Origin of the sequence: Mesorhizobium salmacidum (SeqCode), from assembly GCF_037179605.1 — a bacterium.
Lineage (GTDB): Bacteria > Pseudomonadota > Alphaproteobacteria > Rhizobiales > Rhizobiaceae > Mesorhizobium > Mesorhizobium salmacidum.
The window spans coordinates 225,253-320,251 of record NZ_JAPYKS010000005.1; the positions used below are offsets into that span (position 1 = coordinate 225,253).

The 94,999-nt window shown below is 63.8% G+C and carries 92 protein-coding genes and 4 pseudogenes (1 of these 96 cut by a window edge); 67 read left to right on the forward strand and 29 right to left on the reverse strand.

The genetic code is table 11. The annotated features are described in order from the left end of the window. The 5 genes from O7A60_RS09280 to O7A60_RS09300 form a co-directional block, all read right to left on the reverse strand. Positions 1-741: the 5' portion of an extracellular solute-binding protein gene (locus tag O7A60_RS09280; RefSeq protein WP_027144728.1), read on the reverse strand. It extends 288 nt beyond the left edge of the window; only the first 741 of its 1,029 coding nucleotides appear in the window; the start codon lies at positions 739-741; its stop codon lies beyond the left edge, outside the window. Positions 742-787: 46 nt separating this feature from the next. Continuing rightward, positions 788-1,600, reverse strand: a complete 813-nt coding sequence (locus O7A60_RS09285; protein ID WP_337105983.1) for an ABC transporter permease — start codon at positions 1,598-1,600, stop codon at positions 788-790. Then, positions 1,593-2,522 (reverse strand): ABC transporter permease, encoded by a 930-nt coding sequence (locus tag O7A60_RS09290; protein WP_051442737.1) that lies wholly within the window; start codon positions 2,520-2,522, stop codon positions 1,593-1,595. The genes O7A60_RS09285 and O7A60_RS09290 overlap by 8 nt, the downstream gene beginning before the upstream one ends. Beyond that, positions 2,522-3,622, reverse strand: a complete 1,101-nt coding sequence (locus tag O7A60_RS09295; protein ID WP_337106060.1) for an ABC transporter ATP-binding protein — start codon at positions 3,620-3,622, stop codon at positions 2,522-2,524. The genes O7A60_RS09290 and O7A60_RS09295 overlap by 1 nt, the downstream gene beginning before the upstream one ends. Positions 3,623-3,749: 127 nt before the next feature. Beyond that, positions 3,750-5,423, reverse strand: a complete 1,674-nt coding sequence (locus O7A60_RS09300) for an amidohydrolase (RefSeq protein ID WP_337105984.1) — start codon at positions 5,421-5,423, stop codon at positions 3,750-3,752. Positions 5,424-5,682: 259 nt separating this feature from the next. Here O7A60_RS09300 and O7A60_RS09305 point away from each other — a divergent pair, with 259 nt between their 5' ends. Further along, positions 5,683-6,336 carry a TetR/AcrR family transcriptional regulator gene (locus O7A60_RS09305; protein WP_337105985.1) on the forward strand — a complete coding sequence of 218 codons (654 nt, stop codon included), beginning with the start codon at positions 5,683-5,685 and terminating at the stop codon, positions 6,334-6,336. A gap of 83 nt (positions 6,337-6,419) precedes the next feature. Beyond that, positions 6,420-7,451 carry a histone deacetylase family protein gene (locus O7A60_RS09310; protein ID WP_337105986.1) on the forward strand — a complete coding sequence of 344 codons (1,032 nt, stop codon included), beginning with the start codon at positions 6,420-6,422 and terminating at the stop codon, positions 7,449-7,451. Between the two features lie 67 nt (positions 7,452-7,518). On the opposite strand, the gene O7A60_RS09315 is transcribed toward O7A60_RS09310, so the two are convergent. Beyond that, the gene (locus O7A60_RS09315; RefSeq protein WP_337105987.1) at positions 7,519-8,712 is read right to left on the reverse strand and encodes a TMEM43 family protein; all 1,194 of its coding nucleotides are present in this window, start codon (positions 8,710-8,712) and stop codon (positions 7,519-7,521) included. 505 nt (positions 8,713-9,217) lie between these two features. Between O7A60_RS09315 and O7A60_RS09320 the strand changes: the two genes are divergently transcribed. Together O7A60_RS09320 and O7A60_RS09325 are read left to right on the forward strand one after the other, a co-directional pair. Next, complete coding sequence (locus O7A60_RS09320) at positions 9,218-9,928, forward strand: helix-turn-helix transcriptional regulator (protein ID WP_027144736.1); 711 nt, start codon at positions 9,218-9,220, stop codon at positions 9,926-9,928. Continuing rightward, the gene (locus O7A60_RS09325) at positions 9,925-10,695 is read left to right on the forward strand and encodes a helix-turn-helix transcriptional regulator (protein WP_140712694.1); all 771 of its coding nucleotides are present in this window, start codon (positions 9,925-9,927) and stop codon (positions 10,693-10,695) included. Before O7A60_RS09320 ends, O7A60_RS09325 begins: the two co-directional genes overlap by 4 nt. 24 nt (positions 10,696-10,719) lie before the next feature. Here the strand turns inward: O7A60_RS09325 and O7A60_RS09330 are convergent, their stop codons facing one another. Genes O7A60_RS09330 through motA form a run of 6 tightly spaced genes read right to left on the reverse strand, consistent with a single transcriptional unit; the run spans position 10,720 to position 15,553 of the window. Continuing rightward, positions 10,720-11,154 (reverse strand): hypothetical protein, encoded by a 435-nt coding sequence (locus tag O7A60_RS09330; RefSeq protein WP_027144738.1) that lies wholly within the window; start codon positions 11,152-11,154, stop codon positions 10,720-10,722. Then, positions 11,151-12,233, reverse strand: coding sequence for a flagellar biosynthesis protein FlhB (gene flhB / locus O7A60_RS09335; RefSeq protein WP_027144739.1), 1,083 nt, complete (start codon positions 12,231-12,233; stop codon positions 11,151-11,153). Before flhB ends, O7A60_RS09330 begins: the two co-directional genes overlap by 4 nt. A gap of 3 nt (positions 12,234-12,236) precedes the next feature. Next, positions 12,237-13,250, reverse strand: coding sequence for a flagellar motor switch protein FliG (locus O7A60_RS09340; protein ID WP_337105989.1), 1,014 nt, complete (start codon positions 13,248-13,250; stop codon positions 12,237-12,239). A 43-nt stretch (positions 13,251-13,293) separates the two neighbouring features. Further along, the gene (fliN, locus tag O7A60_RS09345) at positions 13,294-13,680 is read right to left on the reverse strand and encodes a flagellar motor switch protein FliN (RefSeq protein ID WP_027144741.1); all 387 of its coding nucleotides are present in this window, start codon (positions 13,678-13,680) and stop codon (positions 13,294-13,296) included. Between the two features lie 17 nt (positions 13,681-13,697). Beyond that, a complete protein-coding gene (locus O7A60_RS09350) occupies positions 13,698-14,645 on the reverse strand; it encodes a FliM/FliN family flagellar motor switch protein (RefSeq protein WP_337105990.1) in 948 nt (315 codons plus the stop codon). Positions 14,646-14,677: 32 nt separating this feature from the next. Beyond that, a complete protein-coding gene (gene motA, locus O7A60_RS09355; protein ID WP_027144743.1) occupies positions 14,678-15,553 on the reverse strand; it encodes a flagellar motor stator protein MotA in 876 nt (291 codons plus the stop codon). Between the two features lie 156 nt (positions 15,554-15,709). On the opposite strand from motA, the gene O7A60_RS09360 reads away from it, so the two are divergent. The 31 genes from O7A60_RS09360 to O7A60_RS09510 all read left to right on the forward strand — a co-directional run bounded on the left by O7A60_RS09360 (position 15,710) and on the right by O7A60_RS09510 (position 43,881). Further along, on the forward strand, positions 15,710-16,831 hold the full coding sequence (locus O7A60_RS09360; protein WP_337105991.1) for a DUF1217 domain-containing protein: 1,122 nt from the start codon (positions 15,710-15,712) through the stop codon (positions 16,829-16,831). Positions 16,832-16,833: 2 nt separating this feature from the next. Further along, positions 16,834-17,559 (forward strand): flagellar basal-body rod protein FlgF, encoded by a 726-nt coding sequence (gene flgF, locus O7A60_RS09365; protein WP_337105992.1) that lies wholly within the window; start codon positions 16,834-16,836, stop codon positions 17,557-17,559. Between the two features lies 1 nt (position 17,560). Continuing rightward, on the forward strand, positions 17,561-18,961 hold the full coding sequence (fliI, locus tag O7A60_RS09370; RefSeq protein WP_337105993.1) for a flagellar protein export ATPase FliI: 1,401 nt from the start codon (positions 17,561-17,563) through the stop codon (positions 18,959-18,961). After that, positions 18,942-19,775 (forward strand): hypothetical protein, encoded by an 834-nt coding sequence (locus O7A60_RS09375; protein ID WP_337105994.1) that lies wholly within the window; start codon positions 18,942-18,944, stop codon positions 19,773-19,775. The genes fliI and O7A60_RS09375 overlap by 20 nt, the downstream gene beginning before the upstream one ends. 163 nt (positions 19,776-19,938) lie before the next feature. After that, positions 19,939-20,319: a flagellar basal body rod protein FlgB gene (gene flgB, locus O7A60_RS09380; RefSeq protein ID WP_027144748.1), complete on the forward strand. Its 381-nt coding sequence runs from the start codon at positions 19,939-19,941 to the stop codon at positions 20,317-20,319. Between the two features lie 2 nt (positions 20,320-20,321). Continuing rightward, positions 20,322-20,738 (forward strand): flagellar basal body rod protein FlgC, encoded by a 417-nt coding sequence (flgC, locus tag O7A60_RS09385; protein ID WP_015315914.1) that lies wholly within the window; start codon positions 20,322-20,324, stop codon positions 20,736-20,738. Beyond that, positions 20,735-21,058, forward strand: coding sequence for a flagellar hook-basal body complex protein FliE (locus tag O7A60_RS09390; RefSeq protein WP_027144750.1), 324 nt, complete (start codon positions 20,735-20,737; stop codon positions 21,056-21,058). Before flgC ends, O7A60_RS09390 begins: the two co-directional genes overlap by 4 nt. Positions 21,059-21,068: 10 nt before the next feature. Then, the gene (gene flgG / locus O7A60_RS09395) at positions 21,069-21,857 is read left to right on the forward strand and encodes a flagellar basal-body rod protein FlgG (RefSeq protein WP_337105995.1); all 789 of its coding nucleotides are present in this window, start codon (positions 21,069-21,071) and stop codon (positions 21,855-21,857) included. A gap of 6 nt (positions 21,858-21,863) precedes the next feature. Continuing rightward, complete coding sequence (gene flgA, locus O7A60_RS09400; protein ID WP_337105996.1) at positions 21,864-22,400, forward strand: flagellar basal body P-ring formation chaperone FlgA; 537 nt, start codon at positions 21,864-21,866, stop codon at positions 22,398-22,400. Continuing rightward, positions 22,397-23,638, forward strand: coding sequence for a flagellar basal body P-ring protein FlgI (locus O7A60_RS09405; protein WP_337105997.1), 1,242 nt, complete (start codon positions 22,397-22,399; stop codon positions 23,636-23,638). Before flgA ends, O7A60_RS09405 begins: the two co-directional genes overlap by 4 nt. 3 nt (positions 23,639-23,641) lie before the next feature. Next, positions 23,642-24,223: a MotE family protein gene (locus tag O7A60_RS09410; protein ID WP_337105998.1), complete on the forward strand. Its 582-nt coding sequence runs from the start codon at positions 23,642-23,644 to the stop codon at positions 24,221-24,223. Beyond that, positions 24,220-24,924 carry a flagellar basal body L-ring protein FlgH gene (gene flgH / locus O7A60_RS09415; protein WP_337105999.1) on the forward strand — a complete coding sequence of 235 codons (705 nt, stop codon included), beginning with the start codon at positions 24,220-24,222 and terminating at the stop codon, positions 24,922-24,924. The genes O7A60_RS09410 and flgH overlap by 4 nt, the downstream gene beginning before the upstream one ends. Positions 24,925-24,959: 35 nt before the next feature. Next, a complete protein-coding gene (locus O7A60_RS09420) occupies positions 24,960-25,454 on the forward strand; it encodes a flagellar basal body-associated FliL family protein (RefSeq protein ID WP_140712714.1) in 495 nt (164 codons plus the stop codon). Next, positions 25,451-26,182: a flagellar type III secretion system pore protein FliP gene (fliP, locus tag O7A60_RS09425; protein WP_140504143.1), complete on the forward strand. Its 732-nt coding sequence runs from the start codon at positions 25,451-25,453 to the stop codon at positions 26,180-26,182. The genes O7A60_RS09420 and fliP overlap by 4 nt, the downstream gene beginning before the upstream one ends. Before the next feature lie 242 nt (positions 26,183-26,424). Continuing rightward, positions 26,425-27,411 (forward strand): flagellin N-terminal helical domain-containing protein, encoded by a 987-nt coding sequence (locus O7A60_RS09430; protein ID WP_140504145.1) that lies wholly within the window; start codon positions 26,425-26,427, stop codon positions 27,409-27,411. Between the two features lie 277 nt (positions 27,412-27,688). Then, complete coding sequence (locus tag O7A60_RS09435; RefSeq protein WP_027144759.1) at positions 27,689-28,759, forward strand: flagellin N-terminal helical domain-containing protein; 1,071 nt, start codon at positions 27,689-27,691, stop codon at positions 28,757-28,759. A gap of 131 nt (positions 28,760-28,890) precedes the next feature. After that, the gene (fliF, locus tag O7A60_RS09440; protein WP_337106000.1) at positions 28,891-30,540 is read left to right on the forward strand and encodes a flagellar basal-body MS-ring/collar protein FliF; all 1,650 of its coding nucleotides are present in this window, start codon (positions 28,891-28,893) and stop codon (positions 30,538-30,540) included. A 3-nt stretch (positions 30,541-30,543) separates the two neighbouring features. After that, entirely contained in the window at positions 30,544-31,161 is a 618-nt protein-coding gene (locus tag O7A60_RS09445) for a hypothetical protein (protein ID WP_337106001.1), read from the forward strand. After that, positions 31,158-32,543 (forward strand): MotB family protein, encoded by a 1,386-nt coding sequence (locus O7A60_RS09450; RefSeq protein ID WP_337106002.1) that lies wholly within the window; start codon positions 31,158-31,160, stop codon positions 32,541-32,543. The genes O7A60_RS09445 and O7A60_RS09450 overlap by 4 nt, the downstream gene beginning before the upstream one ends. After that, positions 32,540-33,901 (forward strand): chemotaxis protein MotC, encoded by a 1,362-nt coding sequence (locus tag O7A60_RS09455; RefSeq protein ID WP_337106003.1) that lies wholly within the window; start codon positions 32,540-32,542, stop codon positions 33,899-33,901. The genes O7A60_RS09450 and O7A60_RS09455 overlap by 4 nt, the downstream gene beginning before the upstream one ends. After that, positions 33,898-35,274: a flagellar hook-length control protein FliK gene (gene fliK, locus O7A60_RS09460; protein ID WP_337106004.1), complete on the forward strand. Its 1,377-nt coding sequence runs from the start codon at positions 33,898-33,900 to the stop codon at positions 35,272-35,274. Before O7A60_RS09455 ends, fliK begins: the two co-directional genes overlap by 4 nt. Continuing rightward, positions 35,207-35,791: a transglycosylase SLT domain-containing protein gene (locus O7A60_RS09465; RefSeq protein ID WP_181166653.1), complete on the forward strand. Its 585-nt coding sequence runs from the start codon at positions 35,207-35,209 to the stop codon at positions 35,789-35,791. The genes fliK and O7A60_RS09465 overlap by 68 nt, the downstream gene beginning before the upstream one ends. A gap of 223 nt (positions 35,792-36,014) precedes the next feature. Continuing rightward, positions 36,015-36,683 carry a response regulator transcription factor gene (locus O7A60_RS09470; RefSeq protein ID WP_015315897.1) on the forward strand — a complete coding sequence of 223 codons (669 nt, stop codon included), beginning with the start codon at positions 36,015-36,017 and terminating at the stop codon, positions 36,681-36,683. 79 nt (positions 36,684-36,762) lie between these two features. Next, complete coding sequence (locus O7A60_RS09475) at positions 36,763-38,022, forward strand: flagellar hook protein FlgE (RefSeq protein WP_337106005.1); 1,260 nt, start codon at positions 36,763-36,765, stop codon at positions 38,020-38,022. A gap of 27 nt (positions 38,023-38,049) precedes the next feature. Continuing rightward, positions 38,050-39,501, forward strand: a complete 1,452-nt coding sequence (gene flgK / locus O7A60_RS09480; RefSeq protein WP_337106006.1) for a flagellar hook-associated protein FlgK — start codon at positions 38,050-38,052, stop codon at positions 39,499-39,501. A gap of 3 nt (positions 39,502-39,504) precedes the next feature. Beyond that, entirely contained in the window at positions 39,505-40,548 is a 1,044-nt protein-coding gene (locus O7A60_RS09485; RefSeq protein WP_337106007.1) for a flagellar hook-associated family protein, read from the forward strand. A 32-nt stretch (positions 40,549-40,580) separates the two neighbouring features. Next, complete coding sequence (flaF, locus tag O7A60_RS09490; protein WP_140504160.1) at positions 40,581-40,928, forward strand: flagellar biosynthesis regulator FlaF; 348 nt, start codon at positions 40,581-40,583, stop codon at positions 40,926-40,928. After that, complete coding sequence (gene flbT, locus O7A60_RS09495; protein WP_337106008.1) at positions 40,925-41,368, forward strand: flagellar biosynthesis repressor FlbT; 444 nt, start codon at positions 40,925-40,927, stop codon at positions 41,366-41,368. Before flaF ends, flbT begins: the two co-directional genes overlap by 4 nt. After that, positions 41,368-41,775: a flagellar hook assembly protein FlgD gene (gene flgD, locus O7A60_RS09500; RefSeq protein ID WP_337106009.1), complete on the forward strand. Its 408-nt coding sequence runs from the start codon at positions 41,368-41,370 to the stop codon at positions 41,773-41,775. The genes flbT and flgD overlap by 1 nt, the downstream gene beginning before the upstream one ends. A gap of 13 nt (positions 41,776-41,788) precedes the next feature. Next, complete coding sequence (gene fliQ, locus O7A60_RS09505; RefSeq protein WP_013893193.1) at positions 41,789-42,055, forward strand: flagellar biosynthesis protein FliQ; 267 nt, start codon at positions 41,789-41,791, stop codon at positions 42,053-42,055. Between the two features lie 182 nt (positions 42,056-42,237). Next, complete coding sequence (locus tag O7A60_RS09510; protein ID WP_337106010.1) at positions 42,238-43,881, forward strand: MFS transporter; 1,644 nt, start codon at positions 42,238-42,240, stop codon at positions 43,879-43,881. A 23-nt stretch (positions 43,882-43,904) separates the two neighbouring features. On the opposite strand, the gene O7A60_RS09515 is transcribed toward O7A60_RS09510, so the two are convergent. Further along, entirely contained in the window at positions 43,905-45,686 is a 1,782-nt protein-coding gene (locus tag O7A60_RS09515; protein ID WP_337106011.1) for a chloride channel protein, read from the reverse strand. 400 nt (positions 45,687-46,086) lie between these two features. Between O7A60_RS09515 and O7A60_RS09520 the strand changes: the two genes are divergently transcribed. Next, complete coding sequence (locus O7A60_RS09520; protein WP_337106012.1) at positions 46,087-46,314, forward strand: hypothetical protein; 228 nt, start codon at positions 46,087-46,089, stop codon at positions 46,312-46,314. Positions 46,315-46,355: 41 nt separating this feature from the next. Here O7A60_RS09520 and O7A60_RS09525 read toward each other — a convergent pair. Then, positions 46,356-46,656 (reverse strand): annotated as a pseudogene (locus O7A60_RS09525) (putative quinol monooxygenase). A 115-nt stretch (positions 46,657-46,771) separates the two neighbouring features. Here O7A60_RS09525 and flhA point away from each other — a divergent pair. Genes flhA through O7A60_RS09540 form a run of 3 tightly spaced genes read left to right on the forward strand, consistent with a single transcriptional unit; the run spans position 46,772 to position 49,993 of the window. Then, positions 46,772-48,859 carry a flagellar biosynthesis protein FlhA gene (flhA, locus tag O7A60_RS09530; protein ID WP_337106013.1) on the forward strand — a complete coding sequence of 696 codons (2,088 nt, stop codon included), beginning with the start codon at positions 46,772-46,774 and terminating at the stop codon, positions 48,857-48,859. After that, positions 48,856-49,608, forward strand: coding sequence for a flagellar biosynthetic protein FliR (fliR, locus tag O7A60_RS09535; RefSeq protein WP_337106014.1), 753 nt, complete (start codon positions 48,856-48,858; stop codon positions 49,606-49,608). The genes flhA and fliR overlap by 4 nt, the downstream gene beginning before the upstream one ends. Before the next feature lies 1 nt (position 49,609). Then, the gene (locus O7A60_RS09540) at positions 49,610-49,993 is read left to right on the forward strand and encodes a hypothetical protein (protein ID WP_337106015.1); all 384 of its coding nucleotides are present in this window, start codon (positions 49,610-49,612) and stop codon (positions 49,991-49,993) included. 110 nt (positions 49,994-50,103) lie between these two features. Here O7A60_RS09540 and O7A60_RS09545 read toward each other — a convergent pair whose 3' ends face one another. Then, a complete protein-coding gene (locus O7A60_RS09545) occupies positions 50,104-50,997 on the reverse strand; it encodes a LysR family transcriptional regulator (protein ID WP_337106016.1) in 894 nt (297 codons plus the stop codon). Between the two features lie 154 nt (positions 50,998-51,151). Here O7A60_RS09545 and O7A60_RS09550 point away from each other — a divergent pair. The 5 genes and pseudogenes from O7A60_RS09550 to O7A60_RS09570 all read left to right on the forward strand — a co-directional run bounded on the left by O7A60_RS09550 (position 51,152) and on the right by O7A60_RS09570 (position 54,063). After that, positions 51,152-51,803, forward strand: a pseudogene (locus tag O7A60_RS09550) (hydrolase). 533 nt (positions 51,804-52,336) lie between these two features. Next, entirely contained in the window at positions 52,337-52,600 is a 264-nt protein-coding gene (locus O7A60_RS09555; protein ID WP_337106062.1) for a hypothetical protein, read from the forward strand. Between the two features lie 13 nt (positions 52,601-52,613). After that, positions 52,614-53,039: a hypothetical protein gene (locus O7A60_RS09560; protein WP_027144780.1), complete on the forward strand. Its 426-nt coding sequence runs from the start codon at positions 52,614-52,616 to the stop codon at positions 53,037-53,039. Positions 53,040-53,068: 29 nt separating this feature from the next. Then, positions 53,069-53,590 (forward strand): hypothetical protein, encoded by a 522-nt coding sequence (locus tag O7A60_RS09565; RefSeq protein WP_337106017.1) that lies wholly within the window; start codon positions 53,069-53,071, stop codon positions 53,588-53,590. Between the two features lie 188 nt (positions 53,591-53,778). Next, positions 53,779-54,063, forward strand: a complete 285-nt coding sequence (locus O7A60_RS09570) for an SCP2 sterol-binding domain-containing protein (RefSeq protein ID WP_337106018.1) — start codon at positions 53,779-53,781, stop codon at positions 54,061-54,063. Positions 54,064-54,148: 85 nt separating this feature from the next. Here O7A60_RS09570 and O7A60_RS09575 read toward each other — a convergent pair whose 3' ends face one another. Then, positions 54,149-54,715: a GNAT family N-acetyltransferase gene (locus tag O7A60_RS09575; RefSeq protein WP_337106019.1), complete on the reverse strand. Its 567-nt coding sequence runs from the start codon at positions 54,713-54,715 to the stop codon at positions 54,149-54,151. 97 nt (positions 54,716-54,812) lie between these two features. Continuing rightward, on the reverse strand, positions 54,813-55,946 hold the full coding sequence (odc2, locus tag O7A60_RS09580) for an ornithine/lysine decarboxylase (RefSeq protein WP_140504186.1): 1,134 nt from the start codon (positions 55,944-55,946) through the stop codon (positions 54,813-54,815). Positions 55,947-56,488: 542 nt separating this feature from the next. Between odc2 and O7A60_RS09585 the strand changes: the two genes are divergently transcribed. The 4 genes from O7A60_RS09585 (at position 56,489) to O7A60_RS09600 (ending at position 60,682) form a co-directional block, all read left to right on the forward strand. Next, positions 56,489-57,685: an amidase gene (locus O7A60_RS09585; protein ID WP_337106020.1), complete on the forward strand. Its 1,197-nt coding sequence runs from the start codon at positions 56,489-56,491 to the stop codon at positions 57,683-57,685. 3 nt (positions 57,686-57,688) lie between these two features. Next, entirely contained in the window at positions 57,689-58,588 is a 900-nt protein-coding gene (locus O7A60_RS09590; protein ID WP_027144786.1) for a LysR family transcriptional regulator, read from the forward strand. 193 nt (positions 58,589-58,781) lie between these two features. Continuing rightward, positions 58,782-59,450, forward strand: a complete 669-nt coding sequence (locus O7A60_RS09595; protein ID WP_337106022.1) for a DUF1007 family protein — start codon at positions 58,782-58,784, stop codon at positions 59,448-59,450. Between the two features lie 80 nt (positions 59,451-59,530). Continuing rightward, positions 59,531-60,682, forward strand: a complete 1,152-nt coding sequence (locus tag O7A60_RS09600) for a nickel/cobalt transporter (RefSeq protein WP_415926811.1) — start codon at positions 59,531-59,533, stop codon at positions 60,680-60,682. Positions 60,683-60,722: 40 nt separating this feature from the next. Here the strand turns inward: O7A60_RS09600 and denD are convergent, their stop codons facing one another. The 4 genes from denD to O7A60_RS09620 form a co-directional block, all read right to left on the reverse strand. Then, a complete protein-coding gene (gene denD, locus O7A60_RS09605) occupies positions 60,723-61,700 on the reverse strand; it encodes a D-erythronate dehydrogenase (RefSeq protein WP_337106023.1) in 978 nt (325 codons plus the stop codon). A gap of 12 nt (positions 61,701-61,712) precedes the next feature. Continuing rightward, positions 61,713-61,925 carry a hypothetical protein gene (locus O7A60_RS09610; RefSeq protein WP_027146230.1) on the reverse strand — a complete coding sequence of 71 codons (213 nt, stop codon included), beginning with the start codon at positions 61,923-61,925 and terminating at the stop codon, positions 61,713-61,715. Positions 61,926-62,014: 89 nt separating this feature from the next. Further along, positions 62,015-62,983, reverse strand: coding sequence for a cation diffusion facilitator family transporter (locus O7A60_RS09615; RefSeq protein WP_337106024.1), 969 nt, complete (start codon positions 62,981-62,983; stop codon positions 62,015-62,017). A gap of 14 nt (positions 62,984-62,997) precedes the next feature. Beyond that, positions 62,998-63,684 carry a GNAT family N-acetyltransferase gene (locus O7A60_RS09620; RefSeq protein ID WP_337106025.1) on the reverse strand — a complete coding sequence of 229 codons (687 nt, stop codon included), beginning with the start codon at positions 63,682-63,684 and terminating at the stop codon, positions 62,998-63,000. Between the two features lie 82 nt (positions 63,685-63,766). On the opposite strand from O7A60_RS09620, the gene O7A60_RS09625 reads away from it, so the two are divergent. Further along, positions 63,767-64,951, forward strand: a complete 1,185-nt coding sequence (locus tag O7A60_RS09625; RefSeq protein WP_337106026.1) for a pyridoxal phosphate-dependent aminotransferase — start codon at positions 63,767-63,769, stop codon at positions 64,949-64,951. A gap of 142 nt (positions 64,952-65,093) precedes the next feature. Continuing rightward, positions 65,094-65,468 (forward strand): YciI family protein, encoded by a 375-nt coding sequence (locus O7A60_RS09630; protein WP_337106027.1) that lies wholly within the window; start codon positions 65,094-65,096, stop codon positions 65,466-65,468. A gap of 33 nt (positions 65,469-65,501) precedes the next feature. Here the strand turns inward: O7A60_RS09630 and O7A60_RS09635 are convergent, their stop codons facing one another. The 3 genes from O7A60_RS09635 to trhO all read right to left on the reverse strand — a co-directional run bounded on the left by O7A60_RS09635 (position 65,502) and on the right by trhO (position 68,344). Then, positions 65,502-66,257 carry an SDR family oxidoreductase gene (locus O7A60_RS09635; RefSeq protein WP_337106028.1) on the reverse strand — a complete coding sequence of 252 codons (756 nt, stop codon included), beginning with the start codon at positions 66,255-66,257 and terminating at the stop codon, positions 65,502-65,504. 301 nt (positions 66,258-66,558) lie between these two features. Beyond that, positions 66,559-67,296, reverse strand: a complete 738-nt coding sequence (locus O7A60_RS09640; RefSeq protein WP_337106029.1) for a tellurite resistance TerB family protein — start codon at positions 67,294-67,296, stop codon at positions 66,559-66,561. 115 nt (positions 67,297-67,411) lie between these two features. After that, entirely contained in the window at positions 67,412-68,344 is a 933-nt protein-coding gene (gene trhO / locus O7A60_RS09645; RefSeq protein WP_337106030.1) for an oxygen-dependent tRNA uridine(34) hydroxylase TrhO, read from the reverse strand. A gap of 201 nt (positions 68,345-68,545) precedes the next feature. On the opposite strand from trhO, the gene O7A60_RS09650 reads away from it, so the two are divergent. Further along, a complete protein-coding gene (locus O7A60_RS09650) occupies positions 68,546-69,184 on the forward strand; it encodes a 2-dehydro-3-deoxy-phosphogluconate aldolase (RefSeq protein WP_337106031.1) in 639 nt (212 codons plus the stop codon). Between the two features lie 252 nt (positions 69,185-69,436). Here O7A60_RS09650 and O7A60_RS09655 read toward each other — a convergent pair whose 3' ends face one another. Together O7A60_RS09655 and O7A60_RS09660 are read right to left on the reverse strand one after the other, a co-directional pair. Continuing rightward, complete coding sequence (locus tag O7A60_RS09655; protein ID WP_415926809.1) at positions 69,437-71,281, reverse strand: peptidoglycan L,D-endopeptidase MepK; 1,845 nt, start codon at positions 71,279-71,281, stop codon at positions 69,437-69,439. 379 nt (positions 71,282-71,660) lie between these two features. Next, positions 71,661-73,196 carry a sigma-54-dependent transcriptional regulator gene (locus tag O7A60_RS09660; RefSeq protein ID WP_337106033.1) on the reverse strand — a complete coding sequence of 512 codons (1,536 nt, stop codon included), beginning with the start codon at positions 73,194-73,196 and terminating at the stop codon, positions 71,661-71,663. Between the two features lie 172 nt (positions 73,197-73,368). Here O7A60_RS09660 and O7A60_RS09665 point away from each other — a divergent pair, with 172 nt between their 5' ends. The 13 genes and pseudogenes from O7A60_RS09665 to O7A60_RS09725 all read left to right on the forward strand — a co-directional run bounded on the left by O7A60_RS09665 (position 73,369) and on the right by O7A60_RS09725 (position 87,944). Beyond that, complete coding sequence (locus O7A60_RS09665; RefSeq protein ID WP_337106034.1) at positions 73,369-75,210, forward strand: M3 family oligoendopeptidase; 1,842 nt, start codon at positions 73,369-73,371, stop codon at positions 75,208-75,210. Positions 75,211-75,567: 357 nt separating this feature from the next. Then, positions 75,568-76,347: a proton-conducting membrane transporter gene (locus O7A60_RS09670; protein WP_337106035.1), complete on the forward strand. Its 780-nt coding sequence runs from the start codon at positions 75,568-75,570 to the stop codon at positions 76,345-76,347. A 162-nt stretch (positions 76,348-76,509) separates the two neighbouring features. Next, complete coding sequence (locus O7A60_RS09675; RefSeq protein ID WP_415926812.1) at positions 76,510-77,664, forward strand: aminodeoxychorismate synthase component I; 1,155 nt, start codon at positions 76,510-76,512, stop codon at positions 77,662-77,664. Further along, positions 77,613-78,275, forward strand: coding sequence for an aminotransferase class IV family protein (locus O7A60_RS09680; RefSeq protein ID WP_337106037.1), 663 nt, complete (start codon positions 77,613-77,615; stop codon positions 78,273-78,275). Before O7A60_RS09675 ends, O7A60_RS09680 begins: the two co-directional genes overlap by 52 nt. A gap of 19 nt (positions 78,276-78,294) precedes the next feature. Beyond that, positions 78,295-78,582, forward strand: coding sequence for a YciI family protein (locus O7A60_RS09685; protein WP_337106038.1), 288 nt, complete (start codon positions 78,295-78,297; stop codon positions 78,580-78,582). Further along, positions 78,579-79,511, forward strand: coding sequence for a heme-dependent oxidative N-demethylase family protein (locus O7A60_RS09690; protein ID WP_337106039.1), 933 nt, complete (start codon positions 78,579-78,581; stop codon positions 79,509-79,511). Before O7A60_RS09685 ends, O7A60_RS09690 begins: the two co-directional genes overlap by 4 nt. Positions 79,512-79,663: 152 nt before the next feature. Continuing rightward, on the forward strand, positions 79,664-81,109 hold the full coding sequence (locus tag O7A60_RS09695; RefSeq protein WP_140756021.1) for a homospermidine synthase: 1,446 nt from the start codon (positions 79,664-79,666) through the stop codon (positions 81,107-81,109). Between the two features lie 187 nt (positions 81,110-81,296). Continuing rightward, positions 81,297-81,677, forward strand: a complete 381-nt coding sequence (locus tag O7A60_RS09700) for a hypothetical protein (protein ID WP_027146250.1) — start codon at positions 81,297-81,299, stop codon at positions 81,675-81,677. A gap of 190 nt (positions 81,678-81,867) precedes the next feature. Further along, positions 81,868-83,922 carry a 5'-nucleotidase C-terminal domain-containing protein gene (locus O7A60_RS09705; protein ID WP_337106040.1) on the forward strand — a complete coding sequence of 685 codons (2,055 nt, stop codon included), beginning with the start codon at positions 81,868-81,870 and terminating at the stop codon, positions 83,920-83,922. 146 nt (positions 83,923-84,068) lie between these two features. After that, entirely contained in the window at positions 84,069-85,130 is a 1,062-nt protein-coding gene (hemH, locus tag O7A60_RS09710) for a ferrochelatase (RefSeq protein ID WP_337106041.1), read from the forward strand. 52 nt (positions 85,131-85,182) lie between these two features. Beyond that, positions 85,183-86,393, forward strand: a pseudogene (locus tag O7A60_RS09715) (NAD(P)/FAD-dependent oxidoreductase). 121 nt (positions 86,394-86,514) lie between these two features. Continuing rightward, positions 86,515-87,465 (forward strand): SPFH domain-containing protein, encoded by a 951-nt coding sequence (locus O7A60_RS09720; protein WP_140504234.1) that lies wholly within the window; start codon positions 86,515-86,517, stop codon positions 87,463-87,465. Between the two features lie 14 nt (positions 87,466-87,479). Continuing rightward, positions 87,480-87,944 (forward strand): NfeD family protein, encoded by a 465-nt coding sequence (locus tag O7A60_RS09725; RefSeq protein ID WP_337106043.1) that lies wholly within the window; start codon positions 87,480-87,482, stop codon positions 87,942-87,944. A 202-nt stretch (positions 87,945-88,146) separates the two neighbouring features. Here O7A60_RS09725 and O7A60_RS09730 read toward each other — a convergent pair whose 3' ends face one another. Continuing rightward, positions 88,147-89,148 (reverse strand): KpsF/GutQ family sugar-phosphate isomerase, encoded by a 1,002-nt coding sequence (locus tag O7A60_RS09730; protein ID WP_337106044.1) that lies wholly within the window; start codon positions 89,146-89,148, stop codon positions 88,147-88,149. A 249-nt stretch (positions 89,149-89,397) separates the two neighbouring features. On the opposite strand from O7A60_RS09730, the gene O7A60_RS09735 reads away from it, so the two are divergent. Continuing rightward, positions 89,398-91,173, forward strand: a complete 1,776-nt coding sequence (locus tag O7A60_RS09735; RefSeq protein ID WP_337106045.1) for an outer membrane beta-barrel protein — start codon at positions 89,398-89,400, stop codon at positions 91,171-91,173. Positions 91,174-91,255: 82 nt separating this feature from the next. On the opposite strand, the gene galU is transcribed toward O7A60_RS09735, so the two are convergent. Beyond that, positions 91,256-92,161 carry a UTP--glucose-1-phosphate uridylyltransferase GalU gene (gene galU, locus O7A60_RS09740; protein ID WP_032936280.1) on the reverse strand — a complete coding sequence of 302 codons (906 nt, stop codon included), beginning with the start codon at positions 92,159-92,161 and terminating at the stop codon, positions 91,256-91,258. A gap of 195 nt (positions 92,162-92,356) precedes the next feature. Here galU and O7A60_RS09745 point away from each other — a divergent pair, with 195 nt between their 5' ends. Next, complete coding sequence (locus tag O7A60_RS09745) at positions 92,357-93,580, forward strand: lytic murein transglycosylase (protein ID WP_337106046.1); 1,224 nt, start codon at positions 92,357-92,359, stop codon at positions 93,578-93,580. A gap of 31 nt (positions 93,581-93,611) precedes the next feature. Continuing rightward, positions 93,612-94,835, forward strand: a complete 1,224-nt coding sequence (locus tag O7A60_RS09750) for an SGNH/GDSL hydrolase family protein (protein ID WP_337106047.1) — start codon at positions 93,612-93,614, stop codon at positions 94,833-94,835. Here the strand turns inward: O7A60_RS09750 and gltD are convergent. Beyond that, a pseudogene (gltD, locus tag O7A60_RS09755) lies at positions 94,832-94,999 on the reverse strand (glutamate synthase); the annotation flags it as partial. The gene O7A60_RS09750 and the pseudogene gltD overlap by 4 nt on opposite strands.

Genomic DNA, 94,999 nt, shown 5'->3' on the forward strand with positions numbered 1-94,999 from the left:
GCCTTCCTTCGGATAGGCATATTTGATTGCCGGGATCTTCTGGCGCGAGCGATAGGTCGCACCGTTCCACTGTTCGGTCACGATCACGTCGCCCGAGGTGATCTTGGTGATCGTGTCATAGCTGAAGGTCTTCCAGGATGGCTTCGCCGCCGTCAGGATGTCGTTGATCTTTTTCAGATTGGCCTTGTCGGCACCGCAGCGTGGCACGCCGGCATAGCGCTCGGCTGCGTGCATGACGGTGTTGACGTCGTCGAGCATGTTGATCTGGCCCTTCAACTCGGCGGGCGGGTCGAAGAGGATCGCCAGCGTGTCGATGTCGCCCTTGAACTTGTCCATGTTGACCGAGAATGTCGTGGTGCCGAACTGCCACGGCGCGGTGTAGTGGCGGCCCTTGTCCCAGTAGATGTCGACGAAGCGCGGGTCGATGTTCTTGCCGTTCGGCATTGCGTTGGGCTCGGTCTTTTCGAGCAGGCCCTCGTCGACCATGATCTTCACGGTGTAGTCCGACGGCACCACGATGTCGTAGCCGGAATTGCCGGCGCGCACCTTGGACAGCATGGTTTCGTTGGAATCATAGTCGTCCAGCGTCACCTTGACGTTGTACTGCTTCTCGAACTTTTCGATGAGTTTGGGGTTGGTGTAGTCGCCCCAATTGTAGATGTGCAGTTCGCCGTCGGCGAGCGCGGGCACTGCCCACAAAAGCACGGCCGTCGAAACGGCCGCCATCAGTTTTCTAGACATTTTATGTTCTCCTTTTTGCCTACCCATTTATTCAGTTGGCGCGCCATCATTTGGAGCGTCTGCGCGCGATGAGGAACGACACCGAGACGAAGAGGATCGAGACCAGCAGCAGGATCGTGGAGATGGCGTTGATCTCCGGCGTCATCGGTCGCCTGATCTGGTTCCAGATGTAGAGAGGCAGCGTCGTCTGTCCGGGTCCCGCGACGAGCTGCGTGATGGTGAAATCGTCGAAGGATACGATGAAGGCCAGTGCGGCACCCGACAGAATGCCGGGAACGAGCAGGGGCAGCGTGATGCGCCGAAAGGCATGCCACGGCGTGGCATAGAGATCGGCCGCCGCGGATTCGAGCGTCAGATCCATGTCCTCGAGACGCGCCCGGATCGGCATGTAGGCGAAAGGAATGCAAAACACCGTATGGGCAAGGATCAGGTTGCCGATGCCGAAATTCAGCCCGAAGGCCCCGGCGATCAAGGCGAAGAAGGACAAGGTCGCCACCGCCGTGATGATCTCGGGGACCATCAACGGCAGATTGATCACCATGAAGGCAGCCGAGAGCCCCCGCCACGGCTTCACCCGTGTCATGCCGATCGCCGCCAGCGTGGCGCATATCGTCGAAATGATCGTTGCGCTCACCGAGATGATCAGCGTGTTTTCGGCGGCTGCGTGGAATTCCTCGTTGAGCAGCGCACTGCCGTACCAGGTCAGGCCGACGCCTTCCCAATGGGTTACCAGCGAACCCGTGTTAAACGAAAACACCATCAGGATCAGGATCGGCACGTAGAGCACGCCAACGCAGATGATGGCGATCGTGCGGAAACCCGGCTGGTCCTTGATGTCGATCGTGCGGGGGTCAGCCATGCTGGATCTTCCCCGACGTGTTGCGGACGTAGAAGTAGAGGGCTACCAGCACCGCGGCCATCAGGATCAGCGCCTGGGCACAGCCAAGCGGCCAGTTGCGCCCGGAGCCGAACTGCTGGGCGATGAGATCGCCGATCATCAGGTGGATACCGCCGCCAAGGATCAGCGGCGTCACATAGGCTCCGAGAGCCGGAATGAAGACGAGCAGGCAGCCTGCGATGATGCCCGGCAGCGACAGCGGAATGATCACCCGCCAGAGAACTTGCCGGCGTGTCGCGTAGAGGTCGTTGGCGGCCTCGACCAGCCTGAAATCGAGCTTCTCCAGGCTGGCATAGAGCGGCAGGATCATGAACGGCAGAAACGAATACAGCAGGCCGAGCTGAATGGCGAAATTGGTGTAGAGCATGGTGATCGGCTTTTCGATCACGCCAAGCCCCATCAGCACATCGTTGATCAGGCCTTCATCGCGAATGATGAACATGATGGCCAGCGTACGCACCAACAGGTTCGACCAGAACGGAATGGTGATCAGCAGCACCCACCAGTTACGCTGCGCCGGGGTTCGCGTCGCCATGAAATAGGCGGTTGGAAAACCAAGCAGCAGGCAGATGACCGTCGTCACCACCGCAAACAGGAACGAGCGCAGGTAGATGATCAGGAAATCCGGCGTGAACTGCAGCGTGTCGTCGAAAATATCGCGCTGAAACAGGAAGTTCAGATAGGCGTCCGTCGAAAACTTCCACTGCACGCCGCCATAGGGCGCGGCCGCGAGAAACGAATAGATGCAGATGATCAGCAGCGGCAGCACGCCGAACACGCCGATGATGATCAGCGCCGGCATCGACAGCAGGCGGTGGCGGCGGCTGGCAGTCCGTGCCGCCTTGGCTTCGAACAACGCGGCCTGGGAAACAGCGTTTGTCATCAGTCCCTCAATATCCGCGCGCCGCCATCCTCGAAAACGATACCGACCTTGGCGCCCGGCTCGAATGCCACCGCGCTCGACCGGCTGTTCTGATGGCGCACGATGAAATCGTCACCGCCATCCAGCTTCACGTGGTAGTGGGTGTCGGTGCCGAAGTAGACGACGTTGGACAAAGTTCCGGCGACCGTGCCCTTGGCCGCATCGGCAATCAGATCCGCATGTTCGGGCCGCACCACGACCGTCACCTCCCCGGAAGGTTCGAAGCTGTCGGGGAACCCCGCCGCCACCATCGCGTCGGAAGCGATCTTTACGGTGGCGACACCGGATTTCTTCGACACGACGGTGCCCTTCAGGAAATTGGTTTCGCCGATGAAGTCGGCGACGAAGCGCTCGGCCGGGCGGTCGTAGATGTCGTGCGGCGAGCCGACCTGCAGGATCTTGCCGGCCGACATCACCGCGATGCGGTCGGACATCGTCAGCGCTTCTTCCTGGTCGTGGGTGACGAAGATGAAGGTGATGCCGGTCTCGTTCTGCAGCCGCTTCAGCTCGATCTGCATCTCCTTGCGCAGCTTGTAGTCGAGCGCCGACAAGGGTTCGTCGAGCAGCAGCACCTTGGGCTGCGGCGCCAGTGCCCTGGCCAGCGCCACGCGCTGCTGCTGGCCGCCGGAGATCTGGCTGGTGCGGCGGCCGCTGAGCGCCTCCATCTTGACCAGCTTCAGCATCTCGCCGACGCGCGCCTTGATCTCGGCCTTCGGCTTGCCCAGCATTTCCAGGCCAAAGCCGATATTGTCGGCGACCGTCATGTGGGGGAACAGCGCATAGGACTGGAAGACGGTGTTGACCGGCCGCTTGAACGGCGGCAGCGGCGCGATGTCGTGGCCATGGAGCAGGATTTCGCCGGCGCTTGGGAAATCGAAGCCGGCTATCAGCCGTAGAAGCGTCGTCTTGCCGCAGCCGGAAGGCCCCAGCAGCGTGAAAAACTCATTTTCGCGGATTGAGACGGACACAGTGTCCAGCGCGGCGACTTGCGCCTCCCCCGTGCCGAAAACCTTGCGCACACGACGGACTTCGATCGCATTCTTACCCGGTTGTTCCGGCACGATTACCCCATTGAGAAAGCCTGCTCTTTGCGGCAGGTTTCGTTCCTGTTCGATTGTCATCACATGGCGGCCAGCTTGGCAACTGCGTAACTGAACCTGGATTCAGAAGGCAATTCCCATGCCACCGTCAGGCTTGGTATGTCACCTTGCCGCCGCAGATCGTCGTCACTGGCCGAACCGTATGCAGCGCTTCAGGCGCCGTCTTCTCGATATCGGCCGAGAGCACCACCAGATCGGCCAGATAGCCCGGCTTCAGGCGACCTTTGCGATTCTCGGCGAATTCGGCATAGGCACCCTCCACCGTATAGGCCGCAAGCGACTCCTGCAGCGAGAAACTCTGGTCGGGATCGCCTTCTGCCCATGGTCTGCGCAGCACTGCCGCTTGAATGCCCAGGATCGGATCGACGGGCGACACCGGCCAGTCCGAAGCGAACACGACGCGCGCGCCGGCCGTCTTCAGCGTCCGCCAGGCGTAGCTCAGCGGCCATTTCTTGCGCCCGATGCGTGACAGCGTCGGTTCGAGCGGAAAGTTCAGGGCGCCTGGCGGATGCGGCGGCTGCATCGATGCGATGACGTCGAGTTCGGCAAAGCGCGGCACGTCGGCCTCAGTGGTCACTTCGATGTGCTCGATGCGATGCCGGCTGTCACGCTTGCCATTTGCCTTCCGCGCCGCCTCATAGCCGTCGAGCACGGCGCGCACGGCGCCGTCGCCGATCGAATGCACCGCGATCTGCAGGCCGCGACGATCAGCCTCCACCGCCACTTGCGCGAAATGCTCGGGCGAAAACAGCGGCTCGCCGACCCAGTCCGGACGATCCGCATAGGGCTCGACCATCACCGCCGTCCATGAATCGAGCACGCCGTCGTAGAACACCTTGACCATGCCCGACGACAGCCACTCCGATTTGTAGGTCGAAGCCATCATCGATGCTTTTTCAAGCGCGTCGAGACCCATGAAGTTCTTGAAGTGGAAAGGAATTTGCGTACGGCACAAGAGCCGCCCTTCCTGTTCGAGGCCGGCAAGCAGTTCAAGCTGGTAAAGGTTGCCGTCCATGTTCTGGATCGAGGTGATGCCATGGCGGGCGCACCATTCCAGCCCGCGATGCATCAGGTCGCGGTCGGCCGCGAGTTCGTCGGCGGACGGATAAGGGTGCGGTTCCTCGCCCGCCAGCCCGAGCCGCGTCCGGTTCTGACCGTAGAACTCCAGGATCGGACCGAACGCCTCGCCTTCGCGCAATTCGCCCGACGCCAGTCCATCGGCGCCCATGACGATCTCGTTGCCCGGCCCCACTTGCTTGCCGTGCAGCAGGCCGGCCTCTTCCAGCGCCTTGGTGTTCGCCCACATGGTGTGATGGTCGGAGGCCGACATGGCGAAGGGACGGTCGGCAATGATGCGGTCGAGATGGTGGCGCGTAACCGGCTCGGGCAGGATCGCATAGTCGACGCCGGCGCCCACCAGCAATTTGGCATTCGGCCGCTTGGCGGCGTAGGCCTGGATCGAATCGCGCAAGGCATCGAAGCCACGCACGCCCGCCAGGTGCAGATTGTCGAGTTCCGCCGCGCCGCCGAAAAGATGCATATGCGCTTCGATGAAGCCCGGGATCACCGAACCGCCCTTGGCGTCGATGACCTTGGTACCCGATCCCTTGAACTCTTCGATGGCGGTGCTGCTGCCAAGGGCGATGATGGCGCCGTCCTTTACGGCAACGGCCTCGGCGGCGGGATTGTCACCGTCCATGGTCAGCACACGGCCGTTGACGACAATCAGATCCGCACCATCACCCGCACCCGTGACCGACATCGCGACTCCGCGTTTTTTGACGACTGACCGAGACCGGCAAAGCTCGCGTCCAACGACCTGCACACCACGGCGCGGCGCTATCGGACAACGAATGATGCCAGTGCGCTGTCTTCGAAATTCCCCTTGTTATCCCAAGAGACAGCGTGGATAAAGAATGCGACTGATTATTCGCGTTTGTCAACATGCCGGATTTGGAATGTGTTGTGGACAGAAGCGCTTCGCTTGTGTTGGGACCAGGCGGGAACGAGGGCATCAAGCAGTGAAGCGCAGTCTCGACCGCAAAACCAGGATAGCGCTCGAGCCGCGCAAGCAGCCGCGGCAACAGCGGTCCAGCAAGGTGGTCGACAGGATTCTCGACGCGGCGCTGATCCTGACGCGGGAGCAAGGAACCAAGACGCCGACGACGCTCGCCATCGCGCAGCGCGCGGGGCTGTCGGTCGGCTCGATCTACCAGTACTTTCCAAACAAGGAAGCCATTCTTCTGGATCTCGCCCGGCGCTGGCTGTCATCCTTTCCCGAGGTGATCGCGAGGCGCATCAAGGTCGCCCCGCCCACCAGCCGCGAAGAGTTCCGGCGGGAAGTGCGCAAGCTCTTCATCGACACATCGAAGCTCTATCTCGAAAACGCCACCCTGATGCCGGTGATCGAGGCCATCTCGGGCAATGCGGACCTGCGGCCGATCCAGAACGAATATGACGACCAGATCATCGCCCTCTATGCCGCATGGCTGCAGCATGTGAACCCGGCACTCGAAGGCAAGATCGCCAGCCGGCTCGGGGTGGTGATGATGGAGGTCGGGCATGCCTGCCGGCTCGTGGGGCTGAAGAAGGACCGCAGGACATTCGACCTCATCGAGGACGATGTCGAAACCATGTGGCTTGCTCTGCTGAGCCCCTATCTCAATCTTGGCTGACCGGTTTCAACGCAATTCCGGACGGAAAGCCGCTTCACGCCGTTCCTGGAATTGCCTTAGTTGCGCACTTTGAGAGGAATTTCATGAAGACTGTCTATTCACCGCTTCACGCCGGCCATGCCGGCCAAATGGAACTGGTTACCTCAGCCATCGTGCCCGGCTTTGAAAAGCCCTCGCGCGCGGAGTTCATCAAGGCGCGGGTCGAAAGCGAGAAACTCGGTCCGATCATAGCGCCGGTCGAGCACGACCTTGCCTCCGCCAAGCGCGTCCACAGGGCCGACTACATCGACTTCCTGCCAACCGTCTGGCCGCAATGGGTGGAATCCGGCTTCACGGGTTCGGCCATGCCCTTCACCTGGCCGACGCGCGGCCTGCGCGGCGACGTTCCGCCCAAGCGCATCGATGCCCTGCTCGGCTACTATTCCTTCGACGGCGGCGCCACCTTCGTCGAGGGCACCTGGACCGCGATCAAATCGTCCTTTGACGTGGCGCTGACCGCAGCCGGCCTGGTCAAGGACGGCGAGAGATCGGCCTTCGCGCTCTGCCGTCCGCCCGGCCACCATGCCGGTGCCGGCTTCATGGGCGGCTATTGCTACATCAACAACGCCGCGGTCGCCGCGCAATGGTTTCGTGACCAGGGTGCCAAACGGGTCTCGATCCTCGATGTCGATTATCACCACGGCAACGGTACGCAGGAGATATTCTATGATCGCGCCGACGTGCAGGTTCTCAACCTGCACGGCGATCCGATGGTCGAGTATCCCTTCTTCCTCGGCCATTCCGATGAGCGCGGCGCGGGCGCGGGCGAAGGTTTCAACATCAACTATCCCATGCCCTTCGGCACCGGTTGGGATGCCTGGAATGCCTCACTCGAGGATGCCTGCGCCAGGCTCGCCGCATACGCGCCCGACATCGTCGTCGTCTCGCTCGGCGTCGACACCTTCGAGAAGGACCCGATCAGCCAGTTCAAGCTGAAAAGCCTCGACTATCCGAAGATCGGCCGGCGCATCGCCAAACTCGGCCTGCCGACGCTGTTCGTCCAGGAAGGCGGCTATGCCGTCGAGGAGATCGGCATCAACGCCGTCGGCGTGCTGACCGGCTTCGAGGATCGGTAAGACTGCCAGCAAATCCAGGCGAGCAACGACAGACAGTAAAAGGGCGCGCGGCCGCCCTCTTTACAAGCTACGTTGCGATGCCGGTGCTCGGCGCGGCCATTGGCGTAGCTGCCCTGCGTGATCGTCCGAGATAGTAGACCGCCGCCGCCGCGACGACGCCGACCGCCAGGATGGCCGCTGCCAGAACCGGCCGATACCAGAACCAGGCAATCGCGATTGTCGTGGCGCCGACCAGGATCGCCAGGAAGAAAGCGATGATGCCGGTTCCCATCCGCGCCATGCCGCCAAGGAACGGGATCACGTCCAGGATCACGCCGATCGGGCTGAGGAACAGCGCAAAGCCGATGGTCAGCAATAAAAGGCCGGCAACGCGCAGCAGCCAGGTAATCAGCGTGTTGGCGCTGACCGCCTCGGCGAACATCTTGTCGGCCGGCACCGAGCCGGTGTCGACCATCAGCAGCGCATCGCCCGCCTGCGTCTGGTAGGGCTCGAATCGGCTGCCGGCCTGGCGCGCCACGATGCTGACCACGCCGAGCGGCGCCAACTCGTAGCCGATACGGTAGTCGCCTAGCGAAGGCGTCGTGTTGTCGCTGCCGAGATAGATCTTGCCATCGACGATGCTGAGCGGCCTCGTTCCGGTGTAGGCGGCCTTGATCGCGGCTGACTGGCTGGCCGACAACGAAAGACCCTTGTCGCCGTCGATGCGATCCAGCACCGGCGTATCGAGATCGAAAGCGCCAAGCTTGCCCTGTGGAATCTGAAAGGCACGGCTGTGGATCGCCATCGGCGGATTCTGATGGCCGTCGGGCTTCTTGAAGTCCGACGAGTCGATCTGGCTGTCGTCCCACACCTTCGAATAGCTGTAGGTCGTCTCCGTCTCCTCGCCGCCGCCAAGCTTCTTGGTGGTTTCCGATTTGGACTCTTCCTTCCACTGATACATCTCGACGCCGCGCGACAGGCGCAGCCCTTGCGCCGTGATGCCGAAATCCGGATCCGACAAGCTGCTGTCCGCCGTCACTGGCCCGCTGACATGCACCAGTTTGCCTTCATTGGCGGCATCGGAACTATCAGCCTCCACCGAGACCACGGCACCAGAGCCCTCGGCCAGCGAGCGCGCCGTCTGCACCGCACGGCCTTCGTTCCAGAACAGCCCTATCACCATCAGCACGATCAACAGCAGGCCGAAGATAACCCCGCCGACCGCGCGCTTGATCCGCCCGAACCACGAGATTGAAGTAACTTCCCGAAATGAATCGCTCATTGTTTCCCCCGAAACCAACCTTGCCAAGACCCGAGTAGCGCCGCAGCGGACAACCGCATTCCGCGCTGCCGACCTTGCGCTCGACTGCCGGGGGTACCCACCCCTTCGGCACGAGCGAAACTACCGCAACGGGCCGGACGCTGATATGGCCCACGCGCACAGTCCCGGTATTTTCGCGCCTCAATGGCTTCGAAAGCTCCCCTGAGTCGCAAGCAGAGTCCCCCAGATTCGATTTTGTCAAATCGCGTTTGATGTCGGATTCATCTGCGGGTAGATTAGACCCGAATCAGCCGGTCCTCGGGGGGCGCGGCGACCACCCAAAGTCTCACGTTCCGGACTTCTCCGGCGCCAGACGCGGATGTCTTCGCGTTCCCTGAATGGATTCCGTCTGATTGGGCGCGGCCCCGCGCCTCGTGTGTGTCTCGTAAAAGTAATGCGTTTTCGGGTTCGGCGGCTGGCTCTCCAGCAACCGGACATCAGCATCGATTCCGGCCAAAAGCAGCAGATGAGCAGTCCCGCCGCGCCTCTTCAATCCGATACATTGGGCTCGCGCCTGACGTCGCGTGGTGATCTCACCAGCTTCTTCATGGAGCTGACCGCCGAGATCGGCGCCGACAGCTACATGCTGGTCGCCATCGTCCATGACCAGGACCGCAACGATGCGCGTATCGTCTCCTCGAACTGGATCTTCGACGCCATCGAGCTGATCGGCAAGCGGCTGATCGCCGGTCTTGCCCAGGGACCCCTCACCGCCGCACCCGGTATCCGTCCGACACCGCTGGTGGCGGCCCAGGCGCCGGATGCCGACGGGCTGGTCTCGGGTGAAGAGGCCCGGCTGCTCGACGTGCTCGGCCATGCCGAGATCTATTCACTGCGGCTGAATGTCGGCCGTCAGCGCCTGTTCGCCTTGTTCTCGGCGGCGGCCGCCGGCCGGATCGACCAGCCGGCGCTAATGAAGGCGCAACTGAAATGCTGCTACGCGCTCTCGCACATTCCGCAGTTGATCGCCGCCGCGGCCATGCAGGATCCGCTGTCGGACCGTGAGCGCGAATGCCTGTTCTGGGTCTCGGAAGGCAAGACCACCGACGAGGTGGCCGTCATCCTCGGCGTCTCCTCAAACACCGTCAACAGCTACATCACCCACGCCATCCAGAAATTCGCGGCCAGCAACCGTGCGATGGCCATCGCCACGGCGATCAGGAGTGGCATCATTTGAAACACACCGAGATCAAGGACGCCGCGGAAGCCCTTTTCAACGAGCAGCGTAGCCCTTTCGGCGCCTTCTCGCTGGGATCCGAAACACATCACGCCGTCACCATTCCCGATGCGGTGCGCCGCTGCCGCTGGATATCAGTCGACATCAACGCCTCGGCCTTCGGCCTGTTCTTCGTCAGCCCGTCGCCGGAGCGCGCCCGGCTGGTCCCGTGCTTTGATTCCGATTATCCCAGCGTCGCGGTGGCGTCGAAATTCATTTCAGGCGCCAATGGCGAGGAGATCGTTCGCCATAGCCGGATTTCGACCGAGCCGCGCTGGTGGACGGATGATGGCGTGGCGGCGATGGCCGACATGTTCGGCAATCTGGCCTGGACCGGACAGATGGCGCCGCTGACACCCGGATCGAGTGGCATTGCCTTTCCCGTCCATGCCGATCGCGGCCAATGCGGCCTTGTCGTCTTCCTGGGATCGGAGATCGCGCTGCCGCAGGATGCGCTCTACGAAATCCACGCTCGCTGCTTTTCGCTGTTCGCCGCCGTCGCGCGGATGCGTCCGGGCGATGTCGGCAGAATGCGGTCGATCTCCAAGCGCGAGCTCGAATGCCTGAAGCTGACCGCCAATGGCAACACCAGCGAGGAGATCGCGCGGCTCCTGAAACTGTCGGTGCACACCGCCAACCAGTACCTCACCCAGTCGACCCAGAAGCTCAACGCCGTCAACCGCAACCAGGCGGTCGCCAAGGCGCTGCGGCTGGGACTTATCGAGTAGCCGCTATCGGCTGACCGAAGCGCTTTAAAACGCCAGCGGTTCGACCTTGCGGATACGAGCCTGTTCGATCACCGCCTCCAGCAGCGCCGTATTGTGCTGGGGGTCTTCGCCCGGTTTTTCGAACGACACGTAATTGACCACGACCGTGTTGCCGGTCTCGCTCAGCGTCAGTTGGAAATAGACGGTCACGCCGGGTGGCCTGAGCTCCAGGTCGAGCACGATGCGTGGGCTGCCGCTCCAGTCGACATGCGCCTCGCCGCCATGGCCGAGCCGCAGCGTACCCGGCATGAAGAACAGCTCCGCCGCTGAATCGACCAGATCCGACAGGCAGGCGAAATGCTCCAGCCGGATGAAGGCGATATAGTCGGCGACGTCGATCAGCCTGAGTTCCACCACCACCTGCTCGATGGCGCTGGCGACGATGATCTCGCGGGATTTTGCGTGCGGTTGGCGGTTCATGAAATCTGTCTGCGCTCAGCCTTTTTCGAGTAGACGATCCGCACCAGTTCGGCGACGGCCTGGTAGAATTGCGACGGGATCACATTATCGACCGAAACTTGCTTGTACATGGAGCGGGCGAGCGCCACGTCCTCGAAGATCGGGATGTTATGCTCCTTGGCGATCTCGCGGATTTTCAGCGCCACGAGATCCTGCCCTTTCGCCACCACGAGCGGCGCCGAGTCCTCGTCGCGCACATATTTCAGCGCGATCGAGAAGTGGGTCGGGTTGGCGATTACAAGCGTCGCGCGCGGCACCGCCGTCATCATCCGCTTGCGCGCCCGGTCTCGCGCCAGCGAGCGCAGCCGCGACTTGACGATCGGATCGCCCTCGGACTGCTTGAACTCGTCCTTGACCTCCTGCTTGCTCATGCGCAGGTCCTGCTTCCAGTGGAAGCGCGACCAGACGATGTCGATCGCCGCGATCAGTCCCATGACGAAGACGATCGCCACAAGTATGTCGACGGCGATGCCGCGGATGACGAGGCCGAAAGCAACCGGATTGGTGATCATCCCGGCAAGCAGCTTGCGGTGATCCTCCGACAGCGTGAAGGTGAGCACGGCGATGGCAAAGCCGACTTTTGCGAGGGACTTCAGGAACTCGACCCAGCCCTGGGCGCCGAACATCCGGTTCCAGCCCTTGACGATCGAGATGCGTGACATCTGCGGCCTGATCCGCTCGCCGACGAATTGCGGCATGTTCTGCAGCACCGAGGCGCCGATGCCGGCAACGGTGAGCAGCACCAGCAAGCTGAGTACGGCGCGGCCCACTTCCAGCATGACGAGCTTGTAGAGCGCGATGACATCGGTCTCGGTGTCCATCGGCCAGGCTTCGGGCTTCTCGAGGAACATCGACAGGAACATGCCGAGCTCGACGATGGCGTCCTTGGCATAAAAGACCGTGAACACCAGTATGGCGACAAAGGAGGCCAGGATCGCGGTCTCCCTCGAATGGGGCAATTTGCCCTGTTCGATGGTGTCGCGGATCTTCTTTTCCGTCGCCTCTTCGGTTTTCGAGTCCTTGTCGACGGCGTCGGACATGCCTTAGGCGGCGTTCTGCGTCGAGGGAAGTTCGAAGGCGCCTTCGCGCGACAGCCGGATCGTCGTCGTCACGATCGTCTTGCGTGCCGCCATGATGTCGGCGGCGGGCACACCCTCCGACCCTTGCCCGAGTTCGGCCTCGATCATGCGCCGGGAGCGGGCGCCGATCGCCGACAGCACCGCTTCGGCCAGTGCCGCCGACGTGCCGCGCAGCGCCAGCGTGACAAGCTCGGTCGACAGCCCGTCGAACAAAAGCACGCGCGCCTTCTGGGTGAGCAGCGGCAAATCGTCGAAAGCGAACAGCCGGGCCCGAACACCGTCGAGGTCGGGCGTGCCGGCGGCTTCGAGATCCTGCATGACCTCATCGAGCAGGGGCTTTTCCAGCTCGTTGAGCACGCTGGCGACGCGCGCCTGCCCGGCCGAAGTATCCTTGGTCGTGGTATCCGACAGCACGCTGGCGCGCAGCCGGTTCTCGACGATCCTGGTGGCGGCGGCCGGAACATTGGCCATCGTCACCATGCGCTTGATGATTTCGCCGCGCATCGGCTTCGTCAGCGTCAAAAGCACGCTCGCCGCCGCTTGTGGCGCCAATTTCGACAGCACCATGGCCGCCGTCTGCGGATGTTCGCCCGCGAGGAACGCGCCCAGCCGCGAGGGCTCCAGCTTTTCGAGATCGGGCCAGATCGGCGGTGGCCCTTCGGGTGCCGCCTCGGGCTTCTTGTTGCCCATGATGGCGTTCATCTCTTCGGGCGAGAGAGACTCGTTGAGGATGGTGTCCATCCTGTCGGCGGAATCGAGCAGGCCCGCGCCCTCGGTGAACTCGGCCTCGAATTCGGCGACGATGCGCTCGAGATCGCTTTGCGGAATGGTCCTGAGCAGCCGGGCGCCCTCGATCAGCGCCTTCAGCTCTTCCTGCTTGAAGAATTTCAACAGGCGGCTGGCGGACGGTTTGCCCATCGCCACCAGTATGGCTGCCGCCTTCTGTGCGCGCGTCAGGGTCGTCAGCGGCGCTGTCATGCCTTTCGCCTCCGCTGCCATCGGCAAGCCCCGCCAGCCATGTCTAGGCGCCCTTCGTGCCGGCGATGATTTCGGTCAGCCTGATGCCGAAGCGCGAAGGATCGCTTTCGAGCACGGTGATCTCGCCGCGCGCTATTTTGCGGCCATTCACCACCACGTCGACCGGTTCGCCGATGCGGCGGTTGAGCGCGACCGTCGACCCCTTCTGCAGCGCCATCAGATCGGCAACCGCCATCTCGGTGCTGCCGAGAATGATCTGGACATCGACTGGGATGTTCATGATGACGCTCGAATTGGCTGCCGCGGCGGCCCTGAACGCCGCATCAGGGCGTTGCTCTTCTTCGTGCAGGACCCCGCGCAATTCCTCGATGGCGCGATCGAGCTGCTCGTCCGGCTGGTCGAGCTCTGGTTCTACCTTGGTCTTGGCCATGCGTCGTCTCCAAAAGCTCAGGCGCGCCCGGCACCAGCCGGCATGAGCCCGTCGATAAAGTCCTGCCCGGCATCGAAAGGATGCCTGATTCGGACGGTGTAATTCTGCCCCAGTTTGCCGAACTCGCATACGAACAGCGTCTGGCCGCGCGCGCCGAGGCGGGCGCGCGATTGCGCCGTTTCTTCGAAGTCGATGACCTGGCCTACTTCGAGATTGGCGAGGTCTCCGAGCGTCAGCCGTGCCAGCGGCATGGTGGCTTCGAGCGCCACGGTCGAGCGCATCACCTCTTCCGAAAAGCGTGCCCGCCAGCTGGTGCTGTGATCGTCGTCGCTGACGCTTGCCGTCCCGTCGCGGCCGGCCAGCACGATACGCTGCGGCATCGTCACCGTGATCGAGCCGCTGTCGACCGGCGTCGAGATGCCGAGGACGATGCGGATCGCGGCGCCGTCGCGCAACACGTGTCGCCTGGCCTCGATGCCCGACATGGCCCGCGGCGCCGGCAGCCGCAGTTCGAGCGAGCGCCGCCCCGATCCGTTCAGGGCCTGCGCAACCTCCTGGAACACCATGGTCGAGACATCGGCCTCGATCGACGACAGGTCGCGCTCGATCGGCGACACCGGCATGTCCGGGTCGCCGCCGAACAGCGTCGAGACCATGATCGCGATCGCGGGAGCATCTATGACGAGGGTCATCGCGTCCGAGGACGCCGGCGAGCCGACGACGGTCATGGCGAAATTGTCGCCGGCGCGCGAGCGCGCCTCCGGGACGCGGCTGACCTCGACGGCCTTGAGGTCGACGCTTACGGGAATGCCGAGCTCGCCCGAGATCGCCTTCTGCAGCAGCGGCACGGCGCGTTCGGCCATGGCGCGTCCGGCGTCGATGACCTGATCGGCCTCGCCGCTGTCGCCGACCAGACGCTCGATGATCAACGAACGCGCTTGCGAGGGGCTGCCCGGACTCGTCATGACAGTTTTGGCACCGGTCTGTCGTGCATCGCTCAGGCGGCCTTCTTCTCGGCGCTGCCGGTGTTCATCGTGCTCTGTTCGACGGCGTCGATGCTCGGCCGCTCATAGGAGGAGATGGTCTTGCGGCCGAACTCGATCGCCACCTGCGGCAGCGCGCCGTTCATGTAGGCGAGCAGCGTCTGCTTGACGATGATGTAGAGGCGGTTCTTCTTCTCGCGCACCGTCTTGATCTTGGTGGCGACAGGTCCGACCACCGCGTAGGACAGGAAGATGCCGAGGAAAGTGCCGACCAGCGCCGCGCCGATCAGGCCGCCGAGGATTTCCGGCGACTGGTCAAGCGCACCCATCGCCTTGACCACGCCGAGCACGGCGGCGACGATGCCGAGCGCCGGCAGGCCGTCGCCAACCGCGACCAGCGCGTGATAGGCCTTCATCTTGTCGGACTTGATGGTCTGGATTTCCTCGTCCATCAGCGCCTCGATTTCATGTGAGCGGGCGTTGCCGATGATGATGATGCGGCAGTAGTCGCAGATGAAATTCATCAAATCGTGGTTCTTGAGCACGGTCGGAAAGGCCTGGAAGATCGCCGATTCCTCCGGATTGTCGATATGCGCCTCGACCTCGCTGCGCGACTTGGCGCGCAGCTCGCGCATCAGGCTGTGCAGCACGCCAAGGGTTTCCAGATAGTCCTGCTCCTTCGGCACAGCCTGTTTGAAGGCCTCCAGTATGCCTTTGCCGGTATCCTTGACGGTCTTCATCGGATTGGCGACCAGGAAAGTGCCGAGCGCGGCACCGCAGATGACCACGGCTTCCCATGGCTGCACCAGCACGTGCAGATGCCCGCCCATGGCCATGAAGCCGCCAAGGACGCAGCCAAGCGTCACCACAAGTCCAATCAGAATGCCCACGACCGGTCCTTCCGCATTTCACGTCGGAGAAGGGATAGCCCCCGTGCCTTGTGTGAGGCTTGAATCCGAGCCGCCATGAACCGAAAGTTGGCGATTCAGTTTCGCGCAAGGAAGTGAGCTTATTGTGCTGGCATAGCTTCGGCCGGAGGCGCGTCCTTGCTCAGTACCTATACCAGCTACCAGTTGATCACCAGAGACATCAACAAGTCGATCGACCGCATCGAGCAGCAGCCGACGGTCGATCGCGATACTCAATATTACCTCGCCAACATCACCAAGGTGAAATCGATCGACGATTTCGTCAAGAACGACCGCTTGTTCAAATATGCCATGAAGGCCTACGGGCTGGAGAACATGGACTACGCCAAGGCGTTCATGATCAAGGCGCTCAAGGAAGGCGTCGCCAATCCCGACAGTTTCGCGAACAAGCTGACCGACAAGCGCTACGCCGCGTTCGTCGGGGCCTTCAACTTCGCTGCCAACGGCGCCGACGCGACGATCTACAACAAGGCCCAGCAACTGGTGACGAAGAACTATGCCACGCAGGCGCAAATCGCAGGCCTCGATCCGAATTCAGACTATGTGAAGGGCGAGACGGCGTATTATCTCGCCAACATCACCAAGGTGAAGTCCGTCGACGATCTGATGGGCAACAGCCGGCTTTACACCTATGCCCTGGCGGCGTTCGGTCTCGATTCGGCGACCGAGGACAAGGACCTCATCAAGCAGGTCCTGCAAGGCGGCGTGCGCGATCCCGACAGCGTCGCCAACAAACAGACGAATCCGGCTTACGCGGCACTGGCCTCGGCTTTCAACTTCGAGCAGTACGGCGAGAACGCCACCACCATCAATCCGGCGCAGCAACCGACTGTCGACAAGTACATGCGCCAGACGCTGGAGGAAGATGCCGGCCAGACCAATGAGGGAGTGCGGCTGGCGCTCTATTTTCAGCGCAAGGCTCCTGACATCACCAGTTGGTACGACGTGCTGGCCGACACCGCGCTGGCCAGCGTGGTGCGAACCGCGTTGGGGCTGCCCGATTCCTTCGCCACCGCCGACATCGACAAGCAGGCGCAACTGTTCGAGCAGAAGCTCGACATCTCGGATTTCACGGATCCCGTGAAACTCAACAAGTTCCTGACCCGCTTCACCAGCATGTACGAGATCAACAATCCGACCTCGACGGCCGTGACATCGATCAGCGTGCTCTTCGCCAAACCGGTCACATCGGGCATCTCCACCGACCTGATGATGGCCATGCAGAAACTGAAGTTCTGATCATGCGAGACAGTCTCTACGTCGCCCTCTCCGCTCAGATGGCCCTCGAGCGCCGGCTCGATACGATCGCCGACAATGTCGCCAACGCGAGCACCGTCGGCTTTCGCGCCACCGGCGTGAAGTTCGAGGACGTGGTGTCGGGTGCAGGGCAGAAGTCGGTATCGTTCGCTTCCTCCGGCAAGACCTATCTGTCGGGGGCTCACGGTGCCATGACGGAAACCGGCAACCCGTTCGATTTCGCCATCCAGGGCGACGCCTGGTTCGCCATCGACACGCCGGCAGGCACCGTCATGACCCGCGACGGCCGCTTCTCGATGAACGAGAATGGCGAGCTGATGTCGGTCGAGGGCCACCCGGTGCTCGACGCCGGCGGGGCGCCGATCCAGCTCGATCCTCGCAACGGCCCGCCCAAGGCCGGCGCCGACGGCTCGCTGCGCCAGAACGAACAGCTCGTCGGCTCGATCGGCCTCTACAATTTCGATCCGGGCCAGAATTTCGTTCGCTACGGCAATTCCGGCATTGTGCCCGCACGCACGCCCGAACCAGTCACCGACCGTTCCGATGTCGGCATAGCGCAAGGTTTCGTCGAGGAATCCAACGTCAATCCGGTGCTGGAAATGACCCGGCTGATCATGGTTCAGCGAGCCTTCGAGAACACCGCCGCGCTGGTGCGGCAGACCGATTCTTCCACCGACGAGGCGATAAAGACGCTCGGCTCGAAGTCGTAGCATGTCCTCGGAGCAACCATCCATCCGCGCACCCGAAAGACAGCTCCAGCCGGCGCCGGCGGATCGGCTTGCCGCGTTGGAGCGGATTATCAGGCGCTTCGGCAACGGCGACGGGCTGGTCAAGCGCGGCGGCCTCGTCAGCGAAGTTACGCCCACGCACTACAAGGTGCGCGGCCTTTCCGATTTCACCAGGCTGGGCGACATCGTCGAGCAGCGCGGCCAGACCGGCGCGCGCCGCGGCGAGATCGTCAAGATCAGCCGGGACGAGGTTGTGATCGCCCCCTTCGAACGCAGCGCCGACGCCGGCATCGGCGATGCCGTGTTCCGCAGGGGTCCGCTCGCGGTGGCGCCGCATGCCTCGTGGCGCGGCCGCGCCATCGACGCGCTCACCCGGGCGATCGATGGTGGTCCGCCTCTCATCAGGGGCGACGACATGTCGGCGACCGCCGCGACGCCCGGCGCCATGGCGCGGCAGCGTGTCGGCACCGCCTTCATGACCGGCGTCAAGGTCATCGACATCTTCACGCCGCTCTGTTTCGGCCAGCGCATGGGTGTCTTCGCCGGCTCTGGCGTCGGCAAGTCGACGCTGCTTGCCATGCTCGCCGGCGCCGACGCGTTCGACACGGTCGTCGTGGCGCTGATCGGTGAACGCGGCCGCGAGGTCCGTGAATTCCTCGAGGACACGATCGGCGACAGCATGGCCAAGACCGTCGCCGTCGTCGCCACAAGCGACGAGAGCGCCATGATGCGCCGGCGCGCGCCCGACACCGCCATGCGCGTGGCAGAGCATTTCCGCGACCAGGGCCACCGCGTGCTGCTGGTGCTGGATTCGATCACCCGCTTCGCCCACGCGCTGCGCGAGGTGGCGACCGGCACGGGCGAGCCGCCGGTCGCCCGCGGCTATCCCGCCTCGGTCTTCACCGAATTGCCCAAGCTGCTCGAACGCGCCGGACCCGGAGCCGAACGTAAAGGCTCTATAACCGCCATCATTTCCGTGCTGGTCGATGGCGATGACCACAATGATCCGGTCGCCGATTCCGTGCGCGGCATTCTCGACGGCCATGTCGTGCTCGACCGCGCGATCGCCGAACAGGGCCGCTATCCGCCCGTCAATCCACTGTCGTCCATATCGCGACTTGCGGGCAAGGCCTGGAGCGTCGAGCAGCGAGCCCTTGTGACGCGGCTGAAGTCGATGATCTCCCGCTTCGAGGACACGCGCGACATCCGCCTGCTCGGCGCCTATCAGGGCGGCGTCGACGCCGAACTCGACATGGCCGTGCGCCAGGTGCCCCTGATCTATGAGGCGCTGACGCAATCACCCAGGGACCGTCCGTCCGCCGATCCGTTCTCCGACCTTGCCCGCTATCTCAAGGGAAAACAGAATGCCGAACCAGGAGACTGAACGCCAGTACACCGAGCGCCTCCTGAACGAGATGATCGCCGAGGCGAACGCCGCGGAGCAGGCTCGAGCGGAGGAGGCCAGGGTCGCCAAGGCAAACACCGCCGGCGCCATGGCCGCCCGGACCGCGGCTGTTCTGGCCAGGGCCGTCAAACCGGTTCTCCCCAGATCCGAACCTGTTCTGGGTCGGACCGCCCTTTCCTCAACGCATGTGGTTTCCAGCGTCGATACTCCCGAGATGGCGCAGGCCAGCCGCGAATCGCTGATCGATGGCCTGTTCGCCGCCACCGAATGGCCGCAACCGCCAAAGGCGCAATTTCCAAAATTGAGAAAGAAGGCTGACCGTCGCAGCGACGTCGTCATCGCCGCGCTCGGCATCACGCTCGGCCTGACCTGCGCCCTGTTTCCCTGGTACATTTTCTTCAACCAGGACCAGTTCGGCGTGCAGGCGATTAAGTTCGGCGGCACCGGCACCAATTCGGGACGCGCGGGCGGCGGTGTGGTCGCCGCACGCAGCGCGCCGCTGACCGCCAAGGACGTTCCCAACACCAGCGTCGACCTGCTTGCCACCGGCACGGTGCAGGACGATTCCAAAGCGGACCCACCCGGCGACCAACCCTTTCCCGCCGATATCGCGAAGTTCCGCATGGTGCATATCGCCAACGGTCGCGCCATGATCGAGGACGACACCGGCCTGTGGATGGTCCAGCGGGGTTCGACGCTGCCGGATTCCAGCAAGGTATCGGCGATCGAACAGCGCAACGGCAAATGGGTCATGCTCACCAGCGCCAACCAGGTGATCGAGCTTTCCCGGTAAGGCCGTCTCCGCTTTGGCCAGAGCTGGATCCAATTCAAAGAGACGGAGCAAGATGCCGTCCGAAAGCCGCTTCATACTTTTTCGCCGTCATTTTCTAGCGACCGTCCGCAAGGTCCGCGCAAGACTGGCGGCCTAGTCTTTGGGCACATGCCCGGAGATTCCCATGGAGCCTGTTTCCCTTTTCGATCTCGCCGCCAAGCAAGCGCAGTGGCTGTCCGTGCGTCAGTCGGCGGTCGCCGGCAACATCGCCAATGCCAACACGCCGGGCTACACGGCAAATGATGTCGAGCCGTTCGAGAAGGTGCTCGACCGCACCGCGGTGTCGCTCCAGATCACAGAGCCCGGCCATCTCGGTAGTGCTGCCACCAATGCCGGCTTCACCATCAAGCCGCAGGAAGACGACGGCGTGATCATGCCGTCCAAGAACACGGTCGTGCTTGAAGACCAGCTTCTCAAGGCCGGCGAGGTACGCCGCTCCTTCGAACTCAACACGGCCATCGTCAAGGCATTCCACTCAATGATGATGATGGCGGTGAAGAGCTGATCATGGACGCACTGACCGCAGCCCTCAAAGTCGCGGCATCAGGCCTCGGCGCCCAGTCCGAGCGCCTGCGCGTGGTCTCGGAAAACCTCGCCAACGCCCAGTCGACAGGCACCACGCCGGGCGCCGACCCGTATCGCCGCAAGACCATCAGCTTCGTCTCCGAACTCGACCGGGCTTCCGGCAGCTCGACGGTTGAAGTGAATTCGATCGACCGCGACCCGAGCAACTTTCCCGTCGAATTTCAGCCCGGCAACGAGGCTGCCGACGACAAGGGCTACGTCAAGATGCCCAATGTGAACGTGCTGATCGAAATGGCCGACATGACCGAGGCCAACCGCTCCTACGAGGCCAACCTGCAAGTTGTGAAGCAGGCGCGCGACCTCATTTCAATGACCATCGACCTGATGAGGAACCAATGATCGTCAACGGCATCGGCGCGCTCAACCTGAAGCCTGGACTGGGCGACACAGCCACCGACCTGCTTCAGGGCGGTGTCGCGCCCGCGACAGCCGGCAACCTTGGCACCTCCTTCGCCGAAGCGGTGAGCCAGGCTGCCTCCAAGACCGTCAGCACCATGCAGAATGCCGAGCAGGTGTCGCTCCAGGCGCTCAAGGGCGACGCCGACACCCGTCAGGTGGTCGATGCCGTGATGAGCGCCCAGCAGGCGCTGCAGACCGCCGTCGCCATCCGCGACAAGGTCGTCTCGGCCTATCTCGAAGTCAGTCGCATGGGCATCTGAGGAGCACGCCATGAAAGCACTCGCCATCGCCGCCACCGGCATGAATGCCCAGCAGACCAATCTGGAAGTCATCGCCAACAACATCGCCAACATCAACACCACCGGCTACAAGCGCGCCCGCGCCGAATTCTCCGACCTGCTCTACCAGGTCGACCGCACGCAAGGTGTGCCGAACCGTTCCAACGCCTCGCTGGTACCGGAAGGCGTTTCGATCGGTCTCGGCGTCAAGACCACCGCCGTGCGTAACGTCCACACACAGGGCGAGCTGACCAGCACCGGCAACAGTTTCGACATGGCGCTCACCGGCAGGGGCTGGTTCCAGATCGAGGGGGCCGATGGCGGCACGCTCTATACGCGCGCCGGCGCCTTCAACACCAACGCCACCGGCCAGCTGGTGACGGTTGACGGCGCCAGCGTCATTCCGGCCATCACCGTGCCGGTCAACGCCGTCGAGGTCATCGTCAACAAGACCGGCCAGGTCTTTGCCCGCATCGACGGTCAGACCGACCTGCAGAACCTCGGCCAGCTCCAGATCGTCAACTTCGCCAACGAGGCGGGCCTTGCGCCACTCGGCGACAATCTCTTCCAGGAAACGACGGCGTCTGGCCCCGCCAATGTCGGCGTACCGGGCGACCCGGGCTTCGCCACCATCCAGCAAGGCTATCTCGAGGCTTCCAATGTCGATCCGGTCAAGGAAATCACCGAGCTGATCTCGGCGCAGCGCGCCTATGAGATGAATTCCAAGGTCATCCAGGCCGCCGACGACATGGCCTCCGTCGTCTCAAAGAACATCAGGTAACGGATGATGGCCATGCCGATCTCCTGCTCCGCATTCCGCCGCGCCGCGCTGACCCTTGCGCTGGTGGCCGGCGGCATGCCGGCTTTCGCCCAGGAATCGGCCAGCCAATCGACGGGCCAGTCAGCCACCCAGATCGCCAGCAACCAGCCTGCCGGCGAGGTCGTGCTGATCCCCAACCGCGTCATCTATCCCGGCGAGACGATCGAACTCGGCGCCCTGAAGCAGGTGACCCTCATCCCGGGCAAGCACAAGCCGGATGCGGTGGCGACCCGTTCCGAGGAACTCCAGGGCAAGATCGCCAAGCGCACGCTGCTGCCGGGCCGCTACATTCCTTCCACCGCCATCCGCGAGGCCTGGCTGGTCGAACAGGGTGCCGCCGTGCAGGTCTTCTTCATCGCCGGCGGACTGACGATAACGGCCACCGCCGTGACCTTGCAGCCGGGCTCGGCCGGCGACTTCATCAAGGTTCGCAACAGCGACAGCGGCAAGATCCTCTCCGGCACGGTGATGGCCGACGGCACAATTCAGGTCGGCGCTTCATGATGCGCCCATTTGCCCTTCTGCTCGCGGCGGCACTTGGCCTGCAGCCGGCGCTGGCCGATGGCCTGACGCCCAAGGCCAAACGCGAGCTCGCCGCCAGGAATGGCGGTGTCTACGACGATCCGGAATATGATCCGGCCACCACCACGCGCATGTTCCGCGTGTCGCCCGGGCCAAGTTCGCTGCCACCAGGCCAGGTCGCTTCGCGCATCAAGGACATTGCCCAGCTGCAGAGCTCGCGCGACAACCAGCTCGTCGGCTACGGCCTCGTCATCGGGCTGGCCGGATCTGGCGACAGCCTGCGCAATTCGCCGTTCACCGAACAGTCAATCCGCGCCATGCTCGAAAATCTCGGCATCGCCACCGAAGGCGGCAGCGCGCGCGCCAAGAACGTCGCGGCCGTCATCGTCACCGCCAACATGCCGCCCTATGTGCAGTCGGGCGCCCGCATCGACATAGACGTCTCCTCGATGGGCGACGCCACCTCGCTTGCCGGCGGCACGCTGATCATGACGCCGCTGAAGGCGGCGGACGGCGAGATATACGCCGTCGGCCAAGGCGCGGTCATCGTTTCCGGTTTCACCGCCCAGGGTCAGGCCCAGCAATTGACGCAAGGCGTGCCGACCGCCGGCCGCGTGCCGAACGGGGCCATAGTCGAGCGGCAGGTGAAGGCCGAGTTCGACGACCAGTCGACGCTGACGCTGCAATTGCGCAATCCCGATTTTTCGACCGCTATCCGCATCGCCGACGCGATCAACGACTACACCGCCCAGCGCTTCGGCATGCGCGTGGCGGCAGAGCGCGATTCCCGAACCGTGCAGATCAGGCGGCCGAAGAGCGTTTCGGCGGCCCGCTTCTATGCCGAGATCGAGAACCTGGTGGTCGAGTCCGACACGCCGGCCCGCGTCGTTATCGACGAGCGCACCGGTACCATCGTCATCGGCAACGACGTTAAGATCTCGCGTGTCGCCATCAGCCATGGCACGCTGACGGTGCGCATCACGGAAGCGCCGCGCGTCGTGCAGCCCGAACCCTTCTCCAAGGGCGAGACCACCGTCGAGCCGTTCACCGCAATCGATGCCAGCCGACCCGATGCCCGCGTCGCCGTGCTCGACGGGCCCGACCTGCAAACCCTTGTTTCCGGCCTCAACCGTCTCGGCGTCAAGCCGGACGGCATCATTGCCATCCTGCAAGGCATCAAGTCGGCCGGCGCCCTGCAGGCCGATCTGGTTCTCCAATAGGCGATGCCGATGATCTCCTCCCTCTCGTCCCGTGAAAGACGCCGCTCCCGCACCTTCCTGTTTGCGGCCGCCCTCACGGCCATGCCTGTTTTTGGTGGCGCACACGCGGACGATACCGTGCGCCAGGTTCTGCCCGGTGCGCAGCCCATGGTCGCGCCGCAGCAATTGACGCGGGAGAAAGCGCCGGACCAAAGCGAGATCGAGCGCTTCTGCTCCAATATCGCCGACGCCGCTCGCGACCGCCGCTATGCCTTGCAGGCCGAGGAGTTGAAACAGCTCCAGGCCGGCATCGACGAGCGCATGAAAGCTCTGGACGCAAAGAAAGCCGAATACGAGACCTGGCTGAAGCGGCGGGAAGTGTTCCTGGCCCGGGCCGAGGACGGCGTCGTCAAGATCTATGCCGGCATGAAGCCCGATGCGGCGGCCGAACGCCTGGCGATCGTCAACGCAGACCTGGCCGCGGCCATCCTGATGAAGCTCGATTCACGCAAGGCGGGCGTCATCCTCAACGAAATGGACCAGAAGGCGGCGGCGACGCTCACCGGCATCATGGCCAGCGCAGCCCGAAGGGTAGATCCGTCATGATCCGCAGAATGCTCATCCTGTGCGCGGCGGCAGCCTTGTCCGGCTGTGGAACCAACTTCAAGGAGATCGGCAGGGAACCGGCGCTGTCGCCGGTCGGATCGGGCATCGGCAGCGACGGGGCAGCGCCCTACAGCTATCCTCAGCCGCCCGCCACGCCGGTCAAGAAGTTCTCTCTGTGGGACGATCGCCAGAGCCGGCTGTTCACCGATCCCAGGGCGCTGCGCGAAGGCGACATCCTGACCGTCAGGATCAAGCTCAACGACAAGGCCAACTTCAAGAACCAGAACGACAGGAGCCGCACTGCCGCGCGCAAGCTGGGCTATGACGTCACGCTCGGATGGGAAGGCAACAGCACGAGCGGCAAGGGCGACGCCGGCTTGAGTTCCAGCACCGAAACCAACGCCGACGGCGAAATCAAGCGCTCGGAGAACCTCGAGCTCAACGTCGCCGCCGTCGTCACCGAGGTTCTTCCCAACGGCAATTTGATGATCAGGGGTTCACAGGAAGTGCGCGTCAACTACGAACTCAGGGTGCTCACCATCGCCGGCATGGTGCGCCCGTCTGACATCGGCGCGGAGAACACCATCTCCTATGAACGCATCGCCGAGGCGCGGATCTCCTATGGCGGCCGCGGTCGCGTCAGCGAGGTCCAGCAGCCGGCCTACGGCCAGCAGGTCCTCGACCAGGTTCTTCCGTTCTAGTTCTTGGCATTCCGGGGATTGGAGAGCAAAGCGCCATGGCCGATGTCGAACAGGTTCAGCCTCGCAAGGGTCCTTCCCTTGCCATCCAGGGCGCCATGCTGCTCGTGGTGACGGCCGCCGCCATCGGCATGGGCTGGATGTCAGGCGGCTACCTCAAAGGCGTCGATGCACCACCATCGGTGCCGGTTGCGCCTGAAAATGAGGGCAAGGTCGCCCAGCCCGCCGCCGCACAACAGCCTGGCACGGGTCCGACGCTTGTCGCACTGGCGCCGATCACCACCAACATCGCGTCGCCCGCGGATACCTGGATCAGGATGGAAGTATCCGTGGTCTATGACGCGCCGCAGCCGCCGGCCATGGCGGAGAACATTCAACAGGATCTTCTGGCTTTCGTACGTACCCTGAAGACGCACCAGATCGAAGGCGCCAGCGGCTACCAGCATCTGAAGGCCGATCTCGACGAACGCGCCTCGATCCGCAGCCAGGGGCACGTCAAACAGGTTCTTATCAGGACATTGCTGCTCGAATGAGAAAATTCCTTCTTGCCGCGGTACTGATCGGTGCCGCCACCTCCGTCGCGGCGGCCCAGCAACTGGACCTTGGCGCCATCGGCAAGGCCGATGGCACCACCGTCGGCTACATCATCCAGATGTTCGGCCTGCTTACCGTCTTGTCGGTGGCGCCGGGGCTGCTGATCATGGTGACGAGCTTCACCCGCTTCGTCATCGCCTTCTCGATCCTGCGTGCCGGCATCGGCCTGCAATCGACGCCGGCGAACCTCATCCTCATTTCGCTGTCGCTGTTCATGACCTTCTATGTCATGGCGCCGACCTTCGATCAGGCCTGGAATACCGGCGTCAAGCCGCTGATGGACAACCAGATCAGCCAGACCGAGGCCTTCGAGAAGATTTCCGATCCGTTCCGCACCTTCATGCTGCACAATGTGCGTGACAAGGACTTCGATCTTTTCGCCGATCTCGCCCGCGAGCGCGGCCAGGTCGTTGCCAAGGAGACCGTCGACCTGCGCATCCTGGTGCCCGCCTTCATGATCTCCGAAATCCGGCGCGGCTTCGAGATCGGCTTCCTGATCGTGCTGCCATTCCTGGTCATCGACCTGATCGTCGCCACCATCACCATGGCGATGGGCATGATGATGCTGCCGCCCACGGTCGTGTCGCTGCCGTTCAAGATCCTGTTCTTCGTCCTGATCGACGGCTGGAACCTGCTCGTCGGCAGCCTGGTGCGCTCTTTCACCTGATCCTCTGCGCTCGACATCAGGCACCGCTCGGCCGAGGAACCGAGCAGCGCGAGGATCATCGAATTTTCTCCGAATTATTTTCGATTAACCGTTCAGTTTAGTCCTTTGGTAGGGACTCGCCGCCATAGTCGCTCGCAGATGGCGGGTGACCCAAACGCAACGGTCATTGGCATGATGCCGCTCCGTCATACCGGACAAACCGGTATGCAAAAAACTCCTGTAAAAACAAGGTACGAGTAGCAATGGCCAGTATCATGACCAACGCCGCAGCGTTGACCGCGCTGCAGAGCTTGAACGCCACCCAGAAGAGCCTCGACACCACCCAGTCCCGCATCTCGACGGGCTATCGCGTCTCCCAGGCTTCGGACAACGCCGCCTACTGGTCGATCGCCACCACGATGCGCTCCGACAACCAGGCCATGTCCACCGTCTCGGATGCGCTCGGCCTCGGCGCCTCCAAGGTCGACACCGCCTACACCGGCATGAACAGCGCGATCACCACCATTAACCAGATCCAGCAGAAGCTGACCGCATCCTACGGCCAGACGGATGCTTCCAAGGAAAAGACCCAGGTCGAAATCGCCGCTCTGCAGAAGCAGCTGCAGGCCTATGCCGATGGCGCCACCTTCTCCGGCACCAATATGCTGTCGGTGTCCACCGCCTCGGGCACGGCGGCCGACGTGAAGGTCGTTTCGGCCTTCAACCGCAGCGCCGCCGGCGCGGTTTCGATCTCGACGATCGACGTCAATGTGGAAAGCATCAAGCTCTATGACGCCGGTGCTGCCCCGACTGCGAAGGGCATCCTCGACACGGCTCGTCTCGGCACCACCGGCGCCGCGGTTACCACGGCATCGAACCCGACCCTGGGCGCTGCCGCTGCGGCCACCGATACCTATTCGGTCGCCTCTCTGGCCATCTTCTCGGGCACCACTGCTGCCAGCGATACCCAGATCCAGCAGATGATGAACGTCGTCGATGCCGCGCTCAAGGGCATGACGACCGCCGCCACCAAGCTTGGCGCCGCCAAGAGCTCCATCGACCTGCAGAAGACCTTCACCTCGAGCCTGATGGACTCCATCGATCGCGGCGTCGGCCAGCTCGTCGATGCCGACATGAACAAGGAATCGACCCGCCTCCAGGCCCTGCAGGTTCAGCAGCAGCTCGGCGTCCAGGCGTTGTCGATCGCCAACGGCTCCTCGCAGTCGATCCTGTCGCTCTTCCGCGGCTGATCGCTCTCGACCGACCAAACCAGGCAAACGGGCCGCGCCAGAAGCGCGGTCCGTTTCGCGTTTGCTCCAGCCCCGCGCAACTCTCGTTCCTTAACCCTCTAAAGTCGGCTTTTAACAGGCCGTTAACCATAACGCGCTAGTCATGGTTAACCAATGACTTACAACGGGTTACCGAATCGGCCCAATCGGGGCGGCGGCAATCCACGGGCGGGTCGAGCGGCTCGCGAGGCAACGCCGGTTTTTGAGAAAGACCGGTCTGGAAAAAGGAGCGAGTTTCTTGGCGAGCATCATGACGAACGCTGCGGCGTTGACTGCACTTCAGAGCCTCAACGCCACCAACAAGTCGCTTGAGCAGACACAGGCCCGCATCTCGACGGGCTACAGGGTCTCCGAAGCATCCGACAACGCGGCCTACTGGTCGATCGCCACGACGATGCGCTCCGACAACCAGGCGCTCTCGACCGTGCAGGACGCGCTCGGCCTCGGCGCCTCGAAAGTCGATACCGCTTATACCGGCATGAACAATGCGCTGGACACGATCGGCAAGATCAAGACCAAGTTGCTCTCCACCATTGGCCAGACAGCTGCTGCCAAGGCGAAGACACAGACCGAAATCACGGCCCTCCAGGCGCAGATGAAGTCCTTTGCCGATGCCGCCACCTTTTCGGGTTCTAATTACCTTTCGGTGACATCGACACAGGTCGCCGCCGCCAATGATGGCGTCCAGGCCAACGCCAAGATCGTCTCGTCCTTCAATCGCTCCTCCTCGGGCGCCATTTCGCTCGGCACGATCGACATCGATGTCGAGAGCACCAAGCTGTTCGATTCCGGTCTCTCCACCGCCGTCAAGAACCAGGGCACGCTCGACCGCCAGACCTCGGTCTATTCCACGGCGGCCGCCCAGAACCTGTATGATACCGCTTATGCGGCCGCAATCGCCGGCGGCGGCACGGACATTGCCGCCAACACCGCCGGCCAGACCGCGGCCGGTGCGGTGGTTCCCAGGATCGACAATGTTTCCGCTTACAATCTCGATATCACGGCAGCCGGCGTGACCGACGACATCATCACCCAGATGGTCGGCAAGATCGACAAGGTCATGAGCCAGCTGACCGACTCCGCCACCATCCTCGGTTCGGCCAAGAGCAGCATCGACCTGCAGAAGACCTTCACGCAGAGCCTGATGGACTCCATCGACCGCGGCGTCGGCCAGCTCGTCGATGCCGACATGAACAAGGAATCGACCCGCCTCCAGGCGCTGCAGGTGCAGCAGCAGCTCGGCATCCAGTCGCTGTCGATCGCCAACAGCTCCTCGCAGTCGATCCTGTCGCTGTTCAAGAACGGCTAATTCAACCTTAGCCGACGGATACGTCGATTTCCAATTCACGGGCCGCGTCGCAAGCGCGGCCCGATTTCATTTTCGCACAAGCTTCGAGGATTAGTGTTCCGGCGGACAGTCATGCTGGGAGTCGCTCAATCGTGCCGGAACAGATCCAGAGCATCATCTCGAATCTCCGCGGCTTTGGCGTCAGGCGCCTCGCCATCCTGGCGGGCATCGCTGTCCTGGTGATGGGCGTCATCGGCATTGCCTCGGTCTACCTCAACCGCCCGGCCTACGACACGCTCTATGTCGGGCTCGACCGCTCCGACGTGAACCAGATCGGCCTGGTGTTGGGCGAAGCCGGCATCGGCTTCGACGTCGGCGCCGACGGAACCTCCGTGCTGGTGCCGGCCGGCACCACGGCGCAGGCGCGCATGCTGCTTGCCGAGAAGGGCCTGCCGACCAGCGCCAATGCCGGCTATGAGCTGTTCGACAATGTCGGCGCGATGGGCCTCACCTCCTTCATGCAGCAGATCACCCGCGTGCGTGCGCTGGAAGGCGAGATCGCCCGCACCATCCAGTCCATCGCCGGCATCAAGGCGGCGCGCGTCCACATCGTCATGTCCGAGCGCGCCAATTTCCGCCGCGACGAACAGCAGCCCTCCGCCTCGGTCGTCATCCGCTACGCCGGCATCGACGCGGAGAAGAGCGCCATGTCGATCCGCCACCTCGTCGCCGCTGCCGTGCCTGGCCTGTCGGCCGACAAGGTGACGGTGCTCGATTCCAACGGCAATCTGCTGGCCGCGGGTGATGATCCCTCCAACACCAGTGCCGCCCGCACGCTCGGCGTCGAGCAGACCGTGGAGGCGCAGATCGGTGACAACATCCGCCGCGCTCTGACACCCTATCTCGGCCCGGACAATTTCCGCGCCAGCGTCAAGGCCGAGGTCAACACCGACACCCGTCAGACGGAAGAGACAATCTTCGACCCGAATTCCCGCGTCGAGCGCTCGGTGCAATCGGTGCGCGCCAATGAGAACAGCAACCAGAAGCAGGCTTCAACTCCCGCCAGCGTCGAGCAGAACCTGCCCGAAACCCAGGCGACCAGCACCGAGGGTCCGCAGACCTCCTCGGCCAACGACCGCAAGGAGGAGATCACCAATTACGAGATCAATTCCAAGAAGATCGCCACCGTCTCCAACGGCTATTCAGTGACCAAGATGTCGATTGCCGTCGTCGTCAACCAGGATCGGCTGAAGACGATCCTGGGCAAGGATGCGACACCGGAGCAGATCGCCAAGCGCGTCGCCGAAATCCAGAAGATGGTGAGCTCCGCCACCGGCTTCGACGACAAGCGCGGCGACGTCATCGACGTCTCGGCCGTCGAGTTCATCGACGGGCTGGACGGCGAGGCGGTGCCCCAGGCGGGAATGCTCGATTCCATCGGCCAGCATGCCGGCACGCTGATCAATGCCGGGGCCTTCATCGTCGTGGTGTTCCTGGTCGCCTTTTTTGGCCTGCGGCCGATGGCGGCCGCGTTGACGGCCAGGGCGACGCCTGCCATAGCAGGCCCCAATTTCGATGAAGTCCAGCGCTCTCTGCCGACGCCGGAGGCAGCCGCTTCCGCCGATGCGGGTGCCGCCATTGGCGCCCTGCCCGGCACGCGTGCCGGCGCCACCCCGCTCGACGATCTGCGCCAGAAGATCAGGCCGGCCCCGCAGGAGCGGCTTGCCCGCATGGTCGACATCAACGAGGAACGCACCGCGCAGATCCTGCGCAAATGGGCGGCCCAGGAAGTCGCGGCGTAGACCATGCCCTCCGCAGCCCTCTTCGATCTTCTCCCTGATTTCGGCACGCGCGCGCAACGCGCCAGCCAACCCCAGGCCGCCACCGAGCACAAACCCGAGGCGGCACCGCCGGCCGATATCGGCACGCTGATCGCCGAAGCGGTTGCCCAGGCGGAGGCAGCGCTCGGCGAACGGCTTGCCGCGACGCATGAAGCAGCGCTGGAAGCGGAACGCCGGGCCAATGCCGAGGAAGCGAAGGCCTTTCTCGACAGCTTCGGTGGCGATGTCGGCAAGGCGGTCTCGTCGCGGCTCGATGCCATGGAGGCGCGCGTGACGGATCTTGTCGGCGCCACGGTCGCCCGCATCATCGGCGGCGTGGTCAGCGACGATCTGCGGAAGCGCTCGCTTGAAGCGCTCGCCGGCGCGGTCCGCGGAGCCGTCGGCGATGGCGAAGCCGTGCGCATCACGGTCCGCGGGCCGCTCTCGCTGTTCGAAACGCTGAAGGCATCGCTTGGGCCGCGTGCCGAAAATCTCGACTTCATCGAGGCGCCCGGCTTCGACCTGACGGTCACCATCGACGAGGCCGTGTTCGAGACGCGCATGGCCGAATGGTCGGCAACACTTTCCGAGGTGCTGTCATGAGCGTCGCCGATGCCGATCATGGCAGGCACGAGATCATCATCGTGCGGCGCGGGCATGACGACCACGACGAAGGTCACCATGGCGGCGTCTGGAAGATCGCCTTCGCCGACTTCATGACCGCGATGATGTGCTTCTTCCTGGTCATGTGGCTGATCAATGCCGCCAACGAACAGACCAAGGCCGCCGTCGCCAGCTACTTCAATCCAGTCAAGCTGGTCGACCGTGAGTCGAGCCGCAAGGGCCTCCAGGATCTCGGCAATGGGCCGCGCTCGGTCGGGCTGATGGCCGACGACCCGCAGGAAGCGACAACCAAGGCCGGGCAGGACGGCAGCGGCGCCGCGGGCTCATCCAACCGCAAACAGGAAAAGCAGGAGCCGCAGCAGTCACCACAGTCCGACGAGCATCTTTTCGCCGACCCCTATGCGGTGCTCTCGGAGATCGCCACGGATACCGGCGTCATGCAGAATGTCAGCCAGAAGGGCGATGGCGGCGCGCAGAATTCAGGCCCGGCGACGGGTGCCTCGGGCGGCGCGTCCTACCGCGATCCCTTCGAGCCCGATTTCTGGTCGCAGCAGGTCGCCGCGCCCGGCGCCGAGGCGAGCGCCCAGCGTCCCAAGATCGAGGGCGACCCGCTCAAGTCCGGCGACAAGGCGGCCGAGACTCGGGTTGCCAAGGTCAAGGCCGTGCCGCCCGCACCGCCGGTCAAGGACGCACCGCTCGAGCCCGGAGATGGCAAGAATACCGCCGCGACAATGGTCAAGACGGGCGATGCCAAGGCCGGCGATGCCAAGACCGGCGATGCCAAGGCGGGGGATACGAAGGCGGGCAACGCCGACGCTGGAGACAACAAGGCCGCTGATGCGGTCGCAAAGCAGGAGGCCGCAAAAGCCGAGGCGGCGGACAAGGCTCCGACCGCCGCCGCGCTGAAGGCGGCTGCCGACGTCAAGCAGCGGCTCGCCGATGCCTTCAAGCCCGGTGACAAGCTGCATGACGGTGTCTCGGTCGAAGCCACCGACAAGGGTGTCGTCATCTCCATCACCGACCAGCTCGACTTCGGCATGTTCGAGGTCGGGTCGGCGGTGCCTAGCCGCGAGCTGGTGCTGGCGATGGAAAAGATCGGCCACATCGTCAACAGCCAGAAGGGCACCATCAGCATCAACGGCCACACCGATGCGCGCCCTTTCCGCAGCGCCAGCTACGACAATTGGCGGCTGTCGACGGCGCGGGCGCACTCCGCCTATTACATGCTCGTGCGTGGCGGCGTCGATGAACGCCGCATCACCGAGGTTGCCGGCTTCGCGGATCGCCAGCCCAAGGATCCGGCAGACCCAATGTCGGCGGCCAACCGCCGTATCGAGATCCTGATGGCGACCGGCCGATGAAGCGGACGGCGCTGACCAGCCGCCTGATGGGCCTGTTGCTGCTGGCCACGGCGCACCCGTCGGCGGGCCTCGCCGAGGATACGCTGCAGCCCTATCAGCTAGTGCGCTCGTTGCAACTCGTCCAGGACCGTATCGCGGCCGGCGATCACGCCGCGATGCCGATGCAGGCCAAGCTGCTCGAGATGACCGATGCGCGGTTGCGCGCGGCCGATGCAGAGGATTTCAAGGATCCCAGGAATTTTCGCGCGCTCCTGGTCTACGGCATGAGCGGCGGCAATCCGGTGACGGTCGAAGCGGCCGTGTCGCGCGCCGCCTCCGATCCGCGCAACCTTGCCATGGCCAAAGGTGTGATCGACTACCTGAACGGCAGGCCCGGCGAGGCGATCGAAGCCCTGAGGCCGATCGATCCGATGGCTCTGCCAGGCGATCTCGGCGCGTTCCTCGCCTTGGTCAAAGGCTCGCTGCTTGCCACGGACCAGCCGGCGACCGCACTCACCCTGTTCGACGAGGCCAAGCTGCTCAGCCCCGGCACTCTGGTCGAGGAAGCGGCGTTGCGGCGCTCGGTCGGCATTGCCGTGACGCAAGGCGACGCGGCACGGTTCGCGCTTGCCTCCACCCAGTATGTCGAGCGCTATCTCTATTCGCCTTACGCCAGCCAATTCGCCGACTCCTTCGTCTCCGGCGTCATCGCCCTGCACATGTCGATCAGCCAGGACAAGCTTGCCGACATTACCTCGATGATGGATCCCGAGCGCGAGAAGGTGATCTATCTGCGCATCGCCCGCCGCGCCGCGATTGACGGCATGAGCGACTTGTCGGCCTTCGCCTCGGCACGGGCCGAGCAGGGTCGCGACGGCAACACCAATCAGGGCGATCCGCGCGCCCTGCTCTATTCCAGCCTGTCCACGGTGACCTCCGATACCATCGAGGACGTGCGTGCCAAACTGGGCAAGATCGACCGCAGCAGGTTGTCGGACGGCGACCGCGCCTTGCTCGACGCGGCCCAGACCATCGCCGGTGAAGTGGTGGCGCCGCCTGCCTCCCCTCCGGCCGCAAATCCGGCGCCCGCCCCGGTTGTGCCATCGCCCGAACCCGAGATTGCGACCACCGATGCCGCCGGATTGCCACCTGTCGAGGGCGCCGTCCCTGAACAGACCGCCGTAGCGCCATCCCTGGACACAGCAGCGGCTGCGCCGAACGCATCCACGCCCGCAACCGATGCGGCGACCGTCCTGCCGGCATCGGCACCGGCGGTCTCGGCCAGCGCCGGCACGACAGACCCGACCGACGCCGCCATGACGAAAACCCGTCGACAGCTCGACCTGATCGACCAGATGCTTGGAGCCGCCCCGAAATGACCCCCAGCCTCGGCCCGGCCCTGCCAGGATTTACCGCCGCGCGCACGGCCGAGCAGCCGGCCGCGTCCGGAAGAAAGGACGACACCGGTTTCGGAGAGATGGTGCACGGCGGCGCGAGCCCTGCCCATTCGGAGAAGCAGCCACCGGCCGAGGCAGGCTCCCGCGATCCGCGGTGGAGCAGGCTTGCCGCGGAGTTTGCGGCAAAGGCAGGCGAGGACAAGCCGATGCCCGCCGGCAAGGCAAGGGCCACGCCGAGCGGATCGTCTGCCGCGAAATCCATGAAGGACGGCAAGGACGCCGGGACGGACAAGGATGCCGATGCCGAAGCGCCGGCCGCCGATCCGGGCGCAACGCCGCTCGACGGGCATCTGCCGCTGCTGATGGCGTTTCATGACCTGCGCCATTTCTCGACATCGACCAAGTCGGACGACTCGAGCGCGAGCGAAACAGGACAGGGCTCTGCTATCGATGGGCAGCTTCCGTCGAAGGCCTATCGGCAGAAATCCGCTGCGGGGCGTGACGGTCTCGAACCCATGTTCGAGCCTGAGCGGGTACCGCTCGTCGACGGGCCGTTGACGAAACTCGACGGCAAGCTCGTCCGCGATGCCGCCGGCGCGCCGAAACACGACAATGCCATCGCGGCCGGCCCCCTGCCCGAGGCGCCCGCGGAGATTCCGGGCGTGGAGACGAAACAGGCGGCGCCGCAGCTGAAATCCATCGCCGACCTTCAGTCCTCATTGCGGTCCGAGCCGGGAAAACAGCAGTCGGCGGCGGCACGCATCGACGTGGTTTCCGAACGCAGCTTTCCCGCGCCGCCGCAGGCACCGATGAGCCAGGCAGCCCTCAACGTGATCGGGGCCATTTCAGCCGATGGGGGCCCGAACAAGACGCTTTCCACGGCTTCCGCGACCGCTCAACTGACGGGCTCTGTTGCCGTTCCGACACATCTGTTGAAGATCGAACTTCACCCGGCCGAACTGGGCATGGTCACGGCCCATCTTCGGCTCTCCGGAGAACAACTGTCGATTGAATTGAAACCCGAAACACACGATGCCTATCGCCGGCTTTCCAGCGACAGCGAGGCGATCGTCAAGTCGCTGCGCGGGCTGGGCTTCGAGGTTGATAAGGTCACGATCTTGCAACCTTCGGTCGCAATTCCCCCTACAACCCGGACGGATACAACCGCCTCCGTGAGCGCTGCACCCGGCCGCGATCCGTCATCCTTCCAGCCCGGAAATTCCGGCGGCGGCAATAATGGAGCCGGCGGCCAGCAGTCGGGTCAGCAATCCGCAAGGGGTAACCATGATGAAGCGCAAGCACACGGCCGCGCCGCTTCGCCTTCTCGCGAGCGCGCTGGCGATATATTTATCTAGCCTCGCGAGCAGCGCCGGCGCCGCCACCAATCCTTGCGAACCCGAGATCCTGCGTGCCGCCGACCGCTATGGCGTACCCGCCGGCATCCTCTATGCCGTCGGATTGACGGAAACCGGCAACAAGGGCAGTCTTCAGCCTAATGCCTTGAACATAGAGGGAAAAGCAGTCTTCCCGAGAAGCCGGGCCGAAGCGCTTGCCGCCTTCGCCAACGCCCAGCGCGAGGGCAAGACGCTGATCGATCTGGGCTGCATGCAGATCAACCATCACTACCATGCCTCGCATTTCCGCAGCGTCGAGGACATGCTCGACCCACGCCAGAACGTCGACTACGCGGCAAGCTTCCTGGCCAGCCTCCATGCCCGCCATGTGACCTGGTCGATGGCCGTCGCCCGCTATCATGCCGGTCCCGACAACGATCCGGCGCAGAAGGTCTATGTCTGCAGGGTGATCGCCAACATGGTGGCCACCGGCTTCGGCAAATGGACCACGAACGCTCGCGCCTTCTGCAACCCATAAGCGCATTTTCTGCTTCTAATACATCAACTCCCTGGATGCGAAGCGGTCCATTCGACTTGGTCAAGACCTGGGCTCACAAACATATCTGGCGGCGCGCTAATGCAACCGCTCCGATTCCAGACTCCCAAGAAACTAGTTACAAGAAATGACGGTTGTTCAGGATTCTCGCCAGCGGATACGCCTTTCCCCACGGGGCAAATGTGCTGATTCGGAGGCGGGGCCGATGATCGTTATCGTTGACGAGCGAGAGCTCGTGACAGAGGGCTATAATTCACTTTTCGATCGCGAGGGGATCGCCTGCGCCGGTTTCGCGCCGGGCGAATTCGGCGAGTGGGTCAACTCGGCCGCCGACACCGATCTGCGATCGGTCCGGGCCTTCCTGATCGGCGACTGTCGCGACGGCGCGATCTCGCCGCGCCAGATCCGCGACCGCACCGGAGCTCCGGTCATTGCGCTCAGCGAGCAACATTCGCTGGAAAACACGCTGCGGTTGTTCGAGAGCGGCGTCGACGACGTCATCCGCAAGCCGGTGCACATCCGCGAAATCCTGGCCCGCATCACCGCCATCCGCCGACGCGCCAGCGAGGACGTCGCCTATACCGAGATCGGCGCCATGCGCATCTTCATGGACGGCCGTGATCCCGAGATCGACGGCCAGCCGCTGCCCTTGCCACGCCGCGAGCGCCGCATCCTGGAATATCTGGCGAGCAATCGGGGCCGCCGCGTCACCAAGACCCAGGTGTTCAACGCCATCTACGGCATTTTCGACGAAGAGGTCGAGGAGAACGTGGTGGAAAGCCACATCAGCAAACTGCGCAAGAAACTGCGCGAGAAGCTGGGCACCGATCCGATCGATTCCAAGCGCTTCCTCGGCTACCGGCTGGTGTTCTGATGCGGCACCGCGCCAGCCTCGCGCAAGACAGGAGGCGTAGCCTCCAAGCCAGTGGCAAGGATATTGCGGAGACATCTCGATGAGCCTCTACGGAATGATGCGGACTGGCGTTTCCGGCATGAACGCCCAGGCAAATCGCCTGTCGACGACGGCCGACAACATCGCCAACTCCGACACCACCGGCTACAAGCGGTCCTCGGCCGAATTTTCGACGCTGATCATGCCGTCGACCGGGGGCGCCTATAATTCCGGCGGCGTCACCACCACGATCCGCCAGGCGGTCAGCGATCCGGGTGTACTTCAATACACGACCTCGGTCTCCGATCTTGCCGTCAGCGGCGATGGCTTCTTTGTCGTCCAGGACCCGAGCGGCACGCCCTTCCTGACCCGCGCCGGCGCCTTCGTTCCCGATGCACAGGGCCGGCTGGTCAATGCTGCCGGTTTCCAGCTGATGGCCTACAGTTACGCCAATGGCACGCCGGCAGCGACCGTGAACGGCTTCGAAGGTCTCGAGCCGGTTGTCATCTCCGACCAGGGACTGACCGCGACGCCGAGCACCCAGGGCAATTTCAGTGGCAATCTGCCGGCAGGTGCGACACCGGTCGCCGCCGGCAACCTGCCCACCACCAACACCGCAGGCGCGCAGTACACCTCGAAATCGTCGATGGTCGCCTATGACAATCTCGGCAACAAGAAGCTGCTCGACGTCTATTTCACCAACACCGGCGCCGGCACCTGGCAGGTGGCGGTCTTCGACCAATCGAAGGCGACGGCCGGAACTGGCTTCCCCTACGCTGGCGGCGGTGCACTGGGCTCGGCCAACCTGACCTTCGATACCACCACGGGCAAACTCACCGGCACGCCCACCAACGTTTCATTCACGGTGCCGGGCGGCGCGAGCCTCAATCTCGACCTTTCGAAGCTGACCCAGCTCGGCACCGGCTTCACCGTCTCCGACGCCCAGGTCAACGGCAATGCGCCGAGCACCATCGACAAGGTGCAGATCAGCAAGGACGGCACCATCTACGCCCAGTACAAGGACGGCACCTCCAAGCCGCTCTACAAGATTCCGCTGGCCGACGTGCAGAGCCCCGACCAGCTCAAGGCGCTGCCTGGCAATGTCTACGCGCAAGGCACCGACTCCGGTGCGGTCCGTGTCGGCTTTGCCAATGAAGGCAAGGCCGGTTCGATCATTTCGGGCGCGCTCGAAAATTCCAACGTCGATATCGCGGAGGAATTGACCGACATGATCGCGGCACAGCGCAGTTACACCGCCAATTCCAAAGTCTTCCAGACCGGTTCCGATCTGATGGACGTCCTCGTCAACCTGAAGAGATAAACCGGGCTCCGCCCGTGAAAGACCAGCATGTCGCTTTCCTCCGCACTGAGCATCGCCCAATCGGCGCTTCTGGCCACCTCGCGGCAGACAAGCGTCGTCACGCGCAACGTGGCAGACGCCGACAATCCGAACTATTCGCGCCGGATCGCGCTCGTCACCAGCACGACGCCCGGCGCGCGTTCGGTTGATGTTCAGCGTGCGGCCAACGACCTGCTGTTTCGCCAGAACCTCGGCGCTTTGTCCGCCTACGCCGGCCAGAACGCGCTCTACAGCGGCATGGATCAGCTCGACGTTTCAGTGAATGGCGTCGACAACGCCTCCTCACCTTCGAGCGCCATCGCCAATCTCCAGCAGGCGCTGCAGCTATACGCCACCTCGCCGTCCAACCAGAATCTTGGCTCGAGCGTCATCGACGCGGCCAAACAGGTCGTGCGGTCCCTGAATGAAGGCTCCAAGGCCATTCAGGATTTTCGTACCCAGACCGACGGCCAGATCGATACCGCCGTCAAAGATCTCAACTCGCTGCTCAACCAGTTCCAGGATGCCAACACGGCGGTCATGTCCGGAACCCGTTCCGGTACCGACGTTTCAGATGCGCTCGACCAACGCGACGCATTGTTGAAGAAGATCGCCAATTACATTCCGGTATCGACCTTCACGCGTGGCGACAATGACATGGTCATCACCACGGGCGACGGCACGACATTGTTCGAGACGATCCCACGCACCGTCAGCTTCGCCCCATCTTCGGGCTATGCTGCGGGTGCGGCTGGCAACACCGTCTATATCGATAATGTGCCGGTCTCGGCGGGCAGCGGCGGCAACACCACCGCCAGCGGCACGATTGCCGGCATGCTGCAATTGCGCGACGGCGTCGCCTCGACCATGCAGAGCCAACTCGACGAAACCGCGCGCGGCCTGATCACCGCCTTTGCCGAAACCGCACCGTCGATGCCCAACGCGGCGGGCCTGTTCACCTGGTCGGGCGCACCAGCGGTACCAGCCGCGGGCACGCTCGTCGATGGCCTTGCTGGAACGATCAAGATCAATGCCGCGATGGATCCCAGCACCGGAGGCAACCCGACATTGCTGCGCGACGGCGGCGCCAACGGCGCCGCTTACGTCGCCAACACTGGCGGAGCTTCATACTCCAACCTTCTGGTCGCCTATGGCGACCAGCTCGACAAGCCGATGACGTTCGATTCCTCGGCCGGGATTTCGGCAACCTCCAGCGTTGCCGACTACGCCGCCAATTCGATCGGCTGGTTGCAGGGCGTTCGTCAGCAGGCTTCGACCGCTGCCGACGCCAAGGAAGCCCTGGCACAGCGCAGTGCCGATGCCTTGTCCAACGCAACCGGCGTCAATGTCGATCAAGAGATGTCGCTGATGCTCGATCTCGAGCATACTTATCAGGCATCCGCCCGGATGATGAAGACCGTCGACGACATGATGACGGCCCTGTTGAACGCGGTGGGATAAGCCATGACCTTTGTCTCCTCTGCTGCCCTCACGAATGCCATGCGCTATCAGCAGATGCGCATGCAGGCCGATCTCGTCAAAGCCACGAAGGAGTCCTCAACCGGCAAGGTCGCCGATGTCGGTCTGGCACTTGGTGGGCGCACCGCCCAGTCCGTCACCTTTTCGCGCGACCTCGACCGGCTCAACGTCATTGTCGATTCCAACGGACTGGTGGCCGCCCGGCTCTCATCGACCCAGACCTCGCTCGGCCAGCTCTCCAACGTCGCGCAGACTTTCCTGTCCAGCCTGACCACCGCATCGTCGGGCGACAACTCGGACAGCCTGACCCAATCGACCGGCCAGACAACTATCCAGCAGCTTACGTCGATCCTCAACACCAGCGTCAACGGCGAATATCTGTTCGCTGGCACCAACACCGACGTCAAGCCCATCAACGATTTCACGGCCCCCGGTTCTCCCGCCAAGGCTGCCTTCGACGCCTCCTTCGTCGCCAAATTCGGCTTCACGCCCAATGACCCGGCCGCAGCCAACATCACCGCGGCCCAAATGGACGATTTCATCACCAACGATGTCACGCCGCAGTTCCTCGGCGCGGGCTGGCAGACCAACATGTCGAATGCCACCGACCAGCAGATCGTCAGCCGCATCGCGCTCAACGAAACCACCGAGACCTCGACCGGCGCCAACAGCGACGGCATCAGGAAGCTCGCCATGGCGGCGGCCTTGGTCTCCAGCCTGATGTCCACCAATATCAGCCGGGCGGCAAAGGACAGCATCGTCGACCACTCGCAGCTGCTGGTTGGCGAAGCGCTGAGCGGCATCGCGCAGGTTCAATCCCAGACCGGCATCGTCCAGAAGCGCGTCTCCGACGCCAGCGACCGTATGAAGACGCAGATCGACCTGTTCGAACGGCACATTCTGGATCTCGAAGCAGTCGATCCGGCCGCAGCCGCGACCCGCGTCGCCGACCTGACGCAGCATATCGAGACGTCTTTCGCTCTGACGGCGCGCCTGCAGCAGCTCAGCCTGTTGAATTACCTGACCTGAAAGCACTCTGAACCGGAACGGTAGAGCCAACGATGTACCAATTCTCCTACGCCGACGTCCAAAGCACCTCCGTCACGGACGCCAAGGACCGTGAGCGCGAGCTGCTGACCCGCTCGATCGACATGCTGTCGGCTGCGGCGGTGGCCGGCCAGGATTCGATGGAGGCTGTGGAGGCACTGAATTTCACCAACCGCGTCTGGACTGTCTTCGTCGAAGACCTTGGCTCCAGCGACAATGCGCTCCCCAAGGAATTGCGCGCCAACCTGATTTCCATCGGCCTGTGGCTGCTGCGCGAGGCCGAGGACATCCGCCAGGGCCGCACCGACAATTTCGAGGGGCTGATCGAAGTGTCCCAGATCATCCGCGACGGCATTCAATGACGAACACGCTGAAGATATCGCTGAAGCCCAATGAGAAGATCTACATCAACGGCGCGGTCCTCCGCGTCGACCGCAAGGTCACCGTCGAGCTGATGAACGACGTGCAGTTCCTGCTCGAGAGCCATGTGATCCAGGCCGACGAGGCGTCGACGCCATTGCGGCAGCTCTATTTCATCGTGCAGGTCATGCTGATGAACCCCGCTGGTGCCGATGAAGCACGCGAGATGTTCCGCCGCTCGCTGCCGCTGCTCATTGCAAGTTTCGAAGACGCCGAGATCGGCAACGCGCTGAAACAGGTCGACCGCATGGTCGGCGAGGATCACATCTACGAGGCCTTGAAGGCGATCCGTTCGCTTTATCCTCTCGAACGCCGCGCGCTTGGCGGCAATGACGACGTTCCGGGTGCCGCGCGCCCGCTGGCCGTGGGGGCACGATACTGATGACCGTGGACATGACGACGACGATACCGGCTGGCGCCAACCAGACCACCAAGTCGACCTCGAAGACAGCGGTCGACTATCAGTCCTTCCTGAAGCTTCTGATCGCGGAGATGAAGAACCAGGATCCGACCAAGCCGATGGATTCGACGGCGTACGTCGCCCAGCTCGCCACCTTCTCCCAGGTCGAGCAATCGGTACAGAGCAACACCAAGCTCGACCAGATCATGCAGTCCTCGGCGCTGTCGCAGGCCGACGCTATTATCGGCCGCTCGATCACGTCGGCCGACGGCAAGACCACCGGAATAGTGGCTTCGGTGACGCTCGCCGGCAGCGGACTGATCGCAGTGCTGCAGGACGGCACCCAGGTCGCCGTCGGCGCGGGCGTGTCGATCAAGCCGGCGAGCTAGGCCAACCGCCGACATGAACGAAGCCGACGCTCTCGACATCGTCCAGTACGCGGTTTGGACGGTGCTGACGGCATCCGCGCCGGTGGTGCTGGTCGCAATGGCCGTCGGCATCGGCATCGCCTTGATCCAGGCGTTGACACAGGTCCAGGAAATCACCTTGACCTTCGTGCCCAAGATCGTCGCCATCATGCTGGTGGTGGCGCTTACGGGCCCCTTCATCGGCGGGCAGATATCGGCCTTCACCAATGTCATCTTCGAGCGCATCCAGAACGGTTTCTGAGCGATTCCAGAAAGGGTGCTCGGCGCCTTCCGGCACGAGCGTGTGGCCCTTCGCTATCCCCTTGTTGGACCATGATCTTCCCCGCAAGGCATTCGCCCTTTGCCGTGATGCCATAGTTTCGGCAAATCATGCGGGGAAACGGATCACCGCAAGGATCGGCATGCCGTGGCAGGAACCCGCCCATGATTGACGAAAAGCCGGATAGCGAAAGCGTCTCGGCGCTGGCGCCGTTCCGGCACGGCATCTTCCGCGCCGTCTGGGGCGCAAGTCTCGTCTCCAATTTCGGCGGCTTGATCCAGGGCGTCGGCGCCGCCTGGATGATGACCACCATCGCCACCTCGCCCTATCAGGTCGCCCTGGTCCAGGCCTCGACCACCTTGCCGATCATGCTGTTCGCGCTTGTCGCGGGCGCCATCGCCGACAGCTTCGACCGCCGCAAGGTGATGCTGATCGCCCAGACCTTCATGCTGGTCATTTCGGTGCTTCTGACCGTATTCACCTATCTGGACCTGATCACGCCGTGGACGCTGCTGGCCTTCACCTTCCTGATCGACAGCGGCACGGCGCTCAACAGCCCGTCATGGCAGGCCTCCGTCGGCGACATCGTTCCGCGCAACAAGGTGCCTGCCGCCGTGGCGTTGAATTCCATGGGCTTCAACCTGACCCGCAGTGTCGGCCCCGCGATCGGCGGCATCATCGTCGCGGCCGCCGGTGCGGCCGCCGCCTTCGCGGCGAACGCGGTGAGCTATGTCGGCCTCATCGTCGTGCTGGCACGCTGGAAGCCGGATCTACCGGTCTCGACCCTGCCGCGCGAGTCATTGGGGGCCGCAATGGGCGCCGGCCTGCGTTACGTCGCCATGTCGCCCAACATCGGCAAGGTGCTGGTCAGGGGCGCGGCCTTTGGCTTCAGCGCCGGCGCGGTGCTGGCGCTGCTGCCGCTGGTGGCGCGCGACGTCGTCAAGGGCGACGCGCTGACCTACGGCATCATGCTGGGCGCCTTCGGCATCGGCGCCGTCGGCGGCGCGCTGATCAGCGTGCGGCTTCGGCAGATGCTCTCCAGCGAGACGATGGTGCGCTGTGCCTTCGCCGGCTTCGCTGCCTGCGCCTTCAACGCCGCCATCAGCCAGCATGCCTGGCAGACCTCGCTCGGCCTGCTGGTCGGCGGTGCCTGCTGGGTGATTGCGCTCTCGCATTTCAACGTTACCGTGCAGATGGCGACGCCGCGCTGGGTGGTCGGCCGGGTTCTGTCGGTCTACCAGACCGCCACCTTCGGCGGCATCGCGTTAGGCAGCTGGATCTGGGGTGTGGTCGCCGACGCGCATGGCGCCGAGACGGCGCTGATCGCCGCGGCCATCGCCATGCTGGCCGGCGGTGCCATCGGTCTCGTGCTGCCGCTACCACAACAGCAGGTGCTCAACCTGGACCCGCTCAACCGCTTCAAGGAGCCGCACCTCGCCCTCGACCTGAAGCCGCGCAGCGGTCCGATCGCCATCATGATCGAATATGTGATCCGGCGCGAGGACGAGGCGGAATTCCTCGCCACCATGGCCGAGCGCGGCCGCATCCGCCGCCGTGACGGCGCCCGAAACTGGACGCTGGCGCGCGATCTCGAAAATCCCTCGATCTGGATCGAGCATTACCACACGCCGACCTGGCTCGAATATGTCAGGCACAATGGTCGCATCACCCATGCCGACGCCATGGTCGGCGAACGCTTGCGGGCGCTGCACTCAGGCGACGAGCCGCCGCGCGTGCGCCGCGTCATCGAGCGTCCGACAACCGCCGGCACGGCGCTGGTGCCGGCCAAGGGACCGATCGAGCACTGACGAGTTCGGAGACCGCGGGCTCCTTACCCTTCCCCCGACAGGTCCCGGCGCGCCTTTTCGAGTTCCTCGGCATAGCGCCGCATCAAATGGCCCTCGGTCAGAAGCCCGAGCACGATGTGGTCGGCGAAGTCCTCGACCACGGCCAGTTCCTCGGCGCCGGCGCGCTGGAAGGTCTCGGCGGCGGCCTGCACGTTCATGCTGGGCACCAGGACGGCATCCTTGTACTGGGCAAGATCGCGCACCGGCACCTCGCCTCCGGAGGGATCGCTGTGCAGTTCGGCCACGATCAGCACGCCGACATACTCGTCCCCCGGGTCGACGGCGATCACGCGCTGGGCCGAACCCAGCAGGAATTCCTTGCGAAAGGCGGCCAGGGTCGTCGAGGCGTCGATGGTCTTGATGTCCTTGCGCATCATCGAGCCGACGGTCAGGCTGCGCATCCAGCCGACATCGTGGGCGCTGCGGATCGTCTCGCCGCGCAGGTGGAAGCGCCAGGTCGAGAACGAGTAGCCGAAGGTCTCACGCACCAGGATCGCCGCCATGATCGAGGCGGCCAGCACCACGCCGGTGAGCGTCAGGTCACGGGTCGATTCCAGCGCCAGGAAGGTCATGGTCAGCGGGCCGCCGACGACACCGACGGCGAGCGACGTCATGCCGACGACGGCCGCGACGGAAGGGTCGATGCCGGTCGCCGGCGAGACGAGCGCCATGACACTGGCGAACGACTTGCCGAGCAGCGCCCCAAGGAACAGCGAGGCGAAGAACAGTCCGCCGCGAAAGCCCGAGCCCAGCGAGATGGCCGACGCCGCCAGCTTCAGCACGAAGACGCTGGCCACCACCGCCAGCCCGTAATTCATGGCGAACTCGCGATGCAGCGCGCCGTGGCCGCTGGACAGGACCTGCGGCGTGATCAGGCCGAGGAGGCCGACCAGGACACCGCCGATGACGGGGCGCAGCGAGGCATCGACGGACAGCCTGTTGAACCCGCGCTCGATCAGCGTCACCAGATGCATGATGGCGATCGAGGCCGCGCCGCCAAGCAGGCCGAGCAACAGGAATGGCACATATTGGCTGGCGGTGAGTTGCGGCAACCCTGAAAGCTCGAGCGGAAACGGTACGCCGCCGAACACTTCCGCTGTCAGCGACGCCGAGATCGCGGCGGTCAAGACAGGCGCGACATTGGCGACCGAGTAGATGCCGATGACCAGCTCGAAACCGTAGAAGGCGCCGGTCAGCGGTGCATCGAAGGCGGCTGATATGGCGCCGGCGGCGCCGCAGCCGACGAGGATGCGGACATCGTTGCGGCGCAAGCGGAAGGCACGCGCCAGCCGCGAGGCGACCCCTGAGCCGATCTGCGTATAGCCGGCCTCCAGGCCGACCGAAGCGCCGAAGCCGCTGGAAATCATCGTCTGCACGACGATGATGAAGGTGTCGGTGAGCGACATGCGCCCGCCATAGAGCGCGTTGGCCTCGATCGGGTCGACCGGCGTGCGGAATTTCCGAAGCCTCAGCCAGACCACCGATATTCCAAGCAGGATGCCGCCGATCGCGGGGATCAGCGCCTGCATCGGATTGGCGAGCGAGAACATGCCGGACAGGCGTCCGCCGGGCTGGACGCCAAACAGCAGCCCGTGCAGGTCCTGCACGATCTGGCTCATCGCGGTGACCAGTATGCCCGCCATGACGCCGACAACGCCCGCCAGGATGACCACGGCGATGCCGCGCGCCTCCAGGAGAGGGACTGACCTCAGAAGCACCGCGCGCAGCCGGCGGGCGTAGACTTGGGGTTGGTTTCTGGAAAGCACCGGGACGGCTCGCCGATATCAAAGGCAACGGAAGACCCGCCTGATACGCCGGGCGGCACGTCGTGACAACCACAATGCCGACATCAAAGGCGCCAATATGGCCGCGATGCCGCCTGACCCGGCCTTTCCCGCCCTGGGCATGGAAAGCCACCGGCGCGGTGGTCAATCCGGGATCGTCAGCGGGCCGCAATCGTCGTAGGCAATAAAGGTCGCCAGCAGTTCGGCCGGCTCGGTGGTGCTGGCATTCTCGGCGACGAGATGGATCGCTCGCAAACGGGCCTGATTGCTGATCGTGTCGATGTCTCCGGGCGGATTGGTTCAGGCGGGCAAGCGGAAATCGGCGCGCCAACCGAGTTCCTCGGCCGCCTTTCGCGTCGAGGCGGCCTCATTGGGGTCGGCAATGTTGAAGATGCCGGGCACGCCCTTGTCCAGCGCAAGCCGCACGCTGTTCCATGGCCGCATCCATCATATCGAGCTCAGCGCCAGCGGACAGGCCCTGCTGCGGCGATGCCGGAACCGTGTGCATGCGATCGAGAGCGAACTGACCGCCGGCCTGTCGGCGCCGGAGGAACGAGCCGTCAGGCGGTGGCTGGTCGGCGTTGCCACCGCAGACACGGCCGAGACCTGATTGCTTGCTGGCGGCCGGCAAGGGTCCGGGCGCCGGACCGCTCAGGTCGGCATGGCTTCGCCGGCCTCGTAGAGCATGAGATTGCGCTCGCCGATGCCGAGGCCCGGCCAACTCGCGCGCCAGTCGGCGATATGCGGCGAGCGGAAATGCGCATCGAGTGCCGGCCTGTCGCGCCATGCCTCGGCGACCCGGATCAAGCCGGGATCAAGCACATCCTGCGCATAGGAATATTCAAGGCAGCCGTCCTCGGCGCGGCTGGCGCGAACCATGCGTTCCATTACCGGCCTAGCCTTCGTCGAGCCTGTTGGGCGGCAGGCGGATCGTACCGATGATCAGCAGCATGGATTGTCCTTCGCGAGAGAGTCGATCCGGCCACTCTCCCACCCTCGCGCAAGCTTGGCCAGCTACCCTCGCCGGGCTGTCGCATGCTCGGCAGCCCTGTGGTTCGAGGACGAGAATGGCGATCAGCGAAAGCATCCAGCCCGGCGTGGCGGCCAAGAACGGCCGCGACGTCTTCTTCGCGCTCGGCATCGTCATCATCCTGGCCGTGCTGTTCCTGCCGATCCCGGCCTTTCTCATCGACATCGGGCTGGCTTTCTCGATCGCGCTTTCGGTGCTGATCCTGATGGTAGCGCTGTGGATCCAGCGGCCGTTGGATTTCTCCTCGTTCCCGACCGTGCTGCTCATCGCCACCATGCTGCGCCTGTCGCTCAACATCGCCACCACGCGCATGATCCTGTCGCATGGCAATGAGGGCACGCACGCCGCCGGCTATGTCATCGCCGGCTTCTCCAAGCTGGTCATGGCCAGCGACTTCGTCATCGGCCTCATCGTCTTCATGATCCTGATCGTGGTGAACTTCATCGTCATCACCAAGGGCGCCACCCGTATCGCCGAGGTCGGCGCGCGCTTCACCCTCGACGCCATCCCCGGCAAGCAGATGTCGATCGACGCCGACCTCTCCGCCGGCATGATCGACGACAAGACCGCGCAGCTGCGCCGCCGCGAACTGGAAGAAGAATCCTCCTTCTTCGGCTCGATGGACGGCGCCTCGAAATTCGTGCGCGGCGACGCCATCGCCGGCCTCATCATCACCGCCATCAACATCGTCGGCGGCATCGCCATCGGCTACATCAGGCACGGCATGGGCATGGGCGAGGCCGCCGACGTGTTCATCAAGCTGTCTGTCGGCGACGGTCTCGTCACCCAGATTCCGGCGCTGATCGTCTCGCTGGCCGCCGGCCTGCTGGTCTCCAAGGGCGGCACGCGCGGCTCGACCAACCAGGCCGTGTTCGGCCAGCTCGGTGCCCATCCGCGCGCGCTCTACGTGGCGGCCGCACTGCTGGTGCTGCTCGGCCTGATGCCCGGCCTGCCACTGTTCCCGTTCTTCGCGCTGGCCGCCGGCATGGCCGGCCTCGGCTATGTCATTCCGATGCGCCACAACCGGGCCGTCGCCGAGGCCGAGGCGCTGAAAAGCCAGGAGAAGGCGACCAAGGCCGAGGAAGAAAAGAATTCGGTCAAGGCCTCGCTCGCCACCGCAGAGATCGAGCTCCTGATCGGCAAGCAGCTTTCGACCCGGCTCCTGGTCTCGCATCAGGAACTGGTCTTCCGCATGTCCAAGATGCGCAAGAAATTCGCCCAGCAATACGGCTTCGTCGTGCCGGAAGTCCGCGTCGCCGACGACTTCGCCATCCCGCCGAAAAGTTATCAGATCAAGGTGCACGGCACCGTGGTCGCCGAATATTCGATGCGCGTCGGCGAGATCATGGTGCTGCTCGGCAACCGCGACATCCCCGAAATCCCCGGCGAGGAGATCCGCGAGCCCGCCTTCGGCATGCGCGCCTATTCCGTCATGGAGACCTTCGCCGAGGATCTGAAGCGCGAGAACTTCACCTTCGCCGACAACATGTCGGTGCTGCTCACCCATCTCTCGGAAGTCATCCGCAACAACCTGCCGCAGCTCCTCTCCTACAAGGACATGAAGGCGCTGCTCGAACGCCAGGATCAGGAATACCGCAAGCTCGCCGACGAGATCTGCACCACCCACATCTCCTATCCCGGCCTGCAGGCCGTGCTGAAGCTTTTGCTTGCCGAACGCGTCTCGATCCGCAATCTGCATCTCATCATCGAGGCCATCGCCGAGATCGCGCCGCATGTGCGCCGCACCGAGCAGATCGTCGAGCATGTACGCATTCGCATGGCCCAGCAGATCTGCGGCGACCTCTCGGAAGGCGGCGTGCTCAAGGTGCTGCGCCTCGGCAACCGCTGGGACCTCGCCTTCCACCAGAGCCTCAAGCGCGACGCCAAGGGCGAGGTGCGCGAGTTCGACATCGATCCTCGCCAGCTCGAGGAGTTCGGCCAGGACGCCACCAAGGCGATCAAGAAACATCTGGAAGCCGGCGAGCGTTTCGTCCTCGTCACCGCGCCCGACGCGCGCCCTTATGTGCGCATGATCATCGAGCGCCTGTTCACCACGCTGCCGGTGCTCTCCCACGTCGAAATCGCCAAGGGCGTCGAGATCAGGGTGCTCGGGACCATATCGTGAGCGTTCTCTCGCAGGCCGTCCTCATCGCGGCGTTTCTCGCTTTCTGCCGCATCGGCGCCTGCTTCATGCTGATGCCGGGCCTGTCCAGCGCCCGCGTTCCGGTGCAGGTCAGGCTGTTCGTCGCGGTCGCCGCCACCGGCGGCCTGCTCGCCTTCCTGTGGGACAAGATCTTTCCCTTCGCCGATCCGCGCCCGCAGGTCCTGGTGCCGATGATCATCTCGGAGCTGCTGGTCGGCGGGCTGATCGGCGCCATGACCAGGCTCTACATGGAAGCGCTTCGCTTCATGGGCTCGGCCATCGCCATGCTGATCGGCTATGGCGGCTCCGGCGGACCGGCGATCGAGGAGCCGGAACCGCAGGCAGCCCTTGCCGCCATCATTTCGTTCTCGGCGCTGCTGATGCTGTTCGTCTTCGACTTCGACCACGAGATCGTCCGTGCCTTGGTGACGTCCTACACGGTCGCGCCGGTCAACGTCTTCTTCAACCCGCAGGCCGCACTGGTCGACATCACCGACACCGTGTCGGACACGTTCTTCCTGGTCATCCGCCTCGGCAGCCCCTTCGTCGCCTATGCCATTCTCGTCAATCTGACGATCGGCTTCGTCAACAAGCTGACCCCGCAGATCCCGATCTATTTCATCTCCCAGCCCTTCGTTATCGCAGGCGGCATGCTGATCTTCTATTTCGCCATCGGCACCATGCTGTCGCTGTTCGTCGACGGCTTCGTCGACCTCACACTGGCAAGGTGACATGAGCACGCGCAAGGACCGCTTGAGGAAACTGGTCAAGGTGCAGGAACAGCTGAAAGCCTTGCACGAAAGCCGCCACGCCGCCTTCGTCGCCGCGGCAAACGCCGCCGAGACCGAAGCCCGCGAATTGATCGGCCATTTCGACCAGGACAATTCCCTCTCCAGCCTGTTCCCCGATCTCTACCATCGCCGCATCGCCCAGGCCGTCGTGCGCCAGGAGGAAAGCCTGGAAAACGCGAGGCAGGAAGCCGGCCTCATCGCCGCGGCAAGCGCCCGCACCAACATCGTCGAGCGCGCCTACAAGGACGTGCGCAACCGCGACGAACGCGAGAGATCAGACCGCGAGCGCCTGGACCTGATCGCGCAGAAGCGGGGACAGGAATAGTGCCGAGCTTTTGGCGACCGGGAGGCATGGCGCTGGTCGACCGATTGCCCACAAACACGTGTCTCCTGTCCCAGGGAGCGCTCCAGCGCAATGCTTCGCCCCGTTCGTGTTTAACGGTCGACACCCCAAACGTCCGGATTTCGTGCGAAGTACTCGATCAGCATTTCGATGAGGACCCGGACTTTTCGCGCGGGGTGCCGACCTGGCGGTCGGACGACATAAGCGCCTGCCGAAGGTGGGGGATAGCGTGTCATCACCGGAACGAGCGCGCCGGAGGCCACATATTCGTATGTGATGCAATCGGGGAGCCAGGCGATGCCGACTCCTGCCGCGGCGGCAGCGGCAAGCGCCGTGGCGTTGTCGGCCTTGAACCTGCCCTGCGGCTGAACCGTGACAATCCTGCTGCCATCCATGAACTGCCAGGCTTCCGTTCCCTGCATGAGTGCCTGATGAGTGACAAGCTCATCTGGCGTCTGAGGTGAACCGTGCGCTTTGATATAATCCGAGCTTGCGACAAGCTTTCCATAGATCGGCCCGATGCGCTTCGCGATCAAGTTGGAGTCCTGAAGGTACCCGACCCGGATCGCGCAATCGAAACCCTCCGCGACAAGGTCGACGAAGCGATCACTGTAGGAGGTATGGATCTGGAGCTGAGGGTGCTGATGCGCCATTTCCGCAAGCACGGGAGCGAAGTGGGTCGGGCCAAAAGAAAGCGGCATGGCAACCCTCAGGCGACCGCGCAGATCACCGGTTGGGAGGATCGTTTCCCTGGCTGTGTCGATCTCGGCGCTGGCCCGGGCCGCATGATCCCTGAACGTGATTCCCGCTTCTGTAAGCGCGGCGCCCCGGGTCGTTCGTGCAAGAAGCTGGACGCCAAGCTCCGCTTCAACCCGAGCGAGCCGCCGACTGACGATTGACTTGGAAACGCCGAGCCGACGCGCGGCTGCCGATACGCCCCCTGCATCGGCCACTACGACGAATGTCTGCAAATCCTCGATGTCCAACTTGGCGTTCCTGATTTCGCGACACAGCTTGCCTGACTATGGCACTACCGCATCACCGAGCGGAACAGCAAATTGCGTCCAGGCAACGTCGCCCGCTGGCGCATGTCTCCCGTGAACCCATAGCCGTCGATGGCGGCAGAGAAAGGAAGTCTTGATGACCCCTCGCAACGGTCTTGATTCGCTTCTTCGTCCTGAAGACTCGGTCCTCGTTCTGATCGATCACCAACCTTATCAACTCGCAAACCTGAACAGCCACGATCCGCACATGGTGGTCAACAACACGACCGCGCTGGCGAAGCTAGCAAAAGCCTTCAATGTTCCGACCACTCTCACCAGCGTGATCGCGGTGCGCGGTGGACTGCTTTTTAAGCAGATCACCGACGTATTTCCGGACCAGGAAGTCATCGATCGCACCTGGGTGAACACCTGGCAGGACAAGAATGTGGTGAACGTCGTTAAGGCGACCGGCCGCAAGCAGCTGATCATCGCCGGCCTTTGGACCGAGGTCTGCGTCGCAATGCCTGTGATCCAGGCCGCCGGCGAAGGCTGGGACGTGACTGTGATCACCGACGCGTCGGGCGGGATTTCGAAGGAGTCTCACGAAGTTGCCATCCAGCGAATGATCGCAGCCGGCGCGAACGTGATGACCGTGATGGCGCTCGCTGGCGAATGGCAACGCGATTGGGCACGCACCGAGCATGTCGAGGAGCTGACCGAGATTCTCATCCAGCACTTCGGCGGCAGCGGCATCGCGTATTTGGGAGCAGCAGCTTCTCAACACGCCTGTGCCGAGCACGGTGCGCTGATTTTGGGTGGGGGTGACGAAAGTCTTGAGCGATCCGCTCCGAACAAGCTGATTGCTTATCGACCAGCGTCATCCCCTCGCAAAGGAGCAACAACGACTGGATATCATGTTCTGCTTCTGGCACTCGGCAGACCCGATTCCCGCCCCTGCGCCTCCTCGCAAGCCTGCCACAAGCTTGTTGAGGCATGGTCCTGGCTAAGGAAACCCGGCAAAAGGCGGATCTTCTTGGCGATTTCTCCACCCAGCGACATCGTGATGGATGTCGCCCGAGCTGCCGATCCGATGGATATCGAGGCTGCCCGCGCCGCGCTGACGAAGCGCGCCGGGAGCGTCGCCGGCACGTTTTCGGTCGACACCGCGTCCTCGGTCGATGCCGGCTCGATCCTGTCGCGCGCGACGGCTGACAAGGCCGCGGCGACGGCCGATCCTGCCAAGAAATTCAAGAAGTTCGAGGCGATGGTCTTGCAGACCTTCATCCAGAACATGCTGCCCAAGGACACCGAGGGCGTCTACGGCACGGGTCTCGCCGGCGACATGTGGAAATCGCAACTCGCCGAACGCGTCGCCGACGTCATGGCCGATCGCGGCGGCATCGGCATCGCCAAGTCGCTGCTCGCCGACCACTACATGGACGGCAAGCGCAAGGTACCGATCGGCCCGGTTTCGAACGGACCGGAAAAGACCGAGATCGACCAGCAGACCCGTCTGTCCACCTCGCTCGTCCAGGAATTACAGCGCAAGGCCGCCAGGTCGATGACCGGCGACGAGACAACCATAAAAACAGACATCAAGATCTAGACTGGGAAACACCATGGCCGACTCTTCCGAATTCACCGCCAACCTGCCAGCGCGAGCAACGGCGTCGGACGCACCGACCCCATTCGCTCGGCCCGGAAACCTTGCCGCCATCATCGGCCGCATCGAGGAGGTGGTCGAGGAAGAGACCGCCGGCATCCGCAGCGATACGAGCTATGACCTCAAGGCGTCGAACGCCCGCAAGAGCCGCTATCTCTACGAGCTGACCCGCGCCATGAAGGGCGGCAGCGAGGCCGAATTCCTCGAGCAGCACCGTGAGGGCCTAACCCGGCTGCGCCAGAAGCTGGCGAAGAACGAGGCCGCGATCCTGGCGCATCTGAGCGCCGTCAACGAGGTTGCCGGCCTGCTGCGCAGCGCCATCCAGCGCGCCGAAACCGACGGCACCTACTCCGCCGGTGAGTTCGGCAGGCAGAAAGGTTAGAGCGCGGCGATGCCGGGCTCGGGTTCAAAATGATCAAGGTCATCGCCATAGCGGTCTGGATCTGCGCAGCCACGCTCGGCGCGGTGTTCTATTCGTTCCAGGCCGCCGGCGAACGCGGCGTTGGCGAAAAACCCAAGCCGATGCTGGGCGGGCTGGACTACGTCAAGACCGACGTCATTTCGGTGCCGCTGATCCACGATTCAAAGATCGACGGCTATTTCCTGGCCAAGCTCGTCTATACCGTCGAGCCGGAACAGATAAAGAAGCTGTCGATCCCGGCCGAGGCGCTGATTACAGACGAGGTCTACAGTTATCTCTACGCCCACCCCCAGATCGACTTCAGCAAAAAGGCGACGGTCGACCTCGATGCCTTTCGCGTCGCCATCCGCGACACGATCAACACGCGTGTCGGCGCAACCCTGGTGCATGAGGTCCTGATCGATCAGGTCAATTTCCTGAGCAAGGACGAGATCCGCGACAACTGGCTGCGCCGGCGCCAGGATGCCAGCACCCCTGCGACCGAGACGCCTAAGCCGGTCAGCGCGCATTGAACTGGCCGCCCGGTGCCGGTGGTCCCGATAGCAGTTGGAGTCGGGGCCGATTCCTGCAATTCGCGTTGACGTAAACGTCAATCCAAAGCTATATGCGGCAGCGATCGTGATCGCCAGTGATGCCGCATGGACTTCGGCTGGACCGAAGTGCCGTTGCGCGACAGAATGCAACCAGACAGGAGAACAGCGTGAGCGTTCAGGAGATTGCCGAGAAGATCAAGTCGCGCGTGGCCAGCAGCGGGTTCGATCGTTCCGTGAAATTCGACACCGGCAGCGACGGCGTCGTCGTCATCGACGGCGCAACCGTCTCGACCACGGACGCTCCCGCCGACTGCACCATCAAGCTCTCGCTCGACGATCTGGACTCGTTGATCGCGGGCGACCTGAACCCGACCATGGCCTTCATGACCGGCAAGATAAAGGTCGAAGGCGACATGACCGTCGCCATGGCGCTGAGCCAGTTGATCGGCTGAACGGATGCGGCCGCCAGAAGCGGCTTCGAGACAACAAAACGCCGCCTTTTCAGGCGGCGTTTTGTTTGAAGTTGTGCGTAAAGCGTCACGCCGCCAGGTTCGGCGCCTGTGCCTTGAGCTTGCGGCCGGTCGCCTTCAGCGTGCCCTGGGCGCCGTCGAGCGCGCCCTCCACCAGTTCCAGCGCCAGCAGGCGGTGCCGCTCGTAAGGCCCCGGCATGGCGAGCGCACCGGTCCTGGCGGCCGAAAAACCGAAGCGGCCATAATAGGGCTCGTCGCCGACCAGCAGGATCGCCGCGTGGCCGAGGCGCGCGGCTTCCGCAATGGCATGGCGCATCAGCGCCGAACCGATGCCGGCACTCTTGAGCGACGGGTCGACGGCGAGCGGGCCAAGCAGCAGCGCCGGACCGCCCTCGCCCAGCGTGACGTCCCATAGCCGCACCGTGCCGGCCAAGCCGCCCGAGGCATCGCGCGCGACGAAGGCCAGGCCCTCCGAGGGCCGGCGGCCGCGCCGCAACTTCTCCGACGATTTGGTCTTGCGCTTCGGCCCCATGGCACGATCGAGCAAGGCTTCGCGCGCCGCCACGTCGGCAACAGTTTCGGCGACCATTGCGAAGGCCGGCGCATGAGCTACGATTTCAACTGACATTTCCATTTCCGCAATCCCTGGCGAGCGGAGATCTGTTCCACAGGCGAGCCCAAGCGGGCGACGGGCGCCCACCTGGGATGATCTAAACAGCTCTAGCGAGCCGTCAGATCACGTAGGATCGGAGAGGCTCGAAGCCGTTGAAGGCGACCGCCGAGTAGGTGGTCGTGTAGGCGCCGGTGCCTTCGATCAGCACCTCGTCGCCGATGGTCAGCGACAAAGGCAGCGGATACGGCGTCTTCTCGTACATTACGTCGGCCGAATCGCAGGTCGGGCCGGCGAGCACGCAAGGCGCGGTCTCGGTGCCGTCATGCGCGGTGACGATCGGGTAGCGGATCGCCTCGTCCATCGTCTCGGCCAGACCGCCGAACTTGCCGATGTCGAGGAACACCCAGCGCACATTGTCGTTGTCGGCCTTCTTCGAGATCAGCACGACTTCCGACTTGATGACGCCGGCATTGCCGACCATGCCGCGGCCTGGCTCGATGATCGTCTCGGGAATGGCGTTGCCGAAATGCTTGCGCAGCGCCGAGAAGATCGCCTGGCCATAGGCCTGCGCCGCCGGCACGTCACGCAAATAGCGCGTCGGGAAGCCGCCGCCCATATTGACCATCTTGAGCACGATGCCTTCTTCGGCGAGCGTCGCGAACACCTTCTTGGCGTCGGCCAGCGCACGGTCCCATGCGGTCAGGTCGGTCTGCTGCGAGCCGACATGGAACGACACGCCATGGGCGTCGAGGCCGAGACCCTTGGCATGGCGCAGCACGTCGACGGCCATCGCTGGCACGCAGCCGAACTTGCGCGACAGCGGCCATTCGGCGCCTTCGCCATCGGTCAGCACGCGGCAGAACACGCGGGCGCCTGGAGCAGCGCGGGCGATCTTCTCGACCTCCTCGACGCAGTCGACCGCGAACAGCTTGATGCCGAGCTGGTAGGCGCGTGCGATATCACGCTCCTTCTTGATGGTGTTGCCGAAGGAGATGCGGTCCGCCGGCGCACCGGCGTCCATCGCCATCTCGACTTCGGCAACGGAAGCGGTGTCGAAGGACGAGCCCATCGCAGCAAGCAGGCGCAGGATTTCCGGCGCCGGGTTTGCTTTCACCGCATAGTAGATCCTGGAATCGGGCAGAGCCTTCTCGAAGGCGCGGAAATTGTCGCGCACGACGTCGAGGTCGACGACAAGGCAGGGGCCGGACGGACGTCGGGTGGCGAGGAAGTCGAGGATGCGCTGTGTAGCCATCGGGTTTCTCCATCGCGCCTTTCGGCGCGCACAGGGGTGCGGACACGGGCTTTCGGCCTCGCGAACACGCGGTCAAACAAAGGCGGGACGGAAAATCCATGGAACCAGCCGGTGGAGACCCCGGAACCATGAAACGCCGTCTCGCGGCGATGAACCTTGGCCTTGCCCGGCTTCGGTTCGCTTTGTCTGCCTTGGCTTGGATTGGGAGAACCCCGTTCCGCACTGCCGGCAATGAAGGTGTGCCTCTTCAGTAACCCCGGTCTTTGGACAACCGGCAGAGAACCAGAAAGGCCCGCACCGTCGTTGCTTCAAGGTGTCCTCGGTCTGGCGGTTGGCCGCTAAACCGACTGGAGGGGTTGGCTCCAGTTACCTTACCGATTTCCCTCACCATTCGAGGATCGGCGGACACCCACAGGCACGTGCGACTTTGGGCAAGCGCGATATAGGGGCGAAGTATTTCACAATCAATAAAAATCGTATCCCAGGTTGTAAAATTTCTGGCATCGAACAATGTTGGCGCAACCGTATCCGGATATCGAACGATGACAGGCACGCACGGCCCCTTCAACGCCTTTCTCGATCTTCGCCAGATGCCGGTGGCGCATGCCGAGCTTGGGCCCCTGGCCGGCCTGCGGCTGGCGGTTAAGGACATTTACGATGTTGCCGGCTACCGCACCGGTTGCGGCAATTTGCGGAAATTCGCCGAGGGCCACGCCGCTTCGCGCACGGCACCCGCGGTGCAAATGATTCTCGACGCGGGCGCGTGCTTCGTCGGCAAGACCCAGACCGACGAGCTCGCCTTCGCTCTGTTCGGCCAGAACGCGCATTTACCGTTTCCGGTGAACCCCGCGGCTCCCGACCGCGTCACCGGAGGCTCGTCGTCGGGGTCGGCGGCGGCGGTGGCGGGTAGGCTGGCCGACATCGCCACGGGGTCCGACACCGGTGGTTCGATCCGTGCGCCGGCGAGTTTCTGCGGGCTGATCGGGCTCCGCACCACGCATGGCCGCATTTCCCTCGAGGGCACCATGCCGTTGGCGCCGAGTTTCGACACGTTCGGCTGGTTCGCCGACGACATCGAAACCTACGAGACAGTCGGCAAGCTGCTGCTCGGCCGCGACCCGCACCAGCATGCGCTCGACCGCCCGCTGACGCTCGGCTGGCTGGACGAAATGGTCGCCCGGCCGGCACTCGCCGAATATGCGGGAATGAAGGCGCTGGCGGGCGCGGTTTTCGGCCCGCCGGCGACGCCAGCGACGCACTTCAGCTCTCCCCCGGATGAACTCTACTGGTGCTTTCGCCGGCTGCAGGCCAAGGAGGCATGGGCGGTGCATGGCGAATGGATCACCAGCGGCGAGCGCGACCTTGGCCCCGGGGTCGAGGAACGGTTCGGCTTCGGCCGTGCCGTCGACGAACGGACGGCTCGGGCCGAAAAAGTGCGCAGGCTGACCTTTCGCGGCGAATTGAGCGCCCTGCTCGGCAAGGACGGCTTCCTTGTCCTGCCGACGGTGCCAGGCCCGGCGCCATACGTCGACAGCACACCCGAGCAGTTCCAGGCCTATCGCGAGCGCGCCTTGCATCTTCTGTGCCTGGCCGGGCTCTCCGGCTTTCCCCAAATCACCTTGCCGATCGGCTCGGTCGCCGGTGCTCCTTTCGGCCTGTCGCTGCTTGGCCCTTCCGGCAGCGACATAGCCCTGATACGGCTCGGCCGAAAACTTCTCGACGCAGCACAAAGAGCCTGAACAATGGATACACTGACCCGCATGCGCGCCTTCATCGATGTCGTCGAGGCCGAGGGCTTTTCGGCGGCGGCGCGCAAGATCGGCCGCTCCAAGGCGCTGCTGTCGAAATATGTGCGCGAGCTGGAGGACGAACTCGGTGCGCTGCTGCTCAACCGCACCACGCGCCAGTTCTCGATGACCGAGGCCGGCCACACCTACTACCGTCGCGCCTCGGAGATCGTGCGCGAGGTCGACAGCCTGGCCGACGCCGTGCGCGAGTCCTCCGGCGATGTGCGCGGTCGGATCAAGCTGTCGGCGCCGCGCACCTTCGCCGACGCGCCGATCGGCCAGTCGCTGATCGACTTCGCCAAGCAATATCCCGACATCGTGCTCGACATCCAGCTCGACGACCGCTTCGTCGATCTGGTCGAGGAAGGCTTCGACCTCGCGGTGCGCATCTCGCGGCTGGAGAATTCGTCGCTGATCGCCAGACGGCTGGCGCCGTTTTCGATCAAGCTTTGCGGCTCTCCCGAACTGATCGCCAGGCATGGCATGCCGACACGGCCTCAGGATCTCGGCCACATGCCCTGCATCGTCGACACCAATGGCCGCGGCCTGAACAACTGGCCGTTCAAGGGCGACAATGGCGATCCGGTGAGCATCGCCGTGTCGGGCCCGATCGAGGTCAACAGCCCGATGGCGGCGCGCGCCGCGGCCTTGTCGGGGCTTGGATTCTGCATCCTGCCGGATTTCATCGCCGCGCCCGACCTCAAGAGCGGCCAATTGATGGCGGTGCTCGACGACCGCATCCTGTCGGGCGGCGGCATCTTCGCCGTCTATCCACACCGCCGCTATCTGCCGGCGAAGGTGCGCGTTTTCGTCGATTTCCTGGTGCAGTGGTTCAGGACGCGCGAGAGCGCCTGACCCCGCTTCAGTGTGCGTGTCGTCGTCCCAAAACCGCTTCGCACTTTTGGGCGACACGCCTTTATTGTGTGCGTGTCGTCGTCCCAAAACCGCTTCGCACTTTTGGGCGACACGCACTGGCGGTCCCAATTTCGCCCCCTTTCTGGTAACCTTCGACAACTCTCTCCGAACGCCAAGGGAATCGCGACCGCGAATGTATTTGAAACGGCACGCAATCATGCTGGCTTCGGCCTTGGCGGCGACCTTTGCCGTGACAGGACCCGCCCAGGTGCATCCGCACGTCTTCGCCGAGGCACGCCTCGACGTGATCCTGTCCGCGGATCACCAAAGTGTGAAAGCGTTGCGCCATCTGTGGCGCTTCGACGACCTGTTTTCGAGTACGGTGATGATGGAGTTCGACAAGAACTCCGACCTGAAGCTTGACGACAAGGAGCTGAAGGAGGTCGCCGATACCGTTCATGCCTCGCTGGCCGAGTTCAATTATTTCCAGCTCGTCACGCAGAACGGCAAGGACGTGACGATGGTGCCGCCGCCGCATTTGATGGCCAATTTCGACAACGACCAGTTGATCATCCTGTTCGAGTCCGAACCCAAGGTGCCGATCAAGCTGACCGGCACGGTCGACATCGGTGTCTACGATCCGACCTTCTACACGGCGATCGACTTCACCGAAGATTCCAACATCACCGTCGAGGGCTTGCCGTCGAATTGCACGAGCAAGGTCATCCGGCCGGACCCTGACGAGGCGATCAAGGAAAACCAGAAGACCCTGACTGATGCTTTCTTCAACGATCCGACAGGCACCGATATGAGCAAGATCTTTGCCACCAAGCTCGAACTGACCTGCCAGCCAGAAGGATAGATCCGGTGAACCTGATCGGGAACTGTTCGAAACCGTCCCTGCGTTTGGCATTCGGCCTGTTGGCCATCGCTTTTGCCGTGATGCATTTCGCCAATGCCGCGCACGCCCAGAGTTCGCTCGGCATCGGCGTCAATGACGGCATGGCGCCGACCACCGGTCCGTTCGCCCATATCCTGATGTGGATCAATCTCAGGCAGCAGGAATTCTATCGCGCGCTGGCGACAGCCATGAAGGCGATGCGCCAGGACAACAGCAAGCTCTGGGTGCTCATCGGCCTGTCCTTCGCCTATGGCATTTTCCACGCCGCCGGCCCCGGCCACGGCAAGGCGGTGATCTCCTCCTACATGGTGGCAAACGAAGTGGCGCTAAAGCGCGGCATCCTGTTGTCCTTCGTCTCGGCGCTGCTGCAGGGCCTGACGGCGATCCTGGTGATGCTGCTTGCCTATTTCGTCCTGCGCGGCACCACCATCTCGATGACCGATGCGGCCTGGTTCATGGAGATCATGAGCTTTGCCCTGGTCACCCTCTTTGGCGCCTGGCTTTTGTGGCGCAAGCTCGGTCCTTCCGTCCTGCGCCTGTTTGGCAAGGGGCCGGCCTACAGCCTGTCCGCGGCTCACGCAGGTCATTCCCACGCGGGCCATTCTCATGCCGGCGGCCATTCGCATGGCGCCCACGACCATGCTGCGCACGCTCATTCCCATGCACTTCACGCGCATGACGATCACGACCATGCGCATGGCCATTCGCACGATCATCACGACCACGGCGCGCACGACCACCATCACGACCATGGCGGGCACGACCATGGCGCGCACGATCATGCGCATCACGACCACGCCAGCGGGGAGGTCTGCGAAACCTGCGGCCACTCGCATGCACCCGACCCGGCGCTGCTGTCGGGTGACCGCTTCGATTGGCGCACGGCATGGTCGGCGGTGGCGGCGGTCGGCATCCGCCCCTGCTCCGGCGCGCTGATCGTGCTGAGCTTCGCGCTTCTCAACGGGCTCTGGCTCGGCGGCCTGCTGTCGGTGCTGGCAATGTCGATTGGAACCGCCATCACCGTCTCGGCGCTGGCGACGCTGGCCGTGACAGCCAAGAACTGGGCGGTGTATTTCGCCGGCGACGGCCGCATAGGCAACCGCATCCACTCGATCGTCGAGATCGGTGGCGCGGCCTTCGTGTTCCTGTTTGGATTGTTACTGCTGTCGGCCAGCTTGGCGAGCGGCGGGTAGACCCATCCAACCCATTGGAACGGGATAGGCGCCGCAACGCCTAACCGGCGATCTTGCCGCCGAGTTCATCCTCGATATGAACGCGGATAATCTCGTCGAAGCTCTTTTCAGCGCTGAAGCCGAGCTCCCTTGACCGCCGCGCCTCGAACCGGGTCGGCCAGCCCTTGACGATCGCCCAGATCGTCTCGTCCGGCTCCTCGCGGATCAGCTTCACCGCCTTGGCGCCGGCGATGCGTTCCAGCGCCTCGATCTGCTCGCCGACGGTGACGGCGACGCCCGGCATCGTCAGGTTGCGGCGCGGCCCGACGGCGGCACCGTCGATGTCAGCCGCGTGGATCAGGAAGTTCACCGCCGAGCGCGGGCTGGCGTGGGTGTGCAGCACCGAGCGCGGCACCGGCAGGATCGCCTCCTGCCCGTTCAGCGGTTCGCGGATGATGCCGGAGAAGAAGCCGGAGGCCGCCTTGTTCGGCTTGCCCGGCCGCACGCAGATCGTCGGCAGCCGGATGCCGATGCCATCGAAGAAGCCGCGCCTTGAATAATCGGCGAGCAGCGCTTCGCTCATCTGCTTCTGCGTGCCGTAGGAGGTCAGCGGCGTCGGGTGGAATTCGTCGGGAATGACATCCGGGAACGGCGCGCCGAACACCGCGATCGACGAGGTGAAGACGACGCGCGGCGCGAACCCCGCCAGGCGGATGGCGTCGAACAGCGCGCGCGTGCCGTCGAGGTTGACGCGGTAGCCGAGTTCGAAATTCGCTTCCGCCTCACCCGACACGATGCCGGCGAGGTGGAAGACGACATCGGGCCGCGACGCAACCAAGCCTTCCGCGGCGCCTGCTTCGGCAAGGTCACCCGTGTGCGCTGCGACGCTGACGCCGTCCATGGCTGGCGCCTGCGACGGCACGATGTCGTGCAGATCGAGCGCGGTGATCTTCTTGCCGCGCAGCGTGCCGTCCTTGGCCAGCCGGGCGATGAGCTTGCGGCCGACCATGCCCGCCGCGCCAGTGATCAGAATGCGCATGTCCGATATCCCTTACTTGTCTCGATTTTTGCGCTGGCTGCGCGCGCGCAGCCAGAACACCAAGAAGAACGCCAGCACGAAGGCGGTGCCGAAGATACCCGCCAGCACGGTCGAATAGTTGCCGAGTGCCAACATCACGGTCGGCAGGTAGAAAGCGGCAATACCGAACAGAAGCATGATCCAGACCGCCGCGATGGCCGCATTGCGCGTGTCGCGGTCCATCATGCCGGACCGGAGCGGCGATCGTTCATCGGTTTGAGTTTCAAAGCTGGAGAACTCCTGAGGCAGGTCCGATCAATGATCATCGATCGGGCCTAGTGATAGTGGCCGTGATGCGGAACCGCATCGTGCCCGTGCTTATGGTCGTGGCCGTCGCCATCGTCGGCGCAGTGGCCGAACTCCGGTTCCACGGTGGCATGGCTGATGCCGTGCTCGCTGGCAAGCCGCTTCTTGATGGCGCTGACCGCCTGATGCGCATCGACGCCTTCGTTGAGGCACGCGTGCAGCGTCGCCATGCTGCTCGTGCCGTCGATCGACCAGATATGCATATGGTGCACTTCGCGCACGCCCTTGACCACGGCCTGGATATCCCTGGCGATCAGGTCGCGATCTAGGCTTGGCGGCACGCCTTCGAGCAGGACGTGGGCGGCGGCGCGCATCAGCGACCAGGCGGTGGACAGGATCAGCAGCGAGACCAGCACGGACAGGATCGGGTCGATCGGCGTCCAGCCGGTCGCCAGGATGACCAGTGCCGCCACGATCGCGGCGGCCGAGCCGAGCAGATCGCCAAGCACATGCAGGATGGCGCCGCGCATGTTGAGGTTGTCTCGATCGCCGCCATGCAGCACCAGGAAGGAGCCTATATTGACCAGCAGGCCGAGGATCGCCACCCCCAGCATCGGACCGCCCAGCACCGGCGCAGGTGTCAGCAGGCGATTCCATGCCTCGTAGACAATCCACAGCGCGATGACGAAGATGGCGATGCCGTTGGTGTAGGCCACCAGCGTCTTGATCCGGCCGAAGCCGTAGGTGAGTTGGCCGGTCGCCGGCCGGCCGGCCAGATGGAAGGCATACCAGGCCAGGCCGAGCGCAATGGCGTCGGCGAGCATGTGGCCGGCATCGGCCAGCAGCGCCAGCGACCCCGTAAACAGGCCGCCGAGCGCCTCGGCGACCATGAAGCCGGCGGTAAGGCAAGCCGCGATCAGCACGCGCTTCTTGTCGCTCGAGCCTTGCACATGGCCAGCGCCGTGATCGTGCCCGCTGTGGTCGTGGGTATGCGCCAAATGGCAAACTCCCGTTAGGCGCCGAATTCCGCGCGAAAATCCTCCAGGCGGCGCTCCTGCTGGCCATCGGCGTCGAAGTTGGCTGGATCGAGCCAGGCTTCATAAGCCTTGCACAGAGCCGGCCATTCCTTGTCGATGATCGAATACCACGCGGTGTCGCGGTTTTCACCCTTGACGATGAGATGCTGGCGGAAAATGCCCTCGAATTTGAAGCCGAACCGTTCCGCCGCGCGCTTCGACGGCTCGTTGCGGTTGTTGCACTTCCATTCGTAGCGGCGATAGCCGAGTTCGTCGAAGATGTATTTCATGAACAGGAACTGCGCTTCCGTCGCCGCCGGCTTGCGCGAGATGAGCGGTCCCCAGTAGATGTTGCCGATCTCGATGACGCCATGGGCCGGATCGATGCGCATCAGCGTCTGGCGTCCCGCGATCTTGCCGCTCGCCTTGTCGATGACCGCGAAGAACAGTGGATCCTCGCTGGCCTCCACCTTGTCCAGCCAGGGCTGGAAGGCGGCGCGGTTTTCCGGCGGATAATCGGGCAGCCAGGCGAAGCGGCCGTCGACATCGGCTACGGAAGACGCTTCATAGAGGTCGTCGCCGTGCTTCGCGGCACTCAGCGGCTCGAGCCTGACATAGCGGCCCTCCAGCACCTTGTGCTCCGGGCGCGGACGGGGTTGCCAGTCTTTGAGATTTTCCGACACCGAAAGCTCCAATCCGTTGACTTTTGCGAGCGGACGCTCACAAAAACGCTGCCGCACAGTAAGAACCACAGGGACGGGAAAAATGCTCCACACGATTTCGGCCTTCGACCGTCTCGGCGAGGAAAATGCGTTCGCGGTGCTGGCGCGAGCAACGGCACTTGCCCAACAGGGCCGCGACATCGTCAACCTCGGCATCGGCCAGCCAGACTTCAAGACGCCGCAGCACATCGTCGAGGCGGCGATCAAGGCGTTGCGTGACGGCCACCATGGCTACACGCCGGCCAACGGCCTTTTGGCGACGCGCGAGGCGGTGGTGCGCCGCACGCTGACCACCACCGGCGTCGAGGTCTCGCCAGAGGCGGTGATGGTCATGCCCGGCGGCAAGCCGACCATGTTCGCCGCCATCCTGATGTTTGGCGAACCGGGCGCCGAGATCCTCTATCCCGACCCCGGCTTTCCCATCTACCGCTCGATGATCGAATTCACCGGTGCGACCCCCATTCCCGTGCCGATGCGCGAGGAAAACGGCTTCGCCTTCTCGGCGCAAGACACGCTGGCGCTGATCACGCCGAAGACCAGGCTCCTGATCCTCAACTCGCCGGCCAACCCGACCGGTGGCGTCACGCCCCGGGCCGAGATTGAAAAACTGGTCAAGGGGCTGGAGAAGCACCCAGATGTCGCCATCCTCTCCGACGAGATCTACGATGTCATGACCTATGACGGCGAGACGCATTGCTCGCTGCTCGGCTTTCCCGAGATCCGCGACCGGCTGATCGTGCTCAACGGCTGGTCGAAGACCTGGGCGATGACCGGCTGGCGCATGGGCTGGTCGATCTGGCCGAACGGCGACAAGGGCGGCCGTCTCTACGACAAGGTACGCAAGCTGGCGGTCAATTGCTGGTCCTGCGTCAACGCGCCGAGCCAGTTCGCCGGCATCGCCGCGATCGACGGCCCGCAGGACGACGTCGACAAGATGATGCGCGCCTTCGACAACCGCCGGAAGATCGTGGTCGAAGGCCTGAACGCCCTGCCAAACGTCTCCTGCATCACGCCCAAGGGTGCGTTCTATGCCTTCCCAAATGTCTCGAAGACCGGTTGGAAGGCCAAGAAGCTCGCCTCGGCGCTGCTCGACGAGGCCGGTGTGGCGCTGATCGGCGGCCCCGATTTCGGCATTCTAGGCGAAGGCTATATCAGGCTCTCCTACGCCAATTCCGAAGAGAACATCCTGCGCGCGCTGGAGCGGATCGGGGCGTTCCTGGCGAAGTGAGCCTCATTTCGTCCTGTAGCCGTGGCACACCGGCTGCAATGACGATGTCATGATGCGTCGGGAGTCGCATGGCCAAGTCTGGGCGGGCTTGCGGAAAACGGCTACGACTTGCCCGGACCGGATCGAGATCGGGTGACCTCAGATGTTTTATGCAATCCTTGCCTATCACGTGGAAGATGCGATCAAGGCGCTGACGCCGCAGGAAGATACGGCGCTGATGGCCGAGTTGCTGAAGATAAACGCCCGGCTTCACGAGGAAGGCACGCTTGGACCGTCCGCGCGTCTGGGGGCAACTCAGGATGCCTGCACCCTGCGCGGCCCAGGCGACGGCATGATTGTCGACGGCCCCTTCGCCGAGACCAAGGAACAGTTGCTCGGCCTCTACGTCGTCGACTGCGCCACGAGAGAGGACGCCATCGCGATCGCCCGCGACCTTCGCCGCGTCAATCCTACCGCCGTTTACGAGATCAGGCCCATTTTGCTTTTCAAGCCCGGCGTGCCGCTGGCTGGCAAGTGAACTGGCGGCGAAAGCCCTGCCGGCGCAGGCTGCTCACCCACGCCCGACGAATGGCATCTTGGTCGCCATCACCGTCATGAACAGCACGTTGGCGTCGAGCGGCAGGCTGGCCATGTGCACGATCGCATCGGCGACGCGCTGGACATCCATCACCGCTTCGGCGGCGATCGAGCCATTGGCCTGCGGCACGCCCACGGTCATCGGCTGCGCCATGTCGGTCAGCGCATTGCCGATGTCGATCTGGCCGCAGGCGATATCAAAGGGGCGGCCATCCAGCGCCAGCGTCTTGGTCAACCCCGTAATGGCGTGCTTGGTCGCCGTATAAGGCACGGAGCCCGGACGGGGCGCATAAGCCGATACCGAGCCATTGTTGATGATGCGGCCGCCCATCGGCTTCTGCTTGCGCATGGCGCCGAACGCGGCGCGCGCGCACAGGAAAGATCCCGTGAGATTGACGCCGACGACATCGTTCCACACCTCGACCGGAATCTCGTCGATGGGCGTCGACTTGTAGCCCATGCCGGCATTGTTGAAGAGCAGGTCGACGCGGCCGAAAGCCTCCGCCACCGTCTCGAACAGATCGTCGACCTCGCCGGCCTTGCTGATGTCGCAGGAAACCGCCAAAGCCCTGGCGTCGGTCGGGCCGATCTCGGCGATCGCGGCATCCAGCACCGGCTTGCGACGCCCGCAGAACACCGTGTTCCAGCCTGCCTTGAGCAATGCCGTGGCGACGCTCTTGCCGATCCCGGTGCCGGCGCCGGTGACGATGGCGGTTTTTTGCTCGGTCATGGCAGTTGTCCTCCGGCAGCGCTGTGCGTGCTCGCCTGATCTACAAGTTTGGTTCGGGTGGACAAGGCATCGCAAATGATGGCGGCGATGGCAAGCGCGGCCACCGGGACATGCCCTCGAAAAGTGAAACCCGTTTCTTTGGAGGGAAGCCGGCGAGCGCCGACAAAAAGGGCGGTCATTGGCGACCGCCCTGATCTGAACCGGGCTTGGGAGGAGGAAAAGCCGATCCGACTGTGTAGAATGATGCGCTTCCTGAGTTAACGAAAGGTAAACGCCTCCAGGCCCTCTGTGCCAATCCGGGCTACCTCTGCGGATTGGGTGACGTACCCTTGGCGGCGGGCACTTTTGCCGCCGAAACCGTCGCCTCGACATGGTCGATCAGCGCATCCGGCAGGCCAAGCCGCCCGGCAAGCAGGTCGAGATAACCGCGCTCGGCGCGGGTGTCGGGGTCGATGGTGAGGCGCGACGCCGTATAGAGCTCGAGCTTCTGCGCGTCGGTCCTGGCGCCGGCCACCAGCGTGTCGAGGTCGAGCGGGCTCTCCAGCTCCGCCATCAGGAATTTTTCCGCATCGGTGCCGATCCCGGCGAGGTTGAGCTTGCCGGCGATCTTCTGGCGTTCCTCGTCGTCGACATGGCCGTCGGCCTTAGCCGCCGAGATCATCGCCCGCACGAGGGTCAGCGTGAACTCATCCTCGCCTTGCGGCGCCTGCGACGGGTGGAAGGCGGTGTCCTTGGGTGGCGGCAGCAATTCCGGCTCGCCGGCGGCGGGCGCCTGTTCCGGTGCGTTGCCGGCCTTGTAGTTCTGATAGGCCTTGTAGGCGAGACCACCGATGGCGGCCAAGCCGCCGAGCTTCACCGCGGCACCCGTCACCTGCCGGCCGGCGCCGGTCCCAAGCAGCACGGCAGCCAGCGCACCGGCGGCCAGCGGATTGTCCTTGGCCATCTGTACCGCTTGCCCGGCCTTGTCGCGGACCGTGCCGCTGGTGCCGGGAACTTGCGAGCCGAGCAGATCGTCGAGAAGCTTCTTGGGATCGAACATCAATACCTCCAGGATTTGCCCGGCCGAACGGGCAGGTTTCGACGCCGAAGACGTAGGTCCCAAAGCTTGACATTGCAATGACAGACGGCCCCGGTTTGCCCGGCCCGCGCCTCCATCAGGATCCGATATGCGGTCCCCTGCCCCGGGCTTGCGCGAGCTCGACCTGCCGCTGGCGCTCTGCGTAGCGCTCGCGGTCTTCATCCGAGCGGGCATCGAAGCAGTGCGGGCACGAAACCCCGGCGTCATATTTCGGCGACACCAGCTCGCTCTCCGTCAGCGGATGGCGGCACGCGCGGCAGAGTTCCGCGTCGCCCTCCACGAGGCCGTGCGACACCGAAACCCGCTCGTCGAAGACGAAGCACTCGCCCTCCCACAGGCTCTGCTCCGCTGGAATCTCCTCGAGGTATTTGAGAATACCGCCCCTGAGGTGGAACACATCGTCGAAGCCGAGCGACTTCACATAAGCGGTCGCCTTTTCGCAGCGTATGCCGCCTGTGCAGAACATCGCCACCTTGCGCCCTTCGAGAGCCGCCCGGTGCGCTTCCACCCAGGCCGGGAATTCGCGAAAGCTCGCCGTCGCCGGATCGACGGCGCCCTTGAAGGTGCCGATCGAGACCTCATAGGCATTGCGCGTATCGATGACGATCGTGTCGGGCTGCGAGATCAGCGCATTCCAGTCGCCCGGCTCCACATAGGTCCCCGCGCTTTTCGCCGGGTCGATGGTCTCGACACCCATGGTGACGATCTCGCGTTTCAGCCGCACCTTCATGCGATGGAACGGCATGGCCGCGGCACTGCTGTATTTGACCTCGAGGCCCGACAGGCCGTGGATCGCTTCGATGTATTCGATCAGCGCGGCGATCGCTTCCTCGCTGCCCGCGACGGTGCCGTTGATGCCCTCATGCGCCAGGAGCAGTGTGCCCTTGATCCCGCGCCCGCAGCAGAAGGCCGCAAGCGGCGCGCGCAATGCCTCGAAAGCGTCAAGCCGGGCAAAGAGGTAGAGCGCGGCGACGCGGACTGGCTGGGATGGCGCGGGCAGAGTTGTCATCGCCAGAGCAACTAGACGCTCGTAGACGCCGATTCAAGGCGAAACGGGTCGGGCTGCTCGTCATGGCCTTGTCGGGAAAGAACCTTTAAGCTCGGCGGCAATACATGACATCGCGCCGCGACCGGTTTCGTGGACAGGGCAATACCCGTCTGCTAATCGGTTGAAATGCCCCTCGATGCGGCCCTCGACAAGGAGAGACAGATGCCCAGCAAGACCGAGAAACTCCTGTTGCTCCTGAATGGCCAGCCTGTCATTCCGGTGTTGAAGATCGCCGACGTAGCCGATGCGGTGCCGCTGGCCCGTGCTCTGGCGCGCGGCGGTTTGCCCGCGATCGAGATCACGCTCAGGACCGCGGATGCACTCGAAGCGATCCGTCGCGTGGCCGGCGAGGTCGAGGGGGCCATCGTCGGCGCCGGCACCATTCTGGACAGCAAGCAGTTCGACGAGGCAGCCGGTGCCGGTTCGCGATTTATCGTCAGCCCCGGCATCACCCGCGAGCTTCTGGCCGCCGCCGCCGGCAGCGTGGTTCCGCTGCTGCCGGGCGCCATCACGCCCGGCGAGATCATGGCCGCGCGCGAAGCCGGCCTGCGCTTCCTGAAATTCTTCCCCGCCGAGCAGTCCGGCGGCATCGCTTCGCTCAAGGCCTTCGCCTCGCCGCTGGCCGACGTCAAATTCTGCCCGACCGGCGGCATCACCGGCAAGAACGCCGCCGACTATCTCGCTTTGCCCAATGTCATCTGCGTCGGCGGCTCGTGGGTGGCGCCCGACGACTTGGTCAAGGCCGGCAAGTGGGACGAGATCGAAGCGCTCGCACGCGCCGCCAGCAAACTCGCGAAATAACCTTTCCGGACGGCCCGAAAAAACCGGCCGACTGGCGTCGACCGGGTCTTTTTGACTGACTGGGGTGCGATCCGTTGCAGACCGTTGACCGTCTGCTTGGAATGTTGCCGCCAGCACGTCACCACCCTGGTGCGGCAGTGCTTCTTCATCATGTGATCCTGCGGCATCAGGCGCCACCTGCATCGCACCTCTGGACAGCAAAAAGCCGCGCGGGTCGCCCAGCGCGGCTTCAGCAATATTCCGGGCTGTTCGCTACTTCGTCTGGAAACGGGCGACCGACAGGAACTTGACGGCATTGCCGGTGAAACGGTTGGCGTCGGCCATCTGGTTGCCCGCCTGGAAGCCAGTCGTATAAACCTCGCTCGGCGGCGTATGCACGATGTTGTAGGCGTAACCCGGCGCGGTCGTCGCGCTCGAAACGGCGGCAACGTTTTCGCCGCTGGTCAGCGCCCAGCGGGCGGCCTGCGGAGCAGCGGCAACCACCACGGCCCTGGGGCCGGGTTTCTGGTCGCGGACGGTGGCCCTGGCTTCCTTGCGGGTCGTCTTCACACCAGCGCCGATCGCGGCGACCGGATCGGAACCGGCAGGACGGGCGGCAACAGCCTGGCGCGGCGAGGCCGCATCGACACCAGACGGATCGTTGAAGGCCGAACGCGGTTCTTCGGCCAACGAGGCCACCTGATATTCGTCGGCGGTGCCGACCTGGGCATTGGCCTCGTCGAGCACGGCCTTGACGGCGTCCGGCTTGGTCGGCTCGGGACGCGCTGTCGGCAGCACGGAGAACGCATCCGTCGCGGTCTTGCCCTGGTCAGCCGTTTCGGCCAGCGCCATCAGCACATCCTTGCTGGGCGGCGGTGCGAGGTCCGCCGGCAGCGAGCGCTCGGGGCGCCATGTCGGCAGTGGGATGTTGTTGAGGGCGACCTGCGCCGGATCGGCGGCCGCGGCTTCCGCGATGGCTGCCGGATCGGACTTGCCGAAAGGCATGTTCGCCGGTGCCTGAGCCGTCGCCACTGCCTGTTCGGTGGTGGCCGTCGCATCCGCCGTGGCGAAGGGAACATTCTCAGGCGGCTGCGCGCCGACATCGGCCTTCGGCCGCGGCGCGAAATCGGGCAGCGGGATTTCCTTGGCCGGCAGCGCCGCGATAATCGTCTCCGGCGTGTCCTTCTCCGGTTCCGGAGCCTGCTCGTCGGCAACCTGCGGAATGTCGGCGCGTTGGGCATTCTCGGGGGCCACGATGGCGATGCCAGGCACGTTGCTGCTCTTGGCGGCGGCGGCCGGCTTCAGATTTCTGGCCTTGGGCGCAGGTGCGGCCGAAGCGGTCTCCACGTCGGCGCTGTCGTCGGCCTCGTCGTCGCCACCGCCGCCGAACAAGGCAGAGAGGAACCCGCCGGATTTCTTGCCGCTGCCGCCGGCGCTGGCCATCTCGATATTCGGTGTGCCGGAACCCTTGCGCGATTGGTAGGAGGCCAGCGCCTGTTCATAGCCGGGCAGCGGCCGGCCGTCGCTCGGCACGTGCAGCGTCTTGCCATTGGGGAACAGGCTGACCAGTTCCTGGCGGCTGATGCCGGGCCAGTGGCGCACATTGCCGACATCCATGTGGACGAACGGCGAACCGGAGGTCGGGTAATAGCCGACGCCACCGCCCTGCATCTTGAGGCCGATGTTGCGCAGCTTCTTCAGCGGCACGCCGGGAATATAGAAATCCATCGCCTTGCCAAGCATATGCTGGCTCTTCTCGGCGACACCGCGGCTGCGGCTGCGCAGCATTGAATTGGTCGAGGGCGAGCGGTAGCCGCAGACGACCTGGATATAGTCGGTGGCGCCGCTTTCGCGATAAGCCTCCCAGACCAGATCCAGCAGACGCGGGTCCATCTTGGTCGGCTCGTTGCGGCGCCAGTCGCGCAGGATGATGTTGATCTTTCTCAGGCCCTCGGGAACGTAGCGGCCATTGCGCTTGTAGACGATCTCCGCCTTCTCGTGCGTGTGGAGGTGGTAGAGCTTTAGCGAACGAACTTCGGCTTGGGCGCCCGTGGCGGCCGCGGCAACAAAACCAAATGCGACAATCACCGCCGCCAACCATCTCGGCCAGACGCTCAAATGATAGTGCCGCCCGTTTGTGAGTCGTTCGATTCTGTTCAAATCAAAAGGCCTTGCAGGCTGCCGTTTGTCCCCGGATTTGCCCAAACGGACGTGTCGTTTTCACATCCGAATATCGATCCTAATGGTTAATCATCGCTTATTGAAGCCGAAATGCGGTAACACCGTGGCGATATCCCGTCAAAAATTGTCCGCGCGGTTTCTTGGTAAACCGCTGGTTTAGATCAGGATTCCGGCTTTGGCCGAACACGATCTGTTACCACTGGCCTCAATGCGTGAACAATACCCACATCGAGTGCCGCCTCCGACCCGCGATAGTCCGGGAAGGCACTCTGTCAGCCCACATAATGACGAGGGAAGCTGGTCCCGACCTTGCGGTTCAGGATGCAAGCCTGTCGACGCGGCCGGTTTCCGGGTCGATGCCGTATTCCTTGAGCTTGCGGTAAAGCGTCGAGCGGCCGATGCCGAGCCGGCGGGCGACCTCACTCATCTGGCCGTTGTAGTGATCGATGGCGAGCTTGATCATTTCGAGTTCGACATCGGCCAGCGCACGCACATTGCCGCGCTCGTCGAGCGCCCGCAGCGTGCCGAAGCGGGGCTGCGCCCCGGCCGGCTGCACAGTTGCCGGAGCGGTCTCGTCGGGCACGACGTCCTCGTCGCGCGGCGCCAGCGGCGGCGCAGCGCCGCTTGCTTCGAACGTGTCGTCCACCTCAAGATTGACAGTGCCTTCCACCTGCGCGCGGATCTGCGGGAAATCATCGGCGGTCAGCACATCGCCTTCGCACAGCACCGATGCGCGGAAGACGGCGTTTTCGAGCTGCCGGATGTTGCCAGGCCAATCATAGGCCTGCAGCACCGCGAGTGCCGCCGCCGAAATGCCTTTCAGCCGATGGTGCGGGTCCGCGGGCGCCACCTTTTCCATAAAATGCGTGACCAGATGGGGAATGTCGTCGCGGCGGTCGCGCAGCGGCGGCACGAAGATCGGGTAGACGTTGAGCCGGTAGAACAGATCCTCGCGGAACTTGCCGTCCTTGACCTGCTGCAGGAGGTTGCGGTGCGTCGCCGAAATCAGCCGGATGTCGACCTTGACGGTCGAGCGGCCGCCGACCGGATCGACCTCGCCCTCCTGGACGGCGCGCAGCAGCTTGACCTGGACGTCGAGCGGCAGGTCGCCGATCTCGTCGAGGAACAGCGTGCCGGAATGCGCCTCGACGAATTTGCCGGTGTGCTTGTCGGTGGCGCCGGTGAACGAGCCTTTCTCGTGGCCGAACAGGATGGATTCCACCAGATTGTCGGGGATGGCGCCGCAATTGACGGTGACGAACGGTTTCGAGCGGCGGTCGCCGCTGCCCTGGATGGCACGCGCCACCAGCTCCTTGCCGACCCCGGATTCGCCCTCGATCAGGATCGGGATGTTGGAGGCCGCCGCTTTCTGGCCGAGGCGTATCACCCTGTCCATGGCCGGACTGTGGGTGATCATGTCCCTGAAGGTCAGCAGCCCGCCGCGTTTGCGCGATGTGCGCTTGACCTCGCCCTCGACCGCCTCGACCTTGAGCGCATTGGAAATCGAGGCCTGCAGCCTGTCGGGCGAAGCCGGCTTGACGACGAAATCGAAAGCGCCGTGGCGCATCGCCGAAACCACGGTTTCGATGCCGCCCTGTGCGGTCTGCACGATGACGGGCACGCTGATGTCGCGCTCGCGCATCGCCTTCAGCACGCCGATGCCGTCGAGACCGGGCATGACAAGGTCGAGGATCACGACCGAGACATCGCGGGCGCTAGGCCCGTCGAGGACTTCGAGGCCGGCAGCACCGCCATCGGCGATGATTGCGGTATGGCCGAACCGCGTCACCGCCGCCTCGAGCAGCCGGCGCTGCACGGGATCGTCATCGACTATGAGTATGGAACCTGTCATGACTGTCTTGGTTTGCCCGAGCCCGAATTCCCCATGGATCATCTTGGCACAGGGTTCTAAATAAGGTTTCAAAAAACCCGGTGAACGAATTCCTTAGGATTTGACCGGCTTCTCCATTCCCGTTGAGTCCGGCTCGGTAATTCCGGTCACTTGATTCAAAGAAGGTATGTCGATGCGCATGATGTTTGATCGGCGGATTGCGGCGCCAGCGTCCGGTCAGGGTGCGGTGGCCGGGCTTGGCGATCTGCCGGAATGGAACCTCGGCGATCTTTATGCCGGCATGGAGGCGCCGGAACTGAAGCGCGACATTGCCAAAGGGGCCGCCGACGCCACCGCATTCGAGGCCCGCTGGAAAGGCACGCTAGCCGCCGAGGCCGGGCGCGGCAGCGCCGGCAGGCTGGGCGAGGCGCTTGCCGCCTACGAGGCACTCGAGGAACTGATCGGCCGCATCGTCTCCTATGCCGGCCTCGTCTATGCCGGCAACACCGCCGATCCGCAGCGCGCCAAGCTCTATGGCGACATCCAGGAGAAGATGACCGACGCCAGCGCGCATCTTCTGTTCTTCGCGCTCGAGCTGAACCTGATCGACGATGCGGCGATCGAAGGCGCGCTGGCCAGCGACCCCGCCTTCGGGCATTACCGCCCGTGGGTGCTCGATCTGCGCATGGACAAGCCTTATCAGCTCGAGGACCGCGTCGAGCAGCTTTTCCACGAAAAATCGATCACTGGGCGCGGCGCCTGGAACCGCCTGTTCGACGAGACGATGACCGATCTTCGCTTCGATGTCGACGGCGAGGAATTGACGCTGGAGCCGGCCCTCAACCGGCTGCAGGATGCCGATGGCGAGGTTCGCCGGCGCGCCTCGGAGGCATTGGCCACGACCTTCCGCAAGAATTTGCGCACCTTCACGCTGATCACCAACACGCTGGCCAAGGACAAGGAAATTTCGGACCGCTGGCGCGGTTTCGAGGACATCGCCGATTCACGCCACCTCGCCAACCGCGTCGAGCGCGGCGTGGTCGATGCGCTCGCCACCGCGGTGCGTGAGGCCTATCCGCGCCTGTCGCACCGCTACTACGCCATGAAGGCGCGCTGGCTCGGCATGGAGGTGATGAACCACTGGGACCGCAACGCGCCCTTGCCGGAGACGCCGCAGGCGGTGATCGGCTGGGACGAGGCCAGGAACACCGTGCTGTCGGCCTATCACCGCTTCTCGCCCGAGATGGCCGAGATCGCGCGCACCTTCTTCGACCGCAACTGGATCGACGCGCCGGTGCGTCCGGGCAAGTCTCCCGGCGCCTTTGCCCACCCGACCGTGCCATCGGCTCACCCCTATGTGCTGCTCAACTACATGGGCAAGCCGCGCGATGTGATGACGCTGGCGCATGAACTCGGGCACGGCGTGCATCAGGTGCTGGCCGCCGGCCAGGGCGCGCTGATGGCCTCGACGCCGCTGACTCTGGCGGAGACGGCGTCCGTCTTCGGTGAGATGCTGACCTTCCGCTCGCTGCTCGAGCGGACCACCGACCGGCGCGAGCGCAAAGCCATGCTCGCCCAGAAGGTCGAGGACATGATCAACACGGTGGTACGCCAGATCGCCTTCTATGAATTCGAGCGCAAGGTGCATGCCGAGCGTCGCAACGGTGAATTGACATCCGACAGGCTCGGCCAGTTCTGGCTGGAGGTGCAAGCCGAGAGCCTGGGACCGGCGATCAAGTTGCGCGAGGGTTACGAGGTGTTCTGGACCTACATCCCTCATTTCATCCACTCGCCCTTCTACGTCTATGCCTATGCATTCGGCGACTGTCTGGTGAATTCGCTCTATGCGGTCTACCAGAATGCCGAGCGCGGCTTTCAGGACAAATATTTCGAGATGCTGCGTGCCGGCGGCACCAAGCACCATTCGGAGCTTCTGGCGCCTTTCGGTCTCGACGCCACCGACCCCGCCTTCTGGCAGATCGGGCTCGCCGTGATCGGCGGCCTGATCGACGAACTGGAAACGCTGGACGATTGAGTCGCCTCTCGCCCGGCAAGAACAGTTTAGCCGGAATGCATGTTTGGGCCGCGCTATTCTTGCCCTAATATTTGTTCTTGAAGAACTCTCCGCGAACGTTTTCCCATAGCTTTCCGCAAGCTCTATGGTAGCTTTCCCTTTAAGCTCAGCCGGAGCGCATGCGGATCGGCGAGGGAAAGTCCCGGCCGGCCGTGCGCTCAGGCGAACGCGACGACGGCCGTTGGCCATGGGCAGGCAAAGCCGATCGCCGACAGCTCGAACCGAAGCCGGCTGTTCCGCGAACCGCGGAACCATCATCGAGTAGTCCTGCGCCGAAGGTCTTGACCCACGGCAGACGGATCTGACTGGAGAGAGACAATGGGCACTTTTTTCTACGTGGTCCTGGCGTTCCTGGTAGGCGTGTTGGTCGGCTGGTTCATCTGGGGGCGTCTACGCGGTGAACTCGACAGTTTGCGCGGCGACGTCGATCGCACCCGCAGCGAGCGCGACAAGCTGCGCGCCGACAGCGACCGCCTGACCGGCGAACTCAATGCATGCGGCAAGACCCGCTCCGATCTCGAGCGTCAGCTGCGCGAGGCGCAGGCCTCGTCGGGCGCCGGCGGAGCAAAGGCGTCAAGTCAGCCACCGGCAGCCCTGATGTCGACGCCTGCCGTTGGCAAATCCGCTCCGGCGACAGCCAAGCCAGCCGCCGCGAAGGCCGCCCCGGCAAAGACGGCGCCGAAGCCCGCGGCGGCCAAATCCGCAACCGCTTCGGCAGCGGCGCCCAAGGCTTCGCCGACCAAGGCTCCAGCGACCAAAACTCCGGCGAAGACCTCGGCCGCGCCCAAGGCAGCGCCCGCCGCAAAGAAGGCCGCAACAACAGCAGCCAAGCCGGCGTCGGGCAAGCCCGACAATCTGCGCCGGCTGATCGGCATCGGCCCGGTCAACGAAAAGCTGCTCAAGGCGCAAGGCGTTACCAGCTTCGCCCAGATCGCCGCCTGGACATCAGCCGACATCAAGCGGATCGAGGACGTCATGAACTTCGACGGCCGCATCGCGCGCGAACGCTGGATCGAGCAGGCCAAGCTGCTCGCCGCCGGCAACGAGGCCGAATTCGCCAAGCAGTTTCCAACGGCCGGAACCGCCAGCAACACCTGAACGATGGGTACAGGGACCATGTGGCGGCGGCGCCAAGGCGCCGCCGCCTTCTTTTTTGATGGCAAGGTGCGATGCGGCAAAGGTCGGCTTTGAGGGACAGGGTGCCGTTCCCTCGATTGCGTGCGCTCGGCCCCCCATATAGAGCGATCGTCGGCTACATCGATCCCGGTTCCCATGTCCCTGCCCGCCGCAATTTTCCGCAACGACGAAAGCGCGCGCCAGCTCGTTTTCGAGCGGCCGGCCGATGTTATCGTCGCGCATGAGGCCAAGGATTTCCCGGCCGCGTTGCAAGCAGCGCAGGCCGCACACGACGCCGGCAAATGGCTCGCCGGCTATTTCTCCTACGAGGCCGGTTACCTGCTCGAGCCGAAACTCGTTCCCCTGCTCCCGGGCCGGCGCCGGGCCCCGCTGGTCTGCCTCGGGGTCTTCGATGCTCCCGATGAAGAGGCGGTGCCGCCGCCAAGCACGCCGACCAACGGCCCGATCTTCGATGCAAGGGCGACGTGGTCGTTCGAGGACTACGAGAAGCGGTTCTCGCGGCTGCACCGGCACATCAGGCAAGGCGATTGCTACCAGGGCAACCTCACCTTTCCGGTGCACGCGCAATGGTCCGGCGATCCGCTCGCCGCCTTCGACGCGCTGACCGAACGCCAGCCGGTGAAATATGGCGCGCTGGTCGCGCTCGGCGATCCAATCGTTCTGTCGCGCTCGCCCGAACTGTTCTTCGAGATCGATGCGGCGGGGAGGATCGAGACGCACCCGATGAAGGGTACCGCACCGCGCGGCGCGACAAGGGACGAGGACGAGCGGCAGAAGAATTTCCTGCGCAACGACGAGAAGAACCAGGCCGAGAACCGGATGATCGTCGATCTCCTGCGCAACGACATATCGCTGATCAGCGAGGTCGGCACGCTGGAGGTGCCGGAACTGTTCCGCATCGAGACCTACCCGACCGTGCACCAGATGGTGAGTGACGTCAGGGCCCAGCTGCTGCCCGGCCTCTCGATACGCCAGATCTTCGCGGCGCTGTTTCCCTGCGGCTCGATCACCGGCGCGCCGAAGATCCGCGCCATGGAGATCCTGCACGATCTGGAAGGCACGCCCCGCGACGTCTATTGCGGCGCCATCGGCTGGATCGCACCCGGCGGCACGATGCGCTTTTCCGTGGCGATCCGTACCATCTCGCTCTTTGCCAGCGGCGAGGCCGTCTACAATGTCGGCGGCGGCATCGTCTTCGATTCGGTCGCGGAAGAGGAGTACCAGGAATGTCTGCTCAAAGCCCGCTTCGCGACGGGGACGTCGCCGATTTCGAGCTGATCGAGACCATGCGCTGGGAACCCGCCTCGGGTTTCCTGCGCCTCGATCGCCATCTTGCACGTCTTTATGGATCGGCGGCGGAACTGGGCTTCAGCTATGATCCGCAAAAGGTCGGCGAAGCCCTGAGCGGCGCGGTCGATCGATCACCCATCGCCATGCGCACGCGGCTCGCTCTGTCGCGCGATGGCGAGGCCAACGCCTCGGCGCAGCCCTATGAACCGCTTGCCGCCGACAAGGTGTGGGCGCTGCGGCTGGCACGGACGAGGCTCGCTTCGAGCAACATGCTGCTGCGCCACAAAACCAGCCGGCGGCAGCTCTACACCCATGCCCGCTCCGAATATCTCATCACCCAGGCCGATGAGGTGTTGCTGGCCAACGAGCGCGGCGAAATCTGCGAAGGCACGATCACCAATGTCTTCGCCGATTTCGGCGACGGCATCCTGGCGACGCCCCGGCTCGATTGCGGTCTGCTGCCTGGCGTATTGCGCGCGGTGCTTCTGGATGAAGGCCGCGCCACTGAAGCGATCTACAGCTTGGATGACCTGAAATCCGCCAAGGTGCTGTTCGTCGGCAATTCGCTGCGCGGGCTGATCCCCGCCAGGCTGGCGTGACCCAAGCCCGGAGAATGCAATGTTCGTCGTGTCACTGAATTACAAGGTGCCGCTCACCGAGATCGACCGCTTGGCGCCGGGCCATATCGAGTGGCTGGAAGCCTGCTACGCCGAAGGCATCTTCGTTGCGTCCCGGCCCAAGCGGCCAAGAACCGGCGGCGTCATCATCGCACGCTGCTCCCGCGAAGTGCTCGATGCCAGGTTGGCAGCCGATCCTTTCGCCCAGGGGGGCGCCGCCGACTACGACATCACCGAATTCACGGCGCGGATGACCGCCGCCGGTTTGGGCTCGTTCAAAGAGGCATGAGTTTCCGGCAACCTACCCACACGCCCTATGATGGCTCGTCGAAACTCTTCACCATCGGGCTGAAGCCGCTCGACCCCGCGAACTGGATCGAGGTCGACGGTCACCTGCTGCCCTATCTCGCCGAAAAGCGCCGGCTCTATGACGAAATCCCCGCGCGCGTCTTCGTCGAGGAGGACGGCACGCGCGCTGCCCAGCAAGAGGTGCTCGACTTGCTCGGCGCCTACCTGCCGGAAAGATTTCCCGACACCCACCGGCGCAGCGATGCGGGCGTTACGGTCGTGGGCACGACGACCCATCCCACCATCCCTTCCAGCCTCATCGGCGCTCCCTTGGTCGCGGCCTCGCTGCTGGTCCAGGAAGACCTGATCCTCATGCGGCGGGGCGATGACGGCTGGCGTCTGGCCGCGGGTTCGCTGTGCTTTCCTTCGTCCTGGGTGCTCACCGAAAAATTCGGCAAGCCGCTGCAGCGGATCCATCAGCCGGTGCCGGGCTTCGGCCCGGGCACAAGGCCGGCCGATCTCATCAACCGGATGTTCGATGGCCTGCAGGGCCAGTCCGTCGAGCGTTACAATTGGTCGATCCAGTCAGGCGACGCGCTCTACCATCCGCTGTCCAATGTCGAGCGCATCGACCGCGCCACCAGCCGGCCGACGCGTTTCCTCGACGGTGACGTCATGGCGCACGCCTTCATCCGCGTCGAGCGTCAGACGCTGCGCAAACTGCCGGCTTCGCGCGATGTCCTGTTTACCATCCGCATCCATCTCGACCCGCTCGCCGTGCTGGCGCGGCACCCGGAACGGGCAACGCTGGCGGTCTCCTTCGTCGACCAGCTCAATGCGCTGGACCAGACGCAGCTTGACTACAAGGGGCTGACGTCGGATCGCGATCGGCTGACTGCTGTCCTTAACCACATGGCGAAGGACGCGTAGTCGCGGGTTGGCGGTTTTCGCTGGTTTATGACAATGATCTGTGATGTAGCGCATGGCCGTTGAGCGAAAATGCCCGGTTTTTGCAAGCGGTTGTTCGGTCTTTGCACGTCGTTGCCGGGCTTTTGCACGCAGTTGAAGGAGTGCTCGATAAAATGGCGAATGAAAACTGGCCCGTTTACGGTGAGATCACCGGCCCCGTGGTGATGATCGGCTTTGGTTCGATCGGACACGGAACGCTGCCGCTCATCGAACGCCATTTCAAGTTCGACAAGTCGCGCATGACGGTCATCGATCCGCGCGATACCGATCGCAAGCTGCTCGACGAGCGCGGCATCACCTTCGTCCAGGAAGCGGTGACCGAGAAGAATTACAAGAAGCTTTTGACGCCGCTGCTGACCAATGGCGGTGGCCAGGGTTTTTGCGTCAACCTGTCGGTCGACACCGGCTCGGTGGACCTGATGCGACTCTGCCGCAAGCTCGGCGTGCTTTACATCGACACCGTCGTCGAGCCCTGGCTTGGCTTCTATTTCGACGCCAAGGCCGACAATGCCAGCCGCACCAACTATGCGTTGCGCGAGGCACTGCTCAAGGAAAAGTACGACAAGCCCGGTGGCGCCACCGCCGTCTCCACCTGCGGTGCCAATCCCGGCATGGTGTCCTGGTTCGTCAAGCAGGCGCTGGTCAATCTGGCCACCGATCTTGGCATGGAGTTCTCCGAGCCGGCGCAGGAAGACCGCGAGGGCTGGGCGAAACTGATGAAGAAGGCCGGGGTCAAGGGCATCCACATCGCCGAGCGCGACACCCAGCGCACCAAGAAGCCCAAGCCGATGGATGTGTTCTGGAACACTTGGTCGGTCGAGGGCTTCATCTCCGAGGGATTGCAGCCGGCCGAGCTCGGCTGGGGCACGCATGAGACCTGGATGCCCAAGAACGGCAAGAAGCACAAGCACGGCTCCAAGGCCGCGATCTATCTGGAGCAGCCGGGCGCCAACACCCGCGTGCGCTCCTGGTGCCCGACGCCGGGACCGCAATATGGCCTGCTGGTGACGCACAACGAGGCGATCTCGATCGCCGATTTCTTCACCGTGCACTCCAAGAAGGGCAAGGTTCAATACCGCCCGACATGCCACTACGCGTATCATCCCTGCAACGATGCCATGCTGTCGCTGGACGAGATGTTCGGTGCCGCCGGCAAGCCGCAGCCGGTGCACCACGTGCTCGACGAGAACGAACTGGTCGACGGTGTCGACGAACTCGGCGTTCTGCTCTACGGCCACGACAAGAATGCCTACTGGTACGGTTCCCAGCTGTCGCTTGCCGAGGCGCGCAAGCTGGCCCCCTATCAGAACGCCACCGGCATGCAGGTCACCTCGGCGGTTCTGGCCGGCATGGTCTGGGCGCTGGAAAATCCGGCCGCCGGCATCGTCGAGGCCGACGAGATGGACTATAAGCGCTGCCTGGACGTGCAGTCGCCCTATCTCGGACCGGTCAAGGGCTATTATACCGACTGGACGCCGCTCGACAGACGCCCGGGCCTTTTCCCGGAAGACCTCGACCGCAGCGACCCGTGGCAATTTCGCAACATCCTCGTCCGATAGCATCACCCGGACCATGTGTCATTGCCTTGCAATCGCCCGGAAATCGGGCGATTGAAGGGATGCGGCCTGGGGTGGCGATGTGCGTCCGTTGGACGCTTGAAGCATACCCCAGCACTTTGGACGTTCGCGTCGTGCTTCCCAGAAATCGGCCCGATTTTTGGACCGACGCGTTTGGAGAGGATTTCATATGACGATTGCGCGCAAAGTTCTTTCGATGGGTATGGCGGGTGCCCTTGCCTCGATGCTTGCTGCCTGTGCCACCAGCGGTCCCGACCAGCCGCCGATGGCTGCCACACCGAAAGGCGTCGAAGGTTCCTGGATCGATGCCAAGGGTACCGGCCTGTCGACCTTCACCGGCGGCGGCACCTTCACGACCGTCGCCACCGACACGGGACAGAAGCTTGCCGACGGCAGCTACACGATGACCGGCGCCACGTCGGTGCAGATCAACGGCACCTCGCTGATCCGCCAAACCCCGGTGAGCTTCAATTGTCTGATGGTGTCTACCAGCCAGCTCAACTGCACCAGCTCCGCCGGCCAGAATTTCGTGCTGACGCGGCGCACCTGAACCCGGCGAACATTCCAGTCACAAAGGACGGCGGCCGCTTGGCCGCCGTCCTTTTTTGCGCCTGGAAATACCGCCGCATTTCCGCTTGCGTCAGCCGGAACGCGATGGGAACATGATCGAAACGCTGGCTGTAATATCCCCAGTCAAGCAAGGGCGTAGACGCGTCCGATCAGCCTACCGGGAGACGAAGATGAAGAAGCTTGCCGCCATTGCCGCCCTTTCCGCGTCGACGCTTGGCCTGTCGGCCGGGGCATCCTTTGCCGACTACACACTGAACATCCTGCACATCAACGACTGGCACAGCCGCATCGAAGGCAACAACAAATATGAGTCGACCTGCTCTGCCGAGGAGGAGACCAAGGGCGAGTGCATCGGCGGCGCCGGCCGGCTGATCACCGCCCTCGCCCAGGAACGCAAGAAGCTGGAAGGCCAGAACGTGTTGCTGCTCAGCGCCGGCGACAATTTCCAAGGCTCGCTGTTCTACACGACCTACAAGGGCAAGGTCGAAGGCGAGTTCCTCAACGACATGAAGTTCGACGCCATGGCGCTCGGCAACCATGAATTCGACGATGGCGAAGCCGCCCTTGCGCCCTTCCTCGACATGATCAAATTCCCGGTGCTCGGCGCCAACGTCAAGGCAAACGCGCAGTCCAAGCTCGGCGACCGCGTCAAGCCGTCGATCGTGATCGAGGTCGGCGGCCAGAAGATCGGCATCATCGGCGCCGTCACCAACGACACGCCCGAACTCGCCTCCCCCGGCCCCAACATCACAATCGAGGACGACGTCAAGTCGATCACGGCCGAAGTCGAGAAACTCAAGGGAGAAGGCGTCAACAAGATCATCGCCGTCACCCATATAGGCTACAACAGGGAACGCGACATCATTGCCAAGATCCCCGGCATCGACGTCGTGGTCGGCGGCCACAGCCACACGCTCCTGTCCAACACCGATCCGAAGGCGGCTGGCCCCTACCCGACCATGGTCGACAACCCTGGCGGCTACAAGGTTCCGGTGGTGCAGGCGGCGTCCTATTCGAAATATCTCGGCGAGTTCAAGGTGGTGTTCGACGACAATGGCGTCGTCAAATCGGCGAGCGGCGACCCGATCTATCTCGACAAGTCGATCACGCCCGATCCCGCGGTGCTCGCCCGCATCAAGGAACTCGGCGCGCCGATCGAGGCGCTGAAGAACAAGGAAGTGGCCGAGACCACCGACGTGATCGACGGCAGCCGCGAAAGCTGCCGCGCCAAGGAGTGCGAGATGGGCAATCTCGTCTCCGACGCCATACTCGACCGCGTCAAGGGACAGGGCGTCGAGATCGTCATCTCCAACGGTGGCGGCCTGCGCGCCTCGATCGACAAGGGCACCGTCACCATGGGCGAGGTGCTGACCGTGCTGCCGTTCCAGAACACGTTGGCGACCTTCCAGATTTCCGGCAAGGATCTGGTCGCCGGGCTCGAAGGCGGTCTCAGCCAGATCGAGGACGGCGCCGGCCGCTTCCCGCAGGTCGCGGGGCTCAAATATTCCTTCGACAAGTCGGTCGCGCCCAATGCCGGCCGCGTGAAGTCGGTGGAGGTGATGGAAAACGGCGCCTGGACGCCGATCAATCCCGACAAGGATTATCTGGTCGCCACCAACAACTATGTCCGCCAGGGCGGCGACGGCTACAAGGTCTTCGCCGAAAAGGCCAGGAATGCCTATGATTACGGCCCTGGCCTCGAACAGGTCGTCGCCGACTATCTCGGCGCCCACCGGCCCTATACGCCAAAGCTCGACGGCCGTATCACCGAGATCGCCGCGACGACAGCGGCAGCTCCCGCCGCCGAGCCGGCCAAGCCTGCCGAACCAGCAAAGCCCGCGGAGACCGCACCGGCAGCGCCGGCACCGGCCGAAGCCGCCAAACCGGCCGCACCGGCGATGCCTGAACTGCCTGCCAACTCAGGCGATATCGCCAACACGCCGCCAGCCATATCGACGGAAAAAGCACCCCCGCCGCCGGCACCTGCCGAGACCGCCCCCGCGCCTGCCGCTCCCGCTTCGGCGGCGCCAGCAGAACCGACAACGCCCGCCGAAGCCGCGCCAGCCACCGGCAACCATGTCATCGTGGCCGGCGATACCTACTGGGATCTGGCAAAGAAAGCCTATGGCGATGCGACCAGGTGGAAACTCATCTACGAGGCGAACAAGGGTCAAAGGCCGCATCGGCTTGTGCCGGGCGCGACACTGACCATCCCCGCGAAGTAACCTCATTTCGCTTCCTGCGAGAACACCCGCCGGGGAAACCTGGCGGGTGTTCTTTTTCCAGACGGAAAGGCGATATGGTGCGGCCAGACGCAGCATTGAAAAGCGGCGCGCCATCGCTAGTTTCACGCCGTCTCCGGAGAACCCTTATGACGCCTACCAATGTTGTCGACCCCAAGACGGTCAAGCCGGTCGCCGCGACGGCGGGGCACGCGCCGGCCAAGGCCGGCAAGGTCGGCGTCATGCTGGTCAATCTCGGCACGCCCGACGGTACCGAATTCAAGCCTATGTGGCGATATCTCCGCGAATTTCTGTCCGACCCGCGCGTCATAGAGCTCAACAAGGCGATCTGGTATCCGATCCTCTATGGGCTGGTACTGACCACGCGGCCTAAGAAGTCGGGTGCCAACTACGCCAGGATCTGGAACCGGGAGAAGAACGAGTCGCCTTTGCGCACCTACACGCGCGCGCAATCCGAAAAGCTGACCGGGGCATTGCGCGACTTGCCCAATGTCATCGTCGACTGGGCGATGCGTTACGGCAACCCTTCGACATCAAGCGTCGCCGAAAGGCTGGTGGCGCAAGGCTGCGACCGCATCCTGAGCTTTCCGCTCTATCCGCAATATTCGGCGACGACGACCGCCACCGCCAACGACCAGTTGTTCCGGGCGTTGATGAAAATGCGCGCGGCACCTGCCGTCCGCAGTGTGCCGCCCTATTATGCCGAGCCGGTCTACATCGAAGCGCTCGCCAGTTCGATCGAACGGCATCTGGCGACGCTCGATTTCGAACCGGAGGTGGTCATCACCTCCTATCACGGCATCCCGAAACCCTATTCCGACAAGGGCGATCCCTACCGGGCGCATTGCCTGGATACCACGCGGCTGCTGCGCGAGAAACTCGGCTGGGACGAGAACAAGCTGATCACCACCTTCCAGTCGCGCTTTGGGGCGCAGGAGTGGCTGCAGCCTTACACCGACAAGACGGTCGAGAAACTGGCCAAGGACGGCATCAGATCGATCGCCATCGTCAATCCAGGCTTTTCCGTCGACTGCATCGAGACGCTGGACGAGATCGGCCGCGAAGCAGCCGAGACCTTCCATCACGCCGGTGGCGAAAACTTCGCCCATATTCCTTGTCTCAACGACAGCCCCGAGGGCATGGCGGTGATCGAAGCAATGGTGCGGCGCGAACTGTCGGGCTGGGTCTGACGTCGGAACAACACAAGCTCCGAAGCGTTGAGCAGCGCCTCCGGAGAATTCAATGCTCCGCAAACTCGACCTCAGCACTGGCCGGCCCGTCTGGTCCGCCTATCGGGCGCCCGTGGTGCCGACGGGCAGTCTGACCCGGGACGTCAAGACCGATGTGCTGATCGTCGGCATGGGCATCAGCGGCGCCATGATGGCCGAGGCGCTGACAGCGGACGGTCACTCCGTGATCTGCATCGACCGGCGGGGGCCGCTGAAAGGATCGACAGCGGCAACCACGGCGCTGGTGCAGTTCGAAATCGACCAGCCGCTTTCGGCTCTGTCGAGGATGATTGGCAAGGCCCAGGCACGGCAGGCCTGGCGACGTTCGCGGCTAGCTATTTCCAATCTCGCCGCCCGCATCGCCGAACTCGGCATCAAATGCGGCATGAGCCGCACCCAATCGCTCTATTTGGCCGGTACCGCGCTCGGCCCCTCGGAACTCCGGGACGAAACCGAGGCGCGGCAGATGGCCGGCATCGGCGCGACCTATCTCACACCGGCGCCATTGGCCGAAGCATTCGGCATCGATCGCGCTGGCGCCATCCTAAGCCATGGCAACATCGCGCTCGACCCGCGCAAGCTGACGGCCGGATTGCTACTCAAGGCTCAGGAGCGCAAGGCACGTCTCTATACGCCGGTCGAAGCGGCGGCGATCAAGGACAGTGCCGACGAGGTGATCGTGACGACCAGGGATGGCCCCGCCATCACGGCACGGCATGTTGTCCTGGCCACGGGCTACGAACTGGTCGACATGGTACCGGCGGCTGCTCACCGGGTCATATCGACATGGGCGATTGCAACCCGCCCGCAAACGCGAAAGCTCTGGCCGGGTGCGGCGTTTATCTGGGAAGCTTCCGATCCCTATCTCTACGTCAGGGCAAGGTCGACGGCAGGGTCATCTGCGGCGGCGAGGACGAGGATTTCATCGACGAGACGCGGCGCGATGAACTGATCGGCGACAAGAGCGCACGCATCGCCGCAAAGCTAGGCCTGATATTTCCGCATCTCGACGTCAGGCCCGAATTTGCCTGGGCCGGCTCCTTCGGCATCACGACGTCAGGCCTGCCCTATATCGGCGCCATTCCCAGGCACCCACGCATCCACGCCGTGTTGGGTTACGGCGGCAATGGCATCACCTTCTCGCGGATCGCCGCGGAGATCGTCTCGGCGTCGATCGACGGGCTTGAAGACACGGATGCAAGCCTGTTTGCCTTCAACCGCTGAGTGTATACTCGCAAACAATCCCTCATCACCTGATTGTAACGTTCTTGAAACACACTTAAGTCTTTGGTGAAGTTGGCTGCGCGGGAATGGCTTGCGTGGCCTGCCTCTGAGGGAGAGCCAAATGGATTTCAGTGGTTTCGATATTGCGATCGTTGTTCTTGTCGCGCTTGTCGTTCTGGTGCTGTTCAAGGGCATCAAGACAATTCCGCAGGGATACAACTATACCGTCGAACGCTTTGGTCGTTATACCAAGACACTGAGCCCCGGCCTCAACCTCATCACGCCGTTCGTCGACCGCATCGGCGCCAAGATGAACATGATGGAACAGGTGCTCGACGTTCCGAGCCAGGAGATCATCACCCGGGACAACGCCATCGTCGGTGTCGACGGCATCGCTTTCTACCAGATCCTCAATGCGGCACAGGCCGCCTATCAGGTTGCCGGCCTGCAGAACGCCATCCTCAACCTGACGATGACCAACATCCGTACCGTCATGGGTTCGATGGACCTCGATGAGCTGTTGTCCAACCGCGACGCCATCAACGAGCGCCTGCTGCGCGTCGTCGACGAGGCGGCGCACCCGTGGGGCATCAAGATCACCCGCGTCGAGATCAAGGACATCAACCCGCCTGCCAACCTCATCGAATCGATGGGCCGCCAGATGACCGCCGAGCGCAACAAGCGCGCGCAGATCCTGGCCGCCGAGGGCCTCAAGCAGTCGCAGATCCTCGAAGCCGAGGGCCGCAAGGAAGCCGCCTTCCGCGACGCCGAGGCGCGCGAACGCTCCGCCGAAGCCGAAGCCCGCGCTACCCAGGTCGTGTCGGAAGCGATTTCCAAGGGTGACGTGCAGGCGCTGAACTACTTCGTCGCCCAGAAATACACCGAGGCGCTGGGCAAGATCGGCACCGCCACCAACAGCAAGATCGTGCTGATGCCCTTCGAGGCGTCGTCTCTGATCGGCTCGCTTGGCGGCATCGGCGAAATCGCCAAGGAGGTCTTCCGCAGCGAAGGCACGACCGGTGCGCAAAGGCAGGCAGCCCGCCCGCCGGTGGTCCGCCCGAGCGAGAATTGAGATAGGCCACTCTCATGATCGACCGCATCGTTTCTGAACTCGGCCCGTGGAACTGGATGGTCCTGGGCTTCGTGCTGCTGGTTGTAGAGGTCATCGCGCCGGGCTTCTTCATGCTTTGGATCGGCATCGCCGCCCTGATCGTCGGCGCGGTGTCGCTGCTGATCTGGGATGCCGCCATCTGGACATGGCAGGTCCAGGTGCTGCTATTCCTCGTGCTGTCGCTGGTTTCAGCCTTTGCCGGCAAGAAACTTATGGGCGGACACGACCAGCCGAGCGACCAGCCGCTGCTCAACCGCCGTGGTGCGCAGATGATCGGCAGGATGGCGACGCTTGCCGAGCCGATCCGCGACGGCCGCGGCCGCATCAAACTCGGCGACACGCTGTGGCGGGTTTCCGGCCCGGATTTGCCCGCCGGCACACAGGTGCGCGTCACCGCCGCTGCCGACACCGACCTGGAACTGACGGTGGAGCGGGTCTGAGTTTCCGGCCCCCAATACCTGAATAGCACCGGCACAAGGTGTGTTGAGATTCAGGTCAGGCCGAGCGGAGAATGGTGGCCTCCGAGAACCGGAGCGGAGCGGGCATTAAGTCCGTGAGCTCAGTTCTACTGCGACGCAGTAGAACGGGGAAGCGCAGGAGGCTGCCGTCTGCAGGCCGGCCTGACCTGAATACCGACACGCCTTAGGCAGCGCCGATGCGCAGCAGGTCATGGAAATGCACCACGCCCAGCGGCATGTTGTTCCTGGTCACCACCAGCGCGCCGATATTATGCTCGTTGAGCAGCGCGATGGCCGTGCCTGCAAGCGTCTGCGGGTCGACCGTCTTGGGCGTGCGGGTCATCACTTCGTCGACGATGACGTCGGCCAGGTTACGGTGCAGGTTGCGCGCGACATCGCCGTCGGTGATGATCCCGGCCAGTTGGCCATTCGCGTCGACGATCAGAACGCAGCCGACCTTCTTCTGCGACAATGTCATCACAGCTTCCGGCATTTTGGTGCCGAGCGAAGCCAGCGGCATCTGGTCGCCGGCCCGCATGATCTCGGAGACCATGGTCAGGTTGGCGCCGAGCTGGCCGCCGGGATGGAAGGTGCGGAAATGGTCAGGCGTGAAGCCGCGCGCCTCGAGCAGCGCGATCGCCAGCGCGTCACCGATGACAAGTTGCAGCAGCGTCGATGTCGTCGGCGCCAGGCCATGCGGGCATGCCTCGGGGGTGCGTGGCAAAAGCAGCACCACGTCGGCCGCGCGCGCCAGCGCCGACGTCTCTCCGGAGGTCACGGCGATGAGCGGGATGGAGAAACGCCTGGAATAGGCGACGATGCCCATCATCTCCTTGCTCTCGCCCGACCACGAAATGGCGATGATGGCATCGTCCTTGGCGATCATGCCGAGATCGCCATGATTGGCCTCGACGGGATGGACGAAGAAGGCCGGCGTGCCGGTCGAGGCCAGCGTCGCCGCGACTTTCGAACCGATATGGCCGCTTTTACCGATACCGGTGACGATGAGCCGGCCCTCGATCTTCGAGATCATCTCGACGGCCTGGGCAAAGGGTGCTGCCAGTCCGTTCTCGAGTGCCTCGGCAAGGGCCGCGATCCCGGCCTGTTCAGTTGCCACCGTTCTCAGCGCCGATTCGATCGACGCTTGCCTGTCCAGAGGCTTCTTATCGAGAGGTCTCGCATGCATGGATGATGCGATTAGCGCTTTGCCGCCCGCCTGTCCAACGGAAATGGCCCTCCGGCATCAAGGTCGAGTGTGCGGCGGTTGGAGCAAGGACAAGGATCAAAACAGAGGGCACGACCCGGACCCGCATTGTCGCCCGCGAAAATCGCGTTTGAGCCGGGGGTGATGCATGCCGCCTCAACCCTCCATTAACCATCCCCATTTACGGTTCGGTAACTATGGCGCGCATGCGCCGCGCAAGCAGTGGTGGCGATGTCCGGGGTCCAGCCAGAAAAATTGAGAGGACGACGGGACAAGGCGGCCTGCGCCTTGCTGCTGGCGACCAGCATCCTTGCCTTGCTGCGCCCTGCGCCCCTCCATGCCCAGGAAACGGAACTGCGTGGAGAAGTATCCGAATCGGCGATCCTGTCCGACCAGCAGCGCAAGGCGGGAAGCCTGGTTCTCACCCAGCAAACGGCGGCCAACGCTGACGCGCGGGACAATGCGCCGGCGCGCACCTATTTGCCGGCCAGCGCCGACGCCGTGCCTGACGACACGGACGCCGCGAACTCGACCACCAGCGTCTTCGACCCGCCCCAGGCTAGCGACGATACCTCCGCTGATGCGCCCACGCCGCCCAAGCCGAGCCGCACTTCGACCGCCAGGCAGAATGCGGCCGACAAGGCAAAGGACAGGGCGACCGACAAGTCGAAGAAGAAAAAGAGCACTACGGCGGCTACGGATCCAACCACCACTGCCACGACGGCCACAACGGACGACACCGACAGCATCGCAGCGGACCAGGACGCGGCCAACCGCCGTGTACTCACCATCGACAGTGCGGACAGGCAGAAACTCGACGCTGGCGCCGGGCGCACCACTGCGATCGAGGGCCGGAACAAGAAACCCGAGGACGATCCGTTTGCCGCCACCGGCGTCAGATGGGGCTCCTTCGTCATCCGGCCGACCATCGAACAGGGGCTGACGGCCACGACGAACGGCGACTCGAGCAGTGCCGGCACATCGGCGCTGCTGTCCGAGACGGCGCTGCGCTTTACCGCCGCTTCCGACTGGCGTGAAAACTCCGCGACCATTGATGGCTACGGCATTTTCCGCGAAACGGTGTCGGGCTACCGGGTTCACGATGCGCAGGGCCGCATCGAAGGCCAGCTCAATGTCGACCTCGACAAGGAAATGCGCGCCATCGCCAAGCTCGGCTACGAAGCCGTGCCGGAATCCGCGTCTTCGCCCGATGCCATCGCCGGCGTCAGCACCCAGCCCCTGCGGCAGTCGATCGACGGCAGCATCGGCGTCGAGAAGACGGTCGGCAAGATGCAGTACACATTGACCGGGGCGATCTCACACGACTTCTATGGCGACGCCAAGCTCTCGGACGGCACCTCGCTGTCGCAGAAAGACCAGGACAACACGCTCTACACAGCGACCTTGCGCACCGGCTACGAGATTTCCCCGGCGCTCACGCCCTTCACCGAAATCGAGGTCGGCCGCCGGGCCTACGACCAGCGCATCGACAATGAAGGCTTCGAGCGCTCCTCGACGCGGCTTGGCGCCCGCGCGGGCCTGCAACTCGACATGGGCGAGAAGCTGTCGGGTGAATTCTCGGCCGGCTGGCTCAGGGAAGCGGTCGACGACAAGAGCCTGGAAGCGATTTCTGGGGCCACCGTCAACGCGGATGTCAAATGGTCGCCGCAACGCGGCACCATGATCGGCTTGACCGGCAAGACAACTGTCGAGACCACGACCACGTCAGGCGAAAGCGGCGATATCCTCTACTCCGGACGCCTGACGGGCGAACGTGTGATCCGATCCAATCTTACCGCGAATGCGGCTCTGGGCCTGGACTGGCGCGACTATGTCGGCATCGACGGCCATGACAGGATCTTGAGCGCGGAGGCCGGACTGACCTGGTGGCTGAACCGGTATGCCGGCCTCACCACCCGGGTGAGAACCGAGAAGCTGACCAGCAACCTGCCCGGCCGCGACTACACCGCCAACAGCATCTACCTCGGCGTGAAAGTGCAGCGCTGAAGGCGTATAAGCTTCGTCATCCTGGGGTCTCCGCGACGTCGCTACGCTCCTGCTTTGCCCGAGGATGACGAAAGTGCGGTGACTAAAACGCGGCCCCGCGGCGCTCGGATGGGCTCACCTCGTCGAGAAGCGTGCGGATGACGCCGGCCATGTTCTCATTCATGTCGCTGCGCCACAGCGCGAAGGCGACATTGGCCTCGACAAAACCTTCCGGCGAACCGCAATCGAAGGTGCGGCCCTGATAGTGGTAGCCGTAGAAGGCCTGCTGCTTCTCCAGCTTCAGCATCGCGTCGGTGAGCTGGATCTCGTTGCCGGCGCCCTTCTCCTGCCCTTCCAGAATCCCAAAGATTTCCGGCTGCAGGATGTAGCGGCCGTTGATGTAGAGATTGGACGGCGCCGTGCCGGTCTTCGGCTTTTCCACCATTTCGGTGATGCGGAACCCGTGATGCGTGTCTTCGCCGCGCCCGACAATGCCGTATTTATGCGCCTCCGCCGGATCGCATTCCTGCACGGCGATGATGTTGTTGCCGGTTTCCTCATAGAGCTCGACCATTGCCTTCGTGCAGCTCTTCTCCGACTGCATGATCATGTCCGGCAACAACAGGGCGAACGGCTCGTCGCCGACCAGTTCGCGCGCGCACCAGACGGCATGGCCGAGACCCATCGGCACCTGCTGGCGGGTGAAGCTGGTCTGCCCCGGCGCCGGCTGCAGCCGTTGCAGGCGGGCAAGCTGCTCGTCCTTGCCGCGCTGTGCCAGCGTGTCATAGAGCTCGAACTGGATATCGAAATGGTCCTCGATGACCGCCTTGTTGCGGCCGGTGACGAAGATGAAATGCTCGATGCCCGCCTCGCGCGCCTCATCGACGACATACTGGATGACCGGCCTGTCGACGACGGTCAGCATCTCCTTGGGAACAGCCTTGGTGGCCGGGAGAAACCGCGTGCCGAGACCGGCGACCGGGAAAACTGCCTTGCGAACTCTCTTCATGCTTTCAATTATCCGTTTGCTGGCCAGCTCCGCAATCCCCGTCTCGCGACATTTTCACGCCGGAATTGAAGATTACTGGGGCAACTGAGGGAGCACCCAGGTGTCTTTTTCGTTCCAGGCGACGCCTATGGTAAACTAATTCCTAACCCGGTTCGGCGATGAATGGTCTTTCCTGAGACAGAGAAGGAGGAAAAGATGTCCGTTCGCAATGCCGCAAAACGTTTCGCCAGCGTCATGACGGCGGCCAGCCTCTCGCTTGCTTTGCTGATGCCGACCGGGCCGGCTTTCGCCGACGCCGGTTTCCGGCAATGGGTCGCCGGGTTCCGCGCCACCGCCGTCGCGGGCGGCGTTTCCGGCTCCGTCTACGACCAGGCTTTCAGGGCTATCAACGAGCCCGATCCGGTGGTGTTGGAAAAGGCCCGAACGCAGCCCGAATTCACCGCCCCCGCCTGGGATTATTTCGACAACCGCGTCCATGATCAGTCCGTCGCCGTCGGGCAGCAAATGGCGAAAAAGTGGAAGCCTTGGCTGGACAGGATCGAGGCAAGGTTCGGCGTCGACCGCTACGTTCTCCTGGCCATCTGGTCGATGGAATCGAACTATGGCGAGATCCTCAAGCGCGACGACATCATGCGCAACGTCATCCGTTCGCTGGCGACTTTGGGTTACGGCGACGCGAAACGTTCGAAATATGCTCGCACCCAGTTGGTCGCGGCGCTGAAGATACTGCAAACCGGCGATATCGACGAGAGCCACCTGATGGGCTCCTGGGCGGGCGCCATGGGCCAGACCCAGTTCATCCCGACCAGCTACCAGCATTATGCCGTCGACATGGACGGCAACGGCAAGCGCGACATCTGGAATTCCATTCCCGATGCGCTGGCGACATCAGCCAACCTGCTCAAGAAGAATGGCTGGCAGGCCGGAAAGACCTGGGGCTACGAAGTCACGTTACCGGCAGGCAAATTGCCGGGCGGATCGAAGACGCTGGCACAATGGCAGGCGCTCGGCGTCGTCAGGGCCAGCGGCAAGCCGTTCAAGAACCTCACCGACAAGGCGACGCTGAAAGTGCCGGACGGGCGTGGCGGACCAGCCTTCCTGATGGTCAGGAATTTTTCGGTCATCAAGGCCTACAACAATGCCGACAAATACGCGCTGGCCGTTGGTCTGCTTGCCGATGAGATCGCCGGCGGCAGCGGCCTAGTCCAGGATTGGAACCGGCCTTTCACCAAGCTCAGCTTCGAGGAACGGCAGGAGTTGCAGAAGCGACTTTCCCAGCATGGTCTTTATGATGGCAAATTCGACGGCAAGATCGGCGACGGCTCGAAGACGGCCATCATGGCCTACCAGGCAAAGGTCGGCTTGACCCAGGATGGCTATCCGAGCTTGGAAGTGCTGAAATGGCTCAGGCAGAAATAGAGCCTGACGAAGTTGAGTAGGGAGGGAGCGATTGGTTTGGCCTGCGCGCATCGGCACGTTCGTTCGTCGCATGCCGGTGCTGATCCTGGCCTTCGCCGTGCTCGCCATTGCCGTGGCCGGCGCCCCTGCCATGGCGCAGGAGCAGCCGCAGCAGAGCCGAGGCTGGTCGTTGCGCGACCTTCTGTTTCCGCGCCGCAGCGAGCGGATCGAGCCGCCGCCGGACATCCAGCAGGCGAGGCCTAAGCCGAAGAAGAAACCTCGTGCGCCTCGTCCACCCGAGGAGCCGGCAATGCCCGTGGTCGAAAAGGCGCCGGACGCCCGCACCGTCCTGGTGGTCGGCGACTTCATGGCGACGGGCCTCGCCGAGGGTCTGGACGAAGCCTTCGCCGAGAATACCGGTGTCAGGATCGTTGTCCGCGGCAATGGCTCGTCAGGCTTCGTGCGCGATGATTTCTACAATTGGCCCGAACAGATCAAATCGCTGATCGAAACCGAAAAACCCGCCGCGGTGGTCGTCATGCTGGGGTCTAACGACCGCCAGCAGATGAAGGTCGGCGACGTGCGCGAGCAGCCTCGCTCCGAAAACTGGACCAAGGAATACGAACGCCGTACCGATGAGTTCGGCAAGGCAATCGCCACCGCCAAGGTGCCTTTCCTGTGGGTCGGCATGCCGGCCTTCCGGGTGCCGAAGATGACCTCGGACATGCTAGCCTTCAACGACATCTACCACAAGGCGGCCGAAAGCCACGGCGGCGAATTCGTCGATGTCTGGGACGGCTTCGTCGACGAGAACGGCGCCTTCATCACCAGCGGCCCCGACATGAACGGCCAGCCCGTGCGGCTACGCGCCGATGACGGCATCAACGTGTCCAAGGCAGGCAAGCGCAAGCTCGCTTTCTACACCGAAAAGCCGCTGCTGAAGATCCTTGGACTGGCAGCGCCGGGAAGCGTAGCACCGGCGGCAGCGCCAGCGGGCGCACCCGTCGAAGCACCGGCTCCGGCGGCCGCGCCCATCGTCATCGATCGCACCCAACCCATGCTGCTCAGCGATCCCGCGCTCGACGGCGGCACCGAATTGCTCGGCGCTGCCCCGCCGCCGAAGGCCAATCCAGCTCTTCCCGGGGAAAGGCTGGTGATCGAGGGCAAGGCACCGGAGGCCTCCCCAGGTCGCGCTGATGATTTCTCGTGGCCGCCGAAGGCAAGTCCAGCAGCTGCGGCGGCCGCAAGCGACACCACGACGGCGATCAGCCCTTAGCGCGGCAGGACGGTCGTCCCCATCAGCGCCTCGTCGATCGAGCGTGCCGCCTGGCGGCCTTCGCGGATCGCCCAGACGACCAGCGACTGGCCACGGCGCACATCGCCCGCCGCGTAGAGCCGGTCGACGCTGGTCCTGTAGTCGCGGTCGTTGGCCTCGACATT

Bases quoted from the DNA above. Each gene is read 5' to 3' on its own strand.
- O7A60_RS09590 (WP_027144786.1), top strand. From the start codon at position 57,689: ATGGATACACTGACCCGCATGCGCGCCTTCATCGATGTCGTCGAGGCC.
- O7A60_RS09330 (WP_027144738.1), bottom strand. From the start codon at position 11,154: ATGAACCGCCAACCGCACGCAAAATCCCGCGAGATCATCGTCGCCAGC.
- flgA (WP_337105996.1), top strand. From the start codon at position 21,864: ATGGCCATGCCGATCTCCTGCTCCGCATTCCGCCGCGCCGCGCTGACC.
- O7A60_RS09735 (WP_337106045.1), top strand. From the start codon at position 89,398: ATGTCCGGGGTCCAGCCAGAAAAATTGAGAGGACGACGGGACAAGGCG.
- O7A60_RS09600 (WP_415926811.1), top strand. From the start codon at position 59,531: ATGCATTTCGCCAATGCCGCGCACGCCCAGAGTTCGCTCGGCATCGGC.
- fliQ (WP_013893193.1), top strand. From the start codon at position 41,789: ATGAACGAAGCCGACGCTCTCGACATCGTCCAGTACGCGGTTTGGACG.
- O7A60_RS09560 (WP_027144780.1), top strand. From the start codon at position 52,614: ATGGCCGACTCTTCCGAATTCACCGCCAACCTGCCAGCGCGAGCAACG.
- flgK (WP_337106006.1), top strand. From the start codon at position 38,050: ATGTCGCTTTCCTCCGCACTGAGCATCGCCCAATCGGCGCTTCTGGCC.
- O7A60_RS09730 (WP_337106044.1), bottom strand. From the start codon at position 89,148: ATGCATGCGAGACCTCTCGATAAGAAGCCTCTGGACAGGCAAGCGTCG.
- galU (WP_032936280.1), bottom strand. From the start codon at position 92,161: ATGAAGAGAGTTCGCAAGGCAGTTTTCCCGGTCGCCGGTCTCGGCACG.
- O7A60_RS09465 (WP_181166653.1), top strand. From the start codon at position 35,207: ATGAAGCGCAAGCACACGGCCGCGCCGCTTCGCCTTCTCGCGAGCGCG.
- O7A60_RS09680 (WP_337106037.1), top strand. From the start codon at position 77,613: ATGTCTGCTCAAAGCCCGCTTCGCGACGGGGACGTCGCCGATTTCGAG.
- flgF (WP_337105992.1), top strand. From the start codon at position 16,834: ATGCGAGACAGTCTCTACGTCGCCCTCTCCGCTCAGATGGCCCTCGAG.
- O7A60_RS09670 (WP_337106035.1), top strand. From the start codon at position 75,568: ATGGGCACTTTTTTCTACGTGGTCCTGGCGTTCCTGGTAGGCGTGTTG.
- flbT (WP_337106008.1), top strand. From the start codon at position 40,925: ATGACGAACACGCTGAAGATATCGCTGAAGCCCAATGAGAAGATCTAC.
- O7A60_RS09340 (WP_337105989.1), bottom strand. From the start codon at position 13,250: ATGACAGCGCCGCTGACGACCCTGACGCGCGCACAGAAGGCGGCAGCC.
- O7A60_RS09285 (WP_337105983.1), bottom strand. From the start codon at position 1,600: ATGGCTGACCCCCGCACGATCGACATCAAGGACCAGCCGGGTTTCCGC.
- flgH (WP_337105999.1), top strand. From the start codon at position 24,220: ATGATCCGCAGAATGCTCATCCTGTGCGCGGCGGCAGCCTTGTCCGGC.
- O7A60_RS09705 (WP_337106040.1), top strand. From the start codon at position 81,868: ATGAAGAAGCTTGCCGCCATTGCCGCCCTTTCCGCGTCGACGCTTGGC.
- O7A60_RS09555 (WP_337106062.1), top strand. From the start codon at position 52,337: ATGTGGAAATCGCAACTCGCCGAACGCGTCGCCGACGTCATGGCCGAT.
- O7A60_RS09720 (WP_140504234.1), top strand. From the start codon at position 86,515: ATGGATTTCAGTGGTTTCGATATTGCGATCGTTGTTCTTGTCGCGCTT.
- O7A60_RS09640 (WP_337106029.1), bottom strand. From the start codon at position 67,296: ATGTTCGATCCCAAGAAGCTTCTCGACGATCTGCTCGGCTCGCAAGTT.
- O7A60_RS09575 (WP_337106019.1), bottom strand. From the start codon at position 54,715: ATGGAAATGTCAGTTGAAATCGTAGCTCATGCGCCGGCCTTCGCAATG.
- O7A60_RS09320 (WP_027144736.1), top strand. From the start codon at position 9,218: ATGAGCAGTCCCGCCGCGCCTCTTCAATCCGATACATTGGGCTCGCGC.
- O7A60_RS09625 (WP_337106026.1), top strand. From the start codon at position 63,767: ATGCTCCACACGATTTCGGCCTTCGACCGTCTCGGCGAGGAAAATGCG.
- flgD (WP_337106009.1), top strand. From the start codon at position 41,368: ATGACCGTGGACATGACGACGACGATACCGGCTGGCGCCAACCAGACC.
- O7A60_RS09485 (WP_337106007.1), top strand. From the start codon at position 39,505: ATGACCTTTGTCTCCTCTGCTGCCCTCACGAATGCCATGCGCTATCAG.
- O7A60_RS09690 (WP_337106039.1), top strand. From the start codon at position 78,579: ATGAGTTTCCGGCAACCTACCCACACGCCCTATGATGGCTCGTCGAAA.
- O7A60_RS09540 (WP_337106015.1), top strand. From the start codon at position 49,610: ATGAGCACGCGCAAGGACCGCTTGAGGAAACTGGTCAAGGTGCAGGAA.
- O7A60_RS09310 (WP_337105986.1), top strand. From the start codon at position 6,420: ATGAAGACTGTCTATTCACCGCTTCACGCCGGCCATGCCGGCCAAATG.
- O7A60_RS09410 (WP_337105998.1), top strand. From the start codon at position 23,642: ATGCCGATGATCTCCTCCCTCTCGTCCCGTGAAAGACGCCGCTCCCGC.
- flhA (WP_337106013.1), top strand. From the start codon at position 46,772: ATGGCGATCAGCGAAAGCATCCAGCCCGGCGTGGCGGCCAAGAACGGC.
- O7A60_RS09725 (WP_337106043.1), top strand. From the start codon at position 87,480: ATGATCGACCGCATCGTTTCTGAACTCGGCCCGTGGAACTGGATGGTC.
- fliP (WP_140504143.1), top strand. From the start codon at position 25,451: ATGAGAAAATTCCTTCTTGCCGCGGTACTGATCGGTGCCGCCACCTCC.
- hemH (WP_337106041.1), top strand. From the start codon at position 84,069: ATGACGCCTACCAATGTTGTCGACCCCAAGACGGTCAAGCCGGTCGCC.
- O7A60_RS09450 (WP_337106002.1), top strand. From the start codon at position 31,158: ATGAGCGTCGCCGATGCCGATCATGGCAGGCACGAGATCATCATCGTG.
- O7A60_RS09315 (WP_337105987.1), bottom strand. From the start codon at position 8,712: ATGAGCGATTCATTTCGGGAAGTTACTTCAATCTCGTGGTTCGGGCGG.
- O7A60_RS09510 (WP_337106010.1), top strand. From the start codon at position 42,238: ATGATTGACGAAAAGCCGGATAGCGAAAGCGTCTCGGCGCTGGCGCCG.
- O7A60_RS09695 (WP_140756021.1), top strand. From the start codon at position 79,664: ATGGCGAATGAAAACTGGCCCGTTTACGGTGAGATCACCGGCCCCGTG.
- O7A60_RS09445 (WP_337106001.1), top strand. From the start codon at position 30,544: ATGCCCTCCGCAGCCCTCTTCGATCTTCTCCCTGATTTCGGCACGCGC.
- flhB (WP_027144739.1), bottom strand. From the start codon at position 12,233: ATGTCCGACGCCGTCGACAAGGACTCGAAAACCGAAGAGGCGACGGAA.
- fliN (WP_027144741.1), bottom strand. From the start codon at position 13,680: ATGGCCAAGACCAAGGTAGAACCAGAGCTCGACCAGCCGGACGAGCAG.
- flaF (WP_140504160.1), top strand. From the start codon at position 40,581: ATGTACCAATTCTCCTACGCCGACGTCCAAAGCACCTCCGTCACGGAC.
- O7A60_RS09390 (WP_027144750.1), top strand. From the start codon at position 20,735: ATGATCGTCAACGGCATCGGCGCGCTCAACCTGAAGCCTGGACTGGGC.
- O7A60_RS09660 (WP_337106033.1), bottom strand. From the start codon at position 73,196: ATGACAGGTTCCATACTCATAGTCGATGACGATCCCGTGCAGCGCCGG.
- O7A60_RS09430 (WP_140504145.1), top strand. From the start codon at position 26,425: ATGGCCAGTATCATGACCAACGCCGCAGCGTTGACCGCGCTGCAGAGC.
- O7A60_RS09420 (WP_140712714.1), top strand. From the start codon at position 24,960: ATGGCCGATGTCGAACAGGTTCAGCCTCGCAAGGGTCCTTCCCTTGCC.
- O7A60_RS09475 (WP_337106005.1), top strand. From the start codon at position 36,763: ATGAGCCTCTACGGAATGATGCGGACTGGCGTTTCCGGCATGAACGCC.
- denD (WP_337106023.1), bottom strand. From the start codon at position 61,700: ATGCGCATTCTGATCACTGGCGCGGCGGGCATGGTCGGCCGCAAGCTC.
- odc2 (WP_140504186.1), bottom strand. From the start codon at position 55,946: ATGGCTACACAGCGCATCCTCGACTTCCTCGCCACCCGACGTCCGTCC.
- fliK (WP_337106004.1), top strand. From the start codon at position 33,898: ATGACCCCCAGCCTCGGCCCGGCCCTGCCAGGATTTACCGCCGCGCGC.
- O7A60_RS09520 (WP_337106012.1), top strand. From the start codon at position 46,087: ATGTTGAAGATGCCGGGCACGCCCTTGTCCAGCGCAAGCCGCACGCTG.
- trhO (WP_337106030.1), bottom strand. From the start codon at position 68,344: ATGACAACTCTGCCCGCGCCATCCCAGCCAGTCCGCGTCGCCGCGCTC.
- flgG (WP_337105995.1), top strand. From the start codon at position 21,069: ATGAAAGCACTCGCCATCGCCGCCACCGGCATGAATGCCCAGCAGACC.
- O7A60_RS09290 (WP_051442737.1), bottom strand. From the start codon at position 2,522: ATGACAAACGCTGTTTCCCAGGCCGCGTTGTTCGAAGCCAAGGCGGCA.
- O7A60_RS09455 (WP_337106003.1), top strand. From the start codon at position 32,540: ATGAAGCGGACGGCGCTGACCAGCCGCCTGATGGGCCTGTTGCTGCTG.
- O7A60_RS09595 (WP_337106022.1), top strand. From the start codon at position 58,782: ATGTATTTGAAACGGCACGCAATCATGCTGGCTTCGGCCTTGGCGGCG.
- flgB (WP_027144748.1), top strand. From the start codon at position 19,939: ATGGAGCCTGTTTCCCTTTTCGATCTCGCCGCCAAGCAAGCGCAGTGG.
- fliI (WP_337105993.1), top strand. From the start codon at position 17,561: ATGTCCTCGGAGCAACCATCCATCCGCGCACCCGAAAGACAGCTCCAG.
- O7A60_RS09700 (WP_027146250.1), top strand. From the start codon at position 81,297: ATGACGATTGCGCGCAAAGTTCTTTCGATGGGTATGGCGGGTGCCCTT.
- O7A60_RS09635 (WP_337106028.1), bottom strand. From the start codon at position 66,257: ATGACCGAGCAAAAAACCGCCATCGTCACCGGCGCCGGCACCGGGATC.
- O7A60_RS09630 (WP_337106027.1), top strand. From the start codon at position 65,094: ATGTTTTATGCAATCCTTGCCTATCACGTGGAAGATGCGATCAAGGCG.
- O7A60_RS09565 (WP_337106017.1), top strand. From the start codon at position 53,069: ATGATCAAGGTCATCGCCATAGCGGTCTGGATCTGCGCAGCCACGCTC.
- O7A60_RS09610 (WP_027146230.1), bottom strand. From the start codon at position 61,925: ATGATGGACCGCGACACGCGCAATGCGGCCATCGCGGCGGTCTGGATC.
- O7A60_RS09350 (WP_337105990.1), bottom strand. From the start codon at position 14,645: ATGACGAGTCCGGGCAGCCCCTCGCAAGCGCGTTCGTTGATCATCGAG.
- flgC (WP_015315914.1), top strand. From the start codon at position 20,322: ATGGACGCACTGACCGCAGCCCTCAAAGTCGCGGCATCAGGCCTCGGC.
- O7A60_RS09745 (WP_337106046.1), top strand. From the start codon at position 92,357: ATGTCCGTTCGCAATGCCGCAAAACGTTTCGCCAGCGTCATGACGGCG.
- O7A60_RS09685 (WP_337106038.1), top strand. From the start codon at position 78,295: ATGTTCGTCGTGTCACTGAATTACAAGGTGCCGCTCACCGAGATCGAC.
- O7A60_RS09375 (WP_337105994.1), top strand. From the start codon at position 18,942: ATGCCGAACCAGGAGACTGAACGCCAGTACACCGAGCGCCTCCTGAAC.
- O7A60_RS09405 (WP_337105997.1), top strand. From the start codon at position 22,397: ATGATGCGCCCATTTGCCCTTCTGCTCGCGGCGGCACTTGGCCTGCAG.
- O7A60_RS09470 (WP_015315897.1), top strand. From the start codon at position 36,015: ATGATCGTTATCGTTGACGAGCGAGAGCTCGTGACAGAGGGCTATAAT.
- O7A60_RS09650 (WP_337106031.1), top strand. From the start codon at position 68,546: ATGCCCAGCAAGACCGAGAAACTCCTGTTGCTCCTGAATGGCCAGCCT.
- O7A60_RS09300 (WP_337105984.1), bottom strand. From the start codon at position 5,423: ATGTCGGTCACGGGTGCGGGTGATGGTGCGGATCTGATTGTCGTCAAC.
- O7A60_RS09665 (WP_337106034.1), top strand. From the start codon at position 73,369: ATGCGCATGATGTTTGATCGGCGGATTGCGGCGCCAGCGTCCGGTCAG.
- O7A60_RS09585 (WP_337106020.1), top strand. From the start codon at position 56,489: ATGACAGGCACGCACGGCCCCTTCAACGCCTTTCTCGATCTTCGCCAG.